Here is a 114,791-nt window from a genome sequence, read left to right as displayed (position 1 = left end):
AGGCGCGCTTCGGGGACCGGGCAAGAACCCCAGCGCTTACGGCATCGAAAGCGCCATGGAAGAGCTTGCCTACAAGCTCGATATGGATCCGCTGGAACTGCGGCTCAAAAACTATGCCGATCACGACTATCAGTCGGGCAAGCCTTGGTCGACGCGGATGCTGCGCGAAGCCTTGACGCAAGGGGCTGCCGCCTTCGGCTGGGAAAAGCGCAGCCATCAGCCCCGCTCGATGCGGGACGGCAAGACGCTGATCGGCTGGGGCATCGGCTGCGGCACGTTCCCGGTCATCCGGGCACCGTCCGAAGCGATGATCCGCGTGCTCGCGAACGGCCGCGTCGAGGTGGTCAGCGGCTCGATCGATATGGGGCAGGGCACTTATACGATCCTTGCCCAGACGGCCGCCGAAGCACTCGGCGTGCCGGTTTCCCAGGTCGATGTGCTGCTGGGTGACAGCCGCATGCCCGGCTCATCGATTGCCGGCGGATCGATGCTGGCGGGATCCATCACCGGTGCCGTGCACAAGGCAGCGATTGCAGCCCGCGACGAGCTGATCGGCCTTGCGCTCAACGAGACCGGCTCGCCGTTCCGCGATACCGGCGCCAACACGCTCTCGCTGGTTGGCGGGCGGATCGAGGCCTCGCGCGGCGGTGGACCTTCGCTGTCGCTGCAGGAGCTGATGCAGGCTCTCGGCCGCGACGCGCTGGAGATCCGTCGCAACACGCTTGCCGAAAACGCGCAGACGCCCGATGATCAGAAACAGGCCTGGACGACCATGGCGAAAGTGCAGGGGCCGACCTCGGGCGACCTCTCCATGCACAGCTGGGCTGCTCATTTCGTCGAAGTCCGCATCGATGAGGATTTCGGGACGATCCGGGTGTCGCGGATGGTCTCTGCCTTCGATTGCGGCCGTCTCTACAATCCGAAGCTGGTGGAAAGCCAGTGGAAGGGCGGCATCATCATGGGCATCGGCCAGGCGCTGCTGGAGGAAGGTGTCGTCGATCCGCGCAACGGCCGCACCATCAACAGCAACATGGCCGACTATCTGGTGCCGACCAATGCCGACATTCCGGATATCGAGGTGATCTCGGTGGGCGTGCCGGATCTCGACGCATCCACGCTCGGCGGCAAAGGGGTAGGCGAAGTCGGCATCGTCGGCGTCGCCCCGGCAATCGCCAACGCCGTCTTCCACGCGACCGGCAAACGCATCCGCGACCTGCCGATCACGCTGGAAAAACTGATGTGATCTTATGGGCTGTCGCCTCTGGCGGCAGCCCTTCTCACACTTTGCGGTATCGGCTGGCTTGAACCCTCGTTTGCGGTGTTACCGCAACCCAAGAGGTCCCCACACCCTTACGTCGCCAGAACTTGTTTTCGGATCACCAACGACCGCATGGATGTAGCTGTGGTTAGGCTTTGCATCCGGAACTCTTGAAGGAAACGTAGTACGTGCAAATAGCATGAGGCGGGCATCTGCCTTGGGATTTCCAGTCGATTTCCTCATGGAAACTGTGGCCATTTTTCCCGCCGCATCTGTCCTGATCAGGACCTCTCCAATTCTTTCGCCAGGACTGCAGCCGACAACGAGAAAGCTCAGTAAGAATAGGGCTATCGGACGCATGAAAATTCCTGGAGCAACGGAATGGTGATCAACTTTCCGTTGCATATTCTTTGAGGCAAAGCAACGGATAGGCCGGCGCCGCTCAATCCTCCGAATACCGTTCCTCGGCCCAAGGGTCACCGCGCATGTGGTAGCCGTTCTTTTCCCAGAAGCCGGCATTGTCGATGCCGAGGAAGTCGATCCGTTTCAGCCATTTCGCGCTTTTCCAGAAGTAGAGATGCGGCACGACGAGGCGCACCGGTCCGCCATGCTCCTCGGTCAGCGGCTTGCCATCCCAGTGGGTGACGATGAGTGCGTCGGCCACGGCGAAATCGGAGAGGAGAACGTTGGTCGTGTAGCCGTCATAGGCGGTCAGCATCACTGCGGTCGCCTTGTCGGTCGGCTCAACGGCATCTAGCAGGTCGCGGGTGGAAACGCCTTTCCAGTCGTTGTCGTAGCGCGACCAAGTCGTCACGCAGTGGATATCGGAGCGCATCTCGGTCTGCGGCAGGGCCTGGAAACTTTCCCAGTTGAAGGTCGTCGGCTTGTTGACGAGGCCGTAGATGTCGAGCTTCCACTGCGCCGGCGAAATGCTGGGCTGCTGGCCGAGATCGAGCACCGGCCAGTTCTTGACCAGATGCTGGCCGGGAGGCAGGCGATCGGTATCGGGCCGCGCATGCCGGCCTGTCAGGAATTTCCCCTCATCGGCCCATTTGCGCTTGGTGCTGGTGAGCTTGGAATCCTGCGGAAGATTGTCGTCCATAAGTGGTTCTCCTTGCCTCCGAGGATAATCTGATAAACAACAAGGGCAATCAATTCCTGACTCCCCCGCCCGAGATTTCGTCGAGACCCCATGCCCGCCACCCATCCGCGCCTGAATGCCCGCTTCAATCCCTTGATCGAACAACTGTCCCTGCCACCGGTTCCAGCCGTCGCGGCCTGGGGTCGTGCCTATGACAAGGCTCTGGGGCCGCTGATCGATCTATCACAGGCGGTCCCCGGCTATCCTGCCCATCCGGACATGCTACGGCTTCTGGGCGAGATGGCGTCGTCCAAGGCCTATACCGGCTACGGCCCGATCGAGGGCGAGACGGTTCTGCGCACCGCCTATGCAAGCCATGTCGCGGAAATCTATGGCGCAGCACTTGGCGAGGCAAACATCCATATCACCTCCGGCTGCAACCAGGCTTTCGTCTGCGCGGCGATGACGGTTGCGGGCCCCGGCAGCACCATCCTGATGACCGAGCCGTTCTACTTCAACCACGAGACGACGCTTGCGATGATGGGCATCGGCACCGCCTTCGTGCCCTGTTCTTCCGAAAACGGGTTCCTGCCGGATCTGGTCTCGCTCGAAGCCGCGATGACGGATGGGGTGAAGGCGCTGGCGCTGGTGTCGCCCAACAATCCGACCGGGGCCATCTATCCTGCGTCGCTGCTCGAGGCGATCTTTAGGCTATGCCAGGACAAAGGCATCTGGCTGATCCTCGACGAGACCTATCGCGATTTCCTGCCGCAAGCCGGAAGCCGTGCCCATGGCCTGTTTTCGCAGTCCGGATGGGAAGAAACGCTGATCAGCCTCTACAGCTTTTCCAAATCCTTCTGCATTCCCGGCCATCGGCTCGGTGCCATCACCGCCGGCGAGGCGGCGATCGGCCAGATCGCCAAGATCATGGACAATCTGCAGATCTGCGCGCCGAGAGCCGCCCAGGCAGCCGTTGCCGAAGCGCTGCCGCTGCTCGTTGCCTGGCGCGAAGAAAACCGCCAGGAAATCGGCCGTCGCGCCGAAGCACTGAAAACCGTCATGCGCAGCGTCTCCGGTTGGAAGCTCGATGCGATCGGCGCCTATTTCGCCTTCGTGCGGCATCCCTTCCCGGGCAGGGGCTCGGCGGAAGTGGCCGAACAGCTTGCCAAACGCGCCGGCATCAGCTGCATCCCCGGCGTCTATTTCGGGCAAGGCCAGGATGGCTATTTGCGGTTTGCCTTCGCCAATGCGGATGTCGAAACCATCGGTCTTCTGGAAGAACGTTTGCGGAACTTTTCGCTGTCGTAACGGCCCGACCGGCTCTATAAGGAACCATGGTTCAACGAGCAGGCAGCGCCGATCTTCCGCTTCATGGTGGCCGGGTTCCCCGGTGGCTGGGCGACCGCATGACCAAGCTCGGTGCCGTCATTACCGAAGCCATCGTCCTGCATTACGGCCGTGACGAATTGCTCAGCCGGTTGGCGCATCCGTTCTGGTTTCAATCCTTCGGGTCGGTGATGGGCATGGACTGGCATTCGTCCGGCATCACCACCAGCGTCATCGGCGCGCTCAAACGCGGGCTGACGCCGATGTCGGGCGAACTCGGCATTCATGTCTGCGGCGGTCGCGGCCGCAATTCGCGGCAGACGCCGGACGAACTGATCGCCATCGGCAACCGCGTCGGCATTGATGGCTTCGCGCTTGCCAAGACCAGCCGGCTCGTCGCCAAGGTCGACAGCGCCGCAGTGCAGGATGGTTTCGACCTCTATCTGCACGGCTTCATCGTCACCGACGATGGCAAATGGGTCGTCGTCCAGCAGGGCATGAACGGTGACCGGAAGCAGGCGCGCCGCTATCACTGGCAGTCGCAGGGCCTGAAAAGCTTCGTGGATTCGCCGCATGCGGCGATCGAGGGCCGCGGCCAGGGCGACATCGTCAACCTCGCCGATCACCGGGCAGAGGCCTCGCGCCACGGCCAGCTCGATCTGCTCGCATCGCTCGGTCCCGACCGCATCGTGCGCGAAGTGATCGCGATCGATCCGGGCCGGCAGCGCAAGAAGGATCTGTCGCAGCCGATGCTGCCGCATCTCATCATGCCCAATCATCACGACGTCCGCGAGGAGGACGTCAACATGAGGCGCCTGCACGGCACGCTTGCGGCTGCTGCAGACCGTGGGCCTAGGGATTTCGAGGATCTGCTTCTGACGCCTGGCGTCGGCGCCCGCACGGTGTCGGCGCTCGCCATGGTCGCCGAAGTCGTGCACGGCGCACCCTGCCGGTTTTCCGATCCGGCGCGTTTTTCGCTCGCCCATGGCGGCAAGGACCGGCATCCGTTCCCGGTGCCGATCCGGGTCTATGACGAGACGATCAGGGTGATGAAATCGGCCGTCGGCAAGGCAAGGCTTGGCCGCGACGAGGAAATGCAGGCACTGCGCCGCCTCGACGACCAAGCCCGCCAGCTCGAAAAATACGTGACCGGCCCCGACCTCAAGGAAATCGTCGCCGGCGAATTTTCCCGCTCGCACGAATGGGGCGGACGCAGTGTGTTCGGCTGGGAGCCGGCGGCGGAAGACGATAAACGGACGGGGTAAGGAAGACATTGCCCTCCGTCGCAGGATGCCGTGGCAGATGGGTATCGGCATGCTATCGAGCCAATTTTGTCCGAATTCTGAAGCGTCAAGACTTTTCTCGCGCTCCATCTATCTCTTAATTTTGCATGAAATTCATCGTTGCAGATGAGGCGGCAAGTCATATCCTAAGGTGCATATCGAACAGCCATCAGGAGTGGCAATTGGATTTGTTCTCGCTAACTGCAGCTATTGTAGCCACCACCGGTCTGATCGCAGCAATCAGCTCGCTTCTGCGGGAGTTGAGAAGCTGGCGCAGGCGCCCTTCGCGGGAGCGGAAATAAGGTGGATGCTAACAATGAACACGAGGATTATCACTGTCCCGAGTGCCATAGCAGAGATGCTGTGAAGAACGGGATGGTGCGGGGCACACAGCGATTTCGTTGTAGGACCTGCCATTTGAATTTTGTTCAGGAGCCAAAGCGTCGATGGCCTCCTTCTTCCAAAATGTTCAATCTGATGATGTCACAAATCGGGGAAGGAATAGAGAGCCCTGGCGATGCCGCGCGGATCGATCGATGGCTATTGGAGGCGAAAGAGCATCATCCTTGGTTCGTGAGGGCTTTGGCCGAGTTTGGCGTATCCAATGCTGGCCGCGAGGGAGAAACCATGGAAACAATTCTTTTGGCAACATGGGAGATGTACTTCATCATCACGACGCGCAACCCGGAGCAGTATTACGACGAATTCGCTCCCGGCCTTTATATTGATATGCTCAAAATCGGAGATAAGGCTTTTCAGGAAGAGCTAATGGCTTGGTTGAAAGAGCATTGAATCAGGAAGTTCAACTGGGAACCATGAAGCCGTAAAGCGCCCGGGAAGAAATCCCCGGGCACCGTTATTCTCAGTGCCGATCCAACGTATCGGCGCTCCGCTTCCTTACGGGATCAGACGGTTTGCGCGCAGATCTTCAAACAGATCGAAGAAGGCATCGTCGGTCGGCTGGTATTCGAGGAAGCCGAGACGGCGGCTTTTCGACATGTCGGTGACGACTTCGATCGGGCGTCCGAGATCGGCATCCGTATGCCACGGCGAGACGAGCCGGCTCATGTCCGGTTCGGCCAGATTGTGGCGTTCGGCAATCTCGCGCCAGATCGCGGCATCCTCGGCCATCTGCTTTTCGAGCGGCTGTACGGTGCCGTCGAAGGTGGCGGGTTCCAGCTCGATCCAGGCGGCAATGCGGCTCCACATCCACTTCCAGCGGAAGACATCGCCGTTGACGACGTTGAATTCGCCGTTGGCTGCACCCGGTGTCGTGGAAGCCCAGAGGAGATGGCGGGCAAGAAGGTTGGCGCTGGTCATGTCGGTCAGACCCTCCCACTGCATCTCGACGCCCGGGAAGCGGAAGGGGCGGCCGGTGTGCTTGCAGATGGCAGCGTAGACGGCAAGGGTCGTGCCCATGTTCATGGCATTGCCGACAGCCTTGCCGACGATCGTGTGCGGGCGATGGACGCTCCAGGTAAAGCCGTCGCGGGCGGCTGCCGCAAACACTTCGTCTTCCTGGGCGTAGTAGAAATTATCGACCTCGAGGCGGCCCTGTTCCTCGCGGAACGGCGTCTGCGGCAGGGCGCCCTTGCCGTAGTTTTCGAATGGGCCGAGGTAATGCTTGAGGCCCGTCACCAGCGCCACGTGCTTCACCGAACCGGCCGGAGACAGCGCGTCGAGGACGTTGCGTACCATCGACGAATTAACGCGGATGTTTTCGGCTTCGGTCGACTGTCGCAGCCAGCTCGAGATGAACACATGCGAGGGATCAAGACCCGCCAGCGCTTTCGAAAGCGAGGCCGGATCGAGAAGATCCGCGGCCACCGGTGTCACGTTAGTCTGCTGCTGCGGTGTGCGCGAAAGGCCGAGAACCTGCCAGCCGTCGTCACCCAGAACCTTTGCTGTTGCGCTGCCGACGATGCCGCTTGCGCCCACGATCAATGCTTTTTTCGTCATAATTGCTCCTGTCGTTCTGACGGTGATCTAGTGTCTTGCGGTAGACTGTGCCAGAAGGCACCCGAATGGGACATAGGCACCCTGACGTAACCAGATGGGAAACAGATCATGCAGCCAGGCTCACCAGACAACGAATGGCGCGAAGACTGCGCACCGCGCCGCGTCCTCGACCTTTTCTCCTCGAAATGGACGAGCATGATCCTGCATGTGCTCGATACGCGGCTGGAGGGCTGTGCGCGGACCGGCGTTCTGCTGCGCAGCCTGCCCGGCATTTCGAAGAAGATGCTGACCCAGACCCTGCGCGACATGGAAGCCTCGGGTCTTGTCATCAGGCGCGTCTATGGCACGGTGCCCCCGGCAGTCGATTATACGCTGACGCCGCTCGGCAAGCGTTTCGTCGAGCTGATCGATCTGCTCTACGGTTGGGGTCGAGACAATGCCGATGCGCTGGACGCGCTCAAAGCGAAGAAGGGCGAGGGAGCCTAGATCAGGGATTGGGCCTCCCAGTTCGGATGGAACGATGGTGGCCGGCCCGTGTTCTCCTTGGGAACAAGGGAGACTTGCTATGTCAGACCACAAAGACGTCGACCCCGCAGCCGATACGGCTTCCAAGGAAGCGACCCGGTTCGGCAGCAGCCAGCCCAAGGTTTCCGAACAGTCAAGGGATAGCATCCACCCGGCCGCCGATGCGGCTGAGGATGTACAGGCTGACCACAAGGTCGAGAAGAGCTTTGGTACCGGCGAGGATGGGTCAGTGCGCAAGACGGATGAGGCAACCGTCGAACTCAATCGCGCCCGCAAGGCGGCTGGAGCCGAAGGCTCCGGCGTCCCGAGCGATCATGAGGCCGACGCCGGCGACATCGGCGGCTGAGACTTCCACCCGCGGTCGCCGCGGGTGAGAGACTACTGGATATGCGGCGGCGCTTCTTCGCGCGCCGCGATCCGGCCGGCGAGTTCGCCGATGCGGCGGATCGCTCCCTCCAGCACATCATCAGGCACCGTCAGCGATATGCGCAGAAAGCCTGCCGCCTGATCGCCGAAGGACGTGCCGGGCATGACTGCCACCTTTTCCTCGCGCAGCAGTTCCCAGGCAAATTCCTCGCCACCGAGGCCTGTTGCCGTCACGTCGAGCAGGATGAACATCCCACCTTCCGGCATCATCGGCTTGACCAGATTGTTGCCCTTCAGCACAGTTTCGACGATCGCGGCGCGCCTGTGATAATTGGCGCGCATCACGTCGGCTGTCGGGAAGTTTTCAGACAGCGCCATGGCGGTCATGTCGGCAATGAAAGGCTGCACGCCGAACAGCATGATTTCAGACACCGGCAGCAGACGTTCGCAAAATTCCTCCGGACCGGCTGCCCAGCCGGATCGGAAACCGGGTGCCGCATGCGACTTGGAGATGGACGAGACCACGATCGTGCGCTCCGCCAGTTCCGCCATGTCAAAGGGTGAGGCAAAGCTGGTGCCGTCGAAGATCAGCTGTTCATAAACCTCGTCGCAGATGATCCAGAGATCGTGCTTGCGGCAGATCTCGCCGATCCTTGCGATTTCGGAGGCTGTCAGAACCGCACCGGTCGGGTTGTGCGGCGTGTTCAGAAGCAGCACGCGTGCTTCAGGCGTCACCGCCCGTTCCAGATCGTCCGGCTGCATGTGGAATTTCTTCTCCGGCCGCAGCGGCACGGGGATCATATGGGCGCCGGTGGAGGCAATCACGCCTTCATAGGTCGCGTAGAGCGGATCGCCGACCAGCACGCCATCGCCAGCGCCAACCAGACCGGTCATGACGCAGTAAAGCGCGCTCTGGGTGCCTGGAAAGCAGAGGAAGTTCTTTTCCGTCACGCTGCTGCGGCGTTTCGAATATTTCGCAACAAGCGCCTTCAGCGTATCCGGCTCGCCTCTTCCGTTGGAATAGCGGGTGCGGCCGGCATACATGGCGCGCGCGGCTTCATCCAGCAGCGCCTTGTCGGGCACGACGTCAGGCTCGCCGATCGTCAGCTCGACCACGTCCTCCCCCTCGGCCTTCATGCGCCTTGCGGTCAGATGCAGCGCCCAGCGGCCTGAACCGAGATGGGCGAGACGGTCGGTGATCGTGGCATAGCGCATGAATAGGCCTCATGTTCGAGGATTAGGATGGGCCGCCTCTAGCAAATACGCCGCGCCGGAGCAAATGGCGCGGCATGGGTGATCGGACTCAATCCTTGTTTCCCGTCCGGTAACGACCGCCCACATGCCGGGCCGGCAATCTCGGTGCACCGAACAGTTTTTCGCGCAGCGTGCCCTCGCGATAGCCGGTTTTGTAGACGCCGCGTTCCTGCAGAATGGGGATCACCAGCTCGATCACGTCGTCGAAACATTCCGGCACCACGGTGCGCGACAGGTTGAAGCCGTCGACATCGGCTTTCTCCATCCACTCCTGGAGACGGTCGGCGATCTGCTCGGCAGAGCCCACCATCGGCATCTGGCGGCTGCCGAGAATCATCTGGTCGAGCAGCTTGCGCTTCGTCCATTGCGGTCCCGCGCTGCGGGTCATCGCCTCGACATTGGAGACGATGGCATCGCTTTTGCCGGTCTGGATCGGTTCGTCGAGATCGTAGCGCGCAAAATCGATACCGAGCGATGCGCTGGCGTGCACAAGTGCCGCCTCTGAACTGGCGTGGCTTCGATAATCCTCGAATTTTTCCCGCGCTTCCTTTTCCGTACGGCCGGTGATGATCGTCGCGCCGACGAAAACCTTCAGGTCTTCCGTCATGCGGCCGCCGCTGATCGCCCGGGCGCGGATGTCGTCGACGAGGTCGCGCACACCCTCCATCTTCTGGCCGTTGACGAAGACGCATTCTGCATGGGTGGCGGCAAAGGCGCGGCCGCGGGTGGAAGAGCCGGCCTGATAGAGAACCGGCGTTCTCTGCGGGGAGGGGGCGGAAAGATGCATCGCGTCCAGCCGGTACTGCCGGCCTTCGTGGCTGATCTTTCGAACCTTGGCCGGATCGGCATAGACTCCGGCGGCGCGATCGAACACGACGGCATCGTCGTCCCAGCTGCCTTCCAGCAGCTTGTAAATCACGTCCATATATTCGTCGGCGAGATCGTAGCGGTCGTCATGCGCCATCTGCGCATCGAGGCCGATCGCCTTGGCCGCGCTGTCGAGATAGCCCGTCACGATATTCCAGCCGATGCGACCACCGGTCAGGTGATCGAGCGTCGACATGCGCCGCGCAAACAGGAAGGGTTGCTCGTAGGTGAGGTTCGCGGTGACCCCGAAGGATAGGTGCTTGGTCACGGCGGCCATCGCCGGCACCAGCAGCATCGGATCATTGACCGGCACCTGCACGGCGCCCCTCAAGGCCGCATCCGGGCTTTCGCCGTAGACGTCGTAGACGCCCACCACGTCGGCCAGGAAAATCCCGTCGAACAGGCCGGCCTCCAGCCGTTTGGCGTAATCCGTCCAGTAGGCAAGCTCGGTGTAACGGTTGGACTGGTCGCGCGGATGCGTCCACAATCCGTGCTGGATATGGCTGACACAGTTCATGTCGAAGGCGTTGAATCGGATTTCGCGCAAAGAGCATTCCCCCGCGTTGCAGATCTGGTGCGTCTCTTATAAGTTCCTATCGTCCACTATAGAAGACGATCGTTCGGAGGCAAGCGGATAAAGCCATGGAAGCAGATGTTGGAGATGCCATTGCATCGCGTCTCAGAACGGAACGCGAGACACGCAAATGGTCGCTTGCGGACCTCGCCGAACGCTCCGGCGTGTCGAAGGCGATGATCAGCAAGATCGAGCGTGGCGAGGCCAGTCCATCGGCCGCCGTGCTCGGCCGGCTGTCCGGCGCCTTCGGCCTGCCGCTGTCGGTGCTTCTGGCACTGGCGGAAGGCGGGGAGGAGCGGCTGCGCGTCCAGTCCGGCCAGCCGGTCTGGACCGATCCCGAGACCGGCTATACCCGCCGGGCCCTGTCGCCGCCCAATGCGCCGCTCGAACTGATCGAGGTTCTGCTGCCGCCTGCCGTGCGCGTTCCCTATCCGGCCTCCGCCTTCGCCTTCCAGCATCAGCAGATCTGGCTTCTCGCGGGCGCGCTCGATTTCATCGAAGGCACGGTGCTGCATTCTTTGAAGGAGGGCGATTGTCTCATGCTGGGGCCGCCCGCCGACTGCGTCTTCTTCAATCCCGGTAAGGTCCCGGCGCGTTACGTTGTGGCGCTTTCCCGAAGGTAACGGAGCAGAACGGCAGACGTGAAAAAGGCGCTTCCCGAGGGAAGCGCCAGTTGGGGAGATTGTGACTTTGCCGGTCGCGCTGATGGATGCGACCTACAAGTCCGTGAACACGAACCCCTGGCGGTTTGTTCCCGCAGAAAGTGTGAAATCCTTTTCTTGCCCGGAACGATCCGATATCCTGTCGGTTACACCGCAAGAACGGATCGAAGCCTGGGAGGAGGATGCGATGCTGGGATTGGGTCATTTCTGGAAACGGGTGCAGGCCCGCAAAGCGGAAACGGCAACGCCCGAGTTTGCCGATCGCAGTGATGCCGGCCGGCAGCTGGCCGAGGCACTGCAAATCTCACAATCCTTGTCCTCTGTCGCCGGCGATCCCGTGGTGGTCGCCGTGCCGCGCGGCGGCGTGCCGGTGGCGTTCGAAGTGGCGCAGCGGCTTGGACTGCATCTCGATCTCTTGATCCTGCGCAGGATCGCTGCCCCCGGCCACCCGGAATTTAACATCGGCGCCGTTGTCGACGCCAAAGAACCAATCGTCCATATCGACGAGGCAAGCGTGCGGCGCTTTCCCCTGCCTCCTGGCTATCTTAACACGGAGCGGCAGCATCAGATCGCCGAGGTCGACCGCCATCACCGGATGTATTTCGGCGAGGATCACGCCGACGAGCACGATCTTGCCGGCCGTCACGTCATTCTGATCGATGAGGGGCTTTCCGATGCCGGGTCGATGGAGGTCAGCATCCACGCGCTCAGGCAGCTGGGTGTCGCGATCATTACCCTTGCCGTACCGGTCGCCTCGCAGGACACGCTCGATGCAATCAGGGACAAGGTTGAAGACGTGGTCTGCCTGTCGATCCCGCCATCATTCGGCGATGTGGGTGACCACTACGAGGATTTCCCGGAAACCACCGATCAGGACGTCGTCCGGCTGCTCAAGGAAGCCAGACGGTCGGAGCGGTTGCTCAACTAGATTTCAATCGTCGCCAACAACGGCAGGTGGTCGGATGCCCGCCGCGTCAGCGGTGTCGAGACCACTTCGGCATCGATCACCTTGATGCTGTCGGAAACAAAGATGTGGTCGAGCCGAAGCAGCGGAAAGCGGGACGGAAACGTTGCCCGCCAAGGTTTGACAAGCGCCGTCTGCACATCGGTCAGGCGCTTGGCCGCATGCCGGTAGGTCCTCGTGAGCGGTGTCGAGTTGAAGTCGCCGATCAGAATGCGCGCCGGGTTTTCCTTCTCGAGGCCGCCGAGCCAGTCCGGGCCCGTCAGCTCCGTCATCTGCGCCATCCGGTCTTTACCGCGGAGTCCGAGATGGGTGTTGAAGACCTGCAGCGGTTTGCCACCGACGTCGATTTCCACCCAGACTGCGCCGCGCTGCTCCCCGATCGAGGAAAGCATGTCGGCCTTGATCACTTTCAGCGGCAGGGATGTCAGAATGGCGTCGCCGTAACGTTCCTCGGCCACATGCAGCGCCGCGTGAAAATGGTAGTCCATCTCCACCTCGCGGGCGATGATATCGACCTGATCGACGCCACCGGTGCGCGAGCGGCCGACATCCAGTTCCTGCAGGCCGATGATATCAGGCTTCAACTCCGAGATGACGTCGGCGATCCGCGCGGGATCGAGCCGTCGATCGGTGCCGATGCAGCTATGCACGTTGTAGCTCAGGATTTTCAGGCGGCGCCGGGAGGAAGTTTGAGGCGAGGTGTTGGAGGGCGGTTTGGGAAGCGCATCGATCATAGCGCGGGAACACCTTGGACAGTCATTTCGTTCCACCCTGCACAGCATGAATGGAGATGGAATGAAGATCTGGCGGCCCCTCATCAAATGTCTTGTGGTTGCCGCGGTCTGCCTTGCCGCACTCCTCGTCTACCGCAGCCTGCAACGCTACACATGGGACGAAATCGAGGAGTCCGTGCTGTCCATCGCCGGCATTCGGTTGGTGGCCGCGTTCGGCTTCGTCATTCTCTCCTATGCCTGCCTTGGCATGTTCGATGCGCTTGGCGTGCGCTATGCGGGCAAGCCGCTTGCCTACTATAAGACGGCACTCGCATCCTTCACAAGCCTGTCGATCGGCCACAATGTCGGCATGGCAGCGCTCAGCAGCGGCGCGGTCCGTTACCGGTTCTACTCCCGCTGGGGCCTTCAGCCTCAGGACATCGCCAAGGTCATCGTGTTTTGCGGCGCGACTGTTGGCTTGGGGCTTGCCACACTGGGCGGCATTGCCATGCTGCTCGATGTCAATGGATCGGACGACTTCTTCGGCCTTGGCAGGAGAGACAGGGCCGCCATCGGCGTCGCCTGTCTGGCCGTGCCGGCTGCCTATTTACTGCTTTGCGCTTTCGTGCGCCGGCCGTTGCCCGTCCGCTCCTGGCGTTTCACGCCGCCGGATCTGTCGCTCGCGATCGGCCAGATCATCGTCGGCACACTGAATTTCCTCTGTGTCGCCTCCGCGATCCGCCAGCTGCTGCTTGCGTTTACCGATGTCGGATTCCTGCAGGTCGCCAGCGCCTACGTGACCGCCAATCTCGGCGCGCTGGTCAGCCACGTGCCGGGCGGTCTCGGCGTGCTGGAAGCGGTCATGCTGAACCTGTTGCCGGGCACATCGGCGATCGGGGCACTGATCGCCTTCCGCGTCCTCTACTTCTTCGTGCCGCTCGCGATCGGCGTACCGGTGCTGATCGCAAGCGAGGCCTATTACCGGCGTCAGGGAAGTGCCTATTCAGGCCGCGCGGCGGAAGGAAAGGCGTGAAAACAGCTTCCTGATCCCGGACTTGATCTCCGGGATCGGCCAGAACGGCTGTTTCGGATCGACAATACCGGTGCCGAACAGCGAGGTGATCTCGCCCTTCAGCGTATCCACCTCGAAAGGCCGCAGGCAACGTGGGTTGACGTTCAGGATGTCGATCGCCGCCAGCATCGATCCGGTTTGCTGAATGATGCGCGAGACATCTTCCTTGTTGGCGCAGAGATGCTCGGCCAGAAGATCGTCGCGCAGATCAAGGATTGCCTTTTGCGACGCGGCCTCGACGGTCTCGAGCGCGATATCGCATTCCGTATCGAGCCCTTCCGACCGGTTGTTGAGGTTGGACGAGCCAACCCGCACGAAGCGGTCGTCGACGACGATCAGCTTGGAATGGACGATGATCTCGCGATCGTTGCCATCGGCATCCGGCGTCGTGGCGTAGTAGATCCGCAGCCGGCCGTAGCGATCGGCGCGCTTCAGGCGGCGAATAAGGCGGGTGCGGTTGTTGCCCATCATCAGCTTTTCGAGGAAGCCGTGGGATTCGCGCGTCACGATGATGACGATTTCCGGGCCCTGCGCCGCCTTGAGCTTGCGGGCAAGTGTGCGCGCCACGCCGAAGGAGGCGAGATACTGCGTCTCGATATAGAGGTGCCGCTCGGCTGCCTTCAGCGCATCATGGGTAAGCTTGATCGCCTCGCGATGACCGCGGCGACCCTTCCATTTCCAGGGTTCGGTCAGCGCAAGTCCGCTGCGGCAATTGGTGAGATTGGGTTCGAGATCCTGCGGCCAGGCGGCTTCGCCCGCAACCGTGACCGGTTCGAGCTCGATCTTCGTCACCTTTTTCCAGCGCCGGCGCGTCACGTCGCCGATCAGCCGGGCGATATCGCCGGTGACGATCGTCTGCATGTCGTGAACGGGACCATAGATCGTGCCGTCGGGGGAGGTCCGAGCCGGGTTGATGCAGGCATGCCCACGGTCGTCCCAGCGGCGCGCGGTCAGATCGATGCCGCCGACAAAGGCGGTCCTATCGTCGACCACGACGATTTTCTGGTGATGGCTGGCACGCAGCGGATGCTCGAAATCGAAGCGCAATTCGATGCGCGGATGGTCGTTCCAGTCCATCTTGCCGAACATCTTCAGGCTCTTGCCGGAATAGACCGGACCCATGCCCCAGACGAGAATGCGGATTTCCAGTTCCGGCTTTTCCTCGACCATGCGGCGCAGCGTGGCACCAAGCGTCGGGCAATCAGGGTCGCGCGGACGCAGCTTGATACCAGGGTTGAAGTCCCAGCCGAGGATCATCACGGACCGTTCGGCCTGTTTCAACACGTCGTCCAGGCGCTGGTAGTATTCCTCGCCATCGATCAGGAAGCCGACGCGCTCGGCCTCGGCGCTGCGCCAGACGTTGCGGCCGGGTCGAATGATCGCACGGCCGGATGGCTCCGACCGGCGCCAGGACGAAAGTGCGGAAGAGCCTGTCTGGCTCGGCGAAGTTTTTGAAGAAAAATTAGACACGTCCACCTTTTGACCCCCGTCAATTGCGTGGCCCATTAACGCGCTAAGCTGCAGGATGTTCCAGGGACGCTGGAACATCGCGGACGTTGACGGGTTTACAGTCGTTGCGTACCAAATCGACCCGGGGGAAGACGTAACGAGGAGGACGTGAACATGACGCATGCGCGGGACAATTTCATTACTTGGCTACGCAATGCCCATGCAATGGAGGAACAGGCAGTCACGCTTCTGACAGCGCAGGCACGCCGGATCGAAAGCTACCCGGATCTCAAGGACCGCGTTCTGGAGCATCTCGAGGAAACCCGCGGCCACGTCGCGGCGCTGACCGAGATGCTGGAGAAGTTCGCCGTGACGACGCCGACCTTCAAGGACATGACCGCCAAGCTTGCCGCGACGGCCCAAGGTGTCGGCGGATTGCTGGTCAGCGACGAGGTCATCAAGACGATGACGACTGCCTTCGCATTCGAGCACACGGAAATCGCTACCTACAAGGTGCTGATTGCTGCCGCTGACGAACTGGACGAACCGGAAGCCGTCGCAGTCTTCGAACACATCCTGTCCGAGGAAGAAGACATGGCGGAATGGCTGAACGACAATATCGACAGCATCACGCGGATATTCCTGATGCGCGACGAGCGGGATCTCCAGGCGAAGCGGTAGTAGACGCCTCTGCTTCAGTCCTGACTTTTCAGAAGACCTGACAAGTCCAGCCGATGCTGCAGGGCGCCTTCGTCGCAGGCGCCGTGCTGGTAGAGATCGATGATCTCGGCCGCGAGGTTCTTTGCCGCCGTGCTTTCGCCAGACAAGCCGCGTTCGGCGCAGGCGGCATCGAAGACGTGCTGCAGGAAATCCAGTTCCCGCGGTTCCATCGCCGCATTGAATGCAGGTGTATTCATCTGTGGCCTCCCGTCGTGGAATGGATGTTGGGGGAGATCGCTCTGATGTCTTCCCGTCGCCGGCGGCCTTCGATTGTGCCGACGATGGGTCAAGTCTAAGCAAACTCCCCCTCGTTGCAAAGGGAGGGAGAAGGTTAAATTCCTGTAATGACGGGATTGTCAGCGAGCGCGCCGCAGCGCGTGAACGCCCGTCATTCCGGATGGTTTCGTCAGCCTGCCGGCTTCATCGACTGGACCACGGTCGGCCACAGTTCCGAAACGGTGGGGTGGATAGGCACGGCCCAGCGCAGGGCATCATAAGTCGCGCCGGCATTCATCATGTCCAGCACGCCGTGGATCGCCTCGTCGCCGCCGGTGCCGAGAAGGGCGGCGCCCAGGATCTTTTTCGTCTGCGCATCGGCCACGATCTTCATCAGGCCGATCGTCTCGCCCTTTTCCACGGCGCGTCCCACCTGGCTCATCGGCCGCGTGCCGACGAGAACCTTGTGGCCAGCCTTCACCGCCTGGTGTTCGGTCATGCCGACACGGCCGAGCGGCGGGTCGGTATAGAGCGCATACCCGAGCAGACGGTCGGAGACCTTGCGGCTTTCGCCATCGAACAGATTGGCCGCAACGATCTCGAAATCATTGTAGGCGGTGTGGGTAAACGCGCCGCGGCCGTTGCAGTCGCCCATCGCCCAGATGCCCTCGACATTGGTCGACAGATCGTCGCCCACCTCAATGTAGCCGCGCTCATCGAGCGTTACGCCTGCCTTGTCGAGCCCGAGATCGTCGGTGTTGGGACGGCGTCCGACCGCCAGCAGCACGTCGGAGCCGATGACTTCAGGCTCGCCTTCGTCGCAACTGAGACCGACTGCGATACCGTCGTCGGTCTTCCTGAAGCGGATGCAGTCGGCGCCGGTTCTGATAACGATCCCCTCGGCCTCCAGCATCTCGTGGATCGATTGCGAGATCTCCGCATCCTCGCGGCTGACGATACGCTCGCCGCGCTCCACGACGGTTACCTTCGCGCCGAAGCGGCGATACATCTGAGCATATTCCAGCCCGATATAGCTGCCGCCGATGATCACCAGATGGTCCGGCACCCGGTCCAGCCCGACGATGTCGCTGTTGGTCATGTAGGGGATGTCGTTGACGCCCTCGAAATCGGGAATGGTGGCGCGCGCGCCGACATTGAGAAAGATCTGCGGCGCCGTCAGCAACTCGTCGCCGACGCGGATCGTGTTAGCGCTCTCAAAGCGGGCATGGCCGCGGATCAGCGTGCAATGGGGCATCTTCTCCAGCCAGCTTTCATTGCTGCCGCGGCTGTCCATCGTCACTTTCAGCGCCCGCCGCATGACAGCCGGCATGTCGATCGTCACCTCGCCGCCGATGCCGATGCCGTAATCGGCGCTGCGGCGCGCGAGATGCGCCGCATAGGCGCTGGCCACCAGCGTCTTGGTCGGCTTGCAGCCGGTGTTGACGCAGGTGCCGCCCACATGCTTGCGCTCGACGATGGCGACGGTCTTGCCCGCGTCGTTGAAGCGTCCGGCAAGCGATGGCCCGGCCTGGCCGGCGCCGATGATGATCGCGTCGAATGTCTGCATGATGCTCAGATCTCCGTTAGGCGGCCGGCGTTCCCGGCAAAAGCAGGATGACAATCAGGGCTGCGACGACGGCCACGCCATCCTCGATGAAAGCGGCCGGTGCATCCCTGCCGAAATGGGCGGCAAGCTTTGCCCGCACTGCGGCGCCACCCAGCGTGCCGATCACGGCGCCAATGATGCCGGATACCATGCCGGCCAGCCAGTAGCCGTAGGGCATTCCGATCGCAGCACCCGAGAGCGCGCCGGTCAAGATACGTGCACCGAATTGCTGCGGCACCTTCCGGCTTGGCGTCGATGGCAGCTGGTCGGTAATGAATTCGACGATGGCAATCAGCGTGAGGATCAGCACGGCCCATTTGGAGCCCATGAAGGCGAGCCAGGTGCCTGATAGATCGAGCCAGCCGAGACCGGCCGCCCAGCTGACGATCGCGGGTGCCGTCATGGCGCGAAGTCCGGCCACCGCGCCGATGACGAGTGCAAGCATGTAACTCATGATGATTCCCTTTGCCGCCGCCGACGGATGCCGGTGAAATCAAGTCTTCGCAAGTTTTAGTGGAATTCGCCAGTGCCGGATTTTAAGGTGACGACCAAGCGAGTTGGGAGGAGGAGCCCGGCATCTGGTGAGATACGCAATTCTTGCAGCGGCGGGCGTGGCGGTCATGATCGGTCTGGGCATCTATGTCCAGGGCGCTGGCATGATCGCGAGCGGCTACATGGAGGAGGCGAAGGCGCAGGCCAACACCACGCTGAGGCTTGCCGTTTCCGGTCTCGACGGGCACCTGAAGCGCTACGAGGCGCTGCCGGCCCTGATCGCCGACCAGCAGAATGTCGAGGCTTTCGTGCTCGATCCGTCCAACACAACCCTGCAGGCCGCCACCAACGCCTATTTGAAAGACACCAACGCGCTCCTCAAATCCTCCGACATCTATCTGATGACGATGGACGGGCAGACCATTGCAGCCAGCAACTACGACAGCGACGTCAGTTTCGTCGGCGAGAATTTTTCCTACCGTCCCTACTTCCAGGAAGCCGCGAAGGGCCGCCAGTCGCGCTTTTATGCGCTCGGCACCACGTCGCTCAAACGCGGCTACTACTTCTCGTCGCCGATCGAGATCGCCGGGGTGATCCGCGGCGTCATCGTCTTCAAGGTCGATATCGATCTGGTCGAGGACAGCTGGGGGAAGGGGACCGACCAGGGAACCGAAGACCGCATCTTCGTTGCCGACCCCGAGGGCATCATCTTCATGACCAGCCGGCCGGAATGGCTCTATGCCACGACCCTGCCGCTGTCGCCGGGGCGCATCGCCCGCACCCAGACCTCGCGGCGCTATGCGGATGCGAAACTGCGCGAGCTGCCGGTTCGGCGCGGCGAATTCGCCGGTCACGAGGTGATGACGATTGCCGACAACGGTGGCGACCGGGAATATCTCGTCGTGTCGCAACCGATGCCCGACGCCGGCTGGACCGTCAGCGTGCTGATGGATACCGGGTCCGTGCATGCCCAGGCAAAGACGACCGTCGCTGCCCTGCTTCTATCTTTGTGTCTCGCCGTCCTCGGGCTTGCGGTCATCCTGCAGCGCCGGGCGCGGCTTGCCGAGCGCATGCATCTCCAAGCGGAAGCGCAGAATGCGCTCGAACACAGGGTCGCCGAGCGCACCGCCGATCTTGCCCGCGTCAACGCCCAGATCGAGGAGGAAGTGGCCGAGCGCCGGGCGACCGAACAGCGGCTGCGCCAGACCCAGGCGGATCTCATTCAGGCAGGCAAGCTTGCCGGTCTCGGCCAGATGTCGGCAGCACTGTCGCACGAGCTCAACCAGCCACTTGCGGCCGCGAAAACCTATGCGGAGACGGCCGGCGTGCTGATGGACCTCGACCGCACGGAAGAGGCCCGCGACAACGTTAGACGCATATCGGCGCTGATCGATCGCATGGCCTCGATCAGCAAGCATTTGCGCAACTTCGCCCGCAAGCCGAACGAGAAGCTCGGTGCCGTCTCGCTGCAGGAGGTGATGGACGACACACTGGAAATCGTCGCGGCGCGTCTGAAGGCGGCCGATGCGGATCTCGTCGTCGATATCCCCGCAAACCTGCCGAAGGTGAGGGCCGGCTCCATCCGTCTGCAGCAGGTTCTGGTCAACGTGATCGGCAATGCGGCCGATGCCGTCGAGGGACTTGCCGACCGCCGCATCGCCGTTTCGGCGTCGAGAACCCACGATACCGTCACGGTGCAGGTGCGCGATGGCGGGCCGGGTGTGCCGGCGTCGATCCGCGAGCGCATCTTTGATCCCTTCTTTACCACCAAGGGCATCGGCAAGGGGCTCGGCCTCGGCCTGTCGATCTCCTACAACATCGTCAAGGATTTCGGTGGTAGCCTTTCCGTCACCGATGATCCCGATGGGGGTGCCGTGTTCACCATCGAGCTCGACATTGCCGATGAAAACCTGATGGAGGCTGCCGAGTGAGCGAAGCAAGGGATGCGGCGCAAAGGGTTTTGCTGGTTGACGACGAAGAGGAGCTGCGCCGGTCCACCGCTCAGGCGCTGGAACTGTTCGGGCTCTCGGTGCAGACCTTTTCCAATGCCGATCATGTTCTCGAGCTTGCCGGTTTCGGCTTCGAGGGCGTTATCGTCAGCGATATCCGCATGCCCGGAACAGACGGCATGACGCTGTTGCAGCGGGTGCGTGAGCTCGATGCGGAGATCCCGATCATTCTCGTCACCGGCCACGGCGATGTGCAGCTGGCGGTGAAGGCGATGCGCGAGGGCGCCTATGATTTTCTGGAAAAGCCGTTCACGCCGCAGCATCTGGCCGGCGTCATCCGCAGGGCGCTCGATCGCCGCGCGCTGGTCATGGAAAACCGCCGGCTGAAGGCGGTGGCCGGCAAGCGCGACGATCTGGAAACCCGCATGCCTGGCCGCACCCAGGTGATGGTCGACCTGCGCTACCGGATCCGCGCGATCGGCGCCACCGATGCCGATACGCTGATCATCGGCGAGACCGGTGCCGGCAAGGAAGTGGTGGCGCGGGCGCTGCACGATGTCAGCCCGCGCGCCAACCGGCCGTTTATCGCCATCAACTGCGCAGCACTTCCGGAAACGCTGATCGAAAGCGAACTGTTCGGCCACGAGGCGGGCGCCTTTCCGGGCGCGATCAGGCCGCGATACGGCAAGTTCGAACATGGCCGCGGCGGCACGATCCTGCTCGACGAGATCGGCTCGATGCCCTTCGACCTGCAGGCGAAATTCCTGCGCGTCCTTCAGGAGCGCGTCATCACAAGGCTTGGCTCGAACGAAACCGTGGCCCTCGACGTCCGCTTTATCGCCACCAGCAAGGTGGATCTGGAGGCGGAGGTCGCAGCCGGCCGGTTCCGGGCCGATCTCCTCTACCGTCTCAACGTCGCAACCATCCATGTGCCGTCACTTCGGGAGCGTCGGGCCGATATCGCGCTCCTGTTTCTGCAGCTGGTCCGCGAAGCTTCCGCCCGCTATGGCCGTGACGATCTCGACGTTCCCGTCGATGTGATCGCGACGATCGGCGACCAGGCCTGGCCCGGCAACGTCCGCGAATTGCGCAACGCCGCCGATCGGCTGGTGCTGGGTCTCGATCTTCCGTCGACGGATTCCAACGGCAGGCTTCGTGATCCGGCCGGACGGCTAGCCGACAAGGTGGCGGCATTCGAGCGCAATCTGATCGCCGGCGAAATTGCGGCCCATGGCGGCGCGCTGCGTCCCGTCTACGAATCGCTCGGCATCTCGCGCAAGACGCTCTACGAAAAGATGCAGAAACACGGGCTCGACAAGCGCCTTATCTCGGCCGACCAGATGCTGCAGGACGATTGAACGGGTGACGAAACACCTGCGAAACCCCGTGCTGGGTGGATTTCCACCCAGGCTTTGGCGCGATTGTTCCCTAATCCACCCATGCTGCATTGCACGCCAGCGATAAACTTAGCGGTGCTGCCTCCCGCCCGATTGCGGCCAGCGAAATCACCACTGCAAATGGCACCACGCTGGCGAGGGAGGACTGTCGCCAGCACTCAGTTTGCATGCTGATTTTCACGCTCGGGAGGACAATCCATGAAAATCGTCAACGCCATGATCGGCGCAACGGCTCTTGCCGCCATGTCGCTGTTTTCGGCTTCTGCCAATGCGCAGAGCTATCCGGAACGCCAGATCACGATGATCGTACCGTTTGCGGCCGGTGGCCCGACCGATACGGTTGCGCGTCTTGTGGCCGAATCCATGTCGCGCGATCTCGGCCAGCAGATCGTCGTCGAGAATGTCGGCGGTGCCGGTGGCTCGCTCGGTGCCGGCCGCGTCGCCAATGCGGAAGCAGACGGTTATACCGTCCTCCTGCACCATATCGGCATGGCGACCAGCGCCACGCTCTATCGCAAGCTCGCCTATGACACGCTGAACGCGTTCGAATATGTCGGCCTCGTCACGGAAGTGCCGATGACGCTTCTCGCCCGCAAGGACATGGAAGCCACCGATTTCAAGGGCCTGATCGAATACGCCAAGGCCAACAAGGACAAGGTGACGGTTGCCAATGCCGGCATCGGCGCTGCGTCGCATCTCTGCGGCATGCTGTTCATGAGCTCGATCGAAACACCGCTCGTGACCGTTCCCTACAAGGGCACCGGCCCGGCCATGACCGATCTCCTCGGCGGACAGGTCGATATCATGTGCGACCAGACCACCAATACGACAAAGCAGATCCAGGGCGGCACGGTAAAGGCCTACGCCGTCACCTCCGCTGACCGCCTCGACATCCTCAAGGACCTGCCGACCGTCAAGGAAGCCGGTTATCCGCAGATGGAAGTGGGCATCTGGCACGGCATCTACACGCCGAAGGGCACGCCGAAGGAAGCCAACGACAAGCTGTCGGCGGCACTCAAGGTGGCACTCAAAGACCCGAACGTCGTTGCCCGTTTCGGCGAACTCGGCACCAAGCCGTCGCCGGAAGCCGACGCCACGCCTGAGGCGCTGAAGACCAAGCTGGAAAGCGAAATCGCCCGCTGGAAGCCGGTCATCGAGGCAGCCGGCCAGTACGCCGACTGATCTCACGTCACGGCACTGCCCCTCACCCTGGCCCCTCTCTGGGCAGGGTGAGGGGTTCTGCTCGATCGGCCTTGGAGCCCGCAACCTTTCGTCCTTCTCCCCCGCGGGGGAGAAATTGCCGGCAAGCTGATCGCTCAGATCGACCGCTGATCGGCGCGAACGTCTGCAAGGACCCCACCGACAAGCGACACTCCTGCAAGCGACACTCCTGCTAGCGACCATGCCGACCCGCGGCGCAGATCCACAGAGCTCTTCCAATATTTCGGAGCCATCATGAATTCACTCAATATCGACAGGACCAATCTGGTCTGCGGGCTGGCGCTCATGCTGACCGGCCTGTTCTTTGCCTATCAATCGATCGAACTGGAACTCGGCACGGCGCTTCGCATGGGGCCGGGCTATTTTCCGTTCATCCTCGCCTGCGTTCTCGTGCTCTTGGGCGGCGTGATCGTCTTCCAGGCCATTCGCGTTCACGGCGAACCGGTGGGTGCGCTTGCCTGGCGCGGGATGGCCTTCATCCTGCCGGCACCGATCTTCTTTGGTCTCACCGTGCGCGGTTTAGGCTTCGTGCCGGCGATCTTCTTTACGGCGCTGATCGCGGCATTCGCCTCGCACAAGATGAAGCCGTTGATGGCCGTCATCCTGGCGGCTCTGCTCACGGTCTTTTCGGTTCTCGTCTTCAGCTATGGTCTTGGTCTGCCGTTCCGGCGGTTCGGGCCGTGGCTGGGCATGTAAGGGGCTCGGTTCATGGAATTATTCAACAATCTCGCCCTCGGTTTCTCCACCGCCACGTCGATCGAGAACCTGTTCTTCTGCCTCATCGGGGTGCTGCTTGGCACGCTGATCGGCGTCCTGCCCGGCATCGGCGCAACGGCGACGATCGCCATGCTGTTGCCGATCACCTTCCAGCTCGAACCCGTGTCGTCGCTGATCATGCTCGCCGGCATCTACTACGGCGCGCAGTATGGCGGCTCCACCACGGCCATCCTCATCAATATGCCCGGCGAATCTTCGTCGGCGGTCACCGCCATCGACGGTTACCAGATGGCGCGCAAGGGCAAGGCGGGACCGGCGCTGGCCATCGCTGCCATCGGATCGTTCTTTGCCGGCACGGTTTCCACCTTTCTTGTGGCGATCTTCGCGCCGCCGCTGACCTCGATCGCCCTGCAGTTCGGTGCGGCGGAATATTTCTCGCTGATGGTCGTCGGTCTCGTCTCGTCGATCGCGCTTGCTCACGGGTCGATCATCAAGGCGCTTGCCATGGTCTGCCTTGGCCTGCTGCTTGGCCTCGTCGGCACCGATATCTACACCGGCACGCCGCGCTTCACGCTCGGAATACGGGAATATGCCGACGGTCTGAACTTCGTCGCGGTCGCGGTCGGCGTCTTCGGTATCGCTGAAATCCTGCGCAATCTCGAAAGCGAAAAGACCCGCACCGTGCTGATGGCGAAGGTATCCAACCTGATGCCGTCGCGCGAAGACTTCAAGGCGATGGTCGGCCCCGTTCTGCGCGGCACGGCGATCGGCTCCATCCTCGGCATCCTGCCGGGCGGCGGCGCGATCCTTGCGGCATTTGCGTCCTATACGGTCGAGAAGAAGGTATCGAAACATCCGGAAGAATTCGGCCACGGCGCGGTCGCCGGCGTTGCCGGGCCGGAATCGGCCAACAATGCGGGTGCACAGACCTCGTTCATCCCGCTCCTGACGCTCGGCATTCCGGCCAACCCGGTCATGGCGCTGATGGTCGGCGCGATGATCATCCAGGGCATCGTTCCAGGTCCGAACGTTGCCGTCGAACAGCCGGCGCTGTTCTGGGGCATCATCGCGTCCATGTGGATCGGCAACCTGATGCTTGTGATCCTCAACCTGCCGCTGATCGGGTTGTGGGTAAAGCTTCTGACGATCCCCTATTACGTGCTCTTCCCGATCATCATGGCGTTCTGCGCCATCGGGGTCTACAGCGTCAATTCCAACGTCTTCGATCTCTATGCCGTCGCCTTCTTCGGTCTGCTCGGGTACGTGCTTTTGAAGCTGCGCTGCGAGCCGGCACCGCTTCTGCTCGGTTTCGTTCTTGGCCCGCTCCTGGAAGAAAACCTGCGTCGCGCAATGATCCTCTCGCGCGGCGACGCCACCACCTTCATCACCCGCCCCATCAGCGCCGGCCTGCTCGCGCTTGCCGCACTTGTGCTCATCGTCGTCTTCCTGCCCAGCGTCCGGAAGAAGCGCGAAGAGGTGTTCGTTGAGGAGGATTGAGGGGTAGCAACTTTTGGAGGAGGAGAGGGGGACGGCTCCCTTTCCTCATCATTCCTGTGCTTGCCACAGGGATCCCGACAGCCCAGGTCCCTGGGGTGTAAAGACTCCTTTCGCCACGCGGACGCGTGGCGGCTGGCCTCCTGTGACAATCACAAAAATGAGGGGTGGTCTGGGCCGCCGCGGCTCCCAGCATCACACCGTCTGCAGCGCCTGCAGTTCCTCGACCGGCACCTCTCCACCCATCTGCTTCAGAAGCAGCGCGGCCATAAGACGACCCGCCTCCGCGAGGTCCTCGTAGATCGTTTCGATGCGGGGGCGGACCTGGTCGAACAGGCCGGACGTCTGTTTGGCGACCAGGCGCACATCTTGGCCGATGATGCGGCCGGTGTCGTAGGCTGCCGACATCACGGCCATGGCGGAGACCTCGCCGCCGCAGATGAAGCCGTCGGGCGCGTCGTCGGCCGCCAGTCGTTCCGCCACATGGTCGCGGATCGCGTCGGACTTGCTGTCGAGCGAGACACGGTCGGAAATCTCGAAGGCGACGCCTTCCTCGCGCACCGCCGTCATGAAGCCGTGGCGCATGTGATGGGCGAAGGTGAACTGGGCGGGCGGCAGGATGATGAACAGCCGCCGACAGCCAGCATTGATCAGGCTTTTCGCGGCACGATAGCTAAAGGCGTAATTGTCGTAATCCACGTAAGGATGCGGCGTCGCAAGCTCGGTGCGGCCGTGGCACACGAAGGGAAAACCCTGTTCCATCAGGAATTTCACCCGCTCGTCGGCGGCTTCGGTGCGGCTGAACAGGATGCCGTCGGCCATCCGGTTGCGGACGATATGCTTGACCGGATCGATCTGCGGCGTGTCTGAAAAATGCGGCGTGATCACCAAGTGGTACCTGGTGCCGCGCAGTGCCGCACTCATGCCGCGGATCATCGATGTGCCGTAGCCGAGGATTTCCTCGTGCGGATCAAGGACGAGGCTGATCACGTTGGTGCGTCCGGTGCGCAACCGCTGCGCCGCGCGATCCGGCAGATAGCCGACATCTTCGGCCGCTTGGCGCACGCGGATGCGGGTTTCGAGCGCAATCTGGGGATCGTCGGAGAGCGCCCTCGACACGGTCGTGACCGCAAGCTCGGTCAGTTCGGCGACGGTCTTCAGCGTCGGTTTCTTCTGGGCTGTATCGCGGGGCAAGCGGTTCGCGTGCGGCCGCGCCGGGCGTCCCTGCTGCAGCGTATCCGGGTCGATGTCCTCACCCCGGTCATCCCGGTCGTCAAGCGGCATTCCTGTCTCCTCCAGCACCCCTCCAGGCGCCCCGTTTGTATCGTTGCAAAACGCCGCAAATTCGGCAAGTGCAAATCAACTCTTCACCGTCGCAAACGGGAAAGATCGCTTTTATCGTTTTATAACAGGTTGATGCCGGATATTTAGCATCACCGAAATTCTGTCCCCTACGGGGTTGACACTTACATCAGTTATATCGTTATAAATCGATGTCCGGAGAGGAGCCCGGCTTTGAGGGAGATATTTCAATGACTATTCGTTTGATCGGCAAACTGGCCGCCGGTGCGGCTATGATTGCGCTGACCGCTGGCGCCGCAAAGGCAGCCGAACAGGTTGAAGTTCTGCACTGGTGGACGTCCGGCGGCGAAGCCGCGGCGCTCAACGTGCTCAAGGAAAACCTGGCCAAGCAGGGTATCGGCTGGAAAGACATGCCGGTTGCCGGTGGTGCCGGTTCTGCCGCGATGACGGCGCTGCGCGCCCGTGTGACCGCCGGCGATCCGCCGACCGCCGTCCAGCTGCTCGGTTTCGACCTGCGCGACTGGTCCGAGATGGGCGTTGCCGCCAATCTTGACGATCTCGCCGCCAAGGAAGGCTGGGACAAGGTCATTCCGGAAGCGCTGCAGGCGTTTTCCAAGTATGATGGCCACTGGGTTGCTGCCCCCGTCAACATCCACTCCACCAACTGGCTGTGGCTGAACAAGGCTGCCTTCGACAAGGCCGGCGGCAAGCAGCCGACGAATATGGACGAGCTGTTCACCATGCTCGACGCCTTCAAGGCGCAGGGCATCACCGCGCTCGCCCATGGCGGCGTTCCGTGGCAGGACGGCACGCTCTGGGAAGCCGTGGTTCTCTCCGTCGGCGGTCCTGACTTCTACAAGAAGGCCGTGCTTGACGCCGATCCGACGGCGCTGTCGGGTGATACGATGAAGAAGGTGTTCGACGATATGTCGAAGCTTCGCACCTATTTCGACCCGAACTTCTCCGGCCGCGAATGGAACCTCTCCACCGCGCTCGTCATCGAAGGCAAGGCCGGCGCTCAGGAAATGGGCGACTGGTCGAAGGGCGAATGGCTGCGCGCCAAGAAGACCCCCGGCACCGATTTCGTCTGCATGCGCTTCCCCGGCACGCAGGGCTCCGTCCTGTTCAACGCCGACCAGTTCATGATGTTCGACGTGGGTGAAGAGCAGAAGGACGCACAGATGAAGATGGCATCCGCCGTCGAAGATCCCGCGTTCCAGATCGCCTTCAACACGGTCAAGGGTTCCGTGCCTGCCCGGACCGACGTCTCGGACGAAAAGTTCGACGATTGCGCCAAGAAGGGCATGAAGGATCTGGCGGAAGCCTCGTCCAAGGGCACGCTGATGGGCTCGCTTGCTCATGGTTATGCGCAGCCGGCCGCTGTCAAGGAAGCCATGCTTGACGTCATCACCCAGCATCTGAATGGCCAGCTGACAACGGATGCCGCGCTGAAGCGCCTGCCGGAAGCGGTTGCTGCCGCGAAGTAGTCAAAAAAACCCCGCCCCAAACCCCTCCCCACAAGGGGGAGGGACTTAACCCAGCCGCACTGTCTGGGCCCGATTTGGTCGGTGGGTGCCCACAGGTTTTCTCCCCCCTTGTGGGGGAGATGGCCGGCAGGCCAGAGGGGGCTTTTTTGTTGGCGCACCTTCAAACGTCTCTATTCGCATCCGGAGATCCCCCATGACGACAATCGAACCGGCTCCGATGGTGACGCCGACCAGGCCGCGGCGGTCCATGGCCGATGGCTTGCGCAATGGCTTGCCGAAGCTCGTTCTGGCGCCGTCCTTTGCCATCATTCTGGTGTTCGTCTACGGCTTCATTCTGTGGACAGTCTATCTGTCGTTCACCACGTCGAAGATGATGCCGATCTACAAGTGGGGCGGGTTCGATGCCTATTACCGGCTCTGGTCGCAGCCCAACTGGTATGTGGCGATGCAGAACCTCGCCATATTCGGCGTGCTCTATATCGTGCTCTGCACCGCGATCGGGCTTTTCATCGCGATCCTGATGGATCAGCGCATCCGCGCCGAAGGCGTCCTTCGGCCGATCTTTCTCTATCCGATGGCGCTGTCCTTCGTCGTGACAGGCACGGCCTGGAAGTGGTTCCTCAACCCGGGCCTCGGGCTTGAGAACACAATGCACAATCTCGGCTGGGAAAGCTTCAAGTTCGACTGGCTGGTGAACCCCAAGATGGCGATCTACACCGTCGTCATCGCCGGCGTCTGGCAGGCCTCGGGCTTTATCATGGCGATGTTTCTGGCGGGTCTTCGCGGTATCGACGGCGAGATCGTCAAGGCCGCCCAGATCGATGGCGCGTCAACCGTGTCGATCTATCGCCGCATCATCATTCCCATGCTGCGTCCGGTCTTCCTGTCGGCCTTCATCGTGCTCGCGCATATGGCGATCAAGTCCTATGACCTCGTCATCGCGCTCACGGGCGGCGGGCCGGGCAATGCCACCGAACTGCCGTCCACCTTCATGTATTCCTACACGTTTACCCGCAACCAGATGAATGTGGGCTCGGCCAGCGCCGTGATGATGCTGATGGGCATTACCGCGATCATCGTCCCCTATCTCTATTCCGAGCTTCGGGAGAAGAACCATTGAGCGCGATCCCTGAAAATGTCAGCGCCGGGTCGGTCCGCACCGTCCGCTATTTCATCTATGGCGCACTGATCATCCTTGCCGCCGTCTATCTGCTGCCGCTCTATGTGATGCTGACCACGTCGCTGAAGTCGCTCGACGAGATCCGCGGCGGCGACATGCTGGCGCTGCCGTCCGATCCCTCCATCGCCGCCTGGGTCAAGGCCTGGGGCGAGGCCTGCATCGGCGTCTCCTGCGTCGGCATCAAGGGCTATTTCTGGAACTCGCTGAAGATGGTGGTTCCGGCTGTGGCCATCTCGACGCTGCTCGGCGCGCTCAATGGCTATGTTCTCACCAAGTGGCGCTTTCCCGGCCACAAGCTGGTGTTCGGCATGATGCTGTTTGCCTGCTTCATCCCGTTCCAGGCGGTGCTGATCCCGATGGCGCGTCTGCTGGGTGCGATGGGTATGTCGAATTCCACCGCCGGCCTCGTGTTCGTCCATGTGGTCTACGGCCTCGGCTTCACCACGCTGTTTTTCCGCAACTATTACGAGGCGTTTCCGGACGAGCTGGTCAAGGCTGCGATGATGGATGGCGCCGGCTTCTTCAAGATCTTCTGGCGCATTCTTCTGCCAAGCTCCGGCCCGATCATCGTCGTCACGGTCATCTACCAGTTCACCAATATCTGGAACGACTTCCTGTTCGGCGTCTCGTTCTCGTCGGGCGAGGCATCGCCGATGACGGTGGCGCTCAACAACCTCGTTTCGTCTTCCACCGGCGTCAAGGAATACAATGTCGACATGGCCGCCGCCGTGTTTGCGGCATTGCCGACGCTGCTCGTCTACGTCGTCGCCGGACGTTATTTCGTGCGTGGCCTGATGGCCGGCGCAGTCAAGGGTTGATCCAACATGAGCTTTCTCGAGATCAAGAATATCCGCAAGAAGATCGGCAATGTCGAGATCCTCAAGGGCATCGACATCGATCTGGAAAAGGGCGGCTTTCTGGTGCTGGTCGGCCCGTCCGGCTGCGGCAAGTCCACGCTGCTCAACGCCATTGCCGGCCTGCTGCCGCCGACATCGGGTGACATCGTCATCGATGGCGAGGTGGTGACGGACCTGCATCCGTCCAAGCGCGACATCGCCATGGTGTTCCAGTCCTACGCGCTCTATCCGAACATGACTGTGGAGGAGAACATCGCGTTTGCGCTGGAGATGCGCGGCATCGACAAGGCGGAGCGGGAAACGGCCGTCGCAAGCGTGGCAAAGACCCTGCAGATCGAGCATCTTCTGAAGCGCCGCCCGAGCCAGCTTTCCGGCGGCCAGCGGCAGCGCGTCGCCATGGGCCGGGCGCTGGTTCGCAAGCCGCGCGTGTTCCTGTTCGACGAACCGCTTTCCAACCTTGATGCGAAGCTGCGCGTCGAGGTGCGGGCGGAAATCAAGGCGCTGCACCAGAACACCAACGCCACGATCGTCTACGTCACCCACGACCAGATCGAGGCGATGACGCTTGCGACCAAGATCGTCGTCCTCAAGGAAGGCATCGTACAGCAGGTCGGAACGCCTGCCGAAATCTACAATCTGCCGGCCAATCTGTTTGTCGCCGATTTCATGGGCTCGCCGGCAATGAACATGCTGAAGGGCAAGGTCGTCTCCGGCGGCGTCGCCCTGTTCGGCGGTTCGACGACGGTTGCCGTGCCGCCAACAGTGACGTCTGCTTTGCCCGCGGGCAAGGATGTCATTCTCGGCCTGCGCCCCGAAGCGATCACCGATTCCGGCCTTGCCGATCCGACGGCGCATGCGATTGCATTCGTTGATGCGCAGGTAACTATGGTCGAGCCGACGGGCTCCGACACGTTCGTGACCGGTCGGATGGACGGGGTCAATTTCACGGGACGCGCTCGCGCCGAAATACCGGTCACGCTTGGCCAGACATTCCGCTTCGCCTTCAATCTCGACAAGGCCGTCGTGTTTGATCCGGAAAGCGGCAACCGCATCGGCTAAGTCCATGATCGGGCCAGAAAATTGACTTGACAAAAGACAATTTTCCTATCCCGAATCCGGTCGTTACGGGGCAATAGGGAACTATTCCTGTCCGCCCCGTGTTTCCCTTGTGACTGAAACAAGGGAGAGATGCCATGTCGCTGACCCGCGATTTCACGCCCTACGATTCGCGCCGGACCGCGTCCGGCCACGTCTCGTCCGGCGCGCCCGTGCGCCGATCCTTCCCCAAATCCTGGGGCGCCGAACATGTCGGCGAAAACAGCGTTCTGTTCCGCCTCTGGGCGCCGGACATCGAGCGCCTGCGCCTTCGTATCGCTGGCCGCAACCGCGAAATGCTGCCGGCCGGGCAGGGCTGGTTCACGCTGACCGTCGAAGGCGTCGAGCCCGGCACGCCCTACCAGTTCGTCATGCCCGACGGTAAGGCCTTCGCTGATCCCGCATCGCGAGCGCAGGACGGTGGCGTCGATGGCCACTCGATGATCGTCGATCCGGCCTTCTACCGCTGGAACATGCCGGCCTGGAAGGGGCATGCCTGGGAAGAGGCTGTGATTTACGAGATGCATATCGGCACCTTCACGTCCGAGGGCACGTTTCGCGCCGCAGCGTCTCGTCTCGCCGACCTTGCCGATCTCGGCTTCACTGTCATTCAGCTGATGCCGGTCAGCGAATTTCCGGGCGATCGCGGCTGGGGCTATGACAGCGCGCTCCCCTATGCCCCGCACCACGCCTACGGTTCGCCTGATGACATGAAGGCTTTCGTCGATGCCGCCCACCGGGTCGGCCTGTCGGTCATGCTGGATGTCGTCTACAACCACTTCGGCCCGGCTGGAAACCTGATCGTCTCGAACATCCCGTCTTTCTTCGATCCGCAGTTTATCACGCCGTGGGGTCCGTCGATCAACTTTGCCCAACCAGCCGTGCGTGCTTTCTTCATCGAAAACGCGCTCTACTGGCTGGAAGAGTTCAATCTCGATGGCCTTCGCATCGATGCGGTGGACGAAATCCTGGATGAAACGTCAGAGAAGCACATTCTCGTCGAACTTGCAGAGCGCGTTCATTCCGAAACGACGGGTCGGCGGCGCCATCTCGTGATGGAGGACCATCGCGCCATCCTGCGCAACCCGGAACGTGGCGGTACGCCGGATGCGTTTGTGGCCGGATGGAACAACGACGCCTACCACGCCGCACATGTGATCGCGACAGGCGAGGCCGTGGGCCATGCCGGACCTTTTGCCGCGCAGCCGGTCGCCAAGCTCGCCGCTTGCCTCGCGCATGGCGGCATGCCGTCGCAGGACGATGACGAGCAAGACGCGAGGTCAGACGCGGACGCGGGCGGATCTTCGCCGCTCACTTCGTATATCCACTTCCTGCAGAACCATGATCATGTGGGCAATCGCGCCCATGGCGAACGATTGATCTCCCTGTCGGAGCCGGGGCTTCTCGACGTCATGACTTCAATGCTGCTTCTGTCGCCGCAGGTGCCGATGATGTTCATGGGCGAGGAATATGGGGAAGTGCAGCCGTTCGCGTTCTTTGCCGATTACGAGGGCGACATCGCCATGACCACCTGGGCCAACCGGTTGATCGAGGCGGAAAAATTCAGCGGCCTGCCGGAAGGCGTCACAGAACCTTGGCAGTTGGACAATCCGAATGCGCCGGAAGCGTTCGAGAAATCGAAACTGCGCTGGGAGCATCGCGACACGGCGGAGGGCTCTGCCGCCTACGGGAAGATCCGGGATCTGATCGGAAAGCGGCGCGAGCACGTGGTTCCAGGGCTTTCCGGCATGCCTCACAGCGTCGGTCGCGTTCTTGCCTCGGCGCCGGAGACAATCGCAATCGACTGGCAGCTGTCGGATCGTCTCGTGCAACTGCGTGCCAATCTGAGCGCGTCTGAGGTCGAAGCACCTGGCATTTCCGGGTTTGTGATCCACCGGGTGCCGGAAACCGTCGTTGCCGATGGAACTGGGCCGCTGGTCATGCCGGCAACGTCGCTGCTTGCGGCGATCTCGCGGCACTGAATATTCGAATATTCGACGGAAAGGTGACGGCCGCATCACCAAGTCCTTGGCCAGTGTTCCAAAAGCCGCTAGAACTCATGGCGTTGCTTTCAAAGCCAAGGGACGGGGCTAAGAATGGATCACCAGCGCGGCGGCTCTGCTGCCTGCCAACCTTCCCGCGCAACGGTCGTGCGGGATGGCTAGGTTTGCGCGGCTCTTCCCGACGGCACCGATCGGGGCTTATCTGATCGCGCTCGTCGTGGGCGTGGCTTTACCGCTGCTTGTCTTCGGCGCCTTTCTCATGCTGCAGCTGGAAGAGCACGAACGGGACATGCTCTCCTCGAATACGGCAGAAGACGCCCAGATGATCGCTCGTGCGGTCGACCGCGAGCTGCAGGACATGGCAACGACGCTGCGCCTGCTGGTCAGTTCTCCCGAGCTGGAGTCCGGTGACCTTCGCGCCTTCCACGAGCGGACCCGGTCGAGCCTGCGTTCCACCAAGCTTTTCGTGATCGTCGCAGACCGGGACGGACAGCTTCGGCTGAATACCCGCGTCCCCTTCGATACGCCGCTCGGCAAGACCGCCAACATGCCAGCGCTCGAATCCATGCTGCGCAGCGGCTTGACGGAAGCCTCCAGCATGTTTCGCGGCACGACCAGCGGAAAGTGGGTCTTCAACGTCGCGATGCCGCTGTCTGAGAAGACAAACGCCTCGGGCGCTGCGATGATCATCACGCAGAATGCCGAGGATCTGCAAAAGCTACTGTCCGTCGATGGCCTGCCGGATGGCTGGTCTGCCGCGGTCCTCGATGGCAGCGGTCAGGTTGTCACCTCGGTCGGTGCCGCAAAGATGGCGGAGGGCGCCAGGTTTCCCAGCGAAACTCTTCGGCTGATGACCGGTTTTCGCGGCACGATCGAAGATGTCGATGGTGCGGGCAAAAAGATGTACGGCTATGCGCAGATTACCGGCTGGGCCTGGAAGACCGTCGTCTGGGGGCCGATCGCGTCCGCGCAGGAAAACATTATCTCCACCTGGCGGCAGCTCGTTGCGGGCGGCATCGTCTTTCTCGCCATAGCCATGGTCGTCGCCTACCTCGTCGCCTGGCAGCTGCGGATCCCGATTAGGCAGATCGCCGACATGGCCGAACGGATCGGCAAGGGCGAAATCGTCTCGCCGGTGGAGACCAAGATCACCGAGGCGAACCAGATCGCCGTCGCGCTTTCGAACGCCTCGTTCGACCGGAGCCAGGCGGAAGACCGTATTCATCTCATCCTGCACGAGCTGGTTCACCGGACAAAGAACATCCTCACGCTTGTCCAGGCTATGATGCGCCAGCTGGCACGCAAGGATACGCCGATGGACGAGTTCCAGAGGGCAATCAGCACCCGCCTCCAGGGGCTGGGGAAATCGATCGAGGCTCTCGCCGAAGAGCAATGGGGCGGTGTTCCGATGCATCGGGTCGTCGAGATCCACATGAGCACGTTTGCGGAAGCGGCGGACCGCGTCCAGATCCAGGGCGAGGATTTTGTGCTGAAGGCGGGTGCAGTTCAGAATCTCGGCTTGGTGCTGCATGAACTCGCCACCAATTCCGTCAAATACGGCGCATTGTCTGTACCCCATGGTACGGTACGGATCTCATGGAGCGATATCGCCGAGGAGACCGTCTCGGATGCAGACGGCGAGAGCCGTGGTGTGAACCTACTTCTGGTCTGGGAAGAAAGCGGCGGCCCGACGGTAAAGCCGCCCACCCGCACCGGGTTCGGCACGACCATCATCAAGCGCCACGCGACCGCTGCATTCAGCGGCACTGTCGATATCGATTTCCGGCCCGGCGGCCTGGTCTGGCGGATGACGGTACCGCGTGCCAACCTGGAGCGCCCGGACGCTTCGGAAGGCTTGCGCGACGTCCCTCTTTAAGTTCTCTGGGTGTTTCAACGCGTGGGAACGAAGCGATATCCATCTCAGTTTAGCGGTTATGGATACGTTAGTCAGCACCATTGAAATTGACGTCGAGTCTCTCAAGACGATCGGCCTCACCTATGTCAACGATACCGAACCCGGCATTCGGCGGGAACGACGCGGCAAGGGGTTCAGTTACCGGTTGCCGGATGGCGGCTTGCTGGTTGAGGATGACCACCATACCCGCATCTCCGCACTCGGCCTGCCGCCAGCCTACGAAAACGTCTGGATCTGTCTCGATGCCAGCGGCCATCTGCAGGCAACCGGCTATGACAGCCGCGGCCGCAAGCAGTATCGTTATCACACGGACTGGCAGAATTTCCGCAGCGAGCGAAAGTTCGACCAGCTTGCCCAGTTTGGCGAGGCCTTGCCGCGCATCCGGTCCAGAGCTGCCCGCGATCTGTCGCATGGTCTCGACAAGTCCGAGGCGGTGATCGCCGCGCTTGTGGCGCTAATGGACATGACACATCTGAGGGTCGGCAACCGCGCCTACGCCAAGGAAAACCGCACCTATGGCGCAACGACGCTTTTGAAGCGTCACATGGTTTTGTCCGGTGACGGTATCCTTTTGAAATTCACCGCCAAGGGTGGCAAGCGGGTGCAGCACACGCTGAAACATCCGCGTCTCCAACGTATCCTGGAAGACGTCGCCGACCTCCCGGGACGCCAGCTGTTTTCGTTTCCCGATGAACACGGTACGCCGCGACCGATCGATTCTGGCCGGCTTAACGCGTATCTTGCCAAGGCCGCCGGTTTTCCGGTCACGGCAAAGACGTTCCGCACGTGGGGCGGAAGCCTCGCAGCCTTCATGTCAGCCTGGAATACAATGGCTGAGGACGGCCACCGTCCCAAGATCAAGGCATTGTGCAACGCAGCTTCTGAAGCGCTGCACAACACGCCAGCCGTCTGCCGCACCAGCTATATCCATCCGCAGATCCTGAGCCTTGCCGAGGATGTCTCGCCGCTCGAAAAGATCATGAACGCGAAGACCCTGCCGACGGACGGCCGCCGTGGTCTGCGCATGAACGAGCGCCGGCTTCTGGCATTCCTGAAGCAGGAACAGACCTGACCGGACCGGTTCTCGCTCCATCAGCCAGCGTATGATCTCGTGGCACGCAGACAAGAGAAAGCCCGCACCGACCATGGCGGAGCGGGCTTTCGTTACCAGTCATTCTGCAATCAAGCGGCCTGTCTGTTGTGACGGCCCTCGTTGACTTCCTCGACGATCTTGTCGACGAACTGCTGCAGGTCGTCGGGTGACCGCGATGTGATGATGCCGTTATCGCAGACCACGGCTTCGTCCTGCCAGGACGCGCCTGCATTGCGAACGTCGGTCCGGATCGACGGGTAGGATGTCGCCTTGCGGCCACGCAGGGCATCCGCCTCTATCAGCAGCCATGGACCATGGCAGATGGCAGCAACAGGCTTGCCGCTCGCCACAAAATCTCGCACGACGCTGATCGCCGTTTCATCCTTGCGCAGCACATCGGGATTGATCTGTCCGCCGGGCAGAACCAGCGCATCAAAATCGCTTGCCTTGACGTCCTTCGCTTCAAGGTCGACCGCGACAGAGTCACCCCAGTCGGTCTCGTCCCAGCTTCTGATCTCTCCAGACTTGATCGAAGCGATCTTCACGTCGGCACCACGTTTGCGCAGTTCATCGAGCGGAAACCGGAGCTCCGAGCGCTCGTAGCCGTCGGTTGCTAGAATCAGGATGGAAGCGGACTTCATGTCAGCCATGTTTCACTCCTTTTTATTGTCATGGACTGTTGTCGTGGCCGGCCCGGTTACAGGCGGCCAGTCGAGAGATCCCTGCCATTGATAGACGCGGGGACACTGATCTCCTCTCGCGCTGTTCTGGGAAGCGGCAGTACGACGGCATCGGGCACCAGGACCCTAAGCTCTTGCGGGCTTTTGGCCGCAAGATGCTTTTGATGGCCGAAGCTGCGATGCGAAAGGAACCGGTTCTTCAGCATTGTCAGAACGTGATGCATGATGGATCTCCCGTCGTGAACACAAGGTTTTTCGCCCGGTCACTGGATGTCCAACCCGACCGGTGTCATTTCGTTCCAGATCTTACACGATGTAATAGTACGTTACTGAACGACTCGAACGCGCCAAGCTCACAGGAAGTCTCGCCGATAAAAAGTTGGCGTCAGCGAAGAGGCCAGCCACAGTTATGCGTCGCTGGTGTCAATCAATCGGATGATCTGTCGATCGCTAGATCGGAACGACCATCATGTAACAGGCCGCAATGACCATCACGAAACCTGCAGCCTCGATCCATTCCTTGACCATGATTGCCTCCCGCCACACTCCTAAAGCCTATCAACTGCGATACGGAATCATGGTTCCACGAAATGGCCACAAATGCGGCGAAACGGCCTTATTCATAAAATTTGATCAACTCTTGTCGGCTTTTGCCCTTGCACGTGCCGCTTCCAGCACCGAGCGCACTTCGCGGGCCATGGCGTTTTCGATCGCGAAGGCACCATCGGGGGAGAAACCGGGATCTTCCTCGTTGTCCTTGAATGTAGCGTCGTCACGCAGCCGCTGCACGAAACGGGTGGTCGTCAGCTCGCCGCCAATCATTGCAGCGATCAGATCGATCATCAGTTCGCGATGCGCGTTCAGCCGGCCTTCGAGCTCTTCCGGGGGCATGATCGTCATGGTCTTCTCCCTGTTGTTATGGGTACCAACAGAGAGATAGGGGAGGCGGCCCATCCGGAAACGCGTGCCGCCCTCAAAATTTCGCGGGCAACTTGCGAAACCTCCTAAATTGCAGGGCCTCTGGAACGAATTGCAGCCTCGCACCTTCTATAGGCGAAAGTTTCAATTGGTATGACCAGCGGGGAAATATGGATACGAAATCGAGCCACTTTGTCGTTCACCCGGGTTCCTGGCTGCAGCTGGGTGCAAATTACGACGGCGATGGCGTCAACTTCGCGATTTTCTCGGCGCATGCCGAGCGCGTCGAACTTTGCCTGTACGACCCGAGCGGCAAGGTGGAAATCGCCCGCCTCGAGCTGCCGGAATACACCCACGAGATCTGGCACGGCTATATCCCCGGCCTGAAGCCCGGCGCTCTTTACGGCTACCGCGTGCATGGCCCCTATGACCCGGAAAACGGCCATCGCTTCAACCCCAACAAGCTGCTGATCGACCCCTATGCACGCGAACTGTTCGGCGACGTTGAGTGGAACGAGGCACACTTTGCCTATGACCTCCTTGCCGAAGACAAGGACCTGACCTTCGACGAACGCGACAGCGGTCCCTATACACCGAAGGGCGTTGTCATCGACCCGAATTTCGACTGGCACGACAACAACCGTCCGAAGATCAGCTGGCCACAGACAGTCCTCTATGAAACGCATGTGAAGGGTTTTACCCAGCTCAACCCCGGCGTTCCGATCGACTTGCGCGGCACGTACGAAGGCATGGGCCACAAGGCGACTGTCGATTACATCAAGAACCTCGGCATCACCTCGGTGGAGCTGCTGCCGGTCCACTCCTTCCCGGACGACCAGCACCTGCTCGATCGTGGCCTGAAGAATTTCTGGGGCTACAACACCCTCAACTTCTTCTCGCCGGCCTCGCGCTACTTCGGGCCGAAGGGCATCCAGGGTTTCCGCGAGATGGTGCGGAACTTCCACGATGCCGGCGTCGAGGTCATTCTCGACGTGGTCTACAACCACACCGCCGAAGGCAACGAGCTTGGACCGACCCTGTCGTTCAAGGGCATCGACAACTTCTCCTACTACCGCACCATGCCCGACCAGCATCGTTACTACATCAACGACACCGGCACCGGTAACACCGTCAACACTTCGCATCCGCGCGTACTGCAGATGGTCACCGACTCCCTGCGCTACTGGGCTGAAGCCATGCACATCGACGGCTTCCGCTTCGATCTTGGCACCATTCTCGGTCGCGAGCCGGAAGGCTTCAACGAGCGCGGTGGCTTCTTCGATGCCATCACGCAGGATCCGGTCCTTTCCAAGGTTAAGCTGATCGGCGAGCCTTGGGATATCGGTCCGGGCGGCTACCAGGTCGGCGGCTTTCCGCCTGGCTGGGCCGAATGGAACGACAAGTACCGCGATACGGTGCGCGAATACTGGAAGGGCGACAACGTCTCGACGGACTTTGCGGCGCGCCTTCTCGGTTCCGGCGATCTTTACGATCAGCGCGGTCGTCGTCCCTGGGCATCGGTCAACTTCATCACCGCCCATGACGGCTTCACCTTGAACGACATGGTTTCGTACAACGAGAAGCACAACGACGAGAACGGCGAAGACAATAACGACGGCCATAACGACAACCGTAGCTACAATTACGGTGAGGAAGGCCCGACGGAAGACGAGGGCATCAACGCTGTGCGTGAGCGCCAGAAGCGCAACTTCCTCGCCACGCTCATGTTCTCGCACGGCACACCGATGCTGCTGGCCGGTGACGAGTTCGGTCGCAGCCAGCTCGGCAACAACAACGGCTACTGCCAGGACAGCGAGATCTCCTGGGTTGCCTGGGAAAACCTGCCGGAAAGCAACGAGCAGCTGCGCGAGTTTACCCGCCAGATCATCAAGCTCCGGCACGAGCAGCCGTTGCTGCGCCGCGAGAACTGGCGCGATGGCATGGACATCAAGTGGTTCAACGCCGGCGGTGGTTTCCAGACGTCCGAACAGTGGGACGAAGGCTCGACGATCGGTCTCTACATTGGCCGTGGCGACCTGAAGGAAGAGGAAGGCATCTGGCACGACGTGCTGCTGCTGTTCAACCCGTTCGAAGGCAACGTGCCGTTCCAGATCCCGCAGTTCGGCGAAGGTGGCTGGGTGCTGGAGATGACCACATCGGATTATTCCAAGAAGGGTCTCGTGATCACCAAGGAATGGGACTTCGAACTCGAAGGCCGCAGCCTGGCACTGTTCCGCCGTCCGTGATGGCAGCCTGAATACTCTGATCTCCAAGCCCCGCCGGTCTCCGGCGGGGTTTTTCGTTTGGGTGGTATGCCCCAAGGGCAGAACTCACCAGCCTTCAGCCGAACTCATTCGATGACAGCTTTTCCTCATGCTATGTCTCTGTTCACACCACGATGCAGGGAGGGAAGCACAGTATGTCGGCAGAAAAGGTAGCGATCGTCACAGCGGGCGGAAGCGGTATGGGAGCGGCGTCTGCGAAAAAGCTCGCGGCCGATGGGTTCAAGGTAGCGATCCTCTCCTCGTCCGGTAAGGGTGAGGTCTTGGCGCAGGAACTCGGGGGACTCGGCATCACCGGCTCCAACCAGTCCAACGACGATCTCAAGCGGCTCGTTGATGCGACTATGGAGACATGGGGACGGGTCGACGTGCTCGTCAACAGCGCCGGCCACGGACCGCGTGCGCAGATCGTCGAGATCACCGACGACCAGTGGCATACCGGCCTCGATGTTTATCTGCTCAACGTCATCCGTCCGGTGCGGCTGGTGGCGCCGATCATGCAGGCCCAGAAGTCGGGCTCGATCGTCAATATCTCGACCGCTTGGGCCTTCGAGCCGTCCGCGATGTTCCCGACATCGGCGGTGTTTCGCGCCGGGCTCGCCGCTTATACGAAAATCTTTGCAGATACCTACGCGGCCGACAATGTGCGCATCAACAACGTTTTGCCCGGCTGGATCGACAGCCTGCCGGCAACCGATGACCGGCGCGACAGCGTGCCGATGAAGCGCTACGGCACAAGCGAGGAAATCGCCGCAACGGTCGCGTTCCTGGCATCCGAGGGCGCCGGTTACATCACTGGGCAGAACCTGAAGGTGGATGGTGGTTTGACGCGGTCGGTCTGAGACCTGCGGTTCTCGTTAGCCGAACGCTGTGTGCGCCGTGCGCCGTGTTCGTCAAGGAATCAAACGACGCAGGTGCCGATCACGGCACCTGCCGGATCAGTAGCTCGCTCGTCGATCCGCGGAGGAGTTGCCGGCCTTGCGCACCAGGTTGGTGTAGACGGTGGCGTATTGCTGGGCGCTGCGCTCCCAGGAGAATTTCGCCTTCATCGCCTGGTTCTGCAACCGGGCCCACATTTTCGGTTCCTGGTAGGCGTGCATGGCCCGGCGCAGCGCGAGACGCAGTCCGTCGGTCGTCACAGGGTGGAACTGGAAGCCGGTCGCAACCCGTGCCGACATCGCTGCATCATTGGCATCGATGATGGTTTCCGACAGCCCGCCTGTGCGCGAGACGACGGGCACGGTGCCGTAGCGAAGCGCGTAAAGCTGCGTCAGGCCGCAGGGCTCGAACCGCGAGGGCTGCACGATCGCGTCCGAACCGGCATGGATGAGATGCGCGGTCGGTTCGTCGTAGCCGATGTGGACGGCCATCTTGCCGGGATAGCGCGCAGCCGTATCCAGCAGCGCCTGTTCGATATCCTTGTCGCCCTGGCCGAACACGATGATACGACCGCCATTGTGGATGACCTCGTCCGCCGTATCGGCGAACATGTCGAAACCCTTCTGCCAGGTGAGGCGGCTGACGGCGGAAAAGATCGGTCCGTTGCCTTCAGGGTCGAGCCCGAACTTTTCCATCAATACGGTCTTGTTGTCGCGCTTGCGCTTCAGCGAGGAGACATCGTAATTGCGCGGAATATGCGGATCTGTTGCCGGGTCCCAGATGTCGAGGTCTGTGCCGTTGACGATGCCGCGCAACACGGTCACGCGCTCGTTCAGGACACCGTCAAGGCCCATGCCGAAACGCGGCGTGAGGATCTCCCGGGCATAGGTGGGGCTGACCGTGGTGATGGCGTCGGCGGTCAGAAGGCCGCCCTTCAGGTAGCTGATGCCCCCGAAATATTCGATCCCGTTGATTGAAAACAGCGAGCTGGGAAGGCCGATCGCGGGAAGGATGTCTGCGGAATACTGGCCCTGGAACGCGATGTTGTGGATGGTGATCACGCTCGGAATGGCGCAGCCCATTTCGCGCATGTAGACCGACGTCATCGCCGACTGCCAGTCATGGGTATGAACGACATCGGGTACGAAACCCGGGAGAAGCCCACCGGCGATTTCCGCCGCAGCCTTCGACAGAGCTGCGAAGCGCCGCCAGTTGTCGTGATGGTCGTTGCCATGCTCGTCCACATAAGGTCCGCCAAGCCGGTCATAGAGTTCCGGCGCGTCGAGCACGAACAGGTTCAGGCCTTCGATTTTCACATGCAGCAGCGACGCGCGGGTACCGAGCAGATCGTCGAACAGAGCAAGCGGCGTCACGCCGGAGCTTACCTGGGCCATCACTTTGGGATAACCCGGAATGAGCGTTATGGTGTCAATCCCGAGGGCAGCAAGCGCCTTCGGCAGCGATCCTGTCACATCGGCCAATCCGCCGGTCTTGACCAGCGGGAAGATTTCCGAGGTGACCGACAATACTTTCATCGCGAAATTTTCCCCACTGCGTCCCCCAAGGCTCCGCTGCGTGCTACGCCCGAGAACGGCGTCCGACGAGTGCGAACGGTCAGTACTCTGACTGGCAACCGGGTCATCAACTGATGCTATTTCGATGGGGCCATCCAAGGGGCCGTACGCGTCCATCATGCCAACTCCCACCCTTGTCCATGCCATTTCACATCAGTGCCGGAGGGGAGACCTGTGTCAGCGACCGCCGAAATGGGAAAACCAGTCAGAGAAATACACGAATACGCAAAAGCCATTGCCGTCTTTCAGATGTAATGATTACCCCGCGGCAGAGACTGCCGCGGCCCGTCATGTCCGCTCTTGTCTGCGTGACCCGGCTGGCGTCAAAGGCCAGCCCGGCCTATCGGGACCGCTTCTTGGCAGGCTGTTTGCCCGCGGGAACCGGGGCCGGAGAAACCGGCACGGACTTCTTTTCGCTTGAGGCCTCGGAGGCGAGCGCTTTTTTCGATTTTTCGGACCCCGCCGCCGCTGACTTGGCAGGCTTGGCTGCTTTGGCGGTGGATACCTTGGTATTTGCGGTGGGCAGTTTCGGCGCGGATGCTTCAGGCTGTTCGTGGGCGGCCGGTGCCGACGCAGTCGGCTTCAGCGTCGCAAACTCCAGTTTGGCGCGCTCCCAGTGCTCCGTATCTTTGCCTGAAGGATACCCCTCTTCCTCCCAGAGCGCATACGCGCGGTGCTTGATCCAGTCTTGTTCGGAATCAGCCATCTTTGTCTCCATTCACCCAAAAGCCGAAACGACCTTGTTGGGAATAAGTTCCATGGATTTCACGACAGAAATTCGATTGATTCAAATCGTGTTGGCACAAACAACCGACCGGACGGAACTATTCGAGGAGTTACGCGTTAGAGACCGCCGGGAGGAGACGCTGCAATGCAAAACTACTGCGATATTGTTCCAGACGCAACGGGCTGGGTCTATGTAATTGACGGGGTACATTCAACTTCGTACTTCCATACAGTGGAACTTGCCGTGGAGGCGGCGAAGGTCCAACTGCTGCGGCGTGGACGATTCCATGCCGGAGTTTTCCGCAGGCTTGGTGTCGATGGAAAGATGGCTCCGATTGAAATGCTGCCGAAATCCGGCATCCCGAAAGCCGCTTACCATAGCTGATTGACACCATTTTTAGCTGCCACGCCATTCATACGTCTTCGCAATCCTGTGGGACTGCGGAGCGTTTTTGTTTTGGCCATAGTCCGCGCGCCGATGTCGCAGACCGCAAATCAATCCAAAAAAGTCCGGCATGTGCCGGACTTTTTCGTTTTTCTGGCGTCACGTTCGCGAGGAGACACCCGATCTGGTGATCGGGCGTTTGTCGCTGTGGCGATCAGGCTGCCTTCTTGGCAGCGGCGTTGACGGTGGACTGTGCCAGTGCAGACAGCGCTTCGTCGGTCTTGCTTTCTTCTGCAAGCGTCTCGTCGAGAAGCTTTGCCACGTCCTTCAGGCCGAGTTCGGTCGCCCATGTGCGCAGCGTGCCGTAACGGCTGATCTCATAGTGTTCGACTGCCTGTGCAGCGGCCAGAAGGCCGGCGTCGAGAGCCGATGTGCCCTTGAATTCTTCGAGGATTTCCTCGCCTTCGGACAGGATGCCTTCGATCGCGTCGCAGGTCTTGCCCTGAGCGCGCTTGCCGATCAGTTCGAAAACCTGCTTCAGGCGTTCGATCTGGCCTTCGGTCTCTTCCTTATGGGTCTCGAAAGCGGCCTTCAGCTTCGGATCCTGGGCACCGCGGGCCATTTTCGGCAGCGCTTTTACGATCTGGCGCTCGGCGTAGTAGATGTCCTTCAGCGTTTCGTAGAACAGGTCTTCGAGGGTTTTGTCTTTAGCCATGGTGGATCTCCTTGAGAGTCGAATTCGCACCCAATGAACCAAAGCAGAAGCTGAAAGTTCCTCACATATTTGTGAAAAAAGGTCGAGATGGGGCGACAGCTTGCGGTTGGTCCGCAGATCAGATGTTCGCGCATGCGCCGGCGGGCGCTCATCTCGAGGTCAGGCGGTCAGCTGCCTTTACCGTCGAGCTTTTCGGACAATTCCTTCTGAAGCTGCAGGGCAAGACCGAGCAGGCGATCGGGCACGTCTTCCTTCTCGATCTCCGCCAACAGAACGGAAACCTTGCGGTTGACGCTGCGTCCGAAACTCGCGTCTTTTTCTTCCACCGGCTTGCTCTGCTTCTTCATTCCGACCTCTGACGTCACCGCCACCGAAAACACCCTCTGCCGGACGCTTTCGCCCGCATTCCCGAGCCCTTTAGAAACCTCTTATACCAATAAGATTAATTTCGGATATCCCGAAAAAGTCACAGCGAAGAATGAAAAAGGGCGACCTCCTATTCGGAGGCCGCCCACTTTGTTCCAATGGTCCGGGTCGGTATCAGTTCTTCGGCGGCTCCGGGGTGCCGGCCGGAATGGACGTTATTGTTGCGGCGACCGGATCGCTCGCCGGAAACGTATCTTCCAGGCCCTCGTCGAGCTGCTGTTCGAGGTCAGCGTCGCTGCCCTTTTCGCGCGCCGACTGCTCAGCCTTGTTGGCCTTCCACTCGTCGCTCTGTGCGCTGTTCTGGTCGTTGTCGTTGGTTTTGTCGGTAAAGCTCATGACATTCCCTCCTTGGTGTTGCCGATGATGCGGAAAAAACGGCTTGCTGCTTCAGTTTGTTCCGGCAGGCCGGCAAGAGCCCCATATTTTCAAGGTGATCTGCCGGCAATCTCCGGGTGGGGTTGAGAGGGCGGAACCAAAATGAAGGGGCACGCGTTTGCAGAAGTCAATCCGGCCGTCGAGACTTGGGAGAGGTAGGCAACGGTGTCTGAATCACAGTTGAATGGCGATCCTGCGCGGGCAGATATCGTGAAGCTTATACCGGCGCTTCGTGCCTTCGCGCGTACGTTCTGCCGCAATACGACGGATGCCGACGATCTCGTGCAGGAAACGCTGATGAAGGCGCTGGCCAACCTCGACAAGTTCGAGCGCGGCACGCGGCTGAAGTCCTGGCTCTTCACCATCATGCGCAACACGTTCTATACCCGATCCAAGATTTTAGGCCGCGAGGCTCCAGGGCTCGAAGAAAACGTGTCTGGCGATACGCCGATAGCTGCTTCGCAGGAAATGGCAATCAGGGCGAAGGAAGTTCGCGACGCTCTCGTAAAGCTGCCTCCCCATTACCGCGAGGTACTGACGCTGGTTGCCATTCTCGGTGAGAGCTACGAGGCAACAGCTGAAATCTGCGGCTGCGCTGTTGGAACGGTCAAGAGCCGTCTTAATCGCGCACGGCACCAGATCCTTCAGGAACTGGGGGAGGAAGCAAGATAACCCCGCTCGTCATCCAAACGCGGCTGCCCGAAGAGGCAGCCATCAATGCTCAGGAGCGCAAGGACATGAAGTTCGTACTGATCGCGACCGCGATCATGATAGCCACGGTCGCTCCTGTCTTCGCATTTATCTAGCCAGAAACGTCAAGGCGCCAAAGCGCCTATGCCGGATCCTCGTCGAGTTCGGGATAGTGGCGAAAGATGCCGTTCTCGTTGAAAGCGATGCGGCGGTCCGATTTGAGATAGGCAGCGACCCTCGGCCTTTTCCCAACGGCGTCGCGAAGTCTCGCCACATTCGGATAGCGGCTGTCCAGCGATGCCATCGCTCGCGGGAAAGCGTAGGTCAACCCTTCGGCGATCTGGAAGAGCGACAGGTCCACATAGGTGATGGCGCCGCCGACAGCCCAGCCTTCGCCGGTCGGGTTTGATCCGATCACGCCGTCGAAATAACCGAGAAACTTTGGCACCCGCTGCGCAAGAAACGCCTTTGTGCGCGCCTTGGCCTCCGGCTTCTGATCCTCGTAATAGTCCCCGGTGCTGATCGGATGGTGGGTGTCGTGAACCTCGGCCACGAAGTCGGTGATCGTCAGCTGCAGACCCTGCGCAAACACACGCAACCGTTCGTCATCGGGAGCAAGCCCGAGCTTCGGGCCGAGATAGTGCAAGATGTTGGCGACATGCGAGACGACGATCTCGCCGTCTTTCAGAAACGGCGGAGCGAATGGCAGGTCGGGATAGGCTTTGCTACCCTTCAGGTAATTCATCATCTTTTCGGACCCGTCCGTGGTTCTCGCCACGTCGCGATAGTCCGCACCGGCGTCTTCCAACGCCAGTCTGACGAATTCGCCGCGACCCTGCAGGCCGTCCCAGTAGTAGAGTTCATATGCCATGGCTGTGCTTGCAATCCCTGTTTGAGTGGGTCGCCGTCGATCGCTGCGGCGTTCTCTTCCCGAACGAGCAGAGCGCCCGTTTGTTCTCGCACTTCTGCACGGCTGGCATTCCGTATCGTATCTTGAACATCTTCGGAGAGCGCTAGATTACCACGCGACACCGGCTGAATGTCCGGCTTGCCACCTATAATGCCCGTCTTCAGTTCGGAACGGAAACCACCATGGCTCTCAAGATCACCGCCATCATCTTCACCCTGCTCGGGCTCGCTCTCGCCATCGGCGGCGGACAGCTCGTCATGCTGGGGGGTAGCGTTTATTATCTCATCTGCGGCCTTGCCTTCGTGCTGACCGCCATTCTGCTTTTCCTTCGGAAACGCGCGGCACTGCATGTCTATGCCGGTATTGTCATCGTTTCGCTCGTCTGGGCGCTTTGGGAAGTCGGTTTCGACTGGTGGCAGCTCGGCCCGCGCGGCGGTCTCATCATCGTCCTCGGCTTCTGGCTGCTGACCCCGTGGATCCGCAAGCCGCTCGGCTTTCTCAGCCCATCCGGCATGCAATACAGCGCCAGTGCCGTACCGCTGGCCATCGCCTCGGTCATTGCCGTGGTCGTCGCCGTCGCCTCAATGTTCTTCGACCCCTACGACCAGAGCGGCGAGCTGCCGGACCAGTCGGTCGCAGCCGCCCCGAAGCTCGGCGGTGATGTGCCGGATGGCGAATGGCACCAATATGGCCGCACGCCCTATGGCCAGCGCTATTCGCCGCTCGACCAGGTCAATGTGGACAACGTTGCCAACCTCACGGAAGTCTGGCGCTACCAGACCGGTGACGTGAAGCGGCCGGACGACGTGGGCGAGACGACCTATCAGGTCACGCCGCTCAAGGTGGGCAGCTCGCTTTATCTCTGCACGCCGCACAATCTCGCCATCGCGCTCGATGCGACGACCGGCAAGGAGAAATGGCGCTACGACCCGAATTCCGGCATGAACCCGGACCGCCAGCACCAGACCTGCCGCGGCGTCAGCTATTACAAGGATCAGGCAGCCGCTGCCGGTTCCGCATGCGCCGAGCGCGTCTATCTCCCGACATCCGATGCCCGTCTGATCGCGCTTGATGCGGCCAACGGTCAGGTCTGCCCGGCCTTTGCACAAAACGGCACGCTGCGTCTGGAAACCGGCATGCAGCACAATCCGGCCGGCTACTACTATTCCACATCGCCGCCTGCGATCGTCGGCAACAAGATCATCATCGGCGGCGCCGTCAACGACAACTACTCGACGCAGGAACAGTCCGGCGTCATCCGCGCCTTCGACGTCAACACCGGCGCACTGATCTGGAACTGGGATTCGGGCAATCCGAGCCAGACCCAGCCGATCGCCGAGGGCCAGACCTACACGACCAATTCGCCCAACAGCTGGTCGGTCTTCTCGGTCGATGAGGAACTCGGCCTCGTCTACATTCCGCTCGGCAACCAGGTGCCCGACCAGCTCGGCATGAACCGTTCGGAAAGCGTCGAGAAATACTCGTCCTCGATCGTCGCGCTCGACATCAATACCGGTGCCGACCGTTGGGTCCGCCAGACGGTGCATCACGACCTGTGGGACATGGACGTGCCGGCGCAGCCGGTGCTGATCGACCTGTCGCGCCCGGATAATTCCGTGGTGCCGGCGCTGGTTGGACCCACCAAGCAGGGCGACATCTACGTTCTCGACCGTCGCACTGGCGAGCCGATCTTCCCGATCACCGAAGAGCCTGCTCCGAAGGGTGCCATTCCGGAAGACTTTTCCGCACCGACCCAGCCCACCTCGGCCGTCTCCTTCAAGCCGGAGCCGCTGAAGGAAAGCGACATGTGGGGCGTTTCGATGCTCGACCAGATGGTGTGCCGCATCTGGTACCACCAGTATAACTACGAGGGTCGCTATACCCCGCCGTCGCTCAACGGTTCGATCATCTATCCCGGCAATTTCGGCACGTTCAACTGGGGCTCCGTCGCAGTCGATCCCGAACGCCAGGTGATGTTCGGCATGCCGACCTATCTCGCCTTTACCTCCAAGCTGGTTCCGCGTGCGGATATCCCGGCCAAGGGTCAGGACGAGAAGGGTTCGGAACAGGGCCTCAACCGCAATGATGGCGCACCTTACGGCGTGTTGATGGGTCCGTTCCTCGGTCCGTTGAACATTCCCTGCCAGGCACCGCCATGGGGTTATGTCGCCGGCGTCGATCTTCGCACCGGCAAGACCGCCTACAAGCATCGCAACGGTACTGTCCACGACATGACCCCGCTGCCGCTGCCGTTCAAGGTTGGCGTTCCCGGCATCGGTGGCCCGATGATCACCAAGGGTGGCGTTGCCTTCCTCGGTGCCGCCGTCGACAACTACCTGCGTGCCTATGACCTGAAGAACGGCAAGACGCTGTGGGAAGCACGGCTTCCGGCCGGCGGTCAGGCGACGCCGATGACCTACGCGGTCGAGGACGGACGCCAGTTCGTCGTCATGGTCGCCGGCGGCCACGGCTCGGTCGGCACCACACCCGGCGACTACGTCATCGCCTACGCGCTGCCGCGTTAAGCGGCAGTCGCTCAGGCGGCCTGCTCTCAGCCAGCAAAAAAGCCCGGAAGCATCTGCTTCCGGGCTTTTTGCATTGAAGGCTTTCGAACCCTCAGGTGAGATGGCTGCCGGCTTCGGCGGTTATGCTGTTGCGCACCTCGGTCACGCCTTCAACGCTGCGGACCACTTCCTCGGCGCGGGCGATCTCGCGGGCGTCGGCGACCCGGCCTGCCAGGGCAATGGAGGTTCCGGTGACGGTGACGGTCACTTCGCTTGCATCAATGCCGCCCGCCGAGGCAAGCGCGTCGGCGACCTTGCCTTCCAGCTGGGCGTAAGCCGGGAACTCGACTTCGATCTCCGGCGCGGTTTCGTTAAACTGCGGATGTTTGAATACCATGTGACATTCTCCCTGATGTCGTCGCGTCCAGCAGGAGATGAGGGCGAAACGACCCTCGCGCGGCACCTGCGGATCATCAGGAGATACAACGCGGCGCACAGCCGTTGGTTCAGCTCGCGCTTCCGAGCATGGTGGCGATCACGTCCGCCAGCTGGTTCTGGGAGAACGGCTTCGGCAATCGCGGCAGTTGCAGGCGGTCGTCCTCGCCGGGCGGCAGTTCGGCATAGCCGGTGGCCAGCACCACCGGCAGGCCCGGCCACTGGCGGTTGATCTCCGACGCGAGTTCGCTTCCGGTCATTCCCGGCATGGAATGGTCCGTGACGACGAGATCGATCGTATCCGTGCGGGCTAGCGCATCCAGCGCCTCGCGGCCGTTATGGGCCTCGATCACCGTGTGGCCGAGATCCTCCAGCATCAGGGATGTGTTCATCAGCACCAGCGCGTCGTCGTCGACGGCGAGCACCGTCAGCCTCTCCTTCGGTCGCGCCGCAGGGAGATCCGAGGCGGGCTTCTTCTCCTCCGGGCAGTCTTCAAGACGGGCAACGGGAAGAAACAGGGAAACCGTGGTTCCCTTGCCCTCTTCGCTGTCGATCGAAAGCCGGCCGCCCGACTGCTCGGTCAGGCCCTGCACCATGGGCAGGCCGAGCCCCGTTCCCTTGCCGACGCCCTTGGTGGTGAAGAACGGTGTGGTGGCGCGGGCAAGCGTTTCCGGATCCATGCCTTCGCCCGTATCGGAAACGCTGATCTTGACGTAGTGACCCGGCTGGAGCTTGTCGTCGCCTTGCGCGAAGTGCACATCAATGGCGGTGATCGTCACGGTTCCGCCTGTTGTCATCGCGTCACGGGCATTGACGACGAGGTTCAGAAGCGCGCTCTCGAGCTGCACCGCGTCACTTAGAACCGGGGGCAGGCTGTCGGGAATGTCGGTTCTGATTGTGAGGTCCGATCTCAGCGAACGCTCGAAGAAATTCATCATGCCATCGATCAGACCGGCAACGCCGATCGGGGCCATGTGGAGTTCCTGCCGCCTCGAAAAGGCCAGCATGCGCTGCGTCAGCGCTGCACCGCGCTCGGCGCCCTGAATGGCGTTTTGCAGAAGCGGCATCAGCGACGGGTCGTCCGGCAATCTCTTCTTGAGGATTTCGAGGCTTCCCAGCACCGCCATCAGCAGGTTGTTGAAGTCATGGGCGATGCCGCCAGTCAGTTGGCCGATCGCTTCCAGTTTCTGCGCCTGGAACAGATCCTCACGGGCGACGGTCAGCGCCTTCTGCGCCTCGACCTTTTCCGTGATGTCGCGGGTGATCTTGGCGAACCCTTTCAGCTCTCCAGTCTCGTCGCGGATCGCGTCAATGATCACATGCGCCCAGAAACGGGTGCCGTCCTTGCGGTGGCGCCAACCCTCGCCCTCGAAGCGGCCGTCCCGCAGGGCCGTTGCAAGATTTTTTGTCGGTTCGCCGGCGGCGCGGTCGTCCACCGTGTAGAAGGTCGAAAAATGCTCGCCGACGATCTCCTCGGCGCTGTAGCCCTTGATGCGTTCGGCACCGTGGTTCCAGTTGCTGACATTGCCCTTGCCATCGAGCATGTAGAGCGCGTAGTCGCTGACCCCTTGCACCAGGACCTCGAACTGCCGCTCGCTGCGTTTCAGGTCTGCTTCGGCATTCCTGCGCTCGGTGAGATCGCGGGTGACCTTGGCAAAGCCGAGGAGCTGGCCATCGCCGTCGCGGATAGGATCGATGATGACATGCGCCCAGAAACGGCTGCCGTCCTTGCGAACCCTCCAGCCTTCGTTCTCGAACCGGCCTTCCGCCGCGGCAATCCTCAGTGCGCGTTCCGGCAGATGGTCAAGCCGATCTTCTTCCGTATAGAATCTGGAGAAATGCTGGCCGAGGATTTCGGATTCCTCGAACCCCTTGAAGCGCCGGGCGCCCGGATTCCAGCTGGCGATGTGGCCTTTCGGATCCAGCATGTAGATCGCGTAATCCGTGATGGAATCAATCAGAAGCCGATACCGCTCCTCGTTAAACGGGGATACCTGATGGCCTTCCTGCACGGTCTTCAACTTTCCCACCGCCCAAACTCAATATGCGATGTACCCCGAGCTTACGTCTCGAGGCGCCAGTGGGTCCACCATGCCTTGCATTGCAGAAAAATACGAGTGCCTTGACACAATGAGGTTAAAGATGAATAGTGACGAAAAATGAAATTCGTCAGTCGTTAATTGAAAGCTATTACGTTATGGACGTTCCCGTCAGCACTCCCGAGGATACACGCCAGGAAAACGTGGTCCGCATCCTCGAAGCGGCCGAGCGACTGTTCAAGCATTACGGTTACGCCAAGACGACAGTGGCCGACATCGCCAAGGATCTCGGCATGTCACCGGCCAATATCTACCGGTTCTTCGGGTCGAAATCCGAGATCCACAAGGCGCTTGCCAACCGCATGCTCGAGGCGAGCCGAGCCGTTGCCTGGGAGAATGCCAAACGCGCCGTCAGCGCCAGTGAACGGTTGCGCGACCATTTTCTTCAGCAGCACCGCATCACGGTCGAGACCCTGCTGCACGAAAACAAGGTCCACGAGATGGTTGTCGTGGCGATCGAGGAACAGTGGTCGGTGATCGAAGACCATATCATGCAGCTTCGAGCGATCGTCGCAGGCCTCGTAGAGGAGGGGATTGCAATGGGAGAGTTCCGCGCTCAGGACGCCGAGCTTGCCGCAGAATGCCTCTGTGACTGCACGGTTACGCTGTGTCACCCGCAGATCATTGCCGAATGTCTGTTTGAAACCCGGCGCGCCACGCCGGCCGATGTCGTCGACTTCGCCCTCAGGGCGCTGAAATAAGAACCTGCGCTTGTCGCGCTCACCGTAACCCGCCTTATGGAGTGGGATCATGTCTTTCCGAGGAAAGTCTTTCGTCGCAGCCCGTCATTTTTCTTCCGCCTTGAAAGGCGTTGCAGTCGCTGCGGCGCTTCTTTCGCTCGCGGCATGTTCCGAAGAGAAAAAGGCCGAGGCGCCGGAGATCGTGCGGCCGGTCAAGGTGACGCAGATCGGTGCGCCGGATGAGGGCCGCAAGCTCGTCTATTCCGGTTCCGTGCGTGCCCGCACCGAAATGAATCTCGGCTTCAGGGTCGCGGGCAAGATCACCGAGCGGCTTGTCGATGTAGGCGACCGCGTCACGCCGGGCGAAGTGCTCGCTCGGATCGATTCCACCGATTACAAGCTTGATCTCGGCAGCGCCGAAGCCGATCTCGCATCGGCCACCAAGCAGGTCGAGATTTCCGGTCTGGCGCTTCGCCGCGCGGAAACGCTGGCGGCCAAGGACGTCACGTCGAAATCGCAGCTGGAACAGGCGCAGCTCAGCAGCGAGCAGGCCCTGGCACAGCGGGATTCAGCGCAGTCTGCGCTCGAAAAGGCCCGCAATCAGGTTGCCTATTCCGAACTCAAATCCGACCGCGACGGTATCGTCACGGCCGTCAGCGCCGATCGCGGCCAGGTGGTGAGCACCGGCACCTCCGTCGTCACCGTCGCCGTCGATGGCGAGAAGGAAGTCCAGATCGCGGTTCCGGAAATGGATGTCTCGCAGTTCAAGCCGGGCGACGGGGTCAAGGCGCGGATCTGGTCGTCTGCCGATCTCGTGATCGACGGCAAGGTGCGTGAAGTCGCGCAGAGCGCCGATGCCCAGTCACGCACGTTCGCGGTGCGGGTGAGCCTTCCGGCCGACCCGAAGATCCTGCTCGGCATGACCGCATCGATCGAGGCTGTCGCCGGCAACGCGGTCAAGGCCTTTGCCATTCCGCTTGCAGCGCTTTCCAAGAAGGGTGACCAGCCGATCGTCTGGGTGGTTGATCGCGGCAAGGGAATTGTCGCGTCGCGTCCGGTCAAGGTGGCGGATTTTTCCGATGACGGCGTGCGCATCTCGGAAGGTCTTGCCGAAGGAGATCTCATCGTCTCGGCCGGCACCCAGTTCATGAAGGACGATATGAAGGTGAAGCTGCCGGAAACGGTCGCGACACGCTTCGGCTCGGTGTCGAGCCAGTCCACCGCTTCCGTCCAGCCCTGATATTTCCGGTTAGAGGATCAAGATCATGAGTTCCGATCATCAGGCCAATCCGCTGGAAAAGCAGAAGGAAAAGGGCAGTTTCAACCTGTCCCGATGGGCCATCGGCCATCCCAGCATCGCGCGTTTTCTGTTCGGTCTCATCATCGTCATGGGTGCGCTTGGCATCATGAACATGGGCCAGAAGGAAGATCCGGACTTTACCTTCCGCGTCATGGTCGTGCAGGCCCAGTGGCCGGGTGCCTCGATCGAGGACATGCAGAACCAGGTGGTCAACAAGATCGAGCGCAAGCTGCAGGAAACCCCGCATCTCGACTGGGTCAAATCCTACACCCGCGCCGGCATCTCGATCACCACGATCCAGGTGAAGGGCGACACGAATGCGCAGGACGTTGCAGATGCCTTCTACCAGGTGCGCAAGAAGATCGGCGACATTCGCCAGGATCTCCCGTCCGGTATCTACGGGCCCTATTTCAACGACGAGTTCGGCGATACCTATATCACCCTCAACGCCATTACCGGCGAGGGCTACAGCTATCCGGAGCTGAAGCAATACGCCATCCAGGCCCGCGACATGCTGCTGGCCACGCCCGGCGTCGAAAAGGCAACGATCCTCGGCGACCAGCCGCAGAAGATCTTCATCGACGTGTCGTCGCAGGCGCTTGCCGAGCGCGGCCTCACCGTCAATGACATCAGCACCGCGCTGGCCGGCCAGAACGATGTCGATGCGTCCGGCTCGGTGGAAACCGCGGACCGTTCGGTGCGGATCTCGGTCGAGGGTGGCGTGACCACGCCAGATGATATCAAGGCGCTGCGGCTGCGCGCCGGCGACCAGGTCTTCCGTCTTGGCGATATCGCCACGGTGAAGGAAGGTCTCGAGGACCCGTATCAGCGCAAGTTCCGCTTCAACGGCCATGACAGCGTGCAGCTCGGCGTGGTGATGGCGAACGGTTACAAGGTGACCGACGTCGGTCATGCGGTGGAGGAAACCTACAAGCGCTTCGAGGAGACGCTGCCGGTCGGCGTTCAGGTGGAGCAGATCTCCAACCAGCCTGAGGTCGTCACCGAAGCCGTCGGCGAGTTCACGCAGGCGCTTCTCGAAGCGCTGGTCATCGTGCTGGTCGTGTCGCTGATCTCGATCGGCTGGCGCTCGGGCATCGTGATTGCGATCGCCATTCCGCTGGTTCTGTCGGCAACGCTTGCCATCATGTTCTATCTCGGCATCGAGCTGCAGCGTATCTCGCTCGGCGCCCTGATCATCGCGCTTGGACTGCTCGTCGACGATGCGATGATCGTCGTCGAGTTGATGGAAAGAAAGCTGGAGGAGGGGTTCGAGCGGCTCGATGCGGCAAGCTTTGCCTATTCCTCCACCGCCTTCCCGATGCTGACCGGGACGCTGATCACCACCGCCGGCTTTATCCCGGTCGGCTTCGCGGATTCGACCGCCGGCGAATACGTACGGTCGCTGTTCTACGTCGTCGGCATCGCGCTCGTCGTATCCTGGTTCGTGGCCGTCTATTTCACCCCGTGGCTCGGCTACATGATCCTCAAGCAGCGCAGCCATGCGGGCAGCGGCGATCATCACGATGCCTATGACACGCGTATGTATCGCAGCGTGCGCCATGCGGTTGGCTGGTCCGTGCGCCACAAGGCGATCGTGCTCATCGCCACGCTCGGCGCGTTTGCGGCAAGTCTCTGGTCGTTTCAGTTCATTCCGCAGAGCTTCTTCCCGCAGTCATCGCGACCGGAAATTCTGGTCGACATGTGGCTGCCGGAGGGCACCGCGATCAAGGAAGTGGAACGTCAGGCCAAGGCGCTCGAAGACCGGATCCTCGACGACCCCGACAAGAGCTTTGTCGCCACCTATATCGGCGAGGGTGCGCCGCGGTTCTTCCTTCCGCTCGACCAGCAGCTGCGCAACCCGAACTACGCCCAGCTCCTGATCATGTCGAACGGTCTCGAAGAACGCGAGCGGATGATCGTCAAGCTGCGCAAGATCCTTGCCGAAGAATTCCCGACGGTGCGCGGCAAGGTCGACCGTCTCTTTCTCGGCCCGCCCACGGGCTGGGCCGTGCAGATGCGCGTCGTTGGCCCGGACAAGGCGGAGGTCCGCCGCATCGCCGACCAGGTCAAGGCGCGGTACGAAAGCCAACCGGATTTCGGCGCCATTCACGACGACTGGATGGAGCCGGTCGCGGGCATGAAGCTCGTCATCGATCAGGACCGCGCGCGTGCGCTCGGCGTCTCGTCGCAGCGGGTTCGGCAGATGCTGCAGGCCGCAACGTCAGGCGCTCCGATCAGCGACTTCCGCGATGGCGAGGAGACCGTATCGATCGTGGTGCGCGAGCCGGATGCCACCCGCAACCTGCTGGCCGCCGTCCAGTCAGTCTATATTCCGACCGATCTCGGCACTTTTGTGCCAGCTTCGCAGGTGGCCCGTGTCGAGCCTGTCCTCGAACAGGGTATCGAGTGGCGTCGCGACCGTCTGCCGACGATTACCGTCAAGGCAACCCTGCCTGACGGCGTCGAGCCGACGCAGGCCTCGGTAAACCTCTATAACTCGATGGCCGACCTGCGCGCGGCCCTGCCGGCCGGCTATTCCGTGGACATCCAGGGCGGCGCCGAAGATGCGGCCGAAAGCCAGGCCTCGATCGCGGCAAAGGCCCCGATCATGCTGCTTGTCATCATGCTGCTCCTGATGATGCAGCTCAAGCATTTCGGCAAGGCGATGCTGGTTCTGTCGACCGGTCCGCTCGGCATCATCGGTGCTGCGATGGCGCTTCTGATCACCGGTGCACCGTTCGGCTTCGTCGCCATCCTCGGTGTCATCGCGCTGCTCGGCATCATCATCCGTAACTCGATCATCCTGATCGACCAGATCGACCAGGATATCGCGGCGGGTATGCATCGCCAGGAAGCGATCGTAGGCGCCGCCGTCAGGCGTTTCCGGCCGATCATGCTGACCGCGCTCACGGCGGTGCTGGCACTGATCCCGATCTCGCGCGGCCTGTTCTGGGGACCGCTCGCCTATGCCATGATGGGCGGCATCCTCGTCGCCACCGTCCTCACCATCATCGTGCTGCCTGCCGGCTACTCCCTCTTCTTCGGCCGCGAGCCGAAGGCGAAGAACGAGAACAAGTCCGAGACGCCCGCCAACCAGGGCGAGCTGTTCGAGGACAAGCATGATATGCCGATGGCGGCGGAGTGAGGGGCTTTCCCGGTGGGACAGCGCCATAATCTCCCTCATCCCTGTGCTTGTCACAGGGATCCAGCTGCCCCAAGTCCTTGGGGCTGCAAACCCTCTTTCGCCACGCAGATGCGTGTCGGCTGGATTCCTGTGACAAGCACAGGAACGAGGGTGGGTGGGGTAGAGGATGGAGGACACAATGGCCAATCCAGTGCAACCTGCAACTGAAGCCGAGGTGCTGTTCAGTCGCCGCGGGTCTGCCGCGGTGATCTCGCTCAACCGGCCGAAGGCGCTGAACAGCCTCAACCTGTCCATGGTGCGGGCGCTGGACGAGATACTCGACCGCTGCGCTGCCGATACCGATATTTCCTGCGTGATCATCAGGGGCGAGGGCGAGCGTGGTCTGTGTGCGGGGGGTGATATCCGGGCCATTCATCAGGCAGGGCGGGCGTCCGACCCTGAGGTGACGCGGTTCTGGCGGGAGGAGATGCCGTTTAATTATCGCATCTCGCGCTACGAGAAGCCCTATGTGGCGCTGATGGACGGGATTGTGATGGGCGGCGGTGTCGGCATTTCGGCGCATGGCAGCCACCGCATCGTTACCGAGCGCACGAAACTCGCCATGCCTGAAACCGGGATCGGCTATGTGCCGGATGTGGGCGCGACGTGGCTTTTGCCCCGGGCGCTCGGCGAGGCGGGAACCTGGATGGGGCTGACCGGTGACGTGGTTGACGGTGCCGATGCGATCCATGCCAGGTTGGCGGATTCGTTCGTGCCATCAGAGAAGTTGGATGATCTCGTCGCCGCACTTGGACAGCTTCCCGGAGGCTCAGAGGCTGAGGCAATCCAAGCCGTGATCGATGGTTTCACCGTGTCCGCCGAAGGTGGCAGGCTTGCGCAGAACCGTGACGTAATCGACCGAACCTTTGCGCATGATACGGTCGAGGAGATCCTCGCGGCGCTCAGCCGCGAGACGGGAGAATTCGCCGCCCGAACCCTCGAGACTCTGTCGAAACGCTCGCCGACCAGCCTCAAGCTGACGCTGAAACTGTTGCGGCTCGGCCGTGACAGTTCAAGCCTCGTCGAATGCCTGGAGCGGGAATTTACCGCCGCTTGCGAACTGCTGAAACACCATGATTTCTACGAGGGCGTACGGGCCGCCGTGATCGACAAGGACCGCAATCCGCGCTGGCAACCGGCAAGCCTTGCCGAGGTGACGGAAGCCGATCTTGCTCCTTATCTTGCAGCCGATCACCCGGTCCTGTTTGCCGATCATCGGTTGTAGCAGCAAAACCGTCCACACCGGCGAAACCGGCATGGTTGAAACGGGAGTGGGGCAGGCAGCGGTATCGTGGGTATGAGGGAGATGATGATCTGCCTGCCCCGATCGAGTTTCCTGCGATATTTTCGGGAGATGTCAGTTCCCGAGAGACCGCATGTCGTTCGACCATCACCGGAAACCGAGCTTCGTCCTCAGAAGCGCTGAACCGTCGGGGACCGGTTCGCGAAAACGGTTTCCCATCCGATGACGACGCCATTATCGCGTGGCTTTCAGGCGTGAGGATGAAAAAGGCTACGACGAATTTTTCTTCGCTTGTCTTTCAGGGGCTTAACAAAAACATGCTGCCCGTTTCGTCCTCACGGCCCAAAACAGCCGTATCCTCTTTGCCCCCGGATCGGGGCGATCCACTGCGCTTTGGCGCCTTCCGGCAAAACCATCGCCGAATGCTGCGATAAATGGATGAAATTTCTCCGTGTATCACCTGCAGGAGAGGGCGGTTCCTCGCGGTCTACCGATACTCCCGGTAGTGTCGCCTCAACTTCCCATTCCGGAGACACTGATGAACCGCCTTCTTATTCTCGGCACGGCACTTGCCGCCCTCTTCGTGCAGCCGGCGTTTGCGCAGGAGCAGAAACTGCTCAACGCTTCCTATGACGTCGCCCGCGAGCTGTTCGTGGCCGAGAACGAGGCCTTCGTGAAGGCGCATCCGGGCGTCACGATCGATCAGTCGCATGCGGGTACGTCCAAGCAGGCACGCTCGATCGTCGAGGGGCTCGAGGCTGACGTCGTCACCTTCAACCAGTCGACCGACGTCGATTTCCTGGCAAAGCAGGGTTTTGTTGCCGCGGACTGGAACAAGACGTTTCCGAACAACGCCTCGCCCTTCTATTCCTTCCCGGCCTTCCTTGTGCGCGCCGGCAATCCGAAGAATATCAAGGACTGGGGTGATCTCGCCCGTGACGACGTCCACGCGATCTTCCCGAACCCGAAAACATCCGGCAACGCCCGCTACACCTATCTCGCGGCAACGGCCTGGGCGAAGGAAGAGTTCAAGGACGACCAGGAAAAGATCGAAGCCTATATCACGAAGATCTTCGACAACGTGCCGGTGTTTGATACCGGTGGCCGCGCCGCCACGACAACCTTCGTCGAACGCGGCCAGGGCGACGTGCTGATCACCTTTGAGGCCGAAACCCGCGGCATCGAAAAGCAGTTCGGCAAGGACAAGGTCGAAAACGTCATTCCGTCGGTCTCGCTGCTTGCCGAATTCCCGGTCGCAGTCGTCGACAAGGTCGCCAAGAAGCATGGCACGGAAGCGCTGGCAAAGACCTATCTGGAATTCCTCTACACCGAGGAAGGCCAGAAGATCGCCGCCGAATTCGGCCACCGCGTCCATAACGAAAAGGTCGCGGCCGAGTTCAAGAGCCAGTTCCCCGAAATCCGCCTCGTCAAGGTCGACGACGTGTTCGGCGGCTGGTCCAAGATCCAATCCGAACACTTCGCCTCCGGCGGCACGCTCGACAAGCTCTACGGCAGCCGTTGAGTGGCTGTTGTTGCTTGGCTGAGGTGAGTTGTCTCGCAATGACTGCCACCTTCGCTCCCTCATTCCTGTGCTTGTCACAGGAATCCAGCCAGCCTAAGTCCTTAGGCTGAAAAACCCTTCACCCCGGCACGCGTCGGGTCCTGCGTGGCCGCCACAGGAATGAGGGACGCTAAAGAACTGCGAAACCAGACCGGTGGATACTTGTCCGCCGGTTCTTGCTGTTGAAGACTTTGTTGCAGTTGAAAACGAGGAACTGATCATTTGAGACGACGCAATGTCCTGCCTGGCTTGCCGTTATCGCTGGGCGTGACCCTGTTTTATGTCGGCCTGATCGTCGTGCTGCCGCTGGCGGCGCTTGTCATCAAGGCCGCGAGCCTGGGGCCTGAAGACTACTGGCGGATCGTTTCCTCGTCGCGGGCGCTTGCCAGCTACCGGGTGACCGTGCTGTCGGCGCTGGGCGCCACCGTGTTCAACCTGTTCTTCGGGCTATCGCTTGCCTGGGTGATCACCCGCTACCGGTTTCCGGGCCGGCGCATTATCGATGCCATGGTCGATCTGCCATTCGCGCTGCCGACGGCGGTTGCCGGCATTGCGCTGACGGCGCTGTTTGCCAACAATGGCTGGTTCGGTTCGGTGCTGGAAGGTTACGGCATCAAGGTTGCCTATACGCCGCTCGGCATCATGATCGCCATGTGTTTCACTTCGCTGCCGTTTATCGTGCGCACGGTGCAGCCGGTGCTGGAAGATCTTGATCCGGCGCTCGAAGAAGCGGCGCAATCGCTCGGCGGTTCCGACTGGACGATTTTTACAAAGGTCATCCTGCCGCTACTGACACCGGCACTGCTGGCCGGCCTTTCCCTGTCGTTTGCCCGCAGCCTTGGCGAATTCGGGGCGATCATCTTTATTGCCGGCAACCAGCCGATGTCGACGGAGATCACAGCGCTGCTGATCTTCATCCGGCTTGAGGAATACGATTACCAGGCGGCTGCCGCGATCGCCTCGGTGCTGCTGCTCGCCGCCTTCACGATGCTGGCCGTTACCAACTGGCTGCAGTCGCGGGCGCTGCGTTACACGGTGAAGGGATAAGACCATGAGCGCTGTTTCCTCCCATCGCAAACCGCCGCGGGTCGGCGACAACACGTTGTTCCGCCGCACGCTGATCGGCATCGTGGTGGTGCTCGTCGGCTTCGTCATCGTCGCGCCGCTGATCATCATCGGCGTCGAGGCATTCTCGAAGGGCTGGGCTGTCTATCGCGACACGATCCTTCATCCGGATAACCTCCACGCGATCATGCTCACGGTTCTGGCGGCGCTGATCGCCGTTCCCGTCAACACCGCCTTCGGCATCGCCGCCGCCTGGGCAATCACCAAGTTCGATTTCTGGGGCCGTCGCTTTCTGCTGGTGGTGATCGAGATCCCGTTTTCGGTCTCGCCCATCGTTGCCGGCGTCGCCTATCTGTTCGTTTATGGCCTGCAGGGCCTGTTCGGGCCTGTTCTCGATGCCTACGGGATCAAGATCCTGTTTGCGGTGCCCGGCATCATAATCGCCTCGATGTTCGTGACCGCACCCTTCGTTGCCCGCGAACTCATTCCGCTGATGCAGGCGCAGGGACGCGATCTCGAGGAGGCCTCGACTTCGCTTGGTGCATCCGGCTTCCGCACCTTCTTTTCGGTGACGCTGCCAAACGTCAAATGGGCGCTGCTCTACGGCGTCATTCTCTGCAATGCGCGCGTGATGGGCGAATTCGGCGCCGTCTCGGTCGTATCAGGCAATATCCGCGGCCAGACCAATACGCTGCCTTTGCATATCGAGCTGCTCTATCACGACTATCAGGCGGCGGGCGCCTTCGCGTCGGCTTCCATTCTGGCGTTGATCGCCGTCCTTACCATCATCGCCAAGGTCGCGCTCGAGCGCCAGGGTGCGGGCCGCGTCCGCAAAACCGCCATTCCGTCAGAGAAAACAGCATGAAGATCCGTCTCGAAAACGTCGTCAAAACCTTCGACACCTTCCGTGCCGTGAAGGGCGTGTCGCTCGATATCGAAAGCGGCGAACTGGTGGCGCTGCTCGGCCCCTCCGGCTCCGGCAAGACGACCATTCTGCGCATGGTGGCGGGTCTCGAATATGCCGATGGCGGCGCCATCTATTTTGGCGATCAGGATGCGACCGACATTCCGGTGCGCGACCGCGGCGTCGGCTTCGTGTTCCAGCATTACGCGCTGTTTCCGCATATGACGGTGGCGCAAAACATCGCCTTCGGCATGAAGGTTTCCAAGGTGAAGCGCGACAAGGCGGCGATCGATGCCCGCGTCACGGATCTGTTGCGGCTGGTGCGGCTGGATGGTTTAGGCGACCGTTTCCCGGCGCAGATTTCCGGCGGCCAGCGGCAGCGCGTGGCGCTTGCACGGGCGCTGTCGGTCGATCCGAAGGTGCTGCTGCTCGATGAACCGTTCGGCGCGCTCGATGCCAATGTCCGGCACGACCTGCGCCGCTGGCTGCGCGAGATCCATTCCGAACTCGGCATCACCACGATCTTCGTCACCCATGACCAGGAGGAAGCACTCGATCTCGCCGACCGGGTGGTGATCCTGAAGGATGGCCAGATCGTGCAGCAGGGCACGCCGCAGCAAGTCTGCCGCGATCCGCAATCGGCCTTCGTGATGAAGTTCCTGGGCGACGCCAATGTGCTCTCAGCCCAGGTCCGCGACGGCCGCGCCCATGCCGGCGGCCTTTCGGTGGATGCACTGGGGATACCAGACGGCAAGGCCGAGCTCTACGCCCGCCCCGCCGATCTCGACTGGTCGGCGCAGGCACCCGGCATCGCCGCAACGATCTCCCGCGTCCTCGACCGCCCCGACAGCCGCCGCGTGCTGGCGGTAACGGAAACCGGCAAACAGCTGGAATTCGACGTGGAACCGGAACGCCAGGTTTCAGCCGGCGAGGGCGGGTTTGTGACGCTGCGGCGGGCGAAGGTGTTTGCGGTTTAGAGGTTGTGGGGTCCCAAACGTCGGCATCGGCGAGACGCGGGCATTGCGGATGATCGCGAACCAATGTCATCCGCCCGACGTATGCACAACCTAGATCATAGACGTACCTAGCCCCCTTGGAATTGGGACGTCGCATGATTGATGCCGTGCTGTTCGATTTGGATGAGACATTGTTCGACAGATCGTCGTCCTTGAACGCTTTTGTCCAGCATCAGTTTTCAAACGTCGATATCGGCGATTTCTCCAGCTTGAGCGAGGTGGCTGCTCGGTTTCTTGAACTGGATCGCCGGGGACGCGTGTCGAAGCTCGACGTCTACGGCACACTGCTTGGCGAAATCGGCAATTCCGATGAAAGGCTGATCAAGGACCTGTTTGACGATTACGAAGCGAACGCTTGGCGTCATGCGCGGCCCTTCGAAGGGATGAGCGATGTCATCCTGGAGCTGAGGCGATCAGGCAAAAAGATCGGCATCGTCAGTAACGGCCAAACCCATATACAGTTGAGGTCATTGCTGGCGCTGAACCTCGATCGGCTGGCAGACGCCTACCTCATTTCAGAACAAGAAGGGTGCAGGAAGCCGGATACGGAAATCTTCCTCAAAGGCGCGAAGAGACTGTCTGTCACAGCAAGCAAATGCGTTTTCGTCGGCGATTCGCCGGAGGCAGATATTATAGGGGCTCACGCTGCTGGCATGCGAACGGTCTGGTTCCCGAACGGAGCGGTGTGGCCGGATGGCGCGGCGGTCAGGGCCGACGGAATGATCACGAGTCTGATGGAACTCCCGGCTTTGATCGCGCAGTGGATAGCTGATGCCGATGACTGGCTCTCCTAGCGGATGTCGTCTTCTGAGCGAAACGGGTAGCTCCCTTGCAACAATCCGCCACTTGCGGTCATCGCAGCGGTCCTGTCGCAAATCGGTGGTAGCGTCGACAAACTGTGTCTTTCTACGATTGCCGAGGACAGAATGAGTGCGACCTTCAAGGAGCTGAGTGACCGGATTGGTCACGTCGGGGACCTCTACGCCAGAGTCCATGCCATTGAACGGAGCGCCGATTGGTATCTTCTGAAGCTGACCGAGGAACTTGGCGAACTGACCGCTGAGCATCTCCTGATGGCCGGTCGGGCGAAGCCAAATGCTGATGGTTCAGGCGGCACGCGCGAAGCCCTGGAAAACGAAGCGGCCGACTTGTTCGGGCAGTTCGTTTTGTATCTTCGGGCGAACGAAATCGACATCGAGGCGGCCATCGAGCGCAAATGGCTCAGGCGTCTCGATCAGTATGTTGCTCTCGGCACGGAAATTTAAGCGCTCTGGCGGCTATGACAGGTCGTGGAGGTTTTTGCCCAGGGCCTGACCGATCTGCCACTCACTGAATCTTACCTCCAGGCCTGCTCTTTCGGGCGTACAGCACATCGGGCCAACGAAATAATGATCCGCTTTTGGGAATGGGCAAAGGCGGACGAGTGGCCAAGTTTGGCCATCGGCTGACGCTTGGATTCTCAGAACGCCGCTCTGGACGGTCACTCTTATCCAAAAATCTGATGGGTCGCCGTCGTATCGTCCCGTGGCCCAGTCGGAGGCGTCATCCGTCAGCACACTGCCGAGGAGGCCATAGCCGTCCGAGAACTCGATCCCGGTCTTGACCCACCGTCTTTCGTCAAGCCTGACCATGAGGCCAGCCTGGTCGTAAAGATGCTCAAAATGGGCCTGGACTCGAACCTGGGCGGTGAAGTCGCCGTCGGTCTGGAATGCGTAGAAGTGGCCGTTGTCGCGGACAAAGCCATAATGTGTCTCTCGCCAGAAATCCGTGCTGGCGTCAGTCGTGACAGAGAGTCCGAGATCCGAAGCTTCTGAATTTGCGGGCTGATTTAGCCACCGTCCATTCTTAAGGCTCTGCAATAGTGGCTCCTATGACAACCGGCGGACTTCTTTGCCGCATATTTCGTCGAGAGATTATTGCGAGAGCGCATGAACTGCCAACAAAAAAGGACTGACAGAGAATTTCTGCGTCGTGCCAAGAGCTGCGAGGAGAATGTGGAATGATAGCGTACGACGATTACTCTTCCTTCGGCCAGCAGCAGAGCTCCTGCGCGGCGCAGGAGTGGTCGTGGCGGGGCATAAAACGATAGGGCATTCCTCTCTCATTCGGGCCGAACTCAGCTCCGCGTCCTGACATCGGTCGGGGTGAGGGACAGATTTACTCGCGACCAACCGTAACCCCGCGGCCACCCATCCTTTGACTTTTCGCGCCGAAGCCTATAGGGACGGCGCAAACGTTCGGCTGCGATCGTTGCAGCCATGGGGCCTTTGAGCCCGACATATCCGAAAGACAGATTTGATGACCGATATCAACGGCGCCGCCCCGGCGATCGCGAAGGCTTTGCAAAAGCGCGGCTATGAGACGCTAACCCCCGTCCAGCTGGCCATGCTCGATCCCGCGCTTGAAACCGCCGATGCGCTCGTTTCCGCCCAGACCGGCTCCGGCAAGACGGTTGCCTTCGGCATGGCCATGGCGCGCACGCTGCTCGACGATGGTGAGAAATTCGGCCGGGCTGCGGCACCTCTCGCACTCGTCATCGCGCCGACCCGCGAGCTTGCCATGCAGGTGAAGCGCGAGCTCGACTGGCTCTATGCCGAAGCGGACGCCGTGATCACCTCCTGCGTCGGCGGCATGGATATCCGCGCCGAGCGTCGTTCGCTGGAACGCGGCGCGCATATCGTCGTTGGCACGCCTGGCCGTATCTGCGACCATATCCGCCGCAACGCGCTCGACATGACGGAAATCCGCGTGGCCGTGCTCGACGAAGCCGACGAGATGCTCGATCTCGGTTTCCGCGAAGATCTCGAATACATTCTTGAGGCAGCCCCTGCCGAACGCCGCACGCTGATGTTTTCGGCAACCGTTCCGTCGGCCATTGCCAAGCTTGCCAAGAGCTACCAGCGCAATGCCGTGCGCATTGCAACCGCATCCGAACAGAAGCAGCATGTGGATATCGAATATCGCGCGCTGGTCGTGACCCCGGCGGACCGCGAGCATGCGATCGTCAATGCGCTGCGCTTTTACGAGGCGCCGAACGCCATCGTGTTCTGCTCGACGCGTGCTGCCGTCAATCATCTGCATGCCCGTCTTGCCAATCGCAATTTCTCCGTGGTGGCGCTTTCGGGCGAACTGACGCAGACCGAGCGCACCCATGCGCTGCAGGCCATGCGTGATGGCCGCGCCCGCGTCTGCATCGCAACCGACGTCGCTGCCCGCGGTATCGACCTGCCGGGCCTCGAACTCGTCATCCATGCGGATCTGCCGACCAATTCGGAAACGCTGCTGCACCGTTCGGGCCGCACAGGCCGTGCCGGGCGCAAGGGCGTCAGCGCCCTGATCGTGCCGGTCAGCCAGCGGCGCAAGGCCGAGCGTCTTCTCGCCGGCGCGCAGGTTGAGCCCACCTGGGCCCGCCCGCCATCGGCCGAAGAGGTGACCGCGCGCGACGAGGAACGTCTGTTTGCCGATCCGATCTTCGAAGAGATCGCCAAGGACGAAGAAGAACAGGGCCTGATCGACAAGCTGGTGGCGCGTTTTGACGCGACGAAGCTGGCCTCCGCCTTCGTCAGCCTCTATCGCGGCAAGAATTCGGCGCCGGAAGACATTACCGAAGTGTCGCTCGAGACCCGCAAGCCCCGCGAAGGCGGCAACGATTCCGCACCGCGGCCGCTGACGCCGCGTGGCGATTTCGGCGCTGCCGTGTGGTTCTCGCTGTCGGTCGGTCGCAAGCAGCGCGCCGAACCGCGCTGGCTGATCCCCACCATCTGCCGCGCCGGTGATCTCACCAAGCACGAGATCGGCGCGATCAAGATGCAGGCCGACGAGACTTTCGTGGAAATTGCCGCCGCCCATGCCGACAAGTTCATGGCCAAGCTCGGCAAGGACGGAATGATGGAACGCGGCGTACGCGTGACGCGTCTCGATGGCGTTCCGGATTTCAGCAAGTTCTCGCGCGGCGATGACGAAGGCTTCGTCAAGCGCGAAGGCCCGCGTCTCGACAAGCCCTACAAGGACAACAAGCCGTTCAGCAAGGATGGTCCGCGCAGCGATAAGCCGTTCAACAAAGACAAGCCCTACGGCGACAAGCCTTTCAACAAGGACAAGCCGGCCGGTGCCAAGCCTTACGGCGATGCGCCGCGCAAGGACTGGAAAGCCAAGCCCGCCGGCGCCAATGTCGATCGCCGCGTCGACGACGAAGTCTGGGGCGAAAATCCAAAGTCCAATTTCACCAAGAAGCCGGGCGACAAGCCGTTCAACAAGGCTGGCGGCGACAAGCCGTTCAAGAAGCCGACCCCTAAGGGCGGGTTCGACAAGCGCAAGTAGTTGATAGCGGGGGGCGAGGTTTCGTCCCCCGTTTGTTTATTGGGAGATCTGGCGGGCAGGTTACATCCCCTAGCCCTCGAAGCTTCCGCCATAGTCCTTCGGAACGAGGTCGGCTTGCGCATTGCCGCTCCGCACAAGCTCAAGGATCATGTCTGCCACGCGGTCGGGCGGATGTGCGAAGGATGCGGTTTGGATCTCCTGTGTCTTTGCCGATTCCAGCCCAGACCTGACGGCGCCGTAAAACTCGGTCGCGGTGATGAACGGATGCATGATCGAGACGGCAATACCTGCATCGGCAAGCTCCAGGCGCGCCACACTTGAAAGCATGTTCAGCGCTGCCTTGGAACTGGTATAGGCAGCCGAGCCCGGATAGGTGGCAAGGGTTGCGCCCGAGCTGACATTGACGATGCTGCCGGCACCTTGCCTGCGCATATGGGGAATGACCGCCCGCATCATGACCAGCGGCGCGACGCAGTTGAGATCGAGCACATCTTTGAAATCATCAATGCCGATATCTTCGATCGTGGCATGCAGGCCCTGCCCGGCGTTGTTGACCAGAACATCGATGCGACCGTATTTCTGAGCGGCGGCCTGGACGGCTTGTTCAACCTGCTCCGGGCGCGTGACATCACACACCACCGCCAACGCCTCATTGCCGATCTCCCGTGCCAGCGCTTCTATGCGATCTTTCCTGCGGGCCAGCAAAACGACCCGAGCGCCGGACAAGGCCGCAGCGCGCGCAGTTGCTTCGCCGATACCCGAGGAAGCGCCGGTGACAATCACAACCGCGTCTTTGATGTCCATCTGGAATGTTCCTTCATAAAATGGTGTCCCGCGCAGCATCGCGACAAGGCGGCGCTGGTCAGTATCCATAGACCGGAGCCAGTTCCGTCGCGTGTCCGACCCGGTCTCAAATTTGCACATTCCTGCTTATGCGTTGCTCTGGAGGGAAAGCCGTGCCACATCTCTGCTCATGAGCGATGCCATCAGGATGTTGAAGGAGTTTGTGGAAGAACGCGCTGCAGGCGTGCTCACGACCACGGGCATTCCCCGCGTTGACATCCTCAAGGTGACCGAACCGACCGAGCTGTTTCCCGAAATCTATCAGCCTCTGGTTAGCCTGATCCTGCAGGGAGAAAAGCGCCTGCTGATCGGGAGCGAGGTGATCAGTTACACCGCAGGGCAGACATTCATCGCGTCCGTGGCGCTGCCTGTCATCGGCGAGATCGTTCATGCGAGTGTGAAGGGCCCCTATCTCGCGGTCAGGCTCACCTTCGATCGCGCGATGATAGCCGACTTGCTGCTGGACGATCCCGGCCCGGCTGTGTCGTCCGACAGGCCCAGTTTTTGCGTCAATCACGCAAGCGACAGACTGATCGACGCCTGGCTGAGAATGCTGCGCCTGATGGAGCAACCGGACGAGATTGCGGTGATGGCACCGCTGCTGGAACGGGAAATTCTGTTCCGATTGCTGCGCGGCCCGCAAGGCGCCGTGCTGCGGCAAGTCGCCAGCATCGACGATCGGTTCGCGCAGATCAGGAACGCGCTGGTCCGGCTGCGCAAGGACTATGCCACCACCTTCCACGTGGACGAGCTTGCCTCCGCTTCAAACATGAGCCCATCCGCCTTTCAGCGGCGCTTCAAGACGAGCACCGGCCTGTCACCGATCCAGTATCAAAAGCGGATCCGGCTATACGAGGCGCGCGGCATGCTGTTTGCACGGCCGGGCGATGTGGCAGCCGTCGCACTTGCCGTCGGCTATGAAAGCCTGTCCCAGTTCACCCGGGAATACGCAAGAATGTTCGGATCGCCACCCGCCCGCGACATCAGGAATTTGCGGGCGACCTCGCCGGTGGGGCCACCGGGGTATGGTGAGGCCGCGGCGGGGTAGGTGGGTGGCTCTTTGGCTGCGGTAGTGAGCGGCAGGGAGCTATGGCCGGGCGTTAGGTTCGACCAAGGAGTTTAACGCATTGCCTCTGCTATACGGAGCAGGGCCGCGTATATGATCTCCGGGTTGTCAGGTGCTACGGCATTTCGGGCGATGGTTTCGGCGTCAGCGGCGATTTTATGGGCCGCACACAATGCGGTCCGGCCCTTCGGTGTCAGTTCGGTTGTGAGAACCCGTCCGCGTACCGGATGAGCCATGCGCTTGATAAGGCCGTCCCGTTCGAGTGTGGCTATGATGGACTGCATCGTCTGCGGTGTCACGAAGGCGCGCCGGGCCAAGTCCGCGCTTGATAAGCCTGCGCTGAATTCCAACCCCGCCAGTACCGAATATTGCGGGGTCGTCAGTCCGATATCTCTCAGCTGGTTGTCGAGATGGCCCCGCAGCGCTTGCTGCGCTCGCTTCAGCGCGTATCCGAGCGAACGGTATGTGTCATCGACCGGTGGATCCATGAGAGTGGACATATCAGGGCCCTTATACTACTAGATATCAGTACCCTGATAATAGCGGGTCTCATTGAAAAGGATAGGCAGCCTATGGCTCGATTAATTGGACCGGATTTCATCGGCATCCAGACGAAGGATCTGGACGCCGCACTCACCTTCTATCGGGATGTCGTCGGGCTTACGCCCTCGGCAAAAGCACCTCCCGGCGCGGTTGTTTTCGAAGCGCACCCTATTCCATTCGCCGTTCGCACGCCGATCGAGGGCTTTGACGACACGGTAAAGCTCGGAACTGGCGTCGCAATCTGGTTTGGTTGTGACGACGCTGACGAATTGCACGCGCATCTTTCCGAGAGGGATGTGCAGATAGTATTCCCGCCCAAAGACGGGCCGTTCGGGCGCTACTTCGCATTCGTTGATCCATTTGGATATACGATAACGGCGCATAACGTCTCAACGCTGTGATGAGAGCATTTGGCCTTCAGGGTGACGGCAGCCTGAGGCGGATCAAATGCTTTGGCGTCATAAGACTAGAGCGAAGTGCGTTCGATGAACGCACTTCGCTCTAAAACGGCGCCCGAAAATCCTGAGACCTGCCATTTTGTGTTTTCCGCCAGAAGGAAGCAGAAGCAATATGAATACGTTGAGCTAAGTTCAGAGCAACTCTTCTAATTCTCATATCATTATTATAAAATATTCGAAAATATTATTGTTTTATGTCTCTCTACAAGGCTGAGACGTCAAAATGCTTGGCGCAAGCTTTGCATTCGATAGTGCAGTACCAGTTATATACTTAAGGTATTGCTACAATGAAAATCGACACATCAACAAGTCGCCTCTACGCCAGCCAAAGCGCGCAGACATCTGCGGCTTCCGACGACACCTCGGCCTCGTTTTTGGCCGCGCTGAGCACTGCCACGGCAGGTGAGTCCACGTCGGATGCAGAGGACGCCGAACAGACTGACTTTACCAGCATGACCCGCCAGGAAATGCAGGACTGGAGCAATGAGCAGATCCGCAGCGGGAATATGTCGCTTGATGAAGGCCTGCCCTTTATGGCGATGACGATGAAAATTCCGGTGGATGGCGGCACTGCCGGCGAGTTGCACGCTTCCGCTGATGGCGAACGCGTTGATTTTACGGAAAAGGTTCGCGTCGGCATCGAGGGAGCGATTTCGCGCAACGACGAGGACGCGCTCTCGATGCTCGAGAAGGCCATGGAGACTATGCAGCAGTATCAGGACGAGACTTCCAGCAGCAACTCGAGCGCTTGAACCCCGTCATCTCACTACGCCTGCCTAAGCTGACACCATCTCCCCAAAACAAAAAAAACGGCCGGAGCTTTCACTCCGGCCGTTTCGCATTTCACCAATCAATCGATCAGTTCATCTGGCTGACATACTTCGTTTCCAGGTAGGCCGCGACGGCTTCGGAGCCGCCTTCGGTGCCGTAGCCGGAATCCTTGACGCCGCCGAAGGGGACTTCGGGGAGGGCGAGGCCGTTGTGGTTGATGGTCAGCATGCCGGCTTCGACTTCGCGGCCGAGTGCGTGGGCGGTCTTGACCGAGCCGGTGAAGGCGTAGGAGGCGAGGCCGAAGGGCAGGCGGTTTGCTTCGGTGATGGCCTCTTCATAGGTCGAGAAGCGGTTGACGATGGCGATCGGGCCGAAGGGCTCGTCGTTCATGATCTTGGCAGACGTCGGCACGTTGGCAAGAACCGTCGGTTCGAAGAAGTTGCCCTTGTTGCCGATGCGCTTGCCGCCGGTCTTCAGTTCGGCGCCGGACGAGACGGCGTCCTGGATCAGCGCTTCCATGGCAGGGATGCGGCGTTCGTTGGCAAGCGGGCCCATCGTGGTGCCGGCCTCCATGCCGTTGCCGACCTTGAGGGCTTCTGCAGCCTTTACGAAGCCTTCGAGGAACTTGTCGGCGACGCCGTCCTGGATCAGGAAGCGGGTCGGCGCGACGCAGACCTGGCCGGCGTTGCGGAACTTGGACATGGCAGTCACTTCGATCGCCTTGTCGAGATCGGCATCGTTGAAGATCAGGACCGGTGCGTGGCCGCCGAGTTCCATCGTGGCGCGCTTCATGTGCTTGCCGGCGAGGCTTGCGAGATGCTTGCCGATCGGCGTGGAGCCGGTGAACGAGATCTTGCGGATGACCGGATGCGGAATGAGATATTCCGAAACTTCCGACGGAATGCCGTAGACGAGGCCGATGACGCCTGCGGGAACGCCGGCATCTGCAAAGGCGCGGATGAGTTCGGCCGGCGATGCCGGAGTTTCCTCAGGCGCCTTGACGATGATCGAGCAGCCGGTGGCAACCGCTGCAGACAGCTTGCGGACGATCTGGTTGATCGGGAAGTTCCACGGCGTAAAGGCTGCAACCGGGCCGACCGGCAGCTTGATCGTCATCTGGTTGACGCCGGAGAAACGGGCCGGAATAATCTGGCCGTAGGTGCGGCGGGCTTCTTCGGCAAACCAGTCGATCGTATCGGCGGCGCCCATGATTTCCATCTTCGACTGGGCAAGCGGCTTGCCCTGTTCGCGGGTCATCATGAAGGCGATGCTATCGGCGCGCTCGCGCAGAAGGTCGGCTGCCTTGCGCATCATCTTGGAACGGTCGAAGGGCGCGGTGTCGCGCCAGATCTTGAAACCCTTGTCGGCCGCTTCGAGCGCGAGATCGAGATCCGCATGCCGAGCATGGGCAATCTTGCCGATCACTTCGTCGGTCGCGGGATCGGTGACTTCGATGGTCTCGCCGGCGATCGCATCGCGCCATTCGCCGTTGATGAAGAGCTTTACGTCGGGATAGGTCTGCATAGGGTCCACTTTCGTTCGTGAAATTCGCGCAAGGGCAAGCGGTAAGGAGGTGCATCCGGCCGCCGGCAGAGGTGTCAAATGTTCCGGTGCCTGAGTTAAGACAAAGACGGGAGACAATCAACGGCGGGTATCGAATAAGTCATACTTATATCGATTAAACCGGGCAGCGTTATCAGCTGCCGTGCCCCCGCGTGCTCTATAGATAGGGAGGCGTGACGGCGCTGACCACCTCGCAGCGCACAGGTCCGACATTTCGGTAGCGATGCGGCAGGCGGCTGTCGAACAGATAGGCATCGCCGCGCTTCAGGATACGGGTCTGCGTGCCGACGGTGACTTCCAGTTCGCCGGCAACAACGACGCCGCCTTCCTCCGCCTCGTGGCTGAGCATGGTTTCGCCGGTATCGGCGCCGGGCTCGTAGAATTCGTGAAACACTTGCACGCTGTGGGATTTGGCATCGCCCACCTGCAACAGCGTCAGCGCGCCTGTCGACAAGGGCGTCAGTTCGTCGGCACGGTAAAAGATCTGGTCGACGGGCGGCAGCGTCAGCGCAAAGAAATCGGTCATCGGATAGTTGATCGCTTCCAGGATCTTCTTCAGCGAGGCGACCGAGGGGCTGACCTTGTTCTTTTCAATCAGCGAGACCAGCGAATGGGTAACGCCGGCCTTGACCGCCAGGGCCCGCTGCGACAGCCCGTGCGCCTGGCGCACCAGCCGGAGCCGATCGCCGACATCGAACGCCGCTTCGGGTTCGCTGTGCGGGTGATCGGCTTCCGATTTTTCCGTTCCGTGCATTCTTCGTGCGCGCCTTCATGCATCGCCAGCGCCTCAAGCGGCGGCAGCGATTTGTGATACACCGAAGGGTGGGGGATGGCCAATGACGAAAACTGGCGTGGGTGGTGAGGGGGGTGTGGGTGGGGCAGGCGTTGGCGGACGAATGGCGAGTTACAGCTGTGCCCTCTCATTTAAGACATTTAACTGGCCTCTGCGATTTCCCAAAGCCGCGCTTTAAGCCTGCGGGCGTGCGCATACTGGCGTCGGCTCTCGGAGGATAAGTCACCCTTTGCGCAGCCGAGTTCGAACTGCTCTGGCTTTTCAGCTAAGGTTATTGTTATCCCCCCCCTAACTTGTACAAGGGTTTGAGCTATGCTTGCTCAATGGCGACCAGATTGCTCAAACAATATGTACTTCCCTCCGACGTCCACAAGTTTGTTGGCCGCATTTATGATCTTTCCATAGTTGGGCTCGACTTCGACTCGTACCAGGATCTGTCCAGCCACGACGACTGCAAATATGTCTACGACGTCAACCATGTTCTCTCGATGCTGACCCGACGCGTAGAGTCACTCAACATGGTCGGAGGCATGCTGTGGCCATCAAGCATGCCTGACAATTGCAAGCAGTTTCCAGTTTCGCGCTACGAATGGCTGACGGTATGCGCGGACGTGTTCCTTGCCCGCTACATTTCGGTGGTAGATTGCTCGATGATCCTAGTCAGCCAAGTTTTCGAATGCGGTCTCTCATTCGAAGCTTGCACTGCGCAAAATCTGAAAAAGAACTCGATCCCCCCAGAACTTCTGGCTCATCTGATGGCCATGATTGACGATCAAGGCGAATTGCGTCGCGAGCGAAACCGTCGTTTTCACCATGGACTTGAACGACGATTCAGCTCGGATGACGAGGTGTTTCGTGTCGCCAGTCTCTTTGAGCACCGCTTCAATGGTGCGGTCGGACCCAATGGCCGAGCGCTGCCTGTTGAGCGACTTTATCGGGAGGGACTCGTTGAACTTCAACGCGACTTCAACACCGCTGTGAGAAAAGTCGTCCGGCAGCTCAGTTGGCTCTACGACGCACTCCACCCGGAATTTGATCGTCGATTCTCGCCGAAATTCAAAGCTGGGACGTTCGCCCGCAGGGGAGCGGTACAATGATTTTCAAAGATGCCGGGACAATTATACCAGTTTGGCAGATCAGCCGCGTCGATCCGGGATACATCTACATTGTCGAGAACCACGGCAAATACAAAATCGGAAAGTCCAAACGGAATGAGAACCGGCTGAAGGCGGCAAAGACCTGGTTGCCCGACATGACGTTAATCGGTCAAAAGCCGTTTTGGGGAATGTCTCACCACGAACGGCGCCTACATACCGGTTTCGCAAGGTACTGGTACTCGGGAGAGTGGTTCGATTTTACTGGTGAAAACGATGTCTTGGATTTGCTGCTGGAGGGATTTACGGAGTTCAGCGACGACAACCCGGACAGAAACTCCGTGGATTTCATTTACTGGTTCAATGGCGAGGGAATGGCCGAATTCCTTAGGGAGCAGGCAAGCCAGAAGCTTTCCCTGCCGAAATTTCAAAGGCAAGAATCAACGAATCAAAAGCCGCGTAGCTAGGCTTTCAGGCAGAGCACGATTACGTCCGCCAAGCTGTCCCACATAGATGAGAGATGTTCCGGTGACGGTGCGAAATTGGGCGAGTGCACATAGCGGTTCAGGGTGTCTGCCGAAACGAGTTTGTCGCCCTGTTTGAACTTCCGGACCACATCCATCTGTTTGTTGTCGATGTGGCCCGCAGCCAGCAGATGTTGGCCCACCTTCTCGAGTCTCATCGCAAGCTTGTCGTTGTCATGGACCGCCACGTCGGCCGATTTGATATAATTCTCCAGGGCGAGTTCGATAAGGACACGGAGGAGAACCGATACTGCGTTTGGGTGCGTCCTGAGGTCGAGGTGAAACTGCAGCTCTTCCCAAATCTGATGGTGTCGTTGGAGGCGACCCGGCCATGTCAGACCGAATTCTTTGGGGGGGATGAGGGTCGATCGTATGGTGGGAACGGCCTTGGCGGTAGGTTTGGCTTTGAGCTGCTTCGGCGCATCTTTTGACGTGGCGGCAATAGCTTGTCTGGGACCGGGAAGAACACCTTCGCTATCCAGCCGGTTGAGATATGCTTCCTTGCCATCTACGTCCCAAAGATGGCCAAGAACGACCTTTCGGCTCGCGAGATCACTCGCAATCCTAGCCAGAGCACGGAGGGTCGCTGTCTCATCGTGGGTAAACTCGAACCGCCCTCCCTTCATGCTGATGCCGACGCGGTTTCTGAAGGGCTCAGCTGACAGAAGGCGATTGAGCGTCGATCGTGGCAATTTCTGCCGGGAAGGCAAAAGATTGGCGCTTGCCAGTCGCTGCTCAATTTCGTCCGCAACGCTTGTGCCGCTGCCCTTTCCAGTGCGAGCCACAAATATGGCCTTCATCCGGTCGTCCCAGGTGCTTTGACCTACCCCGTTTTGGGATCCTGTATGCCGACGAAAGAGGATCTCGTCGATTCGATCCCGATCAGCTTCGACCTGACACTGGATGCTTTTGGGAAAGTCATTTGTCCATCGAGAACGTTGCTCTCGGAAGAACTCTTGAAGCTCAACCGTCGGTGCCCGACGATGATCCTCAAGGAGTTTGAGGCATGTCACGCGCCGGTTTCCGTCGAAGACTACGAATTTATCACTGTCGGGACAGACCAAGGGAACCTCGTAAATCTCCTGTCGATCTACAATGTCCTTCGCAAGATTACGCATATGCTGTTCGCGCTCTTTAAAGAGCCAAGCAATAGCAGCCGTTTCGTTTTCAAGTTCGCCGTGACGGTCGTTGGCGCGATTTACTACAAGCGAGCCAAGTGAAAGATTTCTGATAGCCATTATTCCCCCCGCCATGACGCTACCACTTTTAGTTTTCTAGGCAAGGTCGCTTTGGGCGCACCAGTATGCAGTCCATCGGGGCATTGCCCCCGAGGTAACCTTGAGGCTGCGGCCGAACGGCAGCTACCGGAGTGTTTGCCTGATGCGGACGGTCTCCTCCCTGCCCCAAATCCGACAGTGCTGTGCTGGGAGCGAACTTCCGCCTCCACCCCAGCCCCCATCCCCATCCCGCACAAAAAAGCCCGGCACGCAAAAGCGGGCCGGGCTTGCTGCGGTTTCACCAAATCCCCGCCTCAGAAAAACGCCTGAATTCCCGTCTGCGCACGGCCGAGGATCAGCGCGTGGACGTCATGCGTGCCTTCATACGTGTTAACCGTTTCGAGGTTCTGGGCGTGGCGCATGACGTGGTATTCGATCTGGATGCCGTTGCCGCCGTGCATGTCGCGGGCCTGGCGGGCGATATCGAGTGCCTTGCCGCAATTGTTGCGCTTGACGATGGAGATCATTTCCGGGGCCATCTTGTGCTGGTCCATCAGCTGGCCGACGCGAAGCGATGCCTGCAGGCCGAGCGTGATTTCGGTCTGCATGTCGGCGAGCTTCTTCTGGTAGAGCTGGGTGCCGGCGAGCGGCTTGCCGAACTGCTTGCGATCCAGCCCATACTGGCGGGCGCGGAACCAGCAGTCTTCGGCAGCGCCCATCACGCCCCAGGAAATGCCGTAGCGGGCGCGGTTGAGGCAGCCGAAAGGACCTTTCAGGCCCGACACGTTGGGCAGGATGGCATCTTCGGTCACTTCGACGCCGTCCATGACGATTTCGCCTGTGATCGAGGCGCGCAGCGAAAGCTTGCCGCCGATCTTCGGGGCCGAGAGACCCTTCATGCCCTTTTCGAGCACAAAGCCGCGGATCTCGTTGTTATGGGCTTCCGATTTCGCCCAGACGACGAAGACGTCGGCGATCGGGGCGTTGGAGATCCAGGTCTTTGCGCCGCGCAGGCGATAACCGCCTTCGATTTTTTCGGCGCGGGTCTTCATGCCGCCGGGGTCCGAGCCGGCGTCCGGTTCAGTCAGGCCGAAACAGCCGATCAGGTCACCGGAGACGAGGCCAGGCAAATACTTCTTTTTCTGCTCGTCGGAGCCGTAGGTGAAGATCGGATAGATCACCAGCGAGGACTGGACGCTCATCATCGAGCGATAGCCACTGTCGATGCGCTCGATCTCGCGGGCGACGAGGCCATAGGCGACATAAGAAGCGTTGGCGGCGCCATATTCCTCGGGGAGCGTCACGCCGAGAAGGCCGGTCTGGCCCATCAGCTTGAACAGGTCCTTGTCGGTGGTCTCGTCGAGATAGGCATCGTTGATGCGGGGCGCGAGTTCGGCCTTGGCAAAGCTTGCGGCCGCATCGCGGATCATCCGCTCTTCGTCGCTCAGTTGGTCTTCGATGAGAAAGGGATCGTTCCAGTTAAACGCCATGCTTCTGAGGCCTCCGGATTTCAGCAATTCTGTTGTTGGCGATTATCGTCGTGGGGCGCTGAAGGGCAAGACCCGTTTACTCAAACCGTCATGATCTATAGTCATAGGGCATGCTCACCCTGTCGCGAAAGCTTCTGCCGTCCACCTCGGCGCTTGCCGCCTTCGATTCCGTTGCCAGGCTCGGCAGTTTTTCGGCGGCTGCCGAAGAGCTGTCCTTGACGCAAGGGGCTATCAGCCGGCAGGTTTCCGGGCTCGAGGAGCAGCTGGGCATGCCGCTGTTCGAGCGCACCAGCCGCGGCGTGGTGCTGACCGAGACCGGGGCGGACTATGCCAAGTCGATCAGCGTGGCGCTGTCGCAGATCCGCTCGGCCTCGCTCGCGGCCATGAGCAAACGGCATGGCGACCAGCTGAACCTTGCGATCTTGCCGACATTCGGCACCCGCTGGCTGATGCCGCGCATTCCGCAATTCGTCGCCCGGCATCCGCAGGTGACGCTGAATTTCGCGACCCGCATCGGCGTGTTCGATTTCGACCGCGAGGGCATCGACATGGCGATCCATGTGGGCACGCCCGACTGGCAGGGGGCCGAGTGCACCTATCTGATGAGCGAAATGGTGGCGCCGGTCTGCTCGCCGGAGTTTCTGTCCAGTCATCCGATCCGCGCGGGCGAGGACCTGCTGCGGCTGCCGCTTCTGCACATGGCATCGCGGCCCGGCGCCTGGAGCCACTGGTTCGCAAGCCTTGGCATCGACACGGCACCCTCCCAGGCGATGCGCTTTGAACAGTTCTCAAGCGTTGCGCAGGCAGCGATCGCGGGGCTCGGCGTGGCGCTTATGCCGCTGTTCCTGATCGACAGCGAACTGGCGAGCGGCCAGCTCGTCGAAGCCTTCCTGCATGAAGTCACAAGCCCCAGCGCCTATTACGCGGTGGCACCCATCAGCAAACGCGATTTCAGGCCGGTGGTGGCCTTTCGGGAGTGGCTGCTGGAGGAGGTGGCGCGGTATGGGCAGGAGGTGGTGGGGTGGTGAAGGTTGGCGGCACGGTGCGTCCCGCCCCTTCACCATAATCCATCCATCGCTCCCTGAATCTATTCATGCTTGATGGTTGCTAACAGCAACGACCGGTGAGCAGCCACGCCCGCCAGGCTTCCATCGCCGACCGCGAGTGCAACAGAGGCCATCGGCCGCGCGGCGTCGCCGCAGGCGAAGACGCCGGGCAGGCTGGTTTCCTTCATCGCATCAGTCTTGATGGTGGCGCCAAGGGGGCCTTGTTCCATGTCGAGGCCGAGCTGCTGCGCGATCGAGGTGGAGACCTCGAAGGGAGCAAGCGCGAACAGGCCGGAGAAAGACAGGGTCCTTCCATCTACAAGCTGCACATCGGCGTGATCGGTGAGGGCCTTCACGGGGGAGCGCTCGATGACGACGCCGCGCGCTGCGAGGGATTGAAGCTGATCTCTATCCGGCTCGAATGCCTGGTTGAGAAGCAGGGTTGTCGGTCCCCAATCGGGAAGCATCAGCGCATGGTGCATCGAGAGCGCTGAGCCGGCGATGACGCCGATCTTGCCCTGGTTGAGTTCGTAGCCGTGGCAGTAGGGGCAATGGAACACGCTCTTGCCCCAACGCTCCTTCAACCCCGCGATGTCGGGAAGAATGTCGCGTACGCCCAGCGCCAGGATCAGCCGGCGCGAACGGTAAGAGGTGTCCCTCACCAAAACGGTGACATGAGCCGCTCCGGAGCCTTTCTCACCGTTGCGCTGAACGGTCTCTGCACGACCCGAGACCCTATCCACCGTTGGGTACTCCATGACCTGTGACCGGGCCTCGGCTGCAATTTCAGCGGGATCGACATGGTCCTGGGTGAGGAAGCCATGCGAGTGGGATGCGAACCGATTGCGCCTGAGGCCTTCGTCGATCATCAGAACCTTTCGACGCGCGCGGCCGAGTTGAAGCGCTGCCGACAGCCCGGCGTAGCTGCCTCCGATGATGATGACGTCGTAGATCGTGTCGCTCATGACTTTCTCCTCTATCTCGCAACAACATAAGTGTCATGAAAAGACGGGTCAAGCCTCATGGCACTTCGATTGTATCGTGAATGACGATTGTGCTAGTGTCGGTGGGGAAAGAACGCGAGGGAGTAGAACATGAGGCAGGATAGTCGGCTGTCGCGCATGCTGCATGTGTTGATCCATATGGGGCGACATGACGGGGCGATGACATCCGAGATGATCGCACAGATGCTCGACGCCAACCCTGTCGTCATCCGGCGCACCATGGCGGGATTGCGCGACGAAGGGTATGTCAGCTCCGTAAAAGGGCATGGTGGCGGCTGGACGCTGGCGCGTCCTCTCGAGGAACTGACGCTTCTCGATATCTACCGCGCGGTCGGAGAACCGTCTATCTTTGCGGTTGGACGAGCTTACGACATGCCGGGATGTCCGATCGAACAGGCGGTCAACGGGACTTTGACGGACGTCTTCAACGAAGCGGAGGCGCTGCTGCGCAAGAGGTTTGCCGGCGTGACGCTTGCCGATATCGCCAACGGGTTTCAAGGCTCGAGCGAACAGGACGGCGGTCAACGATGCACGCCATGACCGCAGGCGACACCCCAGCCATGTCTTCGGCCGCGGATTGACCCCTCTGTAGACCAAGCCCTCTGCTTTACGCTGGGTGTGCCCCAAGCACATGCTGTGGTGCCGGATTTTCGCTCTGGCCGCCCAGGGCGTGAGTTTGCAACCGTCCGGCGGGACTCGACTCCTCATCCGTTTTCTGCTTTTCTGATTAAACGATTAATCAGAGCGCCTCGATGGCTCCCATCCGCCCCGGTTCGAACATGACTGCGATAGCGAGCGCCCTTGGCGTGTCGGCGGCCACCGTGTCGAATGCGCTGTCGGGCAAGGGGCGGGTTTCTCCGGAGCTTGGGGCGAAGATCCGGGCGAAGGCCGAGGAGCTTGGGTATGTGCCGAGCGTGACGGCGCGGGCGCTTCGCACGGGGCGCAGCCGCGTCATCGGGCTGGTGCTTCCCGATATCGCCAATCCGCTTTTCCCGCAAATCGCCCAGGCGATCGAGAATGCTGCAGCCGATGCCGGTTACGGCGTTTTGATCGCCGACAGCCGTGGCGACAGTTCCATGCAGACGCTTGCGATCCAGCGGCTGGTCGAGCGCCAGGTGGACGGTATCGTCATCGTGCCGCGGCTCGGCACCCGCATTGCCGACCTCGGTTGCCCGGTCGCCGTCATCGACAGCCCGTCGACTCCCGGCAACACGGTTTCTTCCGATCACTGGCAGGGTGGGCAGGTGGTCGCCGATCATCTGGTCGGGCTCGGGCACCGGAATTTCGTGCTGCTCGGCGCCAATCCGCTTTCGAACGTTCAGAACGACCGCATCGGCGGCATGAAATCGCGGCTGCCGAAGGGTGCCCGCTTCGAGACGATCTGGATCGAAAAGCTCGAGGCACTGGCGGGAGCCGGCTGTTCGCTTGGGTTGAAGCAGAAGGTCGAGCTCGGCTTTACCGCCTTTGCCGCCACGAGCGACCTGCATGCGCTGCGCGCGCTGACCGAATTGCAGCAGGCGGGTATCCGCATTCCGCAGCAGGCAAGCGTTACCGGTTTCGACGATCTTGTCTGGTCTTCGGTGGTTTCGCCGGGCCTCACCACCGTGCGCCAGGATATGGCGGCGATCGCAGAGATTGCCGTCGGCGCGCTGGTCGGCGTGATCGGCGATGATGCGGCCGAGCCTGATGCCGCAAACATCGCGGTCGGCGTCACCGCCGTTGCAAAGACCGATCGCGTGCCGATGACACTCGTTGCCCGCCAGACCACCGCATCCGTTTCTAGCCCCGAATTTTCACCCGCATCCCCCAGCCTTGGAAGGGAATGACCCATGAAGACCCTGATTACCTTATCCGCCACGCTTTTGCTTGCCACGACGGGCCTTGCCCAGGCACAGGAAAAGACGCTGACCATTTCCGTCTATGCGCTGGCGCAGGACGAGTACAAGCAGATCGTCTATGATCCCTTCCAGGCGATCTGCGGCTGCAAGCTGGTGGTCGAGACCGGCAACAGCGTTGAGCGGGTGGCCAAGATGGAGGCCAACAAGGCCAATCCGGTCATCGACATGGCCGTCGTCTCCATGGCCGATGCGCTGTCTGCGTCCCGCAAGGATCTGACCGACACGATCGACACGTCCAAGCTCAAGAGCTTCAACGCGCTTTATGACATCGCCAAGGATCCGAACCAGGACGGCAAGAGCGTCGGCTACACGTTCTACGCCAACTCGATCGTCTACCGCTCTGACAAGATGAAGATCGAAAGCTGGGCGGATCTGTTCAAGCCGGAATATGTCGGCCATATCGCGTTTCCGAACATCACTACCAATGGCGCGGCACCAACGCTCTACATGCTCGGCCAGGCGCTGGGCAAGGATACGCCTGACCTTGCCGCCCCGATTGCGACGATCGGCGAGAACAAGGACGAGATCGTCACCTTCTACGAGAAGTCCTCGCAGCTGGTGCAGCTGATGAAGCAGGAAGAGATCTGGGCAGCGCCGGCCGGTCGTTTCGCCTGGGCGCCGTTTACCAAGCTCGGCCTGCCGATGGCATGGGCGACGCCTAAGGAAGGCCAGGCCGGCGGCATGAATGTCATGGTCGTCACCAAGGGCTCCAAGAACCGTGACCTCGCGCTGCAGTTCATGGATTTCTGGCTGTCGACCGAGATCCAGACCAAGCTTGCCGAAAAGCTGGTGGATAGCCCTGCCAACAGCGAGGTGAAGGTGTCGGATGAAGTCGCCGGCAATCTCACCTTCGGCAAGGCAACCGCCGAAAGCCTCAAGTTCATCCCGTCTGCGATCGCTCTCGATAACCGCGCGGGCTGGATCAAGACCTGGAACGACAAGGTCGGCCAGTAAGCTTCAGCAAAACGCGCGTCTTGCGGCGTCGCATACCTTTCGGCCCGGGTTCCGGGCTGAAAGGGCGCGGCTTGCGAAGCGCGCGGGAATGATGACGAGACACAGTCCGACGATTACCGGAGACCACGCATGTTTCAAAACCGGGCCGAGGCGTTTGCACTGGCGTTGCCTGCCGCGATTTTCGCGGCGGCGGTGTTTCTGGTGCCGGTGCTGATCCTTCTGTCTGACGGGTTCAGGAGCCTTGATGGCGGCTGGACGCTTGCGGCTTACGGCGAGTTCTTTTCCTCGCCGCTCAACCAGGCGGTGTTTCTGCGCACGCTGAAGCTTGGCGCGCTGGTGACGGTGGTTTCGGCGGTGATCGGCTATGCGGCGGCATTTTCCATCGTCAGCCTGTCGCCCGCCGCCAAGGGGCGCATGACCGGGCTGGTCGTGCTGCCGCTGATGATTTCGCCGGTGGCGCGCACCTATGCGTGGATCGTCATTCTCGGCCGGACCGGCATCGTCAATCAGGCGTTCCAGGCGCTGGGGCTGAGCGAGGCGCCGCTGCGCATCCTGTTTTCCGAAACGGCGATCTTTATCGGCCTGTTGCAGCTGTTCCTGCCGCTGATGATCATCTCTTTGATCTCGGCGCTCGAGAATATGCCGAAGGATGCGGTTCCGGCAGCAAGAGTGCTCGGCGCCAACTGGTTCCAGGTGTTCTGGAAGGTGATCCTGCCGCTCACCAAGGAAGGGCTTGTCATCGGCGGAACGCTGGTCTTCACCGGCTGCCTAACCGCCTATATCACGCCGGCGATCCTTGGCGGTTCCAAGGTGCTGATGCTGGAAACGCTGATGTACCAGCAGGTTGCCGTCAGCAACAATTTCGTCGCCGCAAGCGTCATCGCCTGCATCCTGATCGTCATGAGCTTTGCCGCCAACCTTCTTCTGAAGCGGGTGGCAACGGCGCGCAATACGCAGAGAAGGGCCGCCCGATGACCGCTCGCAGCCTGTTCGTCCCCGCCACCCTGTTTCTGCTCGCGACCTTTCTGATCGGGCCGTTCCTGATCATCGTCGCGGCGTCGTTTTCGGCCGGCGAGACGCTGGCCTTTCCGCCGCAGGGCTTTTCGCTGCAATGGATCCTCAAGGTCTTCACGGTGGAGAGTTTCCGCGCCTCGTTCGCAATGTCGATGTTTCTCGCCATCGGCGGCACGGCGGCAGCGCTGTTGCTCGGCATTCCCGCATCCTACGCGCTGTCGCGCTACCGGCTGCCGGGGGCAGAAATCATCCGCACTATCGTTTCCGCGCCGATCATCGTGCCCGGCATCATCGTCGGCCTTTCGCTGCTGCGTTACGTGGTCGTGCCGTTCGGTGTCGGCATTACGCTTGCGCTGTTTCTCGCCCATACCGCGCTGATCCTGCCCTATGCAGTGCGCGTCGTTTCGGCGAGCCTCGACAACCTGCGCTCGGATATCGAGGAGGCGGCGGTGCTTTTGGGCTCGTCCCGGCTCGGTGCCTTCTTCCGGGTGGTCATGCCCAACATCAAGGGCGGCATTCTTTCGGCCTTCATCCTCGGCTTCGTCACCTCGTTCAATCAGGTGCCCGTATCGCTGTTCCTGTCCGGTCCCGGCGTGCGCACGCTGCCGATCGACATGATGGCCTATATGGAAATCGTCTTCGATCCGTCGGTTGCGGCGCTCTCGTCGCTGCTCGCCTTCCTGTCCATCGGCATCGTCTTTGCTGCTGAACGCTTTCTCGGATTTTCCCGCTATGTCTGATCAATCCTATCTCTCGCTTGAAAAGCTGACGCTTGCCTATGGCGACAGCGTGGCCGTTGCCGATCTCGACCTGTCGGTCCGGCCCGGCGAACTCATCGCGCTGCTCGGACCCTCCGGCTGCGGCAAGACGACGACCATGCGCGCAATCGCCGGTCTGTTGCCGGTGAAATCCGGTAAGGTCATCCTCGACGGCGAGGACATGACGCGCACGGCGCCGAACAAGCGTGCCGTCGGGCTGGTGTTTCAGTCCTACGCGCTGTTCCCGCATCTCTCCGTCTATGAAAACGTCGCCTTCGGGTTGCGGCTGAAGGGCATGAAGGGCGCCGGACTGGATGCCAAGGTGCAGTCCGGCATCGCTTCCGTCGGGTTGGCCAAATTTGCCGACCGCAAGCCGGCCGAGCTTTCGGGCGGCCAGCAGCAGCGCGTGGCGCTTGCCCGCTCGATGGTGATGGAGCCGAAGGTTCTGCTGCTCGACGAGCCGCTGTCCAATCTCGACGCCCGGCTGCGGCTGGAAATGCGCACCGAATTGCAGCGCGTCCAGCGCGAAACCGGCGTGACGATGATCTTCGTCACCCACGACCAGGCGGAAGCCCTGTCGCTTGCCGACCGGATCGTCGTCATGAAGAACGGCGCGATCGAGCAGATCGGCACGCCTGAAGATATCTACAACCGGCCGACGTCCTCCTTCGTGGCGGATTTCGTCGGGTTCGAGAACATCTTTGCGCTGGAAGGCGGCGCGCTGAAGACCGCCAATGGCAGCGTGCCGCTTTCGACCGCACCCGGAGCCGAGGCACCTTCGGCTGCGGGTCTCGCCTGGCGTCCGCGCATGGTGACGCTTGGAACCGGCCCGTTTCGCGGAACCGTGCGCGGCACATCGTTTGCCGGCCATTCCCGCGAATATTTGCTGGACAGCGCGCTCGGTCCGATCAAGGCTGAGGTGGATGCCTCCGAACCGGTGCATGTGTCCGGCTCGGACCTGTCCTTTGACTTGCCGGTACACAAGGCCGCGCACCTTTCGCGCATTGCCTGAGGAGATATAGCCATGGGCATCTGGATCGATACCGATATGGGGTTCGACGACATCGCGGCGATCATGGTCGCGGCGCATGCGGGCCTCGGCGTGGACGGGGTTTCGCTTGTGTTCGGCAATGCACCGATTGAACGGGTGCGCGGCAATGCGGCCGGTGCCTGTGCGGCCTTCGTCTGGCCGTTCCCGGTTCACGCGGGCCGCGCCTTTCCGGTGATGGGCATGCTTGAAACGGCGCAGGACGTGCTGGGCGATGAAGGCATGCCAAGCACCGGTCTGCACCTGCCGGACATTCCCGACACATTTCACGACGATGCATTCGAGGCGCTGTGCCGGTGGCTGGAAAAGAGCGACGGCGACGCGCGCCGGATCCTTGCAATGGGGCCGCTCACCAATATCGCAGCCGTTGCGCTGGCACGGCCGGATCTTGCCGCCAAGATCACCGATCTCACCTGGATGGGCGGCAGCCTGACGGCCGGAAATCAGACAGCATCTGCCGAATTCAACGCCTGGGCGGATCCGGAAGCTGTGGCCATCGTGCTTGCGCATCAGATCCCGCTCAGGATGGTCGATCTCGATATCTGCCGCAAGGTTTTGTGCTTTCCAGACGATGTGGCGCCGATCCGGGCTGCCGGCGGACGCAATGCGACGCTGGTGGCCGATCTCCTGGCCGGCTTCGTCGAGATCGCCACCAGCCGCGGCCGGCCGGCGATGGCGCTTTACGATGCGGTTGCCGCTTTCGCCTTCGCCTATCCGGATCACGTCACCTGGCGCGAGGCGCGCATCGACATGGAAACCGCCGGTACCGTGACGCGTGGGCGGACCGTGGTGGAGACCCGGGCGGCCAAGGTTAGCGGTTTCAACGGATCCTATGCGGCCGAGATAGACGTCGAAAAGGCGCGCGATACGATCCTTGAAACCCTCAAGGCGGAGGCAACGTGGTGATGAGCGGCGAGATGAAGACCATCGTGACTGACATCTACGGGTTTACCGATGCGGGCTTGCGCGACCGGGCCGTGATCGCTGCCCGCGGCGATGCGCCTTTCGACATCCTGATCACCGGCGGCACCCTGGTCGACATGGTGACGGGCGAACTCCGCGCAGCCGATATCGGCCTTGTCGGACCGCTGATTGCCAGCGTCCACGCGCCGGCAAGCCGCAGCGATGCGCACCGTGTGATCGATGCCGGCGGAGCCTTCGTGTCGCCGGGGCTGATCGATACGCATATGCATATCGAAAGCTCGATGGTAACGCCCGCCACCTACGCACAAACCGTGCTGCCGCGCGGGGTGACGACCGTCGTGTGGGATCCGCACGAATTCGGCAACGTCAACGGTATCGAGGGCGTGTGCTGGGCGGTCGAGGCGGTCAAATCGCTGCCGCTGCGGTGCCTGGTTCTTGCGCCGTCCTGCGTGCCATCGGCGCCGGGGCTCGAAATGGCGGGCGCCAGTTTCGACGCTGATGCGATCGAGGAAATGCTTTACTGGCCGAAGATCGCCGGTCTGGCCGAAGTGATGAACATGCGCGGCGTGATTGATCGCGACCCGCGCATGAGCGAGATCGTCCAAGTGGCGCTGGCTGCGGAAAAGCTGGTCTGCGGCCATGCCCGCGGGCTTGCCGATGCGGATCTCAATGCCTTCATGGCATCCGGCATCACCTCCGACCACGAGCTTGTTTCCGGCGCCGACCTGATCGCCAAGCTGCGCGCCGGACTGACGGTGGAGCTGCGCGGCAGCCATGACCATCTTCTGCCGGAGTTCGTCGCAGCGCTTGGCGAACTCGGCCGTCTGCCGCAGACGCTGACGCTTTGCACCGACGACGTGTTTCCGGACGATCTCGTCGATGGCGGCGGGCTGGACGATGTGGTGCGCAGGCTGGTGCGCTACGGCATGAAGCCGGAATGGGCGCTTCAGGCCGCAACGCTGAACGCGGCCCAGCGCATCGGACGCGCCGATCTCGGCCTGATTGCCGCCGGGCGTCGTGCCGATATCGCCATCTTTGAGGATCTCACGGAATTTCGCGCCCGGCATGTGCTGGCCAGCGGCACGGAAGTTGGCTGCCGCGGAGCGATTTCGGTCGAGATCAAACCGACCGATCCGGCTCCGCTGACGGCTTCGGTCAAGCTCAAGCCTTTGCAGGCAGACGATTTCCGGGTTCGGTCGGAGGGCACGAAGGTGCGCCTTGCCACGATCGACCGGCCACGGTTTACCCGCTGGGGAAGCGCGGATGCCGATGTCGTCGATGGTTTCGTGGTGCCGCCCGACGGTGCGACGCTGATTGCCGTGACCCACCGCCACGGTCGGGCGGACTGCCGCACCCGCGTCGGGTTCCTCACCGGCTGGGGCACATGGCGCGGCGCCTTTGCCACCACGCTTGCGCATGACAGCCATAACCTGACCGTGTTCGGCGCCGATCCAGTCGATATGGCCGTTGCCGCCAATGCGGTGATTTCTGCCGGCGGCGGCATGGCGGTGGCGATCAACGGCAAGGTGGACGTGCTGCTGCCGTTGCCGCTTTCGGGCCTCGTCTCGGAAGCGCCGATGGAAGAGGTAGCAGACGGCTTTCGGGCCATCCGCGCCGCGATGGACGGCATCGTCGACTGGACGCCGCCCTATCTTGTATTCAAGGCCTGCTTTGGCGCGACGCTTGCCTGCAATCCCGGTCCGCACCAGACCGACAGGGGCATCGCCGATGTCGCAACAGGCAAGGTGCTGGAAAGCCCCGTTCTCGAAATTCTCGGATAAGGGGCGTTCATGCAGCCGCACGACTTCTGGCAGGAGATGCATACGGCGGGCACGTTTTCTTGCGAGGCGCCGTTTTCTGGGTTCTTTCCCGTCAGCCTCGATGACGGGCGACAGCTGCGCCTGCCGATCCGGCCGCTCGCCGACGGCAAACACGCACTCGCCTCGCTGATCATCAACCAGGCGAGTTTCGAGGTGCAGGATGCGTTGGCGGCGGACCTTGCAAGGAAACTCGAACCCTACCGCCCCGACGTCATCGTCGGCCTGCCGACGCTTGGCCTAACGCTCGCCTCAGCCGTCGCTCGCGCGCTGGGATTGCCGCGCTACGTTCCGCTGGGGACCTCCAGGAAATTTTGGTACGACGAGACGATGTCCGTGCCGCTGTCGTCGATCACCACACCCGACCAGGTGAAACGCCTCTATGTGGATCCGCGCATGCTGCCGCTCACCACGGGCAAGCGCGTGGTGCTGGTGGACGACGTCATTTCCTCCGGTACCTCGATCGTCGCCGGTCTGACGCTGCTGGCGTCGCAGGGCATCGAACCGGTCGCGATCGGGGCGGCAATGCTGCAATCGGTGCGCTGGCATGACAGGCTCGACGGGTATGGCGCCGAGTGGCGGGAGAGGGTTGTAGGGGTGTTTGGGACGCCGATGTTGGTAAGGGCGGGTGAGGGGTTGTGGGGTTTGTGACGCCTGTCCAAAAAGTGTTCTCTCACGCGAAGGACTTCGCGCGGCTGGGTTCCTGTGACGAGCAAAGTGATGAGGGAGCTTGTCACAGGAATCCAGTGCCATCGCGTCCGCAATGCGGGGAGCTATTGATCGGGCTGTTATTTCGACAGGTGCATCAGAGCGCATTTCCACCTTGCGAAACACGGCCGGCGGGATAGGATCGCGATCACCCAACGCTTCTGACAATCACGATATCGGGAATGAAATCATGCAATTGGTGTTCGACGGCCATAACGATGTGCTTTTGCGGCTTTGGCGGAACATGAAGGCTGGTGGGGATCCGGTGGCGGAGTTTGCCGGGGGGACGGCGGGGGGGCATATTGATGCGCCGCGCGCGAAAAAGGGCGGTCTCGCAGGTGGGCTCTGCGCCATCTACATTCCCTCGGGCGATCTGGTTCTGTCGGATCCGGATGTGGACGGACATTATGCGACGCCGCTGGCAGCGCCGCTCGACTATGCGCCGTCGCTCGATATCGCACTGGAAATGGCGTCCATCGCATTGCGGCTCGACCGGGCCGGGGCTTGGCGGTTGTGCCGGTCCGTCAGCGAAATCCGCAAGGCGGTCGAGGACGGTGTCTTTGCCGCCGTGATGCATATGGAGGGCTGTGAGGCGATCGATGCGGATCTCGTCAATCTTGACGTGTTCCATGCGGCGGGCCTGCGGTCGCTCGGTCCCGTCTGGAGCCGCCACAACATTTTTGGCCATGGCGTGCCGTTCGCCTTTCCTATGACGACCGATACGGGGCCGGGGCTCACCGATGCGGGCTTCCGGCTGGTGAAGGAATGCAACCGGCTCGGGATCGCGATCGATCTTTCGCATATCACCGAGAAGGGGTTCTGGGATGTGGCGAAGACCACCGACCAGCCGCTGATCGCCAGCCATTCCAACGCGCATGCGCTGACGCCGGTTGCCCGCAACCTGACGGACAGGCAGATGGATGCGATCAAGGAAAGCGGCGGTCTTGCCGGGCTGAACTATGCGGTGACCATGCTGCGGCCCGACGGGCGCGACGATGCGGCGACCCCGCTTTCCGACATGGTGCGCCACATCAACTACATGGTCGAGCGGATGGGGATCGACTGCGTGGCGCTCGGATCGGACTTCGACGGCGCCACGATACCGCAGCAGATCAGCGATGCTGCAGGCAATCAAAATCTGGTTGCGGCCCTCAAAACTGAGGGATACGCTGACGAGGATCTCGCAAAGCTTTGCCGTGAAAACTGGTTGAGGGTTCTGGGCAAGGCTTGGCAGGAATAGGCTCGGAAGACGGGCTTCGAACGGGTTAGAAACAGGCTTCCGCAACGTACGGAACAGGGGAAATCACATGCTTCATCTTCGCTCCCACACTCTTCGAATGCTGTCGGCGACCGCAGCGCTGTCGCTGCTTTCGTTTGCCGCGCCCTATGGTCTTTCAAGCGCGGCGATGGCCGCGACGCCGGCCGATACGCTGGTCGAGGGCTTTGCGATCGACGACATTATCAGCATCGATCCGGGCGAAGCCTTCGAGCTTTCGGCGGCCGAAGTGACCGCCAACAGCTATAGCAAGCTGGTGACGCTCGATCCTTCCGACACGTCGAAGGTGATCGGCGATCTCGCAGACAGCTGGACGGTGTCCGACGATGGCATGACCTATACGTTCAAGCTGAAGCCCAACCTGAAATTTGCGTCCGGCAACCCGATCACCGCAGAAGACGTCGCCTTCTCGTTCGAGCGCGCCGTGAAGCTCGACAAGTCGCCGGCGTTCCTTCTGACCCAGTTCGGCCTGAAGGCTGACAACGTCACCGAAAAGGCGAAGGCATCCGGCGCCGACACGTTTACCTTCGTGGTCGACAAGGCCTATGCGCCGAGCTTCGTGCTCAACGTGCTGACCGCAACAGTGACCGCGGTGGTCGACAAGAAGGTGGTGATGGAGCATGCGAAATCCGTCACCCCGACGGCCGAATACAAATTCGACACCGATTTCGGCAATGAGTGGATGAAGACCGGCTATGCGGGGTCCGGCCCGTTCAAGGTGGTCGCATGGCGCGCCAACGAAGCCGTCGTGATGGAAGCCAACCCCAATTATTACGGCGAGAAGCCGAAGCTGAAGCGGGTGATCTACCGCCACATGAAGGAAAGCTCCGGCCAGCGCCTGGCGCTTGAGAACGGCGATATCGATGTCGCCCGCAATCTCGAGCCGAACGACATGGACTCCGTGTCGAAGAAGGAGGGCATCTCGCTCACCTCAGCGCCGAAGGGCACCGTCTACTATTTCAGCCTTAACCAGAAGAACAAGAACCTCGCCAAGCCGGAAGTGGTGGAGGCGATGAAGTATCTCGTCGACTACGATGCGATCGGCGCAACGCTGATCAAGGGTATCGGCGAAATCCACCAGACCTTCCTGCCAAAGGGCCAGCTCGGCGCTCTCTCGGAAAACCCCTACAAGCTGGATGTGGCAAAGGCGAAGGAACTGCTGGCAAAGGCCGGTCTTGCCGACGGCTTTACCGTGACCATGGACGTGCGCAACACGCAGCCGGTGACCGGCATTGCCGAAAGCGTGCAGCAGACGCTGGCGCAGGCCAATATCAAGCTGGAAATCATTCCGGGCGATGGCAAGCAGACCCTGACCAAGTACCGCGCCCGCACCCACGACATCTATATCGGCCAGTGGGGTTCGGACTATTTCGACCCGAACTCGAATGCCGAGACGTTTACCGTCAATCCTGACAATGCCGATACGGGCACGACGAAGACGCTCGCCTGGCGCAATGCCTGGGACGTGCCGAAGGAACTGTCGGACGCCAGCAAGGGCGCGCTTCTGGAAAAGGATGCAGCCAAGCGCGCTGCCACCTACGAGGACCTGCAGAGAAAGGTTCTGGCCACCAGCCCGTTCGTGATCGTCTTCCAGCAGACGGAAGTGGCCGGCTATTCGTCCAAGGTGAAGGGTTACAAGCTCGGCCCGAGCTTCGACACCAACTTCGTTGCTCCGGTCTCGAAGGAATAGCCGATAGGGGACGATTTCCTTGACGCTTCCCGATGTAACGACTGTGACACGGCGCAACAGGCGCCGTGCTCCCTCCATTGTCAAAGGTACGCTGCGGTTTCTGATCACCGCGGCGACCACTTTCCTTGGCCTGTTGGCCGTCACGTTCTTCATCGGCCGCGTGGTGCCGATCGATCCGGCACTGGCGATCGTCGGTGACCGCGCGCCCGCGCATGTGGTGGAGCGGGTGCGCGAGGAACTGGGCCTCAACCTGCCGCTCTATCATCAGTTCTGGATCTACATAAAACAGGCGCTGACCGGTGATTTCGGCACCTCGGTGCTGACGACGAACCCTGTCATGACCGATATTGCCCGGGTGTTTCCGGCAACAATCGAGCTTGCCACGATCGGCACGCTGATCGGCGCCGTCATCGGCGTGCCGCTCGGCGTACTGGCGGCCGTCAAGCGGGGCTCGATCGCCGACCAGATCGTGCGTATCATCGGCCTGATCGGCTATTCGGTACCAATCTTCTGGCTGGGACTGCTGTCGCTCGTGGTGTTCTATGCGAAGCTCCGCTGGGTCGCCTATCCCGGCCGCATCGACATCGCCTACGAATACACGTTCACGTCCGTGACCGGCTTCTTTCTGGTCGATGCCATCTGGCAGCGGGAGTGGGAGGTGGTCTGGGACCTGTTCCGTCACATCATCCTGCCCGGATGCCTGCTCGGCTATTTCTCGCTCGCCTATATCAGCCGCATGACGCGCTCGTTCATGCTGACCGAACTTTCGCAGGAATATGTGGTCGCGGCGCGGGCCAAGGGCCTGTCTGAAACGCGGATCATCTGGTTCCACGCGCTACGCAACGCGGCCGTGCCGTTGATCACCGTCATCGCGCTTTCCTATGCGGGCCTGCTGGAAGGCTCGGTTTTGACCGAAACGATCTTCTCCTGGCCGGGGCTTGGCCTCTACATCACCAACTCGCTGCAAAATGCCGACATGAATGCGGTGCTGGGCGGCACACTTGTGATCGGCATGGTGTTCGTCGCCATCAACCTGTTTTCCGATCTTCTCTATCGGACGCTCGACCCGAGGACGCGCCGATGAGTGAAGTTGAACCGTTGAAACCCTATAGCCGGGCGTGGCTTCTGTCCGACCGGCCGACCTCCCGTCATCAGGCCCGCGTCGGCCGCGCCTATGTGGTCTGGCGGCAGTTTTCCGAAAACCGGCTGGCGCTGCTTGGCCTGTTCATCATTCTGGCGCTGATCTTCATCGCCATCTTCGCCAACGTTCTTGCGCCGCATAACCCGGTGCAGGGCGACCTGCGCAATTCGCGGCTGCTGCCGCCGGGTTCGGCCGGCTTCCTGCTCGGCACCGACGACCAGGGCCGCGATATCCTTTCGCGGCTGCTCTACGGATCGCGGCTGACGCTGTTCGTGGTGGTGCTGGTCGCGGTCATCGCAGCGCCGGTCGGGCTGATCGTCGGCACCGTGTCCGGGTATGCCGGTGGCTGGGTGGATGCGGTCCTGATGCGGATCACCGATATCTTTCTCGCCTTTCCGAAGCTCGTTCTGGCGCTGGCGCTGGTCGCAGCGCTTGGACCCGGCATCGAGAACGCGGTGCTTGCCATCGCGGTTACGTCCTGGCCGCCCTATGCGCGTATCGCCCGCGCCGAGACGATGACGTTTCGAAACTCGGAATTCATTTCGGCGGTGAAGCTGATGGGTGCCTCGCCGTTTCGCATCGTGCTTCGCCACGTCATGCCGCTCTGCATGTCGTCGCTGATCGTGCGCGTCACGCTCGATATGGCAGGGATCATCCTGACCGCCGCCGGTCTCGGCTTCCTGGGTCTCGGTGCACAGCCGCCGCTGCCGGAATGGGGCGCGATGATCGCATCCGGTCGCCGCTTCATTCTCGACCAGTGGTGGGTGGCCGCCATGCCCGGTATCGCCATCCTGATCGTCAGCCTCGGCTTCAACCTGCTCGGCGACGGATTGCGCGATGCGCTGGATCCGAAGGAGGCCGGACAATGACGGAGAAAGGCCAATGATGATGGGCAATCCTTCCGTCAACATGACTGGTACCACCGAAGCGCCGCTACTTGCGGTCGACGACCTGCGCGTGACGTTTCCGACCCGCACCGGCGAGGTGAGCGCCGTGCGCGGCGTCTCGTTCACGCTCGGCAAGGAACGTCTCGGCATTGTCGGTGAATCCGGTTCCGGCAAATCGCAGACCGGTCGCGCCATCATGGGGCTGACGGCGGGGCATGCGAAGATCACCGCAAACAAGCTGGAATTCAGAGGCCGCGATTTGCTGTCGATGCCGAAATCGGAGCGGCGGCACATTCGCGGCAAGCAGATCGCGATGATTCTGCAGGACCCGAAATATTCCCTCAATCCGGTCATGACCATCGGTCGGCAGATCGTCGAAACGCTGAAGACCCATGAAAAGGTCTCGGGATCGCAGGCCAAGGACCGCGTGATTGCGATGCTGGAAGCGGTGCAGATCCGCGATCCGGGCCGCGTCTACGATCTCTATCCGCACGAGGTTTCCGGCGGCATGGGGCAGCGGGTGATGATCGCGATGATGCTGATCTGCGGCCCGGAGCTTCTGATCGCCGACGAACCGACCTCGGCGCTCGACGTGACCGTGCAGCTCGATGTTCTCGACATTCTCGACAAGCTGGTGTCCGAGCGCGGCATGGGGCTGATCTTCGTGTCCCATGATCTGCGTCTCGTCTCCTCCTTCTGCGACCGGGTGCTGGTGATGTATGCCGGACGGGTGGTGGAGGAACTGGCGTCTGCCGATCTTTCCAAGGCGAGCCATCCCTATACGCTGGGGCTTCTCAATTGCCTGCCGACGATAGGCTCAAACCGGCATCCGCTGCCGGTGCTCGACCGCAAGCCGGAGTGGTCGCTATGAGTGCCATCATCTCCATCCGAGACATGCTCGTCACCTATGACGACTTTGCCGCACTCGATCATGTCAGCATGGATGTGGAAGAGGGCGAAAGTTTCGGGATCGTCGGTGAATCGGGCTCGGGGAAATCGACGCTGTTGCGCGCCGTTTCCGGGCTGGCAGGGTTCGACAGTGGCTCGCTGACGGTCGCGGGAAAGACCTATTCGGGGCAGGCGAGGACCAAGGAATTCTACCGCACTGTCCAGATGGTGTTCCAGGATCCCTACGGATCGCTGCATCCGCGCCAGACGGTGGACCGGCTGCTGCTGGAGCCGCTGGCGATCCACGGTTTTAGCGACGTCGATGTGCGGATTGCCCGCGCGCTGGATGAGGTCGGGCTGGGAGCGGGTTTCCGCTTCCGGTATTCGCACCAGCTTTCCGGCGGCCAGCGGCAGCGCATCGCGATTGCCCGGGCACTCATCCTCGAACCGAAGATCCTGCTGCTGGACGAGCCGACTTCGGCGCTTGATGCGTCGATCCAGGCGGAAATCCTCAATTTGCTGGAGCAGGCAAAGCGCGACCGCGGATTGACGTTCGTGATGGTCAGCCATGATCTCGGTGTGATCAGCCATATGTGCGGCCGTCTTGCGGTGATGAAGAGCGGCAAGGTGGTGGAAACCGTGCCGGCGCAGGCGCTTGAAAACCGCGAGTTCTCGGCGGATTACACCCGACAGCTGCTGGTGGCGAGCGAAGGCTTCAGCCGCGGCTAATCCTTGTGGCGGGCGGCAGAATGCTATTGTGCACCTGCGAAATGCCCGTAAGATCGCGGTTAAGAGATCAATAAGCAGGGGAACAATGCCATGAAGACGGTTGCTGGTTGGGGTGTGTTTTCGCGCCGGAGCGTGATTGCGGCGTCTGTTGCGCTTGGCCTTGCCGCCTCGATGGGAAGCGGGGCGTTTGCCGCGGCAAAGACGTCGGTCACGATCGGCATGACGATCGAACCCATTGGTCTCGATCCGACGATTGCCGCCCCTGTCGCGATCGGGCAGGTGAGCTGGCAGAATATCTTTGAGGGCCTGACGACGGTCGACAGCGCCGGCAAGGTGCAGCCGCAGCTTGCGGAAAGCTGGGAGATTTCCTCGGATGGGAAGACCTATACGTTCAAACTGCGGAAGGGCGTGACCTTCCACAACGGCGTCGCCTTCGACTCGTCCGTTGCGAAATTTGCGATCGACCGGGCTCGCGGCGCCGACAGCGTCAATCCGCAGAAGCGCTATTTCGCCTCGATCGAGACGGTGGAGACGCCCGATGCCGCAACGCTGGTGCTGAAGCTGAAGCAGCCGGCGGGCAGCCTGCTCTACTGGCTCGGCTGGCCTGCTTCCGTGATGGTGGAGCCGAAATCCGCAGCTGACAACAAGACCACACCGGTCGGCACTGGTCCGTTCAAGTTCGTGTCCTGGCAGAAGGGCTCGAAGGTCGATCTGGCGAAGAATGCCGATTACTGGAACAAGTCCGTTTCGGTGAAGATCGAGACAGCGGTTTTCCGGTTCATCGCCGATCCGCAGGCGCAGGCCGCAGCGCTGAAGGCCGGCGATGTCGACGCGTTTCCGGAGTTCGGCGCGCCGGAACTGGTCTCCTCCTTCGAGGGCGACACGAAGCTCACGACCGTGATCGGCAATACCGAGCTCAAGGTCGTGGCTGGCATGAACAATTCGCGCAAGCCATTCGACGACAAGAAGGTTCGCCAAGCGCTGATGATGGCGGTGGATCGTGCGACCGTTGTCGAAGGTGCATGGTCGGGTTACGGCACGCCGATCGGCAGCCACTACACGCCGAACGACCGCGGCTTCAAGGACTTAACCGGCGTCTACCCCTACGACGCCGAAAAGGCGAAGGCGCTTTTGAGCGAGGCCGGATATCCGAACGGCTTCTCCTTCACCATGAAGGCGCCGCAGATGGCTTATGCGCAGCGCTCGTCGCAGATCCTGCAGGCGATGTTTGCCGAAATCGGCGTCACGATGAATATCGAAACGACCGAGTTTCCCGCAAAATGGGTATCGGACGTGCTGAAAGCCGGCGACTACGACATGACCATCGTTGCCCATGCGGAGCCGATGGACATCGATATCTACGCCCGCGACCCCTATTACTTCCACTACAAGAACCCCGCCTTCAACGAGATCCTCGCCAAGGTCGAGGCGACCGCCGATCCTGCGGAACAGGACAAGCTCTACGGCGAGGCGCAGACGATCCTGGCAGAGGACGTCCCGGCCTTGTTCCTGTTCGTGATGCCGAAGCTCGGCATATGGGACGCGAAGCTGAAGGGGCTGTGGGAGAACGAGCCGATCCCATCGAACGTGCTGACCGAGGTGTTCTGGCAAGAATGACGATGCGTCTCGCCGTGATCTGCGCCGGTGACGTTTCCGACAACGCGAGAGGCGTTAAGCTTTGCGATGAGGTGGCCTTGGGAAAGATGGGGCTTAATCGCGGATGACTGAAATCCCCCTCTGGCCTGCCGGCCATCTCCCCCACAAGGGGGGAGAAGGTATGCGGCACCCGATTGCCTCGATCGTGGCCCGGCGGTTCGGCTGGGTTAAGCCCTCCCCCTTGTGGGGAGGGTGGGGAGGGGCGACTGGCGTAGGCATGGTGGATGTTGGAGGGTGCGGCCCATGATCTCCATCCTTATCCGCCGCATCCTGTCGCTCATCGTCACGCTTCTCGTCGTGTCGCTGCTGATCTTCGTCGTCATGGATCTCTTGCCGGGTGATCCCGCGGCGATTGTGCTGGGGACGTCAGCAAGCCCGGAAACGCTGGCGGCGCTCAGAACCCAGATGGGGCTCGATCAGCCCCTGCCGGTGCGTTATCTCGCCTGGTTATGGGGTGTTTTTCAGGGCGATTTCGGGCAGTCCTATACCTATGGCGTGCCGGTCGCGGGGCTGATCGCGGAGCGGCTGACGGTGACGCTGCCGTTGGCGCTGATGGCGGTTCTGATGTCGGTCGGAATTGCCGTGCCACTCGGCGTGCAGGCCGCGAAAAAGCATAACGGCATGTTCGATGCTATTGTCGGCGCGGTGTCCTATGTCAGTATCGCGGTGCCGGCCTTCTGGGTGGGGTTGCTGTCGATCATCCTGTTTTCGACGCTGCTCGGCTGGATGCCGGCGGGTGGATTTCCGGGCTGGGACGCGGGACTGCTGGCCGGGCTGCAAGCGCTGCTGCTGCCGGCGATCGCGCTGGCGCTGCCGCAGGCGGGCGTGTTGACACGCGTTGCGCGGGCCGCGGTGCTGGACGTGATGAACGAGGATTATGTGCGCACCGCCCGCGCCAAGGGGCTGGGCGAGGGGGCGGCACTCTGGCGCCATGCGGTGCCGAATGCGCTTGTGCCTGTGGTGACGATGATCGGCATGCAGTTCACCTTTCTGATCGCCGGTGCAGTGCTGGTCGAAAACGTCTTCAACCTGCCGGGTCTGGGAAGGCTTGCCTACCAGTCGCTGGCGCAGCGTGACATCGTGGTCATGCAGGACGTCGTCCTGTTTTTCTCAGCCCTTGTCATCGTCGTCAATTTCCTCGTCGACCTTCTTTACCTGGTGATCGATCCGCGGCTGAGGGTGGGGGTGAGATGAGGCAACTTCTGCGCCGTCCCGTTCTTCTTGCCGGGCTTGTCGTGACGCTGTTCCTGTTTCTGGTGGCGTTGCTTTCGCTGGTCTGGACGCCTTATCCGCCGTCGAAGATGAACATCGTCCACAAGCTGAAGCCGCCATTCGAATTCGGCCTGCTCGGGACCGACCAGTTCGGACGCGATGTCGCTTCCGCGCTGATGGTCGGCGCCTGGAATTCGCTGTCTACGGCGCTGCTTGCGGTGGCGATCGGCGCCACGATCGGCACGGCGGTCGGCACCGTGGTGGCGATGCGGCGCGGCTGGGTCGAACAGATCGTGATGCGCGGCTGCGACATCATCTTCGCGGTTCCGCCGATCCTGTCGGCGATGATGCTCGGCGCCTTTATCGGATCCGGCCGGTTCACGGCGGTCATCGCTATTGCCACGTTCATGGTGCCCGTCTTCGCACGCCTCACGCTGGCCGCGGCCCGGCAGATCTGGACGCGCGACTATGTGGCGGCGGCTATCGGCATGGGGCGTTCGAAGCTGACAATCACCTTCGTCCACATCCTGCCCAATATTTCGAACCAGATCATCGTGCAGGTGACGATCCAGCTCGGTCTCGCGATCCTGACCGAGGCGGGGCTTTCCTATCTCGGGCTCGGCATGCCGCCGCCGAACCCGACCTGGGGGCGGATGCTTGCGGATTCGCAGACGTTCCTTGGACAGGCGCCTTGGCTCGCCTTGATGCCGGGTCTGGCGATCGCGATCGCGGTGCTGGGCCTCAACATGCTCGGTGATGGTCTGCGCGACCTTCTCGATCCGCGCTCGACACCCTGATTTTTAAACGACGACCTGAGTGAAAGACTTTTCATGAACGCCCTTTTGAAACTGACGATCCGGGACATTCTTTCTCTTTATGCGCAGAAGAAGCTTTCGCCGCTGGAATACTGGGAGGTGGTCGAGGCACGGGTTGCGGCGTTCGAACACCAAGTTCAGGCGCTCTACCTCTACGATCCGGAAAGCGCACGGCAACAGGCGAAAGCCTCCACCGAGCGCTGGGCGAAGGGCGAGACGCTGGGGATGCTCGACGGCATTCCGGTGACGATCAAGGAACTGATCGCCACGAAAGGGCATCCGGTGCCGCTCGGGACCGCCGCGACGGAGCTGACGGCGGCGGCCAGCGATGCGCCCGCCGCTGCACGGCTGCGCGAGGACGGCGCGGTGATCTTCGCAAAGACCACATGTCCCGATTACGGCATGCTGTCGTCAGGTCTTTCCAGCTTTCACCCTTTGAGCCGCAATCCCTGGGACCTGACGCAGAACCCCGGCGGATCCAGCGCCGGCGCCGCGTCTGCTGCGGCTTCGAGCTTCGGACCCCTGCATATCGGCACCGATATCGGCGGTTCGATCCGGCTGCCGGCCGGCTGGACGGGGCTTTTCGGCTTCAAGCCCAGCCAGGGCCGCATTCCGGTCGATCCGTTCTTTGTCGGGCGCTGTGCCGGGCCGATGACGCGGACGGTGGACGACAGTGCGATCGCCATGGCGACCCTGTCGCGCGCCGACTGGCGCGACGCGACATCGCTGCCGCCCAACGCCTTCGACTGGCTGGATCTCGACATCGACGTCAGGGGGATGAAGATCGGCCTGATGCTGGATGCGGGCATCGGGATCTCTCTCGACGACGAGGTGCGCGCGGCGGTGACGGCTGCGGCAAAGCGGTTCGAGGCGGCGGGGGCCGAGATCGTGGAGGTTGCGCCCGTCATGACGCGGACGATGCTGGACGGGCTCGACAGTTTCTGGCGGGCGCGGTTCTGGGGCGATATCGAGACGATGCCGGACGAGCGCAAGGCGCAGATCCTGCCCTACATCTTCGAATGGGCAAAGGGCGGGGCTTCGGTTTCCGGCGTCGAGGCGGTGCGCGGTTTCAACCAGACGAACGAGATGCGCAAGGCCTGTGCGAGACTCTTCTCCGGCGTCGATGCGGTTTTGTCGCCGACCAACCCGATCGTCTCCTATCCGGCCGACTGGGCATCGCCGACCAACGATCCTCTGAAACCGTTCGAGCATATCGGCTACACGGTGCCGTGGAACATGTCGGAGCAGCCGGCCGCCTCGATCAACTGCGGTTTCTCCCGCAGCGGAATGCCAATCGGGCTGCAGATCGTCGGGCCCCGGTTCGCAGACTTGCTCGTTCTGAAGCTGTCGCATGCGTTTGAGCAGTGGACCGGCGGCGTGACCAACTGGCCAGAGCCGAGACTTACGCCCTGATCTGCCCGTCCAGTGAAGGTCCGAGCGCAAAAATCGGCGATGGAACCTTCACGGTTTCGCCGCGTTTCATTTTGGCAGACGAATGCGTGCACTTTGCGTCTGGTGGAGTATGATGTGCGAGAGGCATCCTTTCGAACACGACCGGGCCTGATATCCCGATCTTCGCCTAGCCTCACAGTTTGCATGTCGTTTGAACCTTTCCGCAAAGCCCGCGCCTTCCGCGCGGCGCCAAGATCCGTAGAAACAGGAGATCTCCATGGCCGCAGCTACTTCCACGAATGCCGAAATTGCCCGCGCTCGCACCGCTGCCGGTGCTGCTACGACGTCTGACATCGAAGCGCAGCTGCAGCAGCTCCGCGAAGATATCTCGTCGCTTGCCAAGACCGTCGGCGCCGTCGGCAGCAGCACGGCGAGTGAAGTGAAGGGCAAGGCCCGTCGCGCCGCATCCGATGCGACCGATGCGTCCATGCAGATGGTTGAAGCTGCCCGCGAGCAGGCGATCTCGTTCGAGCGCGACCTAGAAGCGAAGATCCGCAAGGCACCGATCCAGTCGATCGCGATCGCAGCCGGCGTTGGCTTCGTCTTCGCTCTTCTGTCGCGTCGCTAAAGATGATGGGCCTTGGTCCCCTTATCGCTTCGTTTGCCGCGATGGATATCGCGGCATTTACGGAGCGGCTGAAGCGCAACATCATGCTGTATGGGCTCGCTGCACTTTTCGTGCTGACGGCCTATGTGCTGGGCGTTGCGGCACTTGCCGTTCATCTGTCGCAGTTCTGGGGCCTTCCCATAGCGCTTCTGGTGGTTGCAGGCGGCGCACTACTGCTGGCCGTGATTTTTTACCTTTCGGTGACGCTCACCGCGAGAGCGGAAGTCAAGCGCAAGAAGCAGGCAGTTGCCGCCAATAGCGGCAAGACGCTGGCTTTGACGGCAGCACTCACAGCGGTTCCGCTTCTTCTGAAGTCGAAGCCGCTGATGTTTGCATCGATCGCGGGGGGCCTCGGCTTCCTCGCCCTGAGCGGTGGCAGGACGCGTCGTCGCTTTACAAATCCTGGAGAGTAACACCAGCCGTTACTCGTCTTTCGATCATCGAGCTGCCGGACAAGTTCCGGCAGCTTTTTTTGTGTCTTGTCGGATTGTCATCAGGCTCTGGTCGACGCTCGCGCGGAGCGAATGGATCTGTGCTATGCAAAATACTGCAAACACAGGGGAGGGCAGTTGTTTGGTGCTACGCGAAACACACAAAAACGCCGCCCGTGAAGGCGGCGTCTATGAGTTTACATGTACTTCGCTGAACGTTCAGCCGCCGAAGGCGCGGGACGTGATGGCCGCGTCACCGGCATCCGGGCCATAATCGACCTCGCCGGATACGCCAAGCAGCTCCTGCAAGCGGGTACGAGCGCGCGAGACACGGCTCTTGATCGTGCCGACGGCGCAACCGCAGATCTCTGCCGCTTCCTCATATGCAAAGCCTGCTGCGCCGACGAGAACAATCGCTTCACGCTGATCGTCCGGAAGCTTGTCGAGCGCTGCACGAAAATCCTGCAGATCGAGGCGACCATACTGTTCGGGGTGCACGGAAAAGCGTTCGGAAAACAGGCCGTCGCTGTCTTGCACTTCGCGGCCACGCTTGCGCATCTGGCTGTAGAATTCGTTGCGCAGAATCGTGAACAGCCAGGCCCGCATGTTGGTGCCGGCCGTAAAGCTCTTCTGGTTCGCCCACGCCTTCATGATCGTATCCTGGACAAGATCATCGGCCTTGTCGTGACGACCGGTCAGCGAGACGGCAAAAGCGCGCAGGTTCGGCAGCGATGCCAAAAGGTCGCGCTTGAAAATGCGATCGTCGTTGTCTTCTTCCTTGCTCATTTCGCATCCACCGACTTGGCGTTGCGCTCGGCATGGTCGAGCCGTTCGAGCAGATCGAGGAAGCGATCGGGGATACCCTCCTCCTGGACTGCGTCATAAAATTCACGCAGTTTGCGAGAGATCGAGGCGTTGGGAGACACTGACCCAGGCCTTGCTTCTTGAGATTGGCTTGTTGTCATGTCATCTTTTTTCGTGTTGTCGTCACTCATCACTCAAATGGCCTGTTCGATATCGTCACCTCAGAATTCGCGGATCGAAAAAAAGTTCCACCCTTGCGGAACTTTTTTTAAGTACCCACGTTATTAGTCCGTCAATTGCCCTCATTGGGTCCCGGGGAGTATTTTTTTATGTCACTGACCTCACGCGTTGCGTCTCATCTTCCATATCTGCGCCGCTATGCGCGGGCCGTTACCGGATCGCAGACATCGGGAGACGCCTATGTCGCGGCGGTCCTCGAGGCCCTGATCGCGGACGTCTCCATCTTTCCGGAGTCGTCTAAGGATCGTGTATCGCTTTACAAACTGTTTGTCGCAATTTTTGGTTCCACTTCAATCGAGATCCGGCCGATCGACTCGCCGTTTGCTTGGGAACAGCGTGCAGCGGCTAACCTTTCGAACCTTCCGTCGCAGTCCCGTCATGCCTTCCTTCTGATTTCGGTCGAAGGCTTTACGATCGAGGAAGCGGCTGAAGTTCTCGATATCAGCGTTGGTGAAGTGAACAAGCTTCTCGACGAGGCCTCGCGCGAGATCTCCCGCCAGGTCGCGACCGACATCATGATCATCGAAGACGAGCCGCTGATCGCGCTCGACATCGAGCAGATGGTACAGGACCTTGGTCACCGCGTCACGGGTATCGCCCGTACCCACAAGGAAGCGGTATCGTTGTTCCAGACATCGCAGCCGAAGATGGTTCTCGCCGATATCCAGCTGGCGGACGGAAGCTCTGGCATCGACGCGGTCAACGAGATCCTGAAGTCCTCCAATGTCCCTGTGATCTTCATCACGGCATTCCCGGAGCGTCTGCTGACCGGCGAGCGGCCTGAGCCTGCTTTCCTCGTCACCAAGCCTTTCAATCCGGATATGGTGAAGGCTCTGATCAGCCAGGCCTTGTTCTTCAATGACGCGGTTAAGGCTGCTGCCTGATCTATCTGCCATCGATCGGTTTTAGGCAGGAACAAACCCCAAAGAGAGGCGTTCTGGGATATCGGAACGCCCCGCTTGCTTTCCCGTTATGTTGCCGAGCGATGTCTTCCCTTGATTTAAAGCGTCCGTGGGATACTTACCTGCGGATATTGAAAAAGAGATTTGGCCTGGTTGGTACGTCTCGTTAGAGCTAAGGATTACCAAAGGGTTGGGTTGTTTCGACAAGACCGACACTTTATAAGATTTTGAACTTGAATGAGTTGCGGAAGTCTATATTCAGACTTCCGTTCGCCTGGAAGTCGCAACGGAGTTTACCAAGTGACGCATCCGCTGACATGGCAGCAAGCTGGTCAGAGTGATGACAAGTTGCGTGAGTTTTTCATGCCAGCGCTGATTGATCTCGGCGCATGCATCATTATCCAGGACACCCAGCAGAATTACCTTCTCGTTGCCAACCTGCCTCAGGTCTGGTCGCTTCAAGGCGTAGACGCGCCAAGCGATGCGAGCCTGTTCGGCGACGACGTGGCCGCGAAACTCCACACGCTGAAATCGGAAATGACCGAGCTTGGCCGCAAAGGCCATATCGAGGTCACGGCGGGTTCGGACCAGGTCTTCGAATTCCGCGTCCAGGCCGTCGGCGTCGAAGGCGGGAACCTGCATCTGGTCACCACGATCAATGACCGGTCGGAAGAGCGGCATCGTGAGCGGTTGCTCCGGGCCCTGCTGCGCGAAGTCAGTCACCGCTCCAAGAACCTGCTTGCGATCATCCAGAGCATCGCGCTGCAGACGGCGCGCTACTCGGGGTCGCTCGATCTTTTCCTGCACAAGTTCCGGGGGCGGCTCTATTCGCTGTCGCAGAGTCAGGACCTGATCACCGATTCGAGTTGGCGCGGCGCCTATCTGTTCGATCTGGTTCAGCAACAGACCGAAAAGTATCTTCCCGACAACAAGCATCTCGTCCGCATGGGCGGTGACAACGTGCTGCTGACGCCCAATGCATCGCTGCATGTGGGGCTGGCACTGCACGAACTGGTGGTCAACGCCGTCAGTCACGGCTCCGTCATGCGCAGCCGCCTGCCGATCGAAGTGGCGGCCAACCGGGTGCACGTGGATGGGCATGACGTTCTTGAGATCGTCTGGGACGAGGCGTTGATTGAAAACGACAGCGTCGACGTCAGCGAGGATGGGATGCGATCGCATTTCGGCAGCACCGTTCTCGAACGGGTGGTACCTGCGTCCGTCAACGGCAAGGCACGATATGTGATTTCCAACGATCGCATTCAGTACCGCCTGAGCTTTCCGCTCGAAGGCGCCAGCGACTGAAGGTCGGGCCAACCAATTCCCCACATGACGCGAAGGCCCGATGATCGAAGCATCGGGCTGTTCGCGAATGTCGAGCCACGGGATAGCCCCATGCGGGGCTCGTTGCTTGGCGCCATGTTTTCACGTCACAAGGGAACAAGTCGTGCCGGCGATAGCGGCTGCCCAAAACGGAGCTGGCTCGGTTCCACTAGGGAGCCGAGCCAGTTCTTCTCTTCGAGGGGGATTGAAGAGTATGTCCGAAGGCTCTTTGTAGGGCGGGGGACGGGGGGTCGCCTTCAGACATCAGTAGAACGGGCGTCCGGGAATAAGGTTCCGGCAGATTTTCAAAAAATCGAAGAAAAAATGAGAGCGGAGGACGCAACGGAAAACGGCGGCTTTCGCCGCCGTTCCGGGTCGTATCTAAAGCGCTGAAATCAGCGCTTCAGGGTTCTTGGATCGAGCGCATCGCGGATTGCATCGCCCATGTAGTTGACGCTCAGAACCGTTGCAGAAATCGCAAGGCCTGGCCACAGCACGCGTGATGGCGTCAGCTGCAGGAAGTTGGCGCCGTCAAACAGCAATCGTCCCCAGGTCGGGAAATCCGACGGGAAGCCGAGGCCGAGGAAGGAAAGCGACGATTCCGTGATGATGGCCGAGGCAATCCCGAGCGTCGCAGACACCATGATCGAGGACAGGACGTTGGGCAGGATATGCCGCAGCACGATCCGGTATTCCCGCATGCCGCTCGATTTCGCCGCCAGGATGAATTCCTGGCTTTTGACCGCAAGCACATCGCCACGCACGATACGTGCCGTGTGCATCCAGCTCGTGACGCCGATGACAACCACGATCAGGATGAAGATGCCGGTCTCCGGTCCGAAGGCTGCGCGCAGCGTATCGCGGAACAGAAGCAGGATCACGAGCAGAAGCGGCAGAAGCGGCAGGGCCAGGAACAGGTCCGTCAACCGCATCAACGGCCCATCGAGCCTGCGGAAGTAGCCCGAGAGGACCCCCACCAGCGTGCCCAGGAAGAGGGCGAGCAGCATGGCGGTGATGCCGACCGCAAGCGAGATGCGGCCACCGGCCAGAACCTGGGCCAGCATGTCCTTGCCGAGATTATCGGTTCCGAACGGATGCGCCAGCGACGGCCACTGGTTCTTCTCGCGGATGTTCAGCTGGTTGGGCGCGACCCTGTGGATATAGGGGCCGACATAGACAGCCAGAACGATGAAGGTGAAGACGATGAGGCCGGCAACGCCGCCCTTGTGCGCCCTGAACTGCCGCCACATGTCGGCCATCGCGGAGCGCGTGGGAGATGATGCCTTGGCGGGCGCGGGGTTGGTGATTGTCGCGTCAGTCATACCGGATCCTCGGGTCAAGAATGCCGTAGAGAACGTCGGCGATCAGGTTGAAGAGTACGATCAGCACCGCAAAGATGAAGGTCAGCGTCTGAACGAGAGGGATATCGGCGCCCTGGACGGCGACGATCAGCAACTGCCCCAACCCGTTCACGCGGAAGATCTGTTCGGTGATGATGGCGCCGGAGAAGATGGTGGGTACGCCGAGCGCAATCACCGTCACGACCGGGATCAGGCTGTTGCGCAGAACGTGGACGAGCAGCACGACGTTTTCCTTGACGCCCTTGGCGCGGGCGGTGCGGACATAATCCTGATGCAGGTTGTCGAGCATGGATGCGCGCACGAACCGGGTGATCTGCGACGCGTTGTAAAGCGCCAGAACCGCCACCGGCATTGCCATCTGCTTTGCCTGCGCAACGAAGGTGGCAAAGCTCGTGACCTGCAGATTGGTGTCGTAGACCGACGGGAACCACTGGAGGTAGGACGAGAAGATGACGATCAGAAGCACGCCGGTGAAGAAGGTCGGCACCGAATAGCCGACCATCGAGACGAAGGTGCCGACCTGGTCGAAGATCGAATACTGCTTGTAGGCGGAGATGACGCCGATCGGAACAGCGATCAGAATGCCGAACAGATAGGCGAGGCCAACGACCCAGAGCGTCTGTGGCAGGCGCTGGACGATGAGATCAACGACAGGGCTGCGGGTTGCCCAGGAGAGGACACGCATGCGCTGACCATCGCCGAACTGCCAGCCTGTCAGACGTTCGAGAATATTCAGCGGCTCGTTGATGAAGAATTGCTGCAGCCAGTAGAGATAGCGCAGGAGGAAGGGCTGATCCATGCCGAGCGAGGCACGGATCTGTGCGCGGACTTCCGGCGGGATCGTCAGGGGCAGGTCGCCAGTCGGATCGTTTGGTGCCAGATCGAGCAGCGCGAAGATGACGAAGCTGATGATCAGCAGGGTCGGTATTGCGAAGAACAATCGTCGCAACGTGTATGTGAACATGTACGAATTTCTCCAGACGACGCCGGATCATGCCGCAGAATGCGGTGATAGGGCGCGAAGTCCTGATGTGCCGCATCAGATTTTCCCGGGCCGATGAGCCCCGGGAAGATCATGCCATACGAAGCGTGAGACAGAGCGCCGGCAACCGCTGAGGGCTGCCGGCTGTCTCCTTACTTCTTGCGCGACCAGTCTGCGATGTTCCACACCTGGCTGTCCCAGGAGTTCATCTTGATGCCGTCGAGCGTGAGCGCGAAGGACGACTGGTCACCGCGGTGGACGAGCGCGATATGTGCGCCTTCCTCGGTCAGCATGTCGTTGAGCTGCTTGGCGATTGCTGCGCGCTTATCGAGATCTGCGGTTCTGGACAGTTCGCTGACCAGCTTGTCGTAGTCAGGGTTGCAGTAGCGCGGGATGTTCTGCCCCTGCCAGCCGTTTGCCGGACCGGGGATCTTGTCGCACAGCCATTCCGCCATGTACTTTTCAGGATCGGTGCCATCGAAGTTGTTGGTGTACATTTCAACGTCGGCATAGAACTTCTGGAACGTGTCCGGGCTTGCCGGGTCGCCACCGAAGAAGACGGAGGCAGACGCGTTGCGGAGTTCCGCATCAACGCCGATTTCCGCCCACATCGCCTTGACCAGTTCCTGGGTCGCCTGGCGAACCGAGTTGGTCGAGGTGGAGTAAAGGTAGGAAAGGCGTACGCCATCCTTGGCGCGGATGCCATCGGAACCCTTCTTCCAGCCGGCATCTTCGAGCAGCTTGTTGGCGCCCTCGATATCCTGCTTCAGGCACCAGCTGTCGTTCTTGGTGGAAGCAACGACTTCCGGAGCGGGCAGGATGTTGCAGGTGGCCCTGCCGGACTGGCCGTAGCCGGCCTCGACGATGATGTCGCGGTCGATGGCAAGCGACAGTGCACGGCGAACGGCCGGATCCTTGAGCGACGGATGCGGGCCGGCTTCCTTGGTGGAGCGCTTGGCGCCCAGCGAAGGATCTGCATTGAAGTGGTTGAGGTTGATACGCTCGACCTGGGTGCCGAACGAAATTTCAAGACGGCCCTTGCCGGCAGCGAGCATGGTCTGCAGCACTTCAGGCTCGACCTGGGCATTCCAGGCGTAATCGTATTCGCCGGTTTCAAGCACGGCGCGGGCAGCAGAGGCAGCGTCGCCACCGCCCTTCAGCGTGATCGAGGCGAAGGCTGGCTTTGCCGGATCGCGGTAGTTCGGGTTGGCCTTGAAGGTGATGACGTCGTTCGGCTTGAAATCGGCGACCATGAAGGCGCCGGTGCCGATCGGACCGAAGTTGGCGGCCGTGCAGCCGGGAGCCTTGGCGCCGACGCAATCCTTGAACTGCTTGGCCTGAATGACCGGCGACTGGGCGCCCACAAAAGCCGAGTAGGGGTAGGGCTTGGGCTCGGTAAAGGTGATCTTTACGGTGTTCGGGTCGATCGCCTCGACGTTCTTGACGCCTTCGTACTGAGCCGCCTGGGCGCAGCCGCCATCCGGCGCCGTGCAGTATTTCCAGGTGAAGATCACGTCTTCAGCGGTAAACGCCGTTCCGTCGGACCATTTGACGCCCGGCTTGATCTTCCAGGTCATGCTGAGAAGGTCTTTTGCCACGCCGCCGTTTTCGACGGTCGGGATCTCGGTCACGAGCCACGGAACCAGTTCACCCTTCTCGTCGTAGCGGGCAAGGGGCTCAATCACGATCGAGGACGCATAGACTTCCTTCGTGCCGGCGGAAAGATACGGATTCAGCGTGGAAACCGCCTGCCAGAACAGGGCCTTCAGGTCTCCGTCAGTGCCGCGCTCGGCGTGGGCTGCGGTGCCACCCAGGGCGAGCACGGCCACCGTGCCGACCAATAGGTGCTTCAACTTCTTCATGCTGCTATTCCCCTTGATGTTGATTTGTCTCGATTTTAGTGCCCGGATCGCCCGTTTGCCGGTGTCGATGCCGTCGAGCTGCATGGCGCCCTGTCTTCCCTGGCGCGTCGCAGATTAGAATTCCCGCATCCTCCTGAAAAGTAAGTCGTATATTACATTTGATACCCGCAATATGCCGAGGTGATCAAATTTTGAGCCATCTAAGCATAGGCCTATTTTGTGTTCAAGGGCGAAAATTGACGCTTGCAAATTCCGACGAAGCCGTCGCAATATCGCAGCCTTCGAGACCGGAAATACTAATAAATCTAGAGGATTGCCCAAATGCCTGTCATCAATCGCGTCGCCGAAATGCAGGATCAGGTTGCAGAATGGAGACGCCATCTGCACGAGAATCCGGAGCTTCTCTACGACGTTCACTACACATCCGCCTTCGTTGCCGAGAAGCTGAAAGCCTTTGGTTGCGACGTGGTTGAGAGCGGCATCGGCAAGACGGGCGTCGTCGGCATCATCAAGGGCAGCCAGGGCGATGGCCCGGTTATCGGCTTCCGCGCCGACATGGATGCGCTGCCGATTCTTGAGACATCGGGCGTGCCGTGGGCTTCGAAAACACCGGGCAAGGCGCATTCCTGCGGCCATGACGGACATACCGCAATGCTTCTGGGTGCTGCGCAGTATCTTTCCGAAACCCGCAATTTCAAAGGGTCGGTTGCTGTCATCTTCCAGCCCGCCGAAGAAGGCGGCGCGGGCGCGCTTGCCATGATCGAGGACGGCATGATGGACAAGTTTTCCATCAAGGAAGTCTACGGCATGCACAATGCACCGGCGCTCCCGGTCGGCAGTTTCTCGATCCGCAAGGGCGGCATCATGGCGGCGGCCGATACTTTCGAGATCACCATTTCCGGCCGTGGCAGCCATGCCGCCCAGCCGCATCTTTCGATCGACCCGGTGCTGACCGCATCGCATGTGGTGATCGCGCTACAGTCGGTCGTTTCGCGCGAGACGGATCCGCTCAAATCCCTCGTCGTCACCGTCGCTTCCATCCATGGCGGCCAGGCGAGCAACGTCATCCCGGCCTTCGTGACGCTGGCCGGTACCGTGCGCACGCTTCTACCGGAAACCCGCGACTTTGCCGAAAAGCGCCTGAAGGAAGTGGCTGAGGCAACCGCAATCGCACATGGTGCTACGGCCGAGGTCGTCTACAATCGCGGCTATCCGGTCACCTTCAACCATGACAACGAGACCGATTTTGCTGTCGGGATCGCCTCGAAAGTGGCGGGCCAGGGCAAGGTCGACGCCAATGCGGCACCGCATATGGGCGCTGAAGACTTCTCCTACATGCTGGAGCAGCGGCCGGGTGCCTTCATCTTCCTCGGCAATGGCGATACCGCCAATCTTCACAATGCGGCCTACGACTTTAACGACGAGGCCATTCCCTATGGCGTGAGCTACTGGGTTTCGCTTGCCGAAACGGCGCTCGCCGCCTGATCGTATCCTCTTCCGACCGGCCCCTCGCGATGCCGCCACCAGTCGCGACGGGGCCGCCCAAATCAAGGAAACATGCATGCTGCTTTCCGGACCTGCGATGGAACAGTCTGGCGGATCGGTCACTCCGGTCCTGTCTGTGAAGAACCTGACGACGTCGTTCAATGTGAACGACGAATGGAAGACGGTTGTGCGCAACATCTCGTTTGATGTGGCACCGCGCGAGACGGTTGCGATCGTGGGCGAAAGCGGCTCCGGCAAATCGGTGACGTCGCTGTCGATCATGCGGCTGTTGCAGAAGAATTCGAGCCGGATCGAGGGGCAGGTCTTCCTGCAGGGCAAGGAGCTTCTCGGTCTGCCTGAGGAGGAGATGCGGCGGGTGCGCGGCAACGACATCTCGATGATCTTCCAGGAGCCGATGACCTCGCTCAATCCGATCTTTCCGATCGGAAAGCAGATCGCCGAGGCGCTGACGGTTCACACCAACATCTCCAAGGCCGAGGCAAAGGCGGAGGTGATACGGCTTCTCGAGAAGGTTCGCATCCCCAACGCCAAGAGCCGTTTCGACGAATACCCGCACCAGTTTTCCGGCGGCATGCGCCAGCGCGTGATGATCGCCATGGCACTTGCGGCCAAGCCGAAGCTTCTGATCGCCGACGAGCCGACGACGGCGCTGGACGTGACGATCCAGGGGCAGATCCTTGATCTCATCAAGATGCTGCAGGAAGAGGAGGGCATGTCTGTCCTGTTCATCACCCATGACATGGGCGTTGTGGCGGAAGTGGCTGACCGGACGATCGTGATGTTCCGTGGCGATGCGGTGGAAACCGGCCAGACCGGCGATATTTTCCACCGCGGCCAGCATGCCTACACGCGAGCGCTTCTTTCGGCCGTGCCGCGGCTGGGCTCGATGGGGCAGAGCAAGCTGCCGATGCGGTTTCCGCTGATCGATGTCAACACAGGCGAACAGCAGGTTCTGGGCGAAGTGTTCGACACGGTTGCCAAGGGCAAGACGCCGATCCTCGACGTGAAGGACCTGACGACGCGGTTCGACATCCATTCCGGCCTTCTCGGACGCAAGTCCGGGGCAGTGCATGCGGTGGAAAAGGTCTCGTTCGATCTCTATGCCGGCGAAACGCTTGCGCTGGTGGGTGAATCCGGTTGCGGCAAGTCGACCACCGGACGATCCGTGACGCGGCTGATCACGCCGACCAGCGGTACCGTTCAGGTGGACGGCTACGACGTGATGAGCCTCGACCAGCATGCGCTTCGAACCATGCGCCGGTCGATCCAGATGGTGTTCCAGGATCCGTTCGCCTCGCTCAACCCGCGCATGAGCGTGGGGTCGGCTGTCGCCGAACCGTTTATCGAGCACAAGCTCGGCACCAAGGCGCAGGCGCGTGAAAAGGCGGCGAACCTTCTCGAAAAGGTCGGACTTTCGGCCGACATGATGCGGCGCTTCCCGCACGAGTTTTCCGGCGGCCAGCGGCAGCGCATCGCGATCGCCAGGGCTTTGATGCTCGATCCGAAGGTGATCGTTGCCGACGAAGCGGTGTCGGCGCTGGACGTGTCGATCAAGGCGCAGGTCTGCAACCTGCTGCTCGACCTGCAGCAGTCTCTGAACCTCGCCTTCCTGTTCATCTCCCACGACATGGCCGTGGTGGAGCGCGTGAGCCACCGGGTGGCAGTGATGTATCTGGGCGAAATCGTCGAGATCGGCCCGCGTGCGGCGGTGTTTGAAAACCCGCAGCATCCCTACACGAAGAAACTGATGTCGGCGGTGCCGGTGCCGGATCCGTCACGGCGCCGGATCAAGCGCAACCTTTCCACCGAAGAGATCAAGAGCCCGATCAGATCGGTCGATTTCGTGCCGCCGGTGCGGGAATATCGCGAAGTCGGCGCAGGCCACGTCGTGCAGGTGGCCTGACGTCGGACGGCCCGGAACGAACGCGAAGGCGGCGCAAACTGGGGCGCCGCCTCGCATCTATCATTTGTCGGATTTCGCGATCTGCAGTATGATGGCTGCATGAGCGACAGGGATGATATCCGCCAGCGGACACTGGAAGCAGCGCACCTGCAGATGATCGAGGGTAACCCCCTCGATGCTGACGACTTAGCCATGTTCGAAATGTTCAATCGGGAGGGTTTTTCGGTCGAACAGCAGCTCGATTACGTGCGTCGAGACTTGAGGCGGCGAGCAGGTCTGGACGGGAAGGAGCAGGCTTCGGCGGCGTCCAGCCGATGATCCGAACACCCGATGAGTGACGATCCTTACGTCTATCCGGGGACCAGACTGTTACGAAACAAGTTCGATATTCGCGATGCAGCCGTGCTGGACCTTGCGGAACGTCGATATTCCACCATCCGCAGCATCCAGAAAATCCCCACGGGTGATTTCGACCTGAAGCATCTGCGGACCATCCACCGTCATCTCTTCCAGGACGTCTACGACTGGGCGGGCGAGATCCGGACGGTGGAGATTTCCAAAGGGTCGAGCCAGTTCCAGTTCCGGCAGTATATCGAGACCGGCATGGCCGATGTGCATCGACGCATCACGGCGGGCAATTATCTGCGTGGTCTCCAGAGATCGGAATTTGCCGCAAAAGTCGCGCCGATCATTGGTGATGTGAACTATGTCCATCCGTTCCGCGAGGGCAATGGCCGCACGCAGGCACATTATCTGAAACAGCTTTGCGGACAGGCCGGACATTGGCTCGATCTGACGAAAATCGATCCCGCAGGTTGGATCGAGGCTTCGAAACAGGCGCAAATTAGCAATTATCAAATGATGGAGACCGTCCTCTCCGAGGCGCTGAGCAAAAGCTCTCTTTGAGGGCGTCGTTGCACCATCGCCATTTGACAGCCCCTCAAAAAACATGTCAGCAAATCGACCAGAGGAGATTTACTGCCATGGCTAAGCGGAGTGACACCCAAGGCCGGCTCGACGATGCTGCGCGCGCGGGCTGGCTCTATTACGTCGCGGGGAGGACCCAGGACGAGATCGCCAATGCCATGGGCATTTCCCGCCAGTCGGCTCAGCGGCTCGTGTCGCTTGCGGTTGCCGAGCGGTTGATCAAGGTCCGGCTCGACCATCCGATCTCCGCTTGTCTCGAACTCGCTGAAGGGCTGCGCAAGAAATACGATCTCAAGCATGCGGAAATCGTGCCGAGCGATCCGGGCGGCAGTTCATCCACGGTCGGTATCGCCGAAGCGGGGGCGGGCGAGATCGAGCGCTGGCTGAAACGGCCGGATCCGATCATCATCGCCGTCGGGACAGGTCGGACGCTGAAAGCCGCTGTCGATCAGCTGCCGCCGATGGAATGCCCGCAGCACCGTATCGTGTCGCTGACCGGCAATATCGGGCCGGACGGGTCGGCCGCCTATTACAACGTCATCTTCTCGATGGCCGATGCCATCAAGGCGCGGCATTTTCCCATGCCGCTGCCGGTCCTTTGTGCCTCCATCGAGGAGCGCGACACGCTGCATGACCAGGCGCTCGTGCGCTCGACACTTGCGCTCGGGGCACAAGCCGACGTCACCTTTGTCGGGATCGGCGAACTCGGCGTCGATGCGCCGCTTTGCGTCGACGGATTTCTGGATCGCGACGAAATGGTGTCGCTGGTGGATCGCGGTGCCGCGGGTGAAATTTGCGGCTGGATTTACGATCAGCAGGGTGAGTTGCTCGACAGTGCCGTCAACGGCCGGGTGGCCTCCGTGCCGATCCCGTCGCGCGAGACCTGCTGTGTCATTGGCATTGCCCAAGGCAAGAAGAAGTGGGTCGCCATGCGCGCAGCCCTGAAAGGCGGACTGCTCAACGGCATCATCACCGACGAGGCCGCAGCGCGGTATCTGCTTACTGCTTAAGCGCGGCAGATAGAATTCTGCCTGAAATTTCAGTGAATTGTCGCTTTCGGTTGCATCGCAGCGATGAATTCCCATTGACTTGCGCTAGCTTTATGTGGGTAATTGCCCATGAGCAAAGCGAATGCTCGCATTCCATCTTCTCGGGAGGAAGATATGACTATGAAAACTATTCTGCTGGGCGCCTGCTCAGCTCTGGCCTTTGTGGCCACGACTGCATCTGCCGAAACCCTCACCATTGCGACAGTCAACAACGGCGACATGGTCCGCATGCAGGGCCTGACGTCCGAGTTCACCAAGGCGAACCCGGACATCCAGGTCGAGTGGGTCACGCTCGAAGAAAACGTTCTGCGCGAACGCGTGACGACCGATATCGCGGCCGGTGGCGGCCAGTACGACATCGTCACGATCGGCAACTATGAAGTTCCGATCTGGGCCAAGCAGAAGTGGCTTCTGCCGCTCGAAGGTCTCGGCGACAAGTACGACATGGACGACCTGCTGCCAGCAATCCGCGGCGGCCTTTCGGTCGACAACAAGCTCTACGCGGCACCGTTCTACGGCGAATCCGCCATGATCATGTACCGCAAGGACCTGTTCGAAAAAGCCGGCCTGAAAATGCCGGAAAGCCCGACCTGGGAATTCATCGCTGACGCTGCCAAGAAGATGACCGACCGCAAGGCCGACATCAG

At 61.0% G+C, this 114,791-nt stretch carries 106 protein-coding genes (2 of these 106 running past the window's edge); 73 read left to right on the top strand and 33 right to left on the bottom strand.

The annotated features are described in order from the left end of the window. Positions 1–1,243 carry the 3' portion of a xanthine dehydrogenase family protein molybdopterin-binding subunit gene (locus J3A65_RS15645; protein ID WP_209902123.1) on the top strand. Its footprint begins 1,049 nt before the window's first position, so the window shows 1,243 of its 2,292 coding nt (coding positions 1,050–2,292); its start codon lies off the left edge, out of view; its stop codon occupies positions 1,241–1,243. Between the two features lie 457 nt (positions 1,244–1,700). Here J3A65_RS15645 and J3A65_RS15640 read toward each other — a convergent pair whose 3' ends face one another. Beyond that, positions 1,701–2,360, bottom strand: a complete 660-nt coding sequence (locus J3A65_RS15640; protein WP_192077746.1) for a sulfite oxidase-like oxidoreductase — start codon at positions 2,358–2,360, stop codon at positions 1,701–1,703. Between the two features lie 90 nt (positions 2,361–2,450). Between J3A65_RS15640 and J3A65_RS15635 the strand changes: the two genes are divergently transcribed. The 3 genes from J3A65_RS15635 (at position 2,451) to J3A65_RS15625 (ending at position 5,740) form a co-directional block, all read left to right on the top strand. Then, a complete protein-coding gene (locus J3A65_RS15635) occupies positions 2,451–3,647 on the top strand; it encodes an aminotransferase (protein ID WP_209902121.1) in 1,197 nt (398 codons plus the stop codon). A 26-nt stretch (positions 3,648–3,673) separates the two neighbouring features. Then, positions 3,674–4,930: a DUF763 domain-containing protein gene (locus J3A65_RS15630; protein ID WP_209902119.1), complete on the top strand. Its 1,257-nt coding sequence runs from the start codon at positions 3,674–3,676 to the stop codon at positions 4,928–4,930. 435 nt (positions 4,931–5,365) lie between these two features. Then, on the top strand, positions 5,366–5,740 hold the full coding sequence (locus tag J3A65_RS15625; RefSeq protein ID WP_209902117.1) for a hypothetical protein: 375 nt from the start codon (positions 5,366–5,368) through the stop codon (positions 5,738–5,740). A gap of 105 nt (positions 5,741–5,845) precedes the next feature. Here J3A65_RS15625 and J3A65_RS15620 read toward each other — a convergent pair whose 3' ends face one another. Continuing rightward, a complete protein-coding gene (locus J3A65_RS15620) occupies positions 5,846–6,907 on the bottom strand; it encodes an SDR family oxidoreductase (protein ID WP_209902115.1) in 1,062 nt (353 codons plus the stop codon). Between the two features lie 108 nt (positions 6,908–7,015). Between J3A65_RS15620 and J3A65_RS15615 the strand changes: the two genes are divergently transcribed. After that, the gene (locus J3A65_RS15615) at positions 7,016–7,393 is read left to right on the top strand and encodes a helix-turn-helix domain-containing protein (protein WP_062581919.1); all 378 of its coding nucleotides are present in this window, start codon (positions 7,016–7,018) and stop codon (positions 7,391–7,393) included. Between the two features lie 79 nt (positions 7,394–7,472). Next, entirely contained in the window at positions 7,473–7,778 is a 306-nt protein-coding gene (locus tag J3A65_RS15610) for a hypothetical protein (RefSeq protein WP_174197051.1), read from the top strand. A gap of 32 nt (positions 7,779–7,810) precedes the next feature. Here J3A65_RS15610 and J3A65_RS15605 read toward each other — a convergent pair whose 3' ends face one another. Further along, positions 7,811–9,013, bottom strand: a complete 1,203-nt coding sequence (locus tag J3A65_RS15605) for a pyridoxal phosphate-dependent aminotransferase (protein WP_113111846.1) — start codon at positions 9,011–9,013, stop codon at positions 7,811–7,813. A gap of 88 nt (positions 9,014–9,101) precedes the next feature. Further along, on the bottom strand, positions 9,102–10,466 hold the full coding sequence (locus J3A65_RS15600; RefSeq protein ID WP_209902113.1) for an LLM class flavin-dependent oxidoreductase: 1,365 nt from the start codon (positions 10,464–10,466) through the stop codon (positions 9,102–9,104). A gap of 95 nt (positions 10,467–10,561) precedes the next feature. Here J3A65_RS15600 and J3A65_RS15595 point away from each other — a divergent pair, with 95 nt between their 5' ends. Together J3A65_RS15595 and J3A65_RS15590 are read left to right on the top strand one after the other, a co-directional pair. Next, positions 10,562–11,116 carry an XRE family transcriptional regulator gene (locus tag J3A65_RS15595; RefSeq protein ID WP_092659526.1) on the top strand — a complete coding sequence of 185 codons (555 nt, stop codon included), beginning with the start codon at positions 10,562–10,564 and terminating at the stop codon, positions 11,114–11,116. 61 nt (positions 11,117–11,177) lie between these two features. Next, positions 11,178–12,083, top strand: a complete 906-nt coding sequence (locus J3A65_RS15590) for a phosphoribosyltransferase family protein (protein ID WP_348635220.1) — start codon at positions 11,178–11,180, stop codon at positions 12,081–12,083. On the opposite strand, the gene J3A65_RS15585 is transcribed toward J3A65_RS15590, so the two are convergent. Then, positions 12,080–12,853 carry an endonuclease/exonuclease/phosphatase family protein gene (locus J3A65_RS15585; RefSeq protein WP_209902111.1) on the bottom strand — a complete coding sequence of 258 codons (774 nt, stop codon included), beginning with the start codon at positions 12,851–12,853 and terminating at the stop codon, positions 12,080–12,082. The two genes, J3A65_RS15590 and J3A65_RS15585, sit on opposite strands and share 4 nt — an antisense overlap. A 61-nt stretch (positions 12,854–12,914) precedes the next feature. Here J3A65_RS15585 and J3A65_RS15580 point away from each other — a divergent pair, with 61 nt between their 5' ends. Further along, positions 12,915–13,865: a YbhN family protein gene (locus J3A65_RS15580; RefSeq protein WP_209902109.1), complete on the top strand. Its 951-nt coding sequence runs from the start codon at positions 12,915–12,917 to the stop codon at positions 13,863–13,865. On the opposite strand, the gene J3A65_RS15575 is transcribed toward J3A65_RS15580, so the two are convergent. Further along, complete coding sequence (locus J3A65_RS15575; RefSeq protein WP_348635219.1) at positions 13,836–15,374, bottom strand: phospholipase D-like domain-containing protein; 1,539 nt, start codon at positions 15,372–15,374, stop codon at positions 13,836–13,838. The two genes, J3A65_RS15580 and J3A65_RS15575, sit on opposite strands and share 30 nt — an antisense overlap. A 153-nt stretch (positions 15,375–15,527) precedes the next feature. Here J3A65_RS15575 and J3A65_RS15570 point away from each other — a divergent pair, with 153 nt between their 5' ends. Then, a complete protein-coding gene (locus J3A65_RS15570) occupies positions 15,528–16,034 on the top strand; it encodes a ferritin-like domain-containing protein (protein WP_062461507.1) in 507 nt (168 codons plus the stop codon). 14 nt (positions 16,035–16,048) lie between these two features. Here the strand turns inward: J3A65_RS15570 and J3A65_RS15565 are convergent, their stop codons facing one another. From J3A65_RS15565 to J3A65_RS15555, 3 genes are all read right to left on the bottom strand, one after another. Further along, positions 16,049–16,270, bottom strand: coding sequence for a hypothetical protein (locus J3A65_RS15565; RefSeq protein WP_062461504.1), 222 nt, complete (start codon positions 16,268–16,270; stop codon positions 16,049–16,051). A gap of 209 nt (positions 16,271–16,479) precedes the next feature. Beyond that, positions 16,480–17,859 carry an FAD-containing oxidoreductase gene (locus tag J3A65_RS15560; RefSeq protein WP_209903555.1) on the bottom strand — a complete coding sequence of 460 codons (1,380 nt, stop codon included), beginning with the start codon at positions 17,857–17,859 and terminating at the stop codon, positions 16,480–16,482. Positions 17,860–17,872: 13 nt separating this feature from the next. Beyond that, a complete protein-coding gene (locus J3A65_RS15555) occupies positions 17,873–18,349 on the bottom strand; it encodes a DUF4126 family protein (RefSeq protein WP_209902104.1) in 477 nt (158 codons plus the stop codon). 166 nt (positions 18,350–18,515) lie between these two features. Here J3A65_RS15555 and J3A65_RS15550 point away from each other — a divergent pair, with 166 nt between their 5' ends. The 5 genes from J3A65_RS15550 (at position 18,516) to J3A65_RS15530 (ending at position 25,168) form a co-directional block, all read left to right on the top strand. After that, positions 18,516–20,318 carry a sensor histidine kinase gene (locus J3A65_RS15550; RefSeq protein ID WP_209903553.1) on the top strand — a complete coding sequence of 601 codons (1,803 nt, stop codon included), beginning with the start codon at positions 18,516–18,518 and terminating at the stop codon, positions 20,316–20,318. After that, complete coding sequence (locus tag J3A65_RS15545) at positions 20,315–21,694, top strand: sigma-54 dependent transcriptional regulator (protein ID WP_062581936.1); 1,380 nt, start codon at positions 20,315–20,317, stop codon at positions 21,692–21,694. The genes J3A65_RS15550 and J3A65_RS15545 overlap by 4 nt, the downstream gene beginning before the upstream one ends. A gap of 237 nt (positions 21,695–21,931) precedes the next feature. Next, positions 21,932–22,915: a tripartite tricarboxylate transporter substrate-binding protein gene (locus tag J3A65_RS15540; RefSeq protein WP_062461492.1), complete on the top strand. Its 984-nt coding sequence runs from the start codon at positions 21,932–21,934 to the stop codon at positions 22,913–22,915. 273 nt (positions 22,916–23,188) lie between these two features. Beyond that, complete coding sequence (locus tag J3A65_RS15535) at positions 23,189–23,650, top strand: tripartite tricarboxylate transporter TctB family protein (RefSeq protein WP_062461489.1); 462 nt, start codon at positions 23,189–23,191, stop codon at positions 23,648–23,650. Positions 23,651–23,662: 12 nt separating this feature from the next. Further along, entirely contained in the window at positions 23,663–25,168 is a 1,506-nt protein-coding gene (locus J3A65_RS15530) for a tripartite tricarboxylate transporter permease (RefSeq protein WP_062461487.1), read from the top strand. Positions 25,169–25,360: 192 nt separating this feature from the next. Here the strand turns inward: J3A65_RS15530 and J3A65_RS15525 are convergent, their stop codons facing one another. Beyond that, on the bottom strand, positions 25,361–26,449 hold the full coding sequence (locus tag J3A65_RS15525; RefSeq protein ID WP_113111850.1) for a LacI family transcriptional regulator: 1,089 nt from the start codon (positions 26,447–26,449) through the stop codon (positions 25,361–25,363). 254 nt (positions 26,450–26,703) lie between these two features. On the opposite strand from J3A65_RS15525, the gene J3A65_RS15520 reads away from it, so the two are divergent. The 7 genes from J3A65_RS15520 (at position 26,704) to J3A65_RS15490 (ending at position 36,076) form a co-directional block, all read left to right on the top strand. Next, on the top strand, positions 26,704–27,954 hold the full coding sequence (locus tag J3A65_RS15520) for an ABC transporter substrate-binding protein (protein WP_174197229.1): 1,251 nt from the start codon (positions 26,704–26,706) through the stop codon (positions 27,952–27,954). 217 nt (positions 27,955–28,171) lie between these two features. Continuing rightward, positions 28,172–29,074, top strand: a complete 903-nt coding sequence (locus tag J3A65_RS15515) for a sugar ABC transporter permease (RefSeq protein ID WP_062461963.1) — start codon at positions 28,172–28,174, stop codon at positions 29,072–29,074. After that, complete coding sequence (locus J3A65_RS15510) at positions 29,071–29,952, top strand: carbohydrate ABC transporter permease (RefSeq protein ID WP_209902102.1); 882 nt, start codon at positions 29,071–29,073, stop codon at positions 29,950–29,952. Before J3A65_RS15515 ends, J3A65_RS15510 begins: the two co-directional genes overlap by 4 nt. A gap of 6 nt (positions 29,953–29,958) precedes the next feature. Further along, positions 29,959–31,050 (top strand): ABC transporter ATP-binding protein, encoded by a 1,092-nt coding sequence (locus tag J3A65_RS15505; RefSeq protein ID WP_209902100.1) that lies wholly within the window; start codon positions 29,959–29,961, stop codon positions 31,048–31,050. A gap of 134 nt (positions 31,051–31,184) precedes the next feature. Further along, positions 31,185–33,068 (top strand): malto-oligosyltrehalose trehalohydrolase, encoded by a 1,884-nt coding sequence (treZ, locus tag J3A65_RS15500; RefSeq protein WP_209902098.1) that lies wholly within the window; start codon positions 31,185–31,187, stop codon positions 33,066–33,068. Between the two features lie 175 nt (positions 33,069–33,243). Continuing rightward, the gene (locus tag J3A65_RS15495) at positions 33,244–34,965 is read left to right on the top strand and encodes a sensor histidine kinase (RefSeq protein ID WP_209902096.1); all 1,722 of its coding nucleotides are present in this window, start codon (positions 33,244–33,246) and stop codon (positions 34,963–34,965) included. 85 nt (positions 34,966–35,050) lie between these two features. Further along, positions 35,051–36,076 carry a DNA topoisomerase IB gene (locus tag J3A65_RS15490; RefSeq protein ID WP_062461960.1) on the top strand — a complete coding sequence of 342 codons (1,026 nt, stop codon included), beginning with the start codon at positions 35,051–35,053 and terminating at the stop codon, positions 36,074–36,076. 110 nt (positions 36,077–36,186) lie between these two features. Here J3A65_RS15490 and J3A65_RS15485 read toward each other — a convergent pair whose 3' ends face one another. Both J3A65_RS15485 and J3A65_RS15480 read right to left on the bottom strand, forming a co-directional pair. Further along, entirely contained in the window at positions 36,187–36,747 is a 561-nt protein-coding gene (locus tag J3A65_RS15485) for a type 1 glutamine amidotransferase domain-containing protein (RefSeq protein ID WP_062461469.1), read from the bottom strand. Positions 36,748–37,410: 663 nt separating this feature from the next. Beyond that, complete coding sequence (locus J3A65_RS15480) at positions 37,411–37,677, bottom strand: hypothetical protein (RefSeq protein ID WP_209902094.1); 267 nt, start codon at positions 37,675–37,677, stop codon at positions 37,411–37,413. A 188-nt stretch (positions 37,678–37,865) separates the two neighbouring features. Here J3A65_RS15480 and glgX point away from each other — a divergent pair, with 188 nt between their 5' ends. Both glgX and J3A65_RS15470 read left to right on the top strand, forming a co-directional pair. Continuing rightward, positions 37,866–39,941 (top strand): glycogen debranching protein GlgX, encoded by a 2,076-nt coding sequence (gene glgX / locus J3A65_RS15475; protein ID WP_209902092.1) that lies wholly within the window; start codon positions 37,866–37,868, stop codon positions 39,939–39,941. A gap of 173 nt (positions 39,942–40,114) precedes the next feature. After that, positions 40,115–40,819, top strand: coding sequence for an SDR family oxidoreductase (locus J3A65_RS15470; RefSeq protein WP_209902090.1), 705 nt, complete (start codon positions 40,115–40,117; stop codon positions 40,817–40,819). 96 nt (positions 40,820–40,915) lie between these two features. Here the strand turns inward: J3A65_RS15470 and glgA are convergent, their stop codons facing one another. Both glgA and J3A65_RS15460 read right to left on the bottom strand, forming a co-directional pair. Further along, positions 40,916–42,391 carry a glycogen synthase GlgA gene (glgA, locus tag J3A65_RS15465; protein WP_062461454.1) on the bottom strand — a complete coding sequence of 492 codons (1,476 nt, stop codon included), beginning with the start codon at positions 42,389–42,391 and terminating at the stop codon, positions 40,916–40,918. Positions 42,392–42,770: 379 nt separating this feature from the next. Continuing rightward, positions 42,771–43,136 (bottom strand): DUF2934 domain-containing protein, encoded by a 366-nt coding sequence (locus tag J3A65_RS15460; protein WP_209902088.1) that lies wholly within the window; start codon positions 43,134–43,136, stop codon positions 42,771–42,773. Positions 43,137–43,301: 165 nt separating this feature from the next. Here J3A65_RS15460 and J3A65_RS15455 point away from each other — a divergent pair, with 165 nt between their 5' ends. Further along, positions 43,302–43,541 carry a hypothetical protein gene (locus J3A65_RS15455; protein ID WP_139283771.1) on the top strand — a complete coding sequence of 80 codons (240 nt, stop codon included), beginning with the start codon at positions 43,302–43,304 and terminating at the stop codon, positions 43,539–43,541. 214 nt (positions 43,542–43,755) lie between these two features. Here the strand turns inward: J3A65_RS15455 and J3A65_RS15450 are convergent, their stop codons facing one another. The 3 genes from J3A65_RS15450 to J3A65_RS15440 all read right to left on the bottom strand — a co-directional run bounded on the left by J3A65_RS15450 (position 43,756) and on the right by J3A65_RS15440 (position 45,018). Next, positions 43,756–44,256 carry a ferritin-like domain-containing protein gene (locus J3A65_RS15450; RefSeq protein ID WP_062461448.1) on the bottom strand — a complete coding sequence of 167 codons (501 nt, stop codon included), beginning with the start codon at positions 44,254–44,256 and terminating at the stop codon, positions 43,756–43,758. Between the two features lie 167 nt (positions 44,257–44,423). Next, entirely contained in the window at positions 44,424–44,603 is a 180-nt protein-coding gene (locus J3A65_RS15445) for a hypothetical protein (RefSeq protein WP_062461446.1), read from the bottom strand. Between the two features lie 193 nt (positions 44,604–44,796). Further along, on the bottom strand, positions 44,797–45,018 hold the full coding sequence (locus J3A65_RS15440; protein ID WP_209903678.1) for a hypothetical protein: 222 nt from the start codon (positions 45,016–45,018) through the stop codon (positions 44,797–44,799). Positions 45,019–45,267: 249 nt separating this feature from the next. Between J3A65_RS15440 and J3A65_RS15435 the strand changes: the two genes are divergently transcribed. Further along, the gene (locus J3A65_RS15435; RefSeq protein WP_082472028.1) at positions 45,268–45,729 is read left to right on the top strand and encodes a sigma-70 family RNA polymerase sigma factor; all 462 of its coding nucleotides are present in this window, start codon (positions 45,268–45,270) and stop codon (positions 45,727–45,729) included. Between the two features lie 160 nt (positions 45,730–45,889). Here the strand turns inward: J3A65_RS15435 and J3A65_RS15430 are convergent, their stop codons facing one another. Beyond that, on the bottom strand, positions 45,890–46,618 hold the full coding sequence (locus J3A65_RS15430; RefSeq protein WP_209902086.1) for a glutathione S-transferase: 729 nt from the start codon (positions 46,616–46,618) through the stop codon (positions 45,890–45,892). 221 nt (positions 46,619–46,839) lie between these two features. On the opposite strand from J3A65_RS15430, the gene J3A65_RS15425 reads away from it, so the two are divergent. Then, a complete protein-coding gene (locus tag J3A65_RS15425; RefSeq protein ID WP_209902084.1) occupies positions 46,840–49,182 on the top strand; it encodes a glucose/quinate/shikimate family membrane-bound PQQ-dependent dehydrogenase in 2,343 nt (780 codons plus the stop codon). Between the two features lie 91 nt (positions 49,183–49,273). Here J3A65_RS15425 and J3A65_RS15420 read toward each other — a convergent pair whose 3' ends face one another. Then, positions 49,274–49,558, bottom strand: coding sequence for a BON domain-containing protein (locus tag J3A65_RS15420; RefSeq protein WP_062461431.1), 285 nt, complete (start codon positions 49,556–49,558; stop codon positions 49,274–49,276). Positions 49,559–49,667: 109 nt separating this feature from the next. Then, the gene (locus J3A65_RS15415; protein WP_348635218.1) at positions 49,668–51,626 is read right to left on the bottom strand and encodes a PAS domain S-box protein; all 1,959 of its coding nucleotides are present in this window, start codon (positions 51,624–51,626) and stop codon (positions 49,668–49,670) included. 167 nt (positions 51,627–51,793) lie between these two features. Here J3A65_RS15415 and J3A65_RS15410 point away from each other — a divergent pair, with 167 nt between their 5' ends. The 10 genes from J3A65_RS15410 (at position 51,794) to J3A65_RS23365 (ending at position 63,913) form a co-directional block, all read left to right on the top strand. Next, a complete protein-coding gene (locus tag J3A65_RS15410; protein WP_113167110.1) occupies positions 51,794–52,396 on the top strand; it encodes a TetR family transcriptional regulator in 603 nt (200 codons plus the stop codon). Between the two features lie 49 nt (positions 52,397–52,445). After that, complete coding sequence (locus J3A65_RS15405) at positions 52,446–53,615, top strand: efflux RND transporter periplasmic adaptor subunit (protein WP_209902082.1); 1,170 nt, start codon at positions 52,446–52,448, stop codon at positions 53,613–53,615. A 25-nt stretch (positions 53,616–53,640) separates the two neighbouring features. After that, a complete protein-coding gene (locus J3A65_RS15400) occupies positions 53,641–56,820 on the top strand; it encodes an efflux RND transporter permease subunit (RefSeq protein WP_184654486.1) in 3,180 nt (1,059 codons plus the stop codon). A gap of 178 nt (positions 56,821–56,998) precedes the next feature. Then, complete coding sequence (locus J3A65_RS15395) at positions 56,999–58,084, top strand: enoyl-CoA hydratase/isomerase family protein (RefSeq protein ID WP_245341559.1); 1,086 nt, start codon at positions 56,999–57,001, stop codon at positions 58,082–58,084. A 556-nt stretch (positions 58,085–58,640) separates the two neighbouring features. Then, the gene (gene cysP / locus J3A65_RS15390) at positions 58,641–59,624 is read left to right on the top strand and encodes a thiosulfate ABC transporter substrate-binding protein CysP (RefSeq protein ID WP_209902079.1); all 984 of its coding nucleotides are present in this window, start codon (positions 58,641–58,643) and stop codon (positions 59,622–59,624) included. Positions 59,625–59,885: 261 nt separating this feature from the next. Further along, positions 59,886–60,710: a sulfate ABC transporter permease subunit CysT gene (gene cysT / locus J3A65_RS15385; RefSeq protein ID WP_062581975.1), complete on the top strand. Its 825-nt coding sequence runs from the start codon at positions 59,886–59,888 to the stop codon at positions 60,708–60,710. A gap of 4 nt (positions 60,711–60,714) precedes the next feature. Beyond that, positions 60,715–61,593, top strand: a complete 879-nt coding sequence (gene cysW, locus J3A65_RS15380; RefSeq protein ID WP_209902077.1) for a sulfate ABC transporter permease subunit CysW — start codon at positions 60,715–60,717, stop codon at positions 61,591–61,593. After that, positions 61,590–62,609 (top strand): sulfate/molybdate ABC transporter ATP-binding protein, encoded by a 1,020-nt coding sequence (locus tag J3A65_RS15375; protein ID WP_209902075.1) that lies wholly within the window; start codon positions 61,590–61,592, stop codon positions 62,607–62,609. The genes cysW and J3A65_RS15375 overlap by 4 nt, the downstream gene beginning before the upstream one ends. A 134-nt stretch (positions 62,610–62,743) precedes the next feature. Then, positions 62,744–63,442, top strand: a complete 699-nt coding sequence (locus J3A65_RS15370) for an HAD family hydrolase (RefSeq protein ID WP_113469250.1) — start codon at positions 62,744–62,746, stop codon at positions 63,440–63,442. Positions 63,443–63,574: 132 nt separating this feature from the next. Further along, positions 63,575–63,913: a hypothetical protein gene (locus J3A65_RS23365; RefSeq protein ID WP_245341558.1), complete on the top strand. Its 339-nt coding sequence runs from the start codon at positions 63,575–63,577 to the stop codon at positions 63,911–63,913. 12 nt (positions 63,914–63,925) lie between these two features. Here J3A65_RS23365 and J3A65_RS15360 read toward each other — a convergent pair whose 3' ends face one another. Continuing rightward, entirely contained in the window at positions 63,926–64,507 is a 582-nt protein-coding gene (locus J3A65_RS15360) for a DUF1349 domain-containing protein (protein ID WP_209902072.1), read from the bottom strand. Positions 64,508–64,946: 439 nt separating this feature from the next. Between J3A65_RS15360 and J3A65_RS15355 the strand changes: the two genes are divergently transcribed. Beyond that, entirely contained in the window at positions 64,947–66,968 is a 2,022-nt protein-coding gene (locus J3A65_RS15355; protein ID WP_209902070.1) for a DEAD/DEAH box helicase, read from the top strand. Between the two features lie 69 nt (positions 66,969–67,037). Here J3A65_RS15355 and J3A65_RS15350 read toward each other — a convergent pair whose 3' ends face one another. Continuing rightward, complete coding sequence (locus J3A65_RS15350; protein WP_245341557.1) at positions 67,038–67,811, bottom strand: SDR family oxidoreductase; 774 nt, start codon at positions 67,809–67,811, stop codon at positions 67,038–67,040. 130 nt (positions 67,812–67,941) lie between these two features. Between J3A65_RS15350 and J3A65_RS15345 the strand changes: the two genes are divergently transcribed. After that, entirely contained in the window at positions 67,942–68,859 is a 918-nt protein-coding gene (locus J3A65_RS15345; RefSeq protein WP_209902069.1) for an AraC family transcriptional regulator, read from the top strand. 71 nt (positions 68,860–68,930) lie between these two features. On the opposite strand, the gene J3A65_RS15340 is transcribed toward J3A65_RS15345, so the two are convergent. Further along, positions 68,931–69,377: a MarR family transcriptional regulator gene (locus J3A65_RS15340; protein WP_156466570.1), complete on the bottom strand. Its 447-nt coding sequence runs from the start codon at positions 69,375–69,377 to the stop codon at positions 68,931–68,933. A gap of 72 nt (positions 69,378–69,449) precedes the next feature. Here J3A65_RS15340 and J3A65_RS15335 point away from each other — a divergent pair, with 72 nt between their 5' ends. After that, on the top strand, positions 69,450–69,821 hold the full coding sequence (locus J3A65_RS15335) for a VOC family protein (RefSeq protein ID WP_062461393.1): 372 nt from the start codon (positions 69,450–69,452) through the stop codon (positions 69,819–69,821). Between the two features lie 344 nt (positions 69,822–70,165). Next, a complete protein-coding gene (locus J3A65_RS15330) occupies positions 70,166–70,630 on the top strand; it encodes a hypothetical protein (protein WP_209902067.1) in 465 nt (154 codons plus the stop codon). 106 nt (positions 70,631–70,736) lie between these two features. On the opposite strand, the gene J3A65_RS15325 is transcribed toward J3A65_RS15330, so the two are convergent. Together J3A65_RS15325 and J3A65_RS15320 are read right to left on the bottom strand one after the other, a co-directional pair. Then, the gene (locus tag J3A65_RS15325) at positions 70,737–72,173 is read right to left on the bottom strand and encodes an NAD-dependent succinate-semialdehyde dehydrogenase (protein ID WP_209902064.1); all 1,437 of its coding nucleotides are present in this window, start codon (positions 72,171–72,173) and stop codon (positions 70,737–70,739) included. 196 nt (positions 72,174–72,369) lie between these two features. After that, positions 72,370–72,966 carry a cupin domain-containing protein gene (locus J3A65_RS15320; RefSeq protein WP_209902062.1) on the bottom strand — a complete coding sequence of 199 codons (597 nt, stop codon included), beginning with the start codon at positions 72,964–72,966 and terminating at the stop codon, positions 72,370–72,372. A 362-nt stretch (positions 72,967–73,328) separates the two neighbouring features. On the opposite strand from J3A65_RS15320, the gene J3A65_RS15315 reads away from it, so the two are divergent. Both J3A65_RS15315 and J3A65_RS15310 read left to right on the top strand, forming a co-directional pair. Further along, positions 73,329–74,102 carry a hypothetical protein gene (locus J3A65_RS15315; RefSeq protein WP_209902060.1) on the top strand — a complete coding sequence of 258 codons (774 nt, stop codon included), beginning with the start codon at positions 73,329–73,331 and terminating at the stop codon, positions 74,100–74,102. Beyond that, a complete protein-coding gene (locus J3A65_RS15310; protein ID WP_209902057.1) occupies positions 74,099–74,566 on the top strand; it encodes a GIY-YIG nuclease family protein in 468 nt (155 codons plus the stop codon). The genes J3A65_RS15315 and J3A65_RS15310 overlap by 4 nt, the downstream gene beginning before the upstream one ends. Here J3A65_RS15310 and J3A65_RS15305 read toward each other — a convergent pair. Continuing rightward, positions 74,563–75,861: a hypothetical protein gene (locus tag J3A65_RS15305; RefSeq protein ID WP_209902055.1), complete on the bottom strand. Its 1,299-nt coding sequence runs from the start codon at positions 75,859–75,861 to the stop codon at positions 74,563–74,565. The genes J3A65_RS15310 and J3A65_RS15305 overlap by 4 nt on opposite strands. A gap of 293 nt (positions 75,862–76,154) precedes the next feature. After that, positions 76,155–77,330, bottom strand: coding sequence for an acyl-CoA dehydrogenase (locus J3A65_RS15300; RefSeq protein WP_113167131.1), 1,176 nt, complete (start codon positions 77,328–77,330; stop codon positions 76,155–76,157). A gap of 110 nt (positions 77,331–77,440) precedes the next feature. Here J3A65_RS15300 and J3A65_RS15295 point away from each other — a divergent pair, with 110 nt between their 5' ends. Then, on the top strand, positions 77,441–78,358 hold the full coding sequence (locus J3A65_RS15295; protein ID WP_209902053.1) for a LysR family transcriptional regulator: 918 nt from the start codon (positions 77,441–77,443) through the stop codon (positions 78,356–78,358). A 59-nt stretch (positions 78,359–78,417) separates the two neighbouring features. On the opposite strand, the gene J3A65_RS15290 is transcribed toward J3A65_RS15295, so the two are convergent. Next, positions 78,418–79,341, bottom strand: a complete 924-nt coding sequence (locus tag J3A65_RS15290) for an NAD(P)/FAD-dependent oxidoreductase (protein WP_209902051.1) — start codon at positions 79,339–79,341, stop codon at positions 78,418–78,420. A gap of 129 nt (positions 79,342–79,470) precedes the next feature. On the opposite strand from J3A65_RS15290, the gene J3A65_RS15285 reads away from it, so the two are divergent. The 21 genes from J3A65_RS15285 to J3A65_RS15185 all read left to right on the top strand — a co-directional run bounded on the left by J3A65_RS15285 (position 79,471) and on the right by J3A65_RS15185 (position 101,267). Further along, the gene (locus J3A65_RS15285; RefSeq protein ID WP_209902049.1) at positions 79,471–79,920 is read left to right on the top strand and encodes an Rrf2 family transcriptional regulator; all 450 of its coding nucleotides are present in this window, start codon (positions 79,471–79,473) and stop codon (positions 79,918–79,920) included. 212 nt (positions 79,921–80,132) lie between these two features. After that, positions 80,133–81,206 carry a LacI family DNA-binding transcriptional regulator gene (locus J3A65_RS15280; protein ID WP_209902047.1) on the top strand — a complete coding sequence of 358 codons (1,074 nt, stop codon included), beginning with the start codon at positions 80,133–80,135 and terminating at the stop codon, positions 81,204–81,206. Between the two features lie 3 nt (positions 81,207–81,209). Continuing rightward, positions 81,210–82,232, top strand: coding sequence for an ABC transporter substrate-binding protein (locus tag J3A65_RS15275; RefSeq protein ID WP_209902035.1), 1,023 nt, complete (start codon positions 81,210–81,212; stop codon positions 82,230–82,232). A gap of 129 nt (positions 82,233–82,361) precedes the next feature. Further along, entirely contained in the window at positions 82,362–83,207 is an 846-nt protein-coding gene (locus tag J3A65_RS15270; protein WP_209902033.1) for an ABC transporter permease, read from the top strand. Beyond that, entirely contained in the window at positions 83,204–83,986 is a 783-nt protein-coding gene (locus J3A65_RS15265; protein ID WP_209902031.1) for an ABC transporter permease, read from the top strand. The genes J3A65_RS15270 and J3A65_RS15265 overlap by 4 nt, the downstream gene beginning before the upstream one ends. Continuing rightward, a complete protein-coding gene (locus J3A65_RS15260) occupies positions 83,979–85,016 on the top strand; it encodes an ABC transporter ATP-binding protein (protein ID WP_209902029.1) in 1,038 nt (345 codons plus the stop codon). Before J3A65_RS15265 ends, J3A65_RS15260 begins: the two co-directional genes overlap by 8 nt. Positions 85,017–85,028: 12 nt before the next feature. Further along, complete coding sequence (locus J3A65_RS15255; RefSeq protein WP_209902026.1) at positions 85,029–85,958, top strand: nucleoside hydrolase; 930 nt, start codon at positions 85,029–85,031, stop codon at positions 85,956–85,958. Further along, positions 85,958–87,757: an adenine deaminase gene (locus tag J3A65_RS15250; protein ID WP_209902024.1), complete on the top strand. Its 1,800-nt coding sequence runs from the start codon at positions 85,958–85,960 to the stop codon at positions 87,755–87,757. Before J3A65_RS15255 ends, J3A65_RS15250 begins: the two co-directional genes overlap by 1 nt. Before the next feature lie 9 nt (positions 87,758–87,766). After that, a complete protein-coding gene (locus tag J3A65_RS15245) occupies positions 87,767–88,444 on the top strand; it encodes a phosphoribosyltransferase (RefSeq protein ID WP_209902021.1) in 678 nt (225 codons plus the stop codon). Positions 88,445–88,691: 247 nt separating this feature from the next. Beyond that, entirely contained in the window at positions 88,692–89,741 is a 1,050-nt protein-coding gene (locus J3A65_RS15240; RefSeq protein WP_209902018.1) for a dipeptidase, read from the top strand. Positions 89,742–89,808: 67 nt separating this feature from the next. After that, the gene (locus J3A65_RS15235; protein ID WP_209902016.1) at positions 89,809–91,467 is read left to right on the top strand and encodes an ABC transporter substrate-binding protein; all 1,659 of its coding nucleotides are present in this window, start codon (positions 89,809–89,811) and stop codon (positions 91,465–91,467) included. A gap of 19 nt (positions 91,468–91,486) precedes the next feature. Then, the gene (locus J3A65_RS15230) at positions 91,487–92,551 is read left to right on the top strand and encodes an ABC transporter permease (RefSeq protein WP_062461333.1); all 1,065 of its coding nucleotides are present in this window, start codon (positions 91,487–91,489) and stop codon (positions 92,549–92,551) included. After that, the gene (locus tag J3A65_RS15225; RefSeq protein ID WP_209902013.1) at positions 92,548–93,477 is read left to right on the top strand and encodes an ABC transporter permease; all 930 of its coding nucleotides are present in this window, start codon (positions 92,548–92,550) and stop codon (positions 93,475–93,477) included. The genes J3A65_RS15230 and J3A65_RS15225 overlap by 4 nt, the downstream gene beginning before the upstream one ends. 40 nt (positions 93,478–93,517) lie before the next feature. Continuing rightward, complete coding sequence (locus J3A65_RS15220) at positions 93,518–94,366, top strand: ABC transporter ATP-binding protein (protein WP_209903545.1); 849 nt, start codon at positions 93,518–93,520, stop codon at positions 94,364–94,366. Beyond that, positions 94,363–95,112: an ABC transporter ATP-binding protein gene (locus J3A65_RS15215; RefSeq protein ID WP_174196863.1), complete on the top strand. Its 750-nt coding sequence runs from the start codon at positions 94,363–94,365 to the stop codon at positions 95,110–95,112. Before J3A65_RS15220 ends, J3A65_RS15215 begins: the two co-directional genes overlap by 4 nt. A 90-nt stretch (positions 95,113–95,202) precedes the next feature. Further along, positions 95,203–96,729 carry an ABC transporter substrate-binding protein gene (locus J3A65_RS15210; RefSeq protein ID WP_209902011.1) on the top strand — a complete coding sequence of 509 codons (1,527 nt, stop codon included), beginning with the start codon at positions 95,203–95,205 and terminating at the stop codon, positions 96,727–96,729. Between the two features lie 282 nt (positions 96,730–97,011). Then, a complete protein-coding gene (locus J3A65_RS15205; protein WP_209902009.1) occupies positions 97,012–97,962 on the top strand; it encodes an ABC transporter permease in 951 nt (316 codons plus the stop codon). After that, the gene (locus J3A65_RS15200; protein ID WP_062582021.1) at positions 97,959–98,777 is read left to right on the top strand and encodes an ABC transporter permease; all 819 of its coding nucleotides are present in this window, start codon (positions 97,959–97,961) and stop codon (positions 98,775–98,777) included. The genes J3A65_RS15205 and J3A65_RS15200 overlap by 4 nt, the downstream gene beginning before the upstream one ends. Before the next feature lie 33 nt (positions 98,778–98,810). Then, positions 98,811–100,208 carry an amidase gene (locus J3A65_RS15195; RefSeq protein ID WP_209902006.1) on the top strand — a complete coding sequence of 466 codons (1,398 nt, stop codon included), beginning with the start codon at positions 98,811–98,813 and terminating at the stop codon, positions 100,206–100,208. Between the two features lie 256 nt (positions 100,209–100,464). Next, on the top strand, positions 100,465–100,815 hold the full coding sequence (locus J3A65_RS15190; protein ID WP_062461311.1) for a DUF883 family protein: 351 nt from the start codon (positions 100,465–100,467) through the stop codon (positions 100,813–100,815). A gap of 2 nt (positions 100,816–100,817) precedes the next feature. Then, complete coding sequence (locus J3A65_RS15185) at positions 100,818–101,267, top strand: hypothetical protein (RefSeq protein WP_062461309.1); 450 nt, start codon at positions 100,818–100,820, stop codon at positions 101,265–101,267. Positions 101,268–101,504: 237 nt separating this feature from the next. Here the strand turns inward: J3A65_RS15185 and J3A65_RS15180 are convergent, their stop codons facing one another. Both J3A65_RS15180 and J3A65_RS15175 read right to left on the bottom strand, forming a co-directional pair. After that, positions 101,505–102,071 (bottom strand): RNA polymerase sigma factor, encoded by a 567-nt coding sequence (locus tag J3A65_RS15180; RefSeq protein WP_062461307.1) that lies wholly within the window; start codon positions 102,069–102,071, stop codon positions 101,505–101,507. Beyond that, entirely contained in the window at positions 102,068–102,250 is a 183-nt protein-coding gene (locus tag J3A65_RS15175; protein WP_062461941.1) for a NepR family anti-sigma factor, read from the bottom strand. Before J3A65_RS15175 ends, J3A65_RS15180 begins: the two co-directional genes overlap by 4 nt. Before the next feature lie 168 nt (positions 102,251–102,418). On the opposite strand from J3A65_RS15175, the gene J3A65_RS15170 reads away from it, so the two are divergent. Next, complete coding sequence (locus tag J3A65_RS15170) at positions 102,419–103,213, top strand: response regulator (protein WP_062461304.1); 795 nt, start codon at positions 102,419–102,421, stop codon at positions 103,211–103,213. 381 nt (positions 103,214–103,594) lie between these two features. Further along, positions 103,595–104,536 (top strand): sensor histidine kinase, encoded by a 942-nt coding sequence (locus tag J3A65_RS15165; RefSeq protein WP_244474087.1) that lies wholly within the window; start codon positions 103,595–103,597, stop codon positions 104,534–104,536. A gap of 413 nt (positions 104,537–104,949) precedes the next feature. Here J3A65_RS15165 and J3A65_RS15160 read toward each other — a convergent pair whose 3' ends face one another. From J3A65_RS15160 to J3A65_RS15150, 3 genes are all read right to left on the bottom strand, one after another. Next, positions 104,950–105,876 carry an ABC transporter permease gene (locus J3A65_RS15160; protein WP_062582028.1) on the bottom strand — a complete coding sequence of 309 codons (927 nt, stop codon included), beginning with the start codon at positions 105,874–105,876 and terminating at the stop codon, positions 104,950–104,952. Continuing rightward, positions 105,869–106,879 (bottom strand): ABC transporter permease, encoded by a 1,011-nt coding sequence (locus tag J3A65_RS15155; protein ID WP_062582030.1) that lies wholly within the window; start codon positions 106,877–106,879, stop codon positions 105,869–105,871. Before J3A65_RS15155 ends, J3A65_RS15160 begins: the two co-directional genes overlap by 8 nt. Before the next feature lie 170 nt (positions 106,880–107,049). Continuing rightward, a complete protein-coding gene (locus J3A65_RS15150; RefSeq protein WP_092660974.1) occupies positions 107,050–108,759 on the bottom strand; it encodes a peptide ABC transporter substrate-binding protein in 1,710 nt (569 codons plus the stop codon). Between the two features lie 321 nt (positions 108,760–109,080). Between J3A65_RS15150 and J3A65_RS15145 the strand changes: the two genes are divergently transcribed. The 6 genes from J3A65_RS15145 to J3A65_RS15120 all read left to right on the top strand — a co-directional run. Beyond that, positions 109,081–110,244 (top strand): M20 aminoacylase family protein, encoded by a 1,164-nt coding sequence (locus J3A65_RS15145; RefSeq protein WP_209902003.1) that lies wholly within the window; start codon positions 109,081–109,083, stop codon positions 110,242–110,244. 76 nt (positions 110,245–110,320) lie between these two features. Further along, a complete protein-coding gene (locus J3A65_RS15140; RefSeq protein ID WP_209902001.1) occupies positions 110,321–112,168 on the top strand; it encodes an ABC transporter ATP-binding protein in 1,848 nt (615 codons plus the stop codon). Between the two features lie 99 nt (positions 112,169–112,267). Then, positions 112,268–112,486: a hypothetical protein gene (locus J3A65_RS15135; protein ID WP_209901998.1), complete on the top strand. Its 219-nt coding sequence runs from the start codon at positions 112,268–112,270 to the stop codon at positions 112,484–112,486. 12 nt (positions 112,487–112,498) lie between these two features. Further along, complete coding sequence (locus tag J3A65_RS15130; protein WP_209901996.1) at positions 112,499–113,074, top strand: Fic family protein; 576 nt, start codon at positions 112,499–112,501, stop codon at positions 113,072–113,074. A 77-nt stretch (positions 113,075–113,151) separates the two neighbouring features. Beyond that, positions 113,152–114,105, top strand: coding sequence for a sugar-binding transcriptional regulator (locus tag J3A65_RS15125; protein WP_062461275.1), 954 nt, complete (start codon positions 113,152–113,154; stop codon positions 114,103–114,105). 153 nt (positions 114,106–114,258) lie between these two features. Beyond that, positions 114,259–114,791, top strand: partial view of a sugar ABC transporter substrate-binding protein gene (locus J3A65_RS15120; protein ID WP_209901993.1) — the start only. It continues 784 nt past the right edge of the window; only the first 533 of its 1,317 coding nucleotides appear in the window; it begins with the start codon at positions 114,259–114,261; the stop codon falls past the right edge of the window.

Origin of the sequence: Rhizobium sp. PvP014, from assembly GCF_017876855.1 — a bacterium.
Classification (GTDB): domain Bacteria; phylum Pseudomonadota; class Alphaproteobacteria; order Rhizobiales; family Rhizobiaceae; genus Neorhizobium; species Neorhizobium soli.
The sequence above is the reverse complement of the archived record's forward strand: the minus strand, read 5'-3'. Positions and strand labels throughout refer to the sequence as shown.

Excerpts from the sequence above, each read along its gene's own strand:
- J3A65_RS15530 (WP_062461487.1), top strand. The coding sequence starts at position 23,663 with ATGGAATTATTCAACAATCTCGCCCTCGGTTTCTCCACCGCCACGTCG.
- J3A65_RS15410 (WP_113167110.1), top strand. The coding sequence starts at position 51,794 with ATGGACGTTCCCGTCAGCACTCCCGAGGATACACGCCAGGAAAACGTG.
- J3A65_RS15605 (WP_113111846.1), bottom strand. The coding sequence starts at position 9,013 with ATGCGCTATGCCACGATCACCGACCGTCTCGCCCATCTCGGTTCAGGC.
- J3A65_RS15190 (WP_062461311.1), top strand. The coding sequence starts at position 100,465 with ATGGCCGCAGCTACTTCCACGAATGCCGAAATTGCCCGCGCTCGCACC.
- J3A65_RS15240 (WP_209902018.1), top strand. The coding sequence starts at position 88,692 with ATGCAATTGGTGTTCGACGGCCATAACGATGTGCTTTTGCGGCTTTGG.
- J3A65_RS15325 (WP_209902064.1), bottom strand. The coding sequence starts at position 72,173 with ATGCAGACCTATCCCGACGTAAAGCTCTTCATCAACGGCGAATGGCGC.
- J3A65_RS15470 (WP_209902090.1), top strand. The coding sequence starts at position 40,115 with ATGTCGGCAGAAAAGGTAGCGATCGTCACAGCGGGCGGAAGCGGTATG.
- J3A65_RS23365 (WP_245341558.1), top strand. The coding sequence starts at position 63,575 with ATGAGTGCGACCTTCAAGGAGCTGAGTGACCGGATTGGTCACGTCGGG.
- J3A65_RS15425 (WP_209902084.1), top strand. The coding sequence starts at position 46,840 with ATGGCTCTCAAGATCACCGCCATCATCTTCACCCTGCTCGGGCTCGCT.
- J3A65_RS15455 (WP_139283771.1), top strand. The coding sequence starts at position 43,302 with ATGCAAAACTACTGCGATATTGTTCCAGACGCAACGGGCTGGGTCTAT.
- J3A65_RS15335 (WP_062461393.1), top strand. The coding sequence starts at position 69,450 with ATGGCTCGATTAATTGGACCGGATTTCATCGGCATCCAGACGAAGGAT.
- J3A65_RS15250 (WP_209902024.1), top strand. The coding sequence starts at position 85,958 with ATGAGCGGCGAGATGAAGACCATCGTGACTGACATCTACGGGTTTACC.
- J3A65_RS15270 (WP_209902033.1), top strand. The coding sequence starts at position 82,362 with ATGTTTCAAAACCGGGCCGAGGCGTTTGCACTGGCGTTGCCTGCCGCG.
- J3A65_RS15175 (WP_062461941.1), bottom strand. The coding sequence starts at position 102,250 with ATGACAACAAGCCAATCTCAAGAAGCAAGGCCTGGGTCAGTGTCTCCC.
- J3A65_RS15375 (WP_209902075.1), top strand. The coding sequence starts at position 61,590 with ATGAAGATCCGTCTCGAAAACGTCGTCAAAACCTTCGACACCTTCCGT.
- J3A65_RS15505 (WP_209902100.1), top strand. The coding sequence starts at position 29,959 with ATGAGCTTTCTCGAGATCAAGAATATCCGCAAGAAGATCGGCAATGTC.
- J3A65_RS15565 (WP_062461504.1), bottom strand. The coding sequence starts at position 16,270 with ATGAATACACCTGCATTCAATGCGGCGATGGAACCGCGGGAACTGGAT.
- J3A65_RS15585 (WP_209902111.1), bottom strand. The coding sequence starts at position 12,853 with ATGATCGATGCGCTTCCCAAACCGCCCTCCAACACCTCGCCTCAAACT.
- J3A65_RS15265 (WP_209902031.1), top strand. The coding sequence starts at position 83,204 with ATGACCGCTCGCAGCCTGTTCGTCCCCGCCACCCTGTTTCTGCTCGCG.
- J3A65_RS15315 (WP_209902060.1), top strand. The coding sequence starts at position 73,329 with ATGGCGACCAGATTGCTCAAACAATATGTACTTCCCTCCGACGTCCAC.
- J3A65_RS15595 (WP_092659526.1), top strand. The coding sequence starts at position 10,562 with ATGGAAGCAGATGTTGGAGATGCCATTGCATCGCGTCTCAGAACGGAA.
- J3A65_RS15540 (WP_062461492.1), top strand. The coding sequence starts at position 21,932 with ATGAAAATCGTCAACGCCATGATCGGCGCAACGGCTCTTGCCGCCATG.
- J3A65_RS15525 (WP_113111850.1), bottom strand. The coding sequence starts at position 26,449 with ATGCCGCTTGACGACCGGGATGACCGGGGTGAGGACATCGACCCGGAT.
- J3A65_RS15610 (WP_174197051.1), top strand. The coding sequence starts at position 7,473 with ATGTCAGACCACAAAGACGTCGACCCCGCAGCCGATACGGCTTCCAAG.
- J3A65_RS15395 (WP_245341559.1), top strand. The coding sequence starts at position 56,999 with ATGGCCAATCCAGTGCAACCTGCAACTGAAGCCGAGGTGCTGTTCAGT.
- J3A65_RS15515 (WP_062461963.1), top strand. The coding sequence starts at position 28,172 with ATGGTGACGCCGACCAGGCCGCGGCGGTCCATGGCCGATGGCTTGCGC.
- J3A65_RS15180 (WP_062461307.1), bottom strand. The coding sequence starts at position 102,071 with ATGAGCAAGGAAGAAGACAACGACGATCGCATTTTCAAGCGCGACCTT.
- J3A65_RS15440 (WP_209903678.1), bottom strand. The coding sequence starts at position 45,018 with ATGAGCTTTACCGACAAAACCAACGACAACGACCAGAACAGCGCACAG.
- J3A65_RS15330 (WP_209902067.1), top strand. The coding sequence starts at position 70,166 with ATGAAAATCGACACATCAACAAGTCGCCTCTACGCCAGCCAAAGCGCG.
- J3A65_RS15140 (WP_209902001.1), top strand. The coding sequence starts at position 110,321 with ATGCTGCTTTCCGGACCTGCGATGGAACAGTCTGGCGGATCGGTCACT.
- J3A65_RS15195 (WP_209902006.1), top strand. The coding sequence starts at position 98,811 with ATGAACGCCCTTTTGAAACTGACGATCCGGGACATTCTTTCTCTTTAT.
- J3A65_RS15260 (WP_209902029.1), top strand. The coding sequence starts at position 83,979 with ATGTCTGATCAATCCTATCTCTCGCTTGAAAAGCTGACGCTTGCCTAT.
- J3A65_RS15635 (WP_209902121.1), top strand. The coding sequence starts at position 2,451 with ATGCCCGCCACCCATCCGCGCCTGAATGCCCGCTTCAATCCCTTGATC.
- J3A65_RS15285 (WP_209902049.1), top strand. The coding sequence starts at position 79,471 with ATGAGGCAGGATAGTCGGCTGTCGCGCATGCTGCATGTGTTGATCCAT.
- J3A65_RS15275 (WP_209902035.1), top strand. The coding sequence starts at position 81,210 with ATGAAGACCCTGATTACCTTATCCGCCACGCTTTTGCTTGCCACGACG.
- J3A65_RS15480 (WP_209902094.1), bottom strand. The coding sequence starts at position 37,677 with ATGACGATCATGCCCCCGGAAGAGCTCGAAGGCCGGCTGAACGCGCAT.
- J3A65_RS15185 (WP_062461309.1), top strand. The coding sequence starts at position 100,818 with ATGATGGGCCTTGGTCCCCTTATCGCTTCGTTTGCCGCGATGGATATC.
- J3A65_RS15160 (WP_062582028.1), bottom strand. The coding sequence starts at position 105,876 with ATGACTGACGCGACAATCACCAACCCCGCGCCCGCCAAGGCATCATCT.
- J3A65_RS15400 (WP_184654486.1), top strand. The coding sequence starts at position 53,641 with ATGAGTTCCGATCATCAGGCCAATCCGCTGGAAAAGCAGAAGGAAAAG.
- J3A65_RS15350 (WP_245341557.1), bottom strand. The coding sequence starts at position 67,811 with ATGCTGCGCGGGACACCATTTTATGAAGGAACATTCCAGATGGACATC.
- treZ (WP_209902098.1), top strand. The coding sequence starts at position 31,185 with ATGTCGCTGACCCGCGATTTCACGCCCTACGATTCGCGCCGGACCGCG.
- J3A65_RS15220 (WP_209903545.1), top strand. The coding sequence starts at position 93,518 with ATGACTGGTACCACCGAAGCGCCGCTACTTGCGGTCGACGACCTGCGC.
- J3A65_RS15640 (WP_192077746.1), bottom strand. The coding sequence starts at position 2,360 with ATGGACGACAATCTTCCGCAGGATTCCAAGCTCACCAGCACCAAGCGC.
- J3A65_RS15485 (WP_062461469.1), bottom strand. The coding sequence starts at position 36,747 with ATGGCTGACATGAAGTCCGCTTCCATCCTGATTCTAGCAACCGACGGC.
- J3A65_RS15310 (WP_209902057.1), top strand. The coding sequence starts at position 74,099 with ATGATTTTCAAAGATGCCGGGACAATTATACCAGTTTGGCAGATCAGC.
- J3A65_RS15305 (WP_209902055.1), bottom strand. The coding sequence starts at position 75,861 with ATGGCTATCAGAAATCTTTCACTTGGCTCGCTTGTAGTAAATCGCGCC.
- J3A65_RS15320 (WP_209902062.1), bottom strand. The coding sequence starts at position 72,966 with ATGCACGGAACGGAAAAATCGGAAGCCGATCACCCGCACAGCGAACCC.
- J3A65_RS15355 (WP_209902070.1), top strand. The coding sequence starts at position 64,947 with ATGACCGATATCAACGGCGCCGCCCCGGCGATCGCGAAGGCTTTGCAA.
- J3A65_RS15460 (WP_209902088.1), bottom strand. The coding sequence starts at position 43,136 with ATGGCTGATTCCGAACAAGACTGGATCAAGCACCGCGCGTATGCGCTC.
- J3A65_RS15245 (WP_209902021.1), top strand. The coding sequence starts at position 87,767 with ATGCAGCCGCACGACTTCTGGCAGGAGATGCATACGGCGGGCACGTTT.
- J3A65_RS15300 (WP_113167131.1), bottom strand. The coding sequence starts at position 77,330 with ATGGCGTTTAACTGGAACGATCCCTTTCTCATCGAAGACCAACTGAGC.
- J3A65_RS15200 (WP_062582021.1), top strand. The coding sequence starts at position 97,959 with ATGAGGCAACTTCTGCGCCGTCCCGTTCTTCTTGCCGGGCTTGTCGTG.
- J3A65_RS15550 (WP_209903553.1), top strand. The coding sequence starts at position 18,516 with ATGATCGGTCTGGGCATCTATGTCCAGGGCGCTGGCATGATCGCGAGC.
- J3A65_RS15535 (WP_062461489.1), top strand. The coding sequence starts at position 23,189 with ATGAATTCACTCAATATCGACAGGACCAATCTGGTCTGCGGGCTGGCG.
- J3A65_RS15450 (WP_062461448.1), bottom strand. The coding sequence starts at position 44,256 with ATGGCTAAAGACAAAACCCTCGAAGACCTGTTCTACGAAACGCTGAAG.
- J3A65_RS15420 (WP_062461431.1), bottom strand. The coding sequence starts at position 49,558 with ATGGTATTCAAACATCCGCAGTTTAACGAAACCGCGCCGGAGATCGAA.
- J3A65_RS15615 (WP_062581919.1), top strand. The coding sequence starts at position 7,016 with ATGCAGCCAGGCTCACCAGACAACGAATGGCGCGAAGACTGCGCACCG.
- J3A65_RS15210 (WP_209902011.1), top strand. The coding sequence starts at position 95,203 with ATGAAGACGGTTGCTGGTTGGGGTGTGTTTTCGCGCCGGAGCGTGATT.
- J3A65_RS15150 (WP_092660974.1), bottom strand. The coding sequence starts at position 108,759 with ATGAAGAAGTTGAAGCACCTATTGGTCGGCACGGTGGCCGTGCTCGCC.
- J3A65_RS15205 (WP_209902009.1), top strand. The coding sequence starts at position 97,012 with ATGATCTCCATCCTTATCCGCCGCATCCTGTCGCTCATCGTCACGCTT.
- J3A65_RS15170 (WP_062461304.1), top strand. The coding sequence starts at position 102,419 with ATGTCACTGACCTCACGCGTTGCGTCTCATCTTCCATATCTGCGCCGC.
- J3A65_RS15570 (WP_062461507.1), top strand. The coding sequence starts at position 15,528 with ATGACGCATGCGCGGGACAATTTCATTACTTGGCTACGCAATGCCCAT.
- J3A65_RS15280 (WP_209902047.1), top strand. The coding sequence starts at position 80,133 with ATGGCTCCCATCCGCCCCGGTTCGAACATGACTGCGATAGCGAGCGCC.
- cysW (WP_209902077.1), top strand. The coding sequence starts at position 60,715 with ATGAGCGCTGTTTCCTCCCATCGCAAACCGCCGCGGGTCGGCGACAAC.
- J3A65_RS15630 (WP_209902119.1), top strand. The coding sequence starts at position 3,674 with ATGGTTCAACGAGCAGGCAGCGCCGATCTTCCGCTTCATGGTGGCCGG.
- J3A65_RS15290 (WP_209902051.1), bottom strand. The coding sequence starts at position 79,341 with ATGAGCGACACGATCTACGACGTCATCATCATCGGAGGCAGCTACGCC.
- glgA (WP_062461454.1), bottom strand. The coding sequence starts at position 42,391 with ATGAAAGTATTGTCGGTCACCTCGGAAATCTTCCCGCTGGTCAAGACC.
- J3A65_RS15370 (WP_113469250.1), top strand. The coding sequence starts at position 62,744 with ATGATTGATGCCGTGCTGTTCGATTTGGATGAGACATTGTTCGACAGA.
- J3A65_RS15145 (WP_209902003.1), top strand. The coding sequence starts at position 109,081 with ATGCCTGTCATCAATCGCGTCGCCGAAATGCAGGATCAGGTTGCAGAA.
- J3A65_RS15165 (WP_244474087.1), top strand. The coding sequence starts at position 103,595 with ATGCCAGCGCTGATTGATCTCGGCGCATGCATCATTATCCAGGACACC.
- J3A65_RS15130 (WP_209901996.1), top strand. The coding sequence starts at position 112,499 with ATGAGTGACGATCCTTACGTCTATCCGGGGACCAGACTGTTACGAAAC.
- J3A65_RS15620 (WP_209902115.1), bottom strand. The coding sequence starts at position 6,907 with ATGACGAAAAAAGCATTGATCGTGGGCGCAAGCGGCATCGTCGGCAGC.
- J3A65_RS15135 (WP_209901998.1), top strand. The coding sequence starts at position 112,268 with ATGAGCGACAGGGATGATATCCGCCAGCGGACACTGGAAGCAGCGCAC.
- glgX (WP_209902092.1), top strand. The coding sequence starts at position 37,866 with ATGGATACGAAATCGAGCCACTTTGTCGTTCACCCGGGTTCCTGGCTG.
- J3A65_RS15580 (WP_209902109.1), top strand. The coding sequence starts at position 12,915 with ATGAAGATCTGGCGGCCCCTCATCAAATGTCTTGTGGTTGCCGCGGTC.
- J3A65_RS15235 (WP_209902016.1), top strand. The coding sequence starts at position 89,809 with ATGCTTCATCTTCGCTCCCACACTCTTCGAATGCTGTCGGCGACCGCA.
- J3A65_RS15295 (WP_209902053.1), top strand. The coding sequence starts at position 77,441 with ATGCTCACCCTGTCGCGAAAGCTTCTGCCGTCCACCTCGGCGCTTGCC.
- J3A65_RS15155 (WP_062582030.1), bottom strand. The coding sequence starts at position 106,879 with ATGTTCACATACACGTTGCGACGATTGTTCTTCGCAATACCGACCCTG.
- J3A65_RS15345 (WP_209902069.1), top strand. The coding sequence starts at position 67,942 with ATGAGCGATGCCATCAGGATGTTGAAGGAGTTTGTGGAAGAACGCGCT.
- J3A65_RS15495 (WP_209902096.1), top strand. The coding sequence starts at position 33,244 with ATGGCTAGGTTTGCGCGGCTCTTCCCGACGGCACCGATCGGGGCTTAT.
- J3A65_RS15215 (WP_174196863.1), top strand. The coding sequence starts at position 94,363 with ATGAGTGCCATCATCTCCATCCGAGACATGCTCGTCACCTATGACGAC.
- J3A65_RS15255 (WP_209902026.1), top strand. The coding sequence starts at position 85,029 with ATGGGCATCTGGATCGATACCGATATGGGGTTCGACGACATCGCGGCG.
- J3A65_RS15555 (WP_209902104.1), bottom strand. The coding sequence starts at position 18,349 with ATGAGTTACATGCTTGCACTCGTCATCGGCGCGGTGGCCGGACTTCGC.
- J3A65_RS15225 (WP_209902013.1), top strand. The coding sequence starts at position 92,548 with ATGAGTGAAGTTGAACCGTTGAAACCCTATAGCCGGGCGTGGCTTCTG.
- cysP (WP_209902079.1), top strand. The coding sequence starts at position 58,641 with ATGAACCGCCTTCTTATTCTCGGCACGGCACTTGCCGCCCTCTTCGTG.
- J3A65_RS15125 (WP_062461275.1), top strand. The coding sequence starts at position 113,152 with ATGGCTAAGCGGAGTGACACCCAAGGCCGGCTCGACGATGCTGCGCGC.
- J3A65_RS15445 (WP_062461446.1), bottom strand. The coding sequence starts at position 44,603 with ATGAAGAAGCAGAGCAAGCCGGTGGAAGAAAAAGACGCGAGTTTCGGA.
- J3A65_RS15405 (WP_209902082.1), top strand. The coding sequence starts at position 52,446 with ATGTCTTTCCGAGGAAAGTCTTTCGTCGCAGCCCGTCATTTTTCTTCC.
- J3A65_RS15430 (WP_209902086.1), bottom strand. The coding sequence starts at position 46,618 with ATGGCATATGAACTCTACTACTGGGACGGCCTGCAGGGTCGCGGCGAA.
- J3A65_RS15340 (WP_156466570.1), bottom strand. The coding sequence starts at position 69,377 with ATGTCCACTCTCATGGATCCACCGGTCGATGACACATACCGTTCGCTC.